The 115,343-nt window shown below is 72.0% G+C and carries 98 protein-coding genes, 1 tRNA gene and 1 pseudogene (1 of these 100 running past the window's edge); 58 read left to right on the top strand and 42 right to left on the bottom strand.

Going from position 1 to position 115,343, the window contains the following annotated elements; translation table 11 throughout:
* From H305_RS0127015 to H305_RS0127005, 3 genes are all read right to left on the bottom strand, one after another.
* On the bottom strand, positions 1-654 hold the 5' portion of the coding sequence (locus H305_RS0127015; RefSeq protein WP_028803175.1) for a thioredoxin domain-containing protein. The gene continues 195 nt to the left of window position 1, outside the view; only the first 654 of its 849 coding nucleotides appear in the window; the start codon lies at positions 652-654; the stop codon falls past the left edge of the window.
* A gap of 92 nt (positions 655-746) precedes the next feature.
* A complete protein-coding gene (locus tag H305_RS0127010) occupies positions 747-1,433 on the bottom strand; it encodes a hypothetical protein (RefSeq protein WP_028803174.1) in 687 nt (228 codons plus the stop codon).
* An 88-nt stretch (positions 1,434-1,521) separates the two neighbouring features.
* The gene (locus H305_RS0127005) at positions 1,522-2,850 is read right to left on the bottom strand and encodes a DUF2252 domain-containing protein (protein ID WP_028803173.1); all 1,329 of its coding nucleotides are present in this window, start codon (positions 2,848-2,850) and stop codon (positions 1,522-1,524) included.
* A gap of 262 nt (positions 2,851-3,112) precedes the next feature.
* Here H305_RS0127005 and dnaE point away from each other — a divergent pair, with 262 nt between their 5' ends.
* Positions 3,113-6,652 (top strand): DNA polymerase III subunit alpha, encoded by a 3,540-nt coding sequence (gene dnaE / locus H305_RS0127000; protein ID WP_028803172.1) that lies wholly within the window; start codon positions 3,113-3,115, stop codon positions 6,650-6,652.
* Between the two features lie 166 nt (positions 6,653-6,818).
* Here the strand turns inward: dnaE and H305_RS0126995 are convergent, their stop codons facing one another.
* Complete coding sequence (locus H305_RS0126995; RefSeq protein WP_028803171.1) at positions 6,819-6,998, bottom strand: hypothetical protein; 180 nt, start codon at positions 6,996-6,998, stop codon at positions 6,819-6,821.
* Between the two features lie 231 nt (positions 6,999-7,229).
* On the opposite strand from H305_RS0126995, the gene H305_RS0126990 reads away from it, so the two are divergent.
* From H305_RS0126990 to H305_RS0126975, 4 genes are all read left to right on the top strand, one after another.
* Entirely contained in the window at positions 7,230-8,447 is a 1,218-nt protein-coding gene (locus H305_RS0126990; RefSeq protein WP_028803170.1) for an NYN domain-containing protein, read from the top strand.
* Between the two features lie 126 nt (positions 8,448-8,573).
* On the top strand, positions 8,574-9,545 hold the full coding sequence (locus tag H305_RS0126985) for an ABC transporter ATP-binding protein (RefSeq protein ID WP_028803169.1): 972 nt from the start codon (positions 8,574-8,576) through the stop codon (positions 9,543-9,545).
* 118 nt (positions 9,546-9,663) lie between these two features.
* Positions 9,664-10,485, top strand: coding sequence for an ABC transporter permease (locus H305_RS0126980; RefSeq protein ID WP_028803168.1), 822 nt, complete (start codon positions 9,664-9,666; stop codon positions 10,483-10,485).
* A gap of 34 nt (positions 10,486-10,519) precedes the next feature.
* Positions 10,520-11,164 (top strand): hypothetical protein, encoded by a 645-nt coding sequence (locus H305_RS0126975; RefSeq protein ID WP_028803167.1) that lies wholly within the window; start codon positions 10,520-10,522, stop codon positions 11,162-11,164.
* Between the two features lie 288 nt (positions 11,165-11,452).
* Here H305_RS0126975 and ybaK read toward each other — a convergent pair whose 3' ends face one another.
* The 4 genes from ybaK to H305_RS0126955 all read right to left on the bottom strand — a co-directional run bounded on the left by ybaK (position 11,453) and on the right by H305_RS0126955 (position 15,629).
* On the bottom strand, positions 11,453-11,953 hold the full coding sequence (gene ybaK / locus H305_RS0126970; RefSeq protein ID WP_028803166.1) for a Cys-tRNA(Pro) deacylase: 501 nt from the start codon (positions 11,951-11,953) through the stop codon (positions 11,453-11,455).
* 17 nt (positions 11,954-11,970) lie between these two features.
* The gene (locus H305_RS0126965) at positions 11,971-12,711 is read right to left on the bottom strand and encodes an LON peptidase substrate-binding domain-containing protein (RefSeq protein WP_028803165.1); all 741 of its coding nucleotides are present in this window, start codon (positions 12,709-12,711) and stop codon (positions 11,971-11,973) included.
* An 11-nt stretch (positions 12,712-12,722) separates the two neighbouring features.
* Entirely contained in the window at positions 12,723-13,763 is a 1,041-nt protein-coding gene (locus tag H305_RS47175) for a hypothetical protein (protein WP_063611360.1), read from the bottom strand.
* Positions 13,764-14,048: 285 nt separating this feature from the next.
* Complete coding sequence (locus tag H305_RS0126955) at positions 14,049-15,629, bottom strand: hypothetical protein (RefSeq protein ID WP_028803164.1); 1,581 nt, start codon at positions 15,627-15,629, stop codon at positions 14,049-14,051.
* 173 nt (positions 15,630-15,802) lie between these two features.
* Here H305_RS0126955 and hisD point away from each other — a divergent pair, with 173 nt between their 5' ends.
* The 12 genes and pseudogenes from hisD to H305_RS0126895 all read left to right on the top strand — a co-directional run bounded on the left by hisD (position 15,803) and on the right by H305_RS0126895 (position 25,810).
* Positions 15,803-17,128, top strand: a complete 1,326-nt coding sequence (gene hisD, locus H305_RS0126950) for a histidinol dehydrogenase (protein ID WP_028803163.1) — start codon at positions 15,803-15,805, stop codon at positions 17,126-17,128.
* The gene (locus H305_RS0126945; protein ID WP_028803162.1) at positions 17,125-18,243 is read left to right on the top strand and encodes a histidinol-phosphate transaminase; all 1,119 of its coding nucleotides are present in this window, start codon (positions 17,125-17,127) and stop codon (positions 18,241-18,243) included. The genes hisD and H305_RS0126945 overlap by 4 nt, the downstream gene beginning before the upstream one ends.
* Positions 18,240-18,833, top strand: coding sequence for an imidazoleglycerol-phosphate dehydratase HisB (gene hisB, locus H305_RS0126940; protein ID WP_010987556.1), 594 nt, complete (start codon positions 18,240-18,242; stop codon positions 18,831-18,833). The genes H305_RS0126945 and hisB overlap by 4 nt, the downstream gene beginning before the upstream one ends.
* Before the next feature lie 91 nt (positions 18,834-18,924).
* The gene (locus H305_RS54120; protein ID WP_028803161.1) at positions 18,925-19,089 is read left to right on the top strand and encodes a hypothetical protein; all 165 of its coding nucleotides are present in this window, start codon (positions 18,925-18,927) and stop codon (positions 19,087-19,089) included.
* Entirely contained in the window at positions 19,086-19,727 is a 642-nt protein-coding gene (gene hisH, locus H305_RS0126930) for an imidazole glycerol phosphate synthase subunit HisH (RefSeq protein WP_420708138.1), read from the top strand. The genes H305_RS54120 and hisH overlap by 4 nt, the downstream gene beginning before the upstream one ends.
* Complete coding sequence (priA, locus tag H305_RS0126925) at positions 19,727-20,455, top strand: bifunctional 1-(5-phosphoribosyl)-5-((5-phosphoribosylamino)methylideneamino)imidazole-4-carboxamide isomerase/phosphoribosylanthranilate isomerase PriA (RefSeq protein ID WP_028803159.1); 729 nt, start codon at positions 19,727-19,729, stop codon at positions 20,453-20,455. The genes hisH and priA overlap by 1 nt, the downstream gene beginning before the upstream one ends.
* The gene (locus H305_RS0126920; RefSeq protein ID WP_028803158.1) at positions 20,452-20,871 is read left to right on the top strand and encodes a RidA family protein; all 420 of its coding nucleotides are present in this window, start codon (positions 20,452-20,454) and stop codon (positions 20,869-20,871) included. Before priA ends, H305_RS0126920 begins: the two co-directional genes overlap by 4 nt.
* Positions 20,868-21,623: an imidazole glycerol phosphate synthase subunit HisF gene (gene hisF / locus H305_RS0126915; RefSeq protein ID WP_028803157.1), complete on the top strand. Its 756-nt coding sequence runs from the start codon at positions 20,868-20,870 to the stop codon at positions 21,621-21,623. Before H305_RS0126920 ends, hisF begins: the two co-directional genes overlap by 4 nt.
* A gap of 148 nt (positions 21,624-21,771) precedes the next feature.
* Positions 21,772-22,371 carry an ArsR/SmtB family transcription factor gene (locus tag H305_RS0126910; RefSeq protein ID WP_028803156.1) on the top strand — a complete coding sequence of 200 codons (600 nt, stop codon included), beginning with the start codon at positions 21,772-21,774 and terminating at the stop codon, positions 22,369-22,371.
* A 167-nt stretch (positions 22,372-22,538) separates the two neighbouring features.
* Positions 22,539-23,771, top strand: a complete 1,233-nt coding sequence (locus H305_RS0126905) for an MFS transporter (protein ID WP_199791463.1) — start codon at positions 22,539-22,541, stop codon at positions 23,769-23,771.
* Positions 23,772-23,906: 135 nt separating this feature from the next.
* Positions 23,907-24,275, top strand: a pseudogene (locus H305_RS0126900) (helix-turn-helix domain-containing protein); the annotation flags it as partial.
* A 113-nt stretch (positions 24,276-24,388) separates the two neighbouring features.
* Positions 24,389-25,810, top strand: coding sequence for a PucR family transcriptional regulator (locus tag H305_RS0126895; protein ID WP_028803153.1), 1,422 nt, complete (start codon positions 24,389-24,391; stop codon positions 25,808-25,810).
* Between the two features lie 45 nt (positions 25,811-25,855).
* On the opposite strand, the gene H305_RS0126890 is transcribed toward H305_RS0126895, so the two are convergent.
* On the bottom strand, positions 25,856-26,491 hold the full coding sequence (locus tag H305_RS0126890; RefSeq protein ID WP_028803152.1) for a TIGR03085 family metal-binding protein: 636 nt from the start codon (positions 26,489-26,491) through the stop codon (positions 25,856-25,858).
* A 142-nt stretch (positions 26,492-26,633) separates the two neighbouring features.
* Here H305_RS0126890 and hisI point away from each other — a divergent pair, with 142 nt between their 5' ends.
* The 11 genes from hisI (at position 26,634) to lgt (ending at position 36,039) form a co-directional block, all read left to right on the top strand.
* On the top strand, positions 26,634-27,035 hold the full coding sequence (hisI, locus tag H305_RS0126885; protein ID WP_028803151.1) for a phosphoribosyl-AMP cyclohydrolase: 402 nt from the start codon (positions 26,634-26,636) through the stop codon (positions 27,033-27,035).
* 11 nt (positions 27,036-27,046) lie between these two features.
* Positions 27,047-28,525, top strand: coding sequence for an anthranilate synthase component I (locus H305_RS0126880; protein WP_028803150.1), 1,479 nt, complete (start codon positions 27,047-27,049; stop codon positions 28,523-28,525).
* 106 nt (positions 28,526-28,631) lie between these two features.
* Positions 28,632-29,285 (top strand): TIGR02234 family membrane protein, encoded by a 654-nt coding sequence (locus H305_RS0126875; protein WP_028803149.1) that lies wholly within the window; start codon positions 28,632-28,634, stop codon positions 29,283-29,285.
* 153 nt (positions 29,286-29,438) lie between these two features.
* Positions 29,439-29,669, top strand: coding sequence for an HGxxPAAW family protein (locus tag H305_RS0126870; protein ID WP_028803148.1), 231 nt, complete (start codon positions 29,439-29,441; stop codon positions 29,667-29,669).
* 93 nt (positions 29,670-29,762) lie between these two features.
* Positions 29,763-30,212, top strand: a complete 450-nt coding sequence (locus tag H305_RS0126865; protein WP_028803147.1) for a DUF2752 domain-containing protein — start codon at positions 29,763-29,765, stop codon at positions 30,210-30,212.
* 158 nt (positions 30,213-30,370) lie between these two features.
* A complete protein-coding gene (trpC, locus tag H305_RS0126860; RefSeq protein ID WP_028803146.1) occupies positions 30,371-31,180 on the top strand; it encodes an indole-3-glycerol phosphate synthase TrpC in 810 nt (269 codons plus the stop codon).
* A gap of 112 nt (positions 31,181-31,292) precedes the next feature.
* Entirely contained in the window at positions 31,293-31,523 is a 231-nt protein-coding gene (gene trpM, locus H305_RS47170; protein WP_051371009.1) for a tryptophan biosynthesis modulator TrpM, read from the top strand.
* A 336-nt stretch (positions 31,524-31,859) separates the two neighbouring features.
* Entirely contained in the window at positions 31,860-33,152 is a 1,293-nt protein-coding gene (gene trpB / locus H305_RS0126850; protein WP_028803145.1) for a tryptophan synthase subunit beta, read from the top strand.
* On the top strand, positions 33,149-33,964 hold the full coding sequence (gene trpA, locus H305_RS0126845; protein ID WP_028803144.1) for a tryptophan synthase subunit alpha: 816 nt from the start codon (positions 33,149-33,151) through the stop codon (positions 33,962-33,964). The genes trpB and trpA overlap by 4 nt, the downstream gene beginning before the upstream one ends.
* Positions 33,965-34,098: 134 nt before the next feature.
* A complete protein-coding gene (locus tag H305_RS0126840; protein WP_028803143.1) occupies positions 34,099-34,878 on the top strand; it encodes a DsbA family protein in 780 nt (259 codons plus the stop codon).
* A 120-nt stretch (positions 34,879-34,998) separates the two neighbouring features.
* The gene (gene lgt, locus H305_RS0126835; protein ID WP_051371000.1) at positions 34,999-36,039 is read left to right on the top strand and encodes a prolipoprotein diacylglyceryl transferase; all 1,041 of its coding nucleotides are present in this window, start codon (positions 34,999-35,001) and stop codon (positions 36,037-36,039) included.
* 70 nt (positions 36,040-36,109) lie between these two features.
* On the opposite strand, the gene H305_RS0126830 is transcribed toward lgt, so the two are convergent.
* The 7 genes from H305_RS0126830 to H305_RS0126800 all read right to left on the bottom strand — a co-directional run bounded on the left by H305_RS0126830 (position 36,110) and on the right by H305_RS0126800 (position 44,901).
* Complete coding sequence (locus tag H305_RS0126830; protein ID WP_028803141.1) at positions 36,110-36,946, bottom strand: HpcH/HpaI aldolase/citrate lyase family protein; 837 nt, start codon at positions 36,944-36,946, stop codon at positions 36,110-36,112.
* A complete protein-coding gene (locus H305_RS0126825) occupies positions 36,943-38,235 on the bottom strand; it encodes a CaiB/BaiF CoA transferase family protein (RefSeq protein ID WP_037765450.1) in 1,293 nt (430 codons plus the stop codon). The genes H305_RS0126830 and H305_RS0126825 overlap by 4 nt, the downstream gene beginning before the upstream one ends.
* Positions 38,232-39,143, bottom strand: coding sequence for a ribokinase (gene rbsK, locus H305_RS0126820; RefSeq protein ID WP_028803139.1), 912 nt, complete (start codon positions 39,141-39,143; stop codon positions 38,232-38,234). Before rbsK ends, H305_RS0126825 begins: the two co-directional genes overlap by 4 nt.
* Positions 39,140-40,534: an ADP-ribosylglycohydrolase family protein gene (locus H305_RS0126815; RefSeq protein ID WP_028803138.1), complete on the bottom strand. Its 1,395-nt coding sequence runs from the start codon at positions 40,532-40,534 to the stop codon at positions 39,140-39,142. Before H305_RS0126815 ends, rbsK begins: the two co-directional genes overlap by 4 nt.
* The gene (locus H305_RS0126810; RefSeq protein WP_028803137.1) at positions 40,531-41,691 is read right to left on the bottom strand and encodes an ADP-ribosylglycohydrolase family protein; all 1,161 of its coding nucleotides are present in this window, start codon (positions 41,689-41,691) and stop codon (positions 40,531-40,533) included. Before H305_RS0126810 ends, H305_RS0126815 begins: the two co-directional genes overlap by 4 nt.
* Positions 41,692-41,698: 7 nt before the next feature.
* Positions 41,699-42,913: an ADP-ribosylglycohydrolase family protein gene (locus tag H305_RS47165; RefSeq protein ID WP_078629272.1), complete on the bottom strand. Its 1,215-nt coding sequence runs from the start codon at positions 42,911-42,913 to the stop codon at positions 41,699-41,701.
* 743 nt (positions 42,914-43,656) lie between these two features.
* The gene (locus H305_RS0126800) at positions 43,657-44,901 is read right to left on the bottom strand and encodes an ADP-ribosylglycohydrolase family protein (RefSeq protein ID WP_028803135.1); all 1,245 of its coding nucleotides are present in this window, start codon (positions 44,899-44,901) and stop codon (positions 43,657-43,659) included.
* A 275-nt stretch (positions 44,902-45,176) separates the two neighbouring features.
* On the opposite strand from H305_RS0126800, the gene H305_RS0126795 reads away from it, so the two are divergent.
* The 3 genes from H305_RS0126795 to H305_RS0126785 all read left to right on the top strand — a co-directional run bounded on the left by H305_RS0126795 (position 45,177) and on the right by H305_RS0126785 (position 52,323).
* Positions 45,177-45,908: a VIT1/CCC1 transporter family protein gene (locus tag H305_RS0126795; protein ID WP_028803134.1), complete on the top strand. Its 732-nt coding sequence runs from the start codon at positions 45,177-45,179 to the stop codon at positions 45,906-45,908.
* Positions 45,909-46,277: 369 nt separating this feature from the next.
* Positions 46,278-50,870: a glutamate synthase large subunit gene (gltB, locus tag H305_RS0126790; RefSeq protein ID WP_078629267.1), complete on the top strand. Its 4,593-nt coding sequence runs from the start codon at positions 46,278-46,280 to the stop codon at positions 50,868-50,870.
* Positions 50,863-52,323 (top strand): glutamate synthase subunit beta, encoded by a 1,461-nt coding sequence (locus tag H305_RS0126785; RefSeq protein WP_028803132.1) that lies wholly within the window; start codon positions 50,863-50,865, stop codon positions 52,321-52,323. The genes gltB and H305_RS0126785 overlap by 8 nt, the downstream gene beginning before the upstream one ends.
* A 204-nt stretch (positions 52,324-52,527) precedes the next feature.
* Here H305_RS0126785 and H305_RS0126780 read toward each other — a convergent pair whose 3' ends face one another.
* The 3 genes from H305_RS0126780 to H305_RS0126770 all read right to left on the bottom strand — a co-directional run bounded on the left by H305_RS0126780 (position 52,528) and on the right by H305_RS0126770 (position 55,135).
* Positions 52,528-53,142 carry a dihydrofolate reductase family protein gene (locus H305_RS0126780; RefSeq protein WP_028803131.1) on the bottom strand — a complete coding sequence of 205 codons (615 nt, stop codon included), beginning with the start codon at positions 53,140-53,142 and terminating at the stop codon, positions 52,528-52,530.
* Between the two features lie 77 nt (positions 53,143-53,219).
* Entirely contained in the window at positions 53,220-54,119 is a 900-nt protein-coding gene (locus tag H305_RS0126775; RefSeq protein WP_028803130.1) for a chitosanase, read from the bottom strand.
* A 95-nt stretch (positions 54,120-54,214) separates the two neighbouring features.
* Entirely contained in the window at positions 54,215-55,135 is a 921-nt protein-coding gene (locus H305_RS0126770; protein ID WP_028803129.1) for a rhomboid family intramembrane serine protease, read from the bottom strand.
* A gap of 174 nt (positions 55,136-55,309) precedes the next feature.
* Between H305_RS0126770 and H305_RS0126765 the strand changes: the two genes are divergently transcribed.
* From H305_RS0126765 to H305_RS0126755, 3 genes are all read left to right on the top strand, one after another.
* Positions 55,310-56,029 carry a vWA domain-containing protein gene (locus tag H305_RS0126765; protein ID WP_028803128.1) on the top strand — a complete coding sequence of 240 codons (720 nt, stop codon included), beginning with the start codon at positions 55,310-55,312 and terminating at the stop codon, positions 56,027-56,029.
* Positions 56,026-56,586: a HutD family protein gene (locus H305_RS0126760; protein WP_028803127.1), complete on the top strand. Its 561-nt coding sequence runs from the start codon at positions 56,026-56,028 to the stop codon at positions 56,584-56,586. Before H305_RS0126765 ends, H305_RS0126760 begins: the two co-directional genes overlap by 4 nt.
* A gap of 131 nt (positions 56,587-56,717) precedes the next feature.
* Positions 56,718-58,547: a cytochrome b gene (locus tag H305_RS0126755; RefSeq protein WP_028803126.1), complete on the top strand. Its 1,830-nt coding sequence runs from the start codon at positions 56,718-56,720 to the stop codon at positions 58,545-58,547.
* Here H305_RS0126755 and H305_RS0126750 read toward each other — a convergent pair.
* Together H305_RS0126750 and H305_RS0126745 are read right to left on the bottom strand one after the other, a co-directional pair.
* Positions 58,522-59,544, bottom strand: a complete 1,023-nt coding sequence (locus tag H305_RS0126750; RefSeq protein WP_028803125.1) for an acyl-CoA dehydrogenase family protein — start codon at positions 59,542-59,544, stop codon at positions 58,522-58,524. The genes H305_RS0126755 and H305_RS0126750 overlap by 26 nt on opposite strands.
* Positions 59,544-60,689, bottom strand: coding sequence for an acyl-CoA dehydrogenase family protein (locus H305_RS0126745; protein ID WP_028803124.1), 1,146 nt, complete (start codon positions 60,687-60,689; stop codon positions 59,544-59,546). The genes H305_RS0126750 and H305_RS0126745 overlap by 1 nt, the downstream gene beginning before the upstream one ends.
* A gap of 60 nt (positions 60,690-60,749) precedes the next feature.
* Between H305_RS0126745 and H305_RS0126740 the strand changes: the two genes are divergently transcribed.
* The 3 genes from H305_RS0126740 to H305_RS0126730 all read left to right on the top strand — a co-directional run bounded on the left by H305_RS0126740 (position 60,750) and on the right by H305_RS0126730 (position 63,441).
* Positions 60,750-61,541: an SDR family oxidoreductase gene (locus H305_RS0126740; RefSeq protein ID WP_028803123.1), complete on the top strand. Its 792-nt coding sequence runs from the start codon at positions 60,750-60,752 to the stop codon at positions 61,539-61,541.
* A gap of 93 nt (positions 61,542-61,634) precedes the next feature.
* Entirely contained in the window at positions 61,635-62,246 is a 612-nt protein-coding gene (locus tag H305_RS0126735) for a TetR/AcrR family transcriptional regulator (protein WP_028803122.1), read from the top strand.
* Between the two features lie 37 nt (positions 62,247-62,283).
* On the top strand, positions 62,284-63,441 hold the full coding sequence (locus tag H305_RS0126730; RefSeq protein WP_028803121.1) for an acetyl-CoA C-acetyltransferase: 1,158 nt from the start codon (positions 62,284-62,286) through the stop codon (positions 63,439-63,441).
* A 69-nt stretch (positions 63,442-63,510) separates the two neighbouring features.
* On the opposite strand, the gene H305_RS0126725 is transcribed toward H305_RS0126730, so the two are convergent.
* The 5 genes from H305_RS0126725 to H305_RS0126705 are packed head-to-tail and all read right to left on the bottom strand — an operon-like array spanning position 63,511 to position 67,577.
* Positions 63,511-64,155: an SIMPL domain-containing protein gene (locus H305_RS0126725; RefSeq protein WP_028803120.1), complete on the bottom strand. Its 645-nt coding sequence runs from the start codon at positions 64,153-64,155 to the stop codon at positions 63,511-63,513.
* Positions 64,152-65,216 carry an NAD(P)H-dependent flavin oxidoreductase gene (locus H305_RS0126720; protein WP_028803119.1) on the bottom strand — a complete coding sequence of 355 codons (1,065 nt, stop codon included), beginning with the start codon at positions 65,214-65,216 and terminating at the stop codon, positions 64,152-64,154. The genes H305_RS0126725 and H305_RS0126720 overlap by 4 nt, the downstream gene beginning before the upstream one ends.
* Positions 65,216-65,965, bottom strand: coding sequence for a CoA-transferase subunit beta (locus H305_RS0126715; protein WP_037765444.1), 750 nt, complete (start codon positions 65,963-65,965; stop codon positions 65,216-65,218). The genes H305_RS0126720 and H305_RS0126715 overlap by 1 nt, the downstream gene beginning before the upstream one ends.
* Complete coding sequence (locus tag H305_RS0126710; RefSeq protein WP_028803118.1) at positions 65,962-66,828, bottom strand: CoA transferase subunit A; 867 nt, start codon at positions 66,826-66,828, stop codon at positions 65,962-65,964. The genes H305_RS0126715 and H305_RS0126710 overlap by 4 nt, the downstream gene beginning before the upstream one ends.
* Positions 66,825-67,577 carry an enoyl-CoA hydratase family protein gene (locus H305_RS0126705; RefSeq protein ID WP_028803117.1) on the bottom strand — a complete coding sequence of 251 codons (753 nt, stop codon included), beginning with the start codon at positions 67,575-67,577 and terminating at the stop codon, positions 66,825-66,827. The genes H305_RS0126710 and H305_RS0126705 overlap by 4 nt, the downstream gene beginning before the upstream one ends.
* 92 nt (positions 67,578-67,669) lie before the next feature.
* On the opposite strand from H305_RS0126705, the gene H305_RS0126700 reads away from it, so the two are divergent.
* Both H305_RS0126700 and H305_RS0126695 read left to right on the top strand, forming a co-directional pair.
* A complete protein-coding gene (locus tag H305_RS0126700) occupies positions 67,670-68,422 on the top strand; it encodes an SDR family oxidoreductase (RefSeq protein WP_037765494.1) in 753 nt (250 codons plus the stop codon).
* Positions 68,419-69,333 (top strand): SDR family oxidoreductase, encoded by a 915-nt coding sequence (locus H305_RS0126695; RefSeq protein WP_028803115.1) that lies wholly within the window; start codon positions 68,419-68,421, stop codon positions 69,331-69,333. The genes H305_RS0126700 and H305_RS0126695 overlap by 4 nt, the downstream gene beginning before the upstream one ends.
* Positions 69,334-69,372: 39 nt before the next feature.
* Here the strand turns inward: H305_RS0126695 and H305_RS55820 are convergent, their stop codons facing one another.
* Positions 69,373-70,101, bottom strand: a complete 729-nt coding sequence (locus H305_RS55820) for an ankyrin repeat domain-containing protein (protein ID WP_028803114.1) — start codon at positions 70,099-70,101, stop codon at positions 69,373-69,375.
* Between the two features lie 92 nt (positions 70,102-70,193).
* Entirely contained in the window at positions 70,194-71,090 is an 897-nt protein-coding gene (locus tag H305_RS0126685) for a hypothetical protein (RefSeq protein WP_028803113.1), read from the bottom strand.
* Between the two features lie 221 nt (positions 71,091-71,311).
* Between H305_RS0126685 and H305_RS0126680 the strand changes: the two genes are divergently transcribed.
* The 3 genes from H305_RS0126680 to H305_RS0126670 all read left to right on the top strand — a co-directional run bounded on the left by H305_RS0126680 (position 71,312) and on the right by H305_RS0126670 (position 75,862).
* On the top strand, positions 71,312-72,094 hold the full coding sequence (locus H305_RS0126680; RefSeq protein ID WP_028803112.1) for a S1 family peptidase: 783 nt from the start codon (positions 71,312-71,314) through the stop codon (positions 72,092-72,094).
* 109 nt (positions 72,095-72,203) lie between these two features.
* Positions 72,204-72,677, top strand: a complete 474-nt coding sequence (locus tag H305_RS47160) for a GNAT family N-acetyltransferase (protein WP_037765439.1) — start codon at positions 72,204-72,206, stop codon at positions 72,675-72,677.
* Between the two features lie 104 nt (positions 72,678-72,781).
* On the top strand, positions 72,782-75,862 hold the full coding sequence (locus H305_RS0126670; protein ID WP_028803111.1) for an endo-alpha-N-acetylgalactosaminidase family protein: 3,081 nt from the start codon (positions 72,782-72,784) through the stop codon (positions 75,860-75,862).
* Here the strand turns inward: H305_RS0126670 and H305_RS47155 are convergent.
* Positions 75,748-77,568, bottom strand: coding sequence for a glycoside hydrolase family 35 protein (locus tag H305_RS47155; RefSeq protein WP_078629265.1), 1,821 nt, complete (start codon positions 77,566-77,568; stop codon positions 75,748-75,750). The genes H305_RS0126670 and H305_RS47155 overlap by 115 nt on opposite strands.
* Positions 77,569-77,664: 96 nt before the next feature.
* Between H305_RS47155 and H305_RS0126660 the strand changes: the two genes are divergently transcribed.
* The 6 genes from H305_RS0126660 (at position 77,665) to H305_RS0126635 (ending at position 85,358) form a co-directional block, all read left to right on the top strand.
* Entirely contained in the window at positions 77,665-78,549 is an 885-nt protein-coding gene (locus H305_RS0126660) for a helix-turn-helix domain-containing protein (protein ID WP_028803110.1), read from the top strand.
* Between the two features lie 11 nt (positions 78,550-78,560).
* Entirely contained in the window at positions 78,561-78,905 is a 345-nt protein-coding gene (locus H305_RS0126655) for a chorismate mutase (protein ID WP_028803109.1), read from the top strand.
* Positions 78,906-79,097: 192 nt separating this feature from the next.
* Positions 79,098-79,637: a response regulator gene (locus H305_RS0126650; RefSeq protein WP_028803108.1), complete on the top strand. Its 540-nt coding sequence runs from the start codon at positions 79,098-79,100 to the stop codon at positions 79,635-79,637.
* Positions 79,638-79,754: 117 nt separating this feature from the next.
* Positions 79,755-82,244, top strand: coding sequence for an aminopeptidase N (gene pepN, locus H305_RS0126645; protein ID WP_028803107.1), 2,490 nt, complete (start codon positions 79,755-79,757; stop codon positions 82,242-82,244).
* 301 nt (positions 82,245-82,545) lie between these two features.
* Positions 82,546-83,943 (top strand): pyridoxal phosphate-dependent decarboxylase family protein, encoded by a 1,398-nt coding sequence (locus H305_RS0126640; RefSeq protein ID WP_028803106.1) that lies wholly within the window; start codon positions 82,546-82,548, stop codon positions 83,941-83,943.
* Positions 83,940-85,358, top strand: coding sequence for a lysine N(6)-hydroxylase/L-ornithine N(5)-oxygenase family protein (locus H305_RS0126635; RefSeq protein ID WP_028803105.1), 1,419 nt, complete (start codon positions 83,940-83,942; stop codon positions 85,356-85,358). The genes H305_RS0126640 and H305_RS0126635 overlap by 4 nt, the downstream gene beginning before the upstream one ends.
* A gap of 119 nt (positions 85,359-85,477) precedes the next feature.
* On the opposite strand, the gene H305_RS0126630 is transcribed toward H305_RS0126635, so the two are convergent.
* Positions 85,478-87,280 (bottom strand): bifunctional metallophosphatase/5'-nucleotidase, encoded by a 1,803-nt coding sequence (locus H305_RS0126630; RefSeq protein WP_028803104.1) that lies wholly within the window; start codon positions 87,278-87,280, stop codon positions 85,478-85,480.
* 138 nt (positions 87,281-87,418) lie between these two features.
* Here H305_RS0126630 and H305_RS0126625 point away from each other — a divergent pair, with 138 nt between their 5' ends.
* Together H305_RS0126625 and pyk are read left to right on the top strand one after the other, a co-directional pair.
* The gene (locus H305_RS0126625) at positions 87,419-88,141 is read left to right on the top strand and encodes an SIMPL domain-containing protein (RefSeq protein ID WP_037765436.1); all 723 of its coding nucleotides are present in this window, start codon (positions 87,419-87,421) and stop codon (positions 88,139-88,141) included.
* Positions 88,142-88,329: 188 nt separating this feature from the next.
* On the top strand, positions 88,330-89,766 hold the full coding sequence (gene pyk, locus H305_RS0126620; RefSeq protein ID WP_028803102.1) for a pyruvate kinase: 1,437 nt from the start codon (positions 88,330-88,332) through the stop codon (positions 89,764-89,766).
* A gap of 303 nt (positions 89,767-90,069) precedes the next feature.
* Here pyk and H305_RS0126615 read toward each other — a convergent pair.
* Positions 90,070-90,144: transfer RNA gene (locus tag H305_RS0126615), tRNA-Leu, on the bottom strand.
* A gap of 100 nt (positions 90,145-90,244) precedes the next feature.
* On the opposite strand from H305_RS0126615, the gene H305_RS0126610 reads away from it, so the two are divergent.
* Positions 90,245-90,901, top strand: coding sequence for an ANTAR domain-containing response regulator (locus tag H305_RS0126610; RefSeq protein ID WP_028803101.1), 657 nt, complete (start codon positions 90,245-90,247; stop codon positions 90,899-90,901).
* A 129-nt stretch (positions 90,902-91,030) separates the two neighbouring features.
* Here the strand turns inward: H305_RS0126610 and H305_RS0126605 are convergent, their stop codons facing one another.
* The 6 genes from H305_RS0126605 to H305_RS47150 all read right to left on the bottom strand — a co-directional run bounded on the left by H305_RS0126605 (position 91,031) and on the right by H305_RS47150 (position 97,746).
* Positions 91,031-91,747, bottom strand: a complete 717-nt coding sequence (locus tag H305_RS0126605; protein ID WP_028803100.1) for an ABC transporter ATP-binding protein — start codon at positions 91,745-91,747, stop codon at positions 91,031-91,033.
* Positions 91,744-92,640, bottom strand: a complete 897-nt coding sequence (locus tag H305_RS0126600; protein WP_037765489.1) for an ABC transporter ATP-binding protein — start codon at positions 92,638-92,640, stop codon at positions 91,744-91,746. The genes H305_RS0126605 and H305_RS0126600 overlap by 4 nt, the downstream gene beginning before the upstream one ends.
* 5 nt (positions 92,641-92,645) lie before the next feature.
* Positions 92,646-94,415, bottom strand: a complete 1,770-nt coding sequence (locus tag H305_RS0126595; protein ID WP_037765485.1) for a branched-chain amino acid ABC transporter permease — start codon at positions 94,413-94,415, stop codon at positions 92,646-92,648.
* Between the two features lie 5 nt (positions 94,416-94,420).
* Positions 94,421-95,353 carry a branched-chain amino acid ABC transporter permease gene (locus H305_RS0126590; RefSeq protein ID WP_028803097.1) on the bottom strand — a complete coding sequence of 311 codons (933 nt, stop codon included), beginning with the start codon at positions 95,351-95,353 and terminating at the stop codon, positions 94,421-94,423.
* Between the two features lie 110 nt (positions 95,354-95,463).
* On the bottom strand, positions 95,464-96,687 hold the full coding sequence (locus H305_RS0126585) for a branched-chain amino acid ABC transporter substrate-binding protein (RefSeq protein WP_199791461.1): 1,224 nt from the start codon (positions 96,685-96,687) through the stop codon (positions 95,464-95,466).
* A gap of 396 nt (positions 96,688-97,083) precedes the next feature.
* On the bottom strand, positions 97,084-97,746 hold the full coding sequence (locus H305_RS47150) for a hypothetical protein (protein WP_051370997.1): 663 nt from the start codon (positions 97,744-97,746) through the stop codon (positions 97,084-97,086).
* Between the two features lie 228 nt (positions 97,747-97,974).
* Between H305_RS47150 and H305_RS0126575 the strand changes: the two genes are divergently transcribed.
* Entirely contained in the window at positions 97,975-98,517 is a 543-nt protein-coding gene (locus H305_RS0126575; RefSeq protein WP_028803095.1) for an RBBP9/YdeN family alpha/beta hydrolase, read from the top strand.
* 277 nt (positions 98,518-98,794) lie between these two features.
* Here H305_RS0126575 and H305_RS0126570 read toward each other — a convergent pair whose 3' ends face one another.
* On the bottom strand, positions 98,795-99,256 hold the full coding sequence (locus tag H305_RS0126570) for a PaaI family thioesterase (protein ID WP_028803094.1): 462 nt from the start codon (positions 99,254-99,256) through the stop codon (positions 98,795-98,797).
* 61 nt (positions 99,257-99,317) lie between these two features.
* Positions 99,318-101,597 (bottom strand): FdhF/YdeP family oxidoreductase, encoded by a 2,280-nt coding sequence (locus tag H305_RS0126565; protein WP_028803093.1) that lies wholly within the window; start codon positions 101,595-101,597, stop codon positions 99,318-99,320.
* 172 nt (positions 101,598-101,769) lie between these two features.
* Between H305_RS0126565 and polA the strand changes: the two genes are divergently transcribed.
* Positions 101,770-104,496, top strand: coding sequence for a DNA polymerase I (gene polA / locus H305_RS0126560; protein WP_028803092.1), 2,727 nt, complete (start codon positions 101,770-101,772; stop codon positions 104,494-104,496).
* A 545-nt stretch (positions 104,497-105,041) separates the two neighbouring features.
* The gene (locus tag H305_RS53510; RefSeq protein ID WP_028803091.1) at positions 105,042-105,836 is read left to right on the top strand and encodes a hypothetical protein; all 795 of its coding nucleotides are present in this window, start codon (positions 105,042-105,044) and stop codon (positions 105,834-105,836) included.
* Here the strand turns inward: H305_RS53510 and H305_RS51030 are convergent.
* Positions 105,739-106,611: a DUF4184 family protein gene (locus H305_RS51030; RefSeq protein WP_078629263.1), complete on the bottom strand. Its 873-nt coding sequence runs from the start codon at positions 106,609-106,611 to the stop codon at positions 105,739-105,741. The genes H305_RS53510 and H305_RS51030 overlap by 98 nt on opposite strands.
* A gap of 340 nt (positions 106,612-106,951) precedes the next feature.
* Here H305_RS51030 and H305_RS0126545 point away from each other — a divergent pair, with 340 nt between their 5' ends.
* The 3 genes from H305_RS0126545 (at position 106,952) to H305_RS0126535 (ending at position 110,004) form a co-directional block, all read left to right on the top strand.
* The gene (locus H305_RS0126545; RefSeq protein WP_028803089.1) at positions 106,952-108,655 is read left to right on the top strand and encodes a lytic transglycosylase domain-containing protein; all 1,704 of its coding nucleotides are present in this window, start codon (positions 106,952-106,954) and stop codon (positions 108,653-108,655) included.
* Positions 108,656-108,794: 139 nt separating this feature from the next.
* A complete protein-coding gene (locus H305_RS52630) occupies positions 108,795-108,929 on the top strand; it encodes an SPW_0924 family protein (protein WP_107440106.1) in 135 nt (44 codons plus the stop codon).
* An 82-nt stretch (positions 108,930-109,011) separates the two neighbouring features.
* Entirely contained in the window at positions 109,012-110,004 is a 993-nt protein-coding gene (locus tag H305_RS0126535; RefSeq protein ID WP_028803088.1) for a DUF3068 domain-containing protein, read from the top strand.
* A 4-nt stretch (positions 110,005-110,008) separates the two neighbouring features.
* On the opposite strand, the gene H305_RS0126530 is transcribed toward H305_RS0126535, so the two are convergent.
* Positions 110,009-112,708, bottom strand: coding sequence for an ATP-dependent RNA helicase (locus tag H305_RS0126530; RefSeq protein ID WP_028803087.1), 2,700 nt, complete (start codon positions 112,706-112,708; stop codon positions 110,009-110,011).
* 79 nt (positions 112,709-112,787) lie between these two features.
* Positions 112,788-113,654: a class I SAM-dependent methyltransferase gene (locus H305_RS0126525; protein ID WP_051370995.1), complete on the bottom strand. Its 867-nt coding sequence runs from the start codon at positions 113,652-113,654 to the stop codon at positions 112,788-112,790.
* Positions 113,655-113,972: 318 nt separating this feature from the next.
* On the opposite strand from H305_RS0126525, the gene rpsA reads away from it, so the two are divergent.
* The coding region (rpsA, locus tag H305_RS0126520; RefSeq protein ID WP_028803085.1) for a 30S ribosomal protein S1 at positions 113,973-115,343 on the top strand (1,371 nt) is incomplete at its 3' end.

Genomic DNA, 115,343 nt, shown 5'->3' with positions numbered 1-115,343 from the left:
CTGGAACGCCGTGTTGTTCTTGAGCGCGCCGACCGTGTCCGCCACCTTGATCAGGTAGTCGTCGCTCTTGAACTTGTCGTCCGTCTCCTCGGGGTGGAACTTCGCCTGGTACAGCGCGGTCTTGTACTCCAGGAAGGCCTCGGGGCTGACGTTCAGCGCGGCGCCCAGGGCGCTCATGGCGTTCTTGGAGCCTTCGCCGCGGGAGCCGATCTGGATCTTGCCGCTCTTGTCGGAGTCGCCGTCCAGGAACGTGCCGCCGATGAACTGCATCTTGAACTTGCCGGCGTCCAGGTCCGACTTCAGCGTCGAGCCCACGGTCTGCTCGAACTGCGCGCAGATCGGGCAGCGCGGGTCCTCGTACAGCTTCAGTGTCTTCTTCGCGGTGCTCTTGCCGAGGACGACCGTCGTGCCGTTCGTGCCCGTGGTGTTGGCCGGAGCCACCACCTTGTCGTCACTGGCGGTCTCCCAGTAGGTGGGCTTGTTGTTCTGCACGACCGCGTAGCCGACACCGCCGGCGATCGCGAGGACGGCGACGAGGGAGCCGGCGACGACGGCCTGCCGCCTGATCTTCTCGCGCTTGGCCTGACGCTCGCGTTCGAGGCGCAGCTTCTCACGGGCCGCCGACTTCGCCGCCTGGCTGTTCCGCTTGCTCATAGTGGTGATCTCCAAGGAGGACGCGCACATGTCGTACGCGGATACGTAAAGGGGACTGCTTGTGCTCCGGGGCCTGGCCCGGGAGCGGTCGCTCAGACGAGAACGAGTGAGCGGGGCGGTCCTCGTCGTCCCAGGGAGTGCACGAACAGACGCGTGCGGGTGAAGGCCGCGCGGTGCGCGGTGCGCGGCAGCAGGCGCGCCGGAGCGAGCCGCACGGTCACCGCGGCGACCGCGATCAGCAGCGGCCGGAAGGTCGAGGCGCCCACCGCGCGCAGCAACTGGGCGAGGGCCCGCTCGCCGCGGCGCAGCCAGGCGGCGGCGATCAGCCCGACGGTGACGTGCGCGCCGAGCAGCAGCCAGGCGGCGGTCGGGTCGGTGTGTGCGAGCAGCGCCGCCGCCCGGTCGCCGTGGTCGCCGGTCACCCGGGCCAGCGGGGCGCCGACGCTGCCGCCGCCGCACAGCACGTCGAGGCCGACCGAGCGCAGCGGTCCGGCGACCGGACCGCCCGCCCTGCCGTAACAGACGTGCTGGCCCGTGGTGAACACGGTGTCGGCGGCCAGCTCCAGCGGGATCAGCAGGGCGGCGATCCGCCCGAAGCCGCGCTCGCGGCCGGCCAGCGCGAACGCGATGACGAAGACGGCGGTGGCGATCGCGGCGACGGTGGCGAGCGGCAGCGGAGCCCGGGACAGCAGGACGTGCGACGCGGTGGAGAGGGTCACGACGACAGCCGTGAACAGCACCGCGCGCACGGCTCTGACTGGGGTCCCGGACAAGTCCATAGCGCAGAGAGTCTCCCACGTGCTCCCGTAAGAGTCCCCTAAAGGATTCCCATGAATCACGGGAGCGCCGTGGGAGCGGGCCGCAGACCTACAGCCCCGGGATGCGGCCGTTGCGGAAGAGGTCCACGAAGATCTGGTGGTCGGCACGCGCCCGTGCGCCGTAGCTGTGGGCGAAGTCCACCAGGAGAGCGGCGAAGCCGTCCTCGTCGGCCGCGATCGCGGCGTCGATGGCCCGCTCCGTGGAGAACGGGACCAGCTCCGAGTGGCCGCTCTCGTCGTCCGCCGCCGCGTGCATCGTGGCCGTGGCCCGGCCGAGGTCCGCGACGACCGCGGCGATCTCCTCGGGGTCGTCGATGTCGCCCCAGTCGAGGTCCACGGCGTACGGGGAGACCTCGGCGACCAGCTGGCCCGCGCCGTCCAGCTCGGTCCAGCCCAGCCACGGGTCGGCGTGCGCCTGGAGCGCCCGCTGGGAGATCACCGTGCGGTGGCCCTCGTGCTGGAAGTACTCGCGGATCGAGGAGTCCGTGATGTGGCGGGAGACGGCGGGGGTCTGGGCCTGCTTGATGTAGATCACGACATCGTTCTCCAGGGCGTCGCTGTTGCCCTCGAGGAGGATGTTGTACGACGGCAGGCCGGCCGAGCCGATGCCGATCCCGCGGCGCCCGACGACGTCCTTCACGCGGTACGAGTCCGGGCGGGCCAGCGAGGACTCCGGCAGCGTCTCCAGGTAGCCGTCGAAGGCTGCGAGCACCTTGTAGCGGGTGGCCGCGTCCAGCTCGATGGAACCGCCGCCCGGCGCGAAGCGGCGCTCGAAGTCGCGGATCTCGGTCATGGAGTCGAGCAGTCCGAAGCGGGTCAGCGAGCGGGCGTCGCGCAGCGCGTCCAGGAGCGGGCCCTCCGCGGTGTCCAGCGTGAAGGGCGGCACCTCGTCGCTCTTGGCGCCGGTCGCGAGGGCGTGGATGCGCTCACGGTAGGCCGCCGCGTACACCGTGACCAGCTCGGTGATCTGCTCGTCGCTGAGCGCCTTGGCATAGCCGACGAGGGCCACGGAGGCCGCGAAGCGCTTGAGGTCCCAGGTGAAGGGACCGACGTAGGCCTCGTCGAAGTCGTTCACGTTGAAGATCAGACGGCCCTGGGCGTCCATGTACGTGCCGAAGTTCTCGGCGTGCAGGTCGCCGTGGATCCACACGCGCGCGGTGCGGTCGTCCAGGTACGGGCCGCCGCGCTTGTCGGCGTCGAGGTCGTGGTAGAAGAGGCACGCCGTGCCCCGGTAGAACGCGAAGGCGGAGGCCGCCATCTTGCGGAACTTCACGCGGAACGCGGCCGGGTCGGCGGCCAGGAGCTCGCCGAAGGCGGTGTCGAAGACGGCGAGGATCTGCTCGCCGCGTTGCTCGTCGCTGAGCTGCGGGACCGACATCGCTGGGTGCCTCCTGGTGCAGGTGATGCGTGACATGGGGCCGGCGCACCGTCCCCGTGGACAAGGGGTCCAGCCGTCCCAACGGACGGCGGACCACGGGAGTGCCCGGATCCGGCGGCGACAGTGCCGCGGCATACGGGTACCCCGCATGAAGGTACGTGTGATCCTCCGCGGAGTGTCAGTGGCCCGGCATAGACTTCGACGCTGACCCCCCAGACTGTCCGCAGCCTGTCGACGATTGTTCTCCTTGGAGGCCGAAGCCGTGTCGAAGCCGCCGTTCACGCACCTGCACGTCCACACCCAGTACTCGCTGCTGGACGGTGCCGCGCGGCTCAAGGACATGTTCAATGCCTGCAATGAGATGGGCATGACGCACATCGCCATGAGCGACCACGGCAACCTCCACGGGGCGTACGACTTCTTCCACTCGGCCAAGAAGGCGGGCGTCACACCGATCATCGGCATCGAGGCGTACGTCGCCCCCGAGTCCCGGCGCAACAAGCGCAAGATCCAGTGGGGCCAGCCGCACCAGAAGCGCGACGACGTGTCCGGTTCGGGTGGTTACACGCACAAGACGATCTGGGCGTCGAACAAGACGGGCCTGCACAACCTCTTCCGCCTCTCCTCCGACGCGTACGCCGAGGGCTGGCTCCAGAAGTGGCCGCGCATGGACAAGGAGACGATCTCCCAGTGGTCCGAGGGGCTCATCGCCTCCACCGGCTGCCCCTCCGGTGAGCTGCAGACGCGGCTGCGCCTCGGCCAGTTCGACGAGGCACTGAAGTCGGCCGCCGAGTACCAGGACATCTTCGGCAAGGACCGGTACTTCCTGGAGCTGATGGACCACGGCATCGAGATCGAGCGCCGGGTCCGCGACGGCCTCCTGGAGATCGGCAAGAAGCTCGGCATCCCGCCCCTGGTGACGAACGACTCGCACTACACGTACGCGCACGAGGCGACCGCGCACGACGCCCTGCTGTGCATCCAGACCGGCAAGAACCTCTCCGACCCGGACCGCTTCCGCTTCGACGGCACCGGCTACTACCTCAAGTCCACGGACGAGATGTACGCGGTCGACTCCTCGGACGCCTGGCAGGAGGGCTGTGCCAACACCCTCCTGGTGGCCGAGCAGATCGACACCACCGGCATGTTCGAGGCGAAGAACCTCATGCCGAAGTTCGACATCCCCGAGGGATTCACCGAGGTCACCTGGTTCAAGGAGGAGGTCCGCCTCGGCATGGAGCGCCGCTTCCCGGGCGGTATCCCCGAGGACCGCCAGAAGCAGGTCGAGTACGAGATGGACGTCATCATCCAGATGGGGTTCCCCGGCTACTTCCTCGTGGTCGCCGACTTCATCATGTGGGCCAAGAAGCAGGGCATCGCGGTCGGCCCGGGCCGTGGTTCGGCGGCCGGTTCGATCGTCGCGTACGCCATGGGCATCACCGACCTCGACCCGATCCCGCACGGTCTGATCTTCGAGCGGTTCCTCAACCCCGAGCGTGTCTCCATGCCCGACGTCGACATCGACTTCGACGAGCGTCGGCGCGTCGAAGTGATCAGGTATGTGACGGAGAAGTACGGCGCCGACAAGGTCGCCATGATCGGCACCTACGGCAAGATCAAGGCCAAGAACGCGATCAAGGACTCCGCACGCGTGCTGGGCTACCCGTACGCGATGGGCGACCGCCTCACCAAGGCGATGCCCGCCGACGTCCTCGGCAAGGGCATCGACCTCAGCGGCATCACCGACCCCTCGCACCCGCGCTACAGCGAGGCCGGCGAGATCCGGGCGATGTACGAGAACGAGCCGGATGTGAAGAAGGTCATCGACACCGCCAAGGGTGTCGAAGGCCTGGTCCGGCAGATGGGCGTGCACGCCGCCGGCGTCATCATGTCCAGCGAGCCCATCGTCGACCACGCCCCGGTCTGGGTGCGGCACACGGACGGCGTGACGATCACGCAGTGGGACTACCCGCAGTGCGAGTCGCTCGGCCTGCTGAAGATGGACTTCCTCGGCCTGCGCAACCTGACGATCATGGACGACGCCGTCAAGATGGTGAAGTCCAACAAGGGCGTCGACCTCGACCTGCTGGCCCTCCCGCTCGACGATCCGAAGACCTTCGAACTGCTCCAGCGCGGCGAGACCCTCGGTGTCTTCCAGTTCGACGGCGGCCCCATGCGCTCGCTGCTGCGCCTGATGAAGCCCGACAACTTCGAAGACATCTCCGCCGTCTCGGCGCTCTACCGTCCCGGCCCGATGGGCATGGACTCGCACACGAACTACGCGCTGCGCAAGAACAAGCTCCAGGAGATCACCCCGATCCACAAGGAGCTCGAAGAGCCCCTCGAAGAGGTCCTGGCGGTCACCTACGGCCTGATCGTCTACCAGGAGCAGGTGCAGAAGGCCGCCCAGATCATCGCCGGGTACTCGCTCGGCGAGGCCGACATCCTGCGCCGCGTGATGGGCAAGAAGAAGCCCGACGAACTGGCGAAGAACTTCACCATCTTCCAGGCCGGCGCCCAGAAGAACGGCTACAGCGACGAGGCGATCCAGGCCCTGTGGGACGTGCTGGTCCCCTTCGCCGGATACGCCTTCAACAAGGCCCACTCGGCCGCGTACGGCCTGGTCTCGTACTGGACCGCCTATCTGAAGGCGAACTACCCGGCGGAGTACATGGCCGGCCTGCTCACCTCGGTCAAGGACGACAAGGACAAGTCGGCCGTCTACCTGAACGAGTGCCGGCGCATGGGCATCAAGGTCCTCCCGCCGAACGTCAACGAGTCCCAGGCGAACTTCGCCGCCCAGGGCGACGACGTGATCCTCTTCGGCCTCTCCGCCGTCCGCAACGTCGGCACGAACGTGGTGGAGGCGATCATCCGCGGACGCAAGGCGAAGGGGAAGTACTCCTCCTTCCCCGACTACCTCGACAAGGTCGAGGCGGTCGTCTGCAACAAGCGCACCACGGAGTCGCTCATCAAGGCGGGCGCGTTCGACACCATGGGGCACACCCGCAAGGGCCTCACCGCGCAGTTCGAGCCGATGATCGACAACGTGGTCGCGGTCAAGCGCAAGGAGGCCGAGGGCCAGTTCGACCTGTTCGGCGGGATGGGCGACGACAGCGCGGACGAGCCGGGCTTCGGCCTCGACGTCGAGTTCACGACCGACGAGTGGGACAAGGCCTATCTGCTCGCCCAGGAGCGGGAGATGCTCGGCCTGTACGTCTCCGACCACCCGCTCTTCGGCCTGGAGCACGTCCTGTCCGACAAGGCGGACGCGGGCATCTCCCAGCTCACCGGCGGCGAGCACGCGGACGGCGCCGTGGTGACGATCGGCGGCATCATCTCGGGCCTCCAGCGCAAGATGACCAAGCAGGGCAACGCCTGGGCGATCGCGACGGTCGAGGACCTCGCGGGTTCCATGGAATGCATGTTCTTCCCGGCCACCTACCAGCTGGTGTCGACCCAACTCGTCGAGGACGCGGTCGTCTTCGTCAAGGGCCGCCTCGACAAGCGGGAGGACGTGCCGCGCCTGGTGGCGATGGAGCTCCAGGTCCCCGACCTGTCGAACGCGGGCACCAACGCCCCCGTGATCCTCACCATCCCCGCGGTCAAGGTCACCCCGCCCATGGTCAGCCGCCTCGGCGAGATCCTCAGCCACCACAAGGGCGAGAGCGAGGTGCGCATCAGGCTCCAGGGCCCGCGCAAGACGACGGTGCTGCGGCTCGACCGGCACCGTGTCAAGCCGGACCCGGCGCTCTTCGGCGACCTCAAGGTGCTGCTCGGCCCGTCCTGCCTGGCGGGCTGATCACCCGGCCCGCACGGGGCGGGTGAGCCGGCGGCCACGGGCTCGGTGCCCCCGGAGGGGCACCGCCGGGCGACGGCACGCACCGGGCCGAGCGACAAAGGGGGCGCATCCCAGTGGGATGCGCCCCTCAGTGTGTGCCGGGCTTCAACGGCCCGAACGCGCGGCCTCAGTTGTGGCCGAAGCGCTTCTGCTGCTTACGCGCAACATCCGTGGGGCTGCCCTGGGCGTGCGACATCGACGACTGCTGAGCTTCTGCCGAGGACCGCTGCGCCTGCTCGTGGGCCTGCTCGGCCTGCGAGGCGCGGATCTGCTGGCTGCCCTGCTTGCGGTTCTTGTTCTTGGCCATGGTGATCTGCCTCCTGTGGGGGATCTAGGGGCCAGGGCCGCGACCAGATTCACATAGGCTGACAAGAGACGCATTTCAGATAATTACCGTGCGTAATAAGCCCTGTCGAGGGGTGATCCTCCGATACGCCACGCCGAAGATCGAGTTCCGGCCGTTAACCTCCGCGCGGTCGGGCAGACTCGAAGGAAGCCCGAAGCAAACCTCCCGGAGACCGGAAAGAGGGTGGACCGCGTGGACCGCTGCATCGTCCTGGTGGACGCCGGTTATCTGCTCGGGGCTGCTGCCAGTCTCCTGGCCGGTGAGCCGTCGCGATCCCGGATCACCGTCGACCACGCCGCCCTTATCCAGGGCCTGCGCGAGCGCGCCGAGTCCGACACGGAGCGGCCCCTGCTGCGCATCTACTGGTTCGACGGCGCCCCCGACCGCGTACCGCAGCCGGAACACCGCAGGCTGCGCGTGATGCCGCGGGTGACCGTCCGGCTGGGCGCACTGACCCGCAGCGACGGACGGTGGGCGCAGAAGGGCGTCGACGCGGCCATGCACGCCGAGCTGACCGAGCTGGCGCGCAACCGCGCCTGCTCCGACGTGGTCCTGGTGACCGGCGACGGCGATCTGCTCCCGGGCATGATGGCCGCCAAGGAGCACGGGGTCGCCGTGCACCTGTGGGCCGTGCAGGCCGCCGACGGCGACTACAACCAGTCCGAGGACCTGGTGGCCGAGGCCGACGAGCGCCGCGTCCTCGACCGGGCCTGGATCACCAAGGCCGTACGGGCCAAGGAACTCGGCGGGATCTGCGCGCCGCCGCCCGCGCCGCGCCCCGAGATCGCCGCGATCCTGTCCGCCCCGCTGCCCGACACGGCACTCGCGGCGGCCGCCGAACGGCCCGCCCCGGAGACCGAGCACCAGACGGCGGCCGAGCCGCGCAACGGCACCGAGGAGCGTGTCCCCACCCCCAAGGGCGTCCCCACGCCGAAGGACCTCGCCGCGCTGCGCGGGCCCGGCACCCAGCCCGCCCAGCACCCGGCGAGCGCCACGCTGCGCTGGTCCTCGGACAAGGGGTGGATCGACCGGCCCGGGGCCCCGGGGGAGCCGGCGGAGGCCGCCGCGCTGCCCACCCTCGCCCAGCTCACCACCGCCGAGCAGCGCTGGGCCGACCGCGAGGAGGACATCACCACGGTCGGCGGCGACCCGTACGAGGTCGGACAGGTCTTCGCGCGGCGCTGGATGGCGCGCCTCACCGACCAGAATCATCTGCAGAAGCTGTCCACGATGTACCCGCGCATCCCGCACCGCGTGGACGGCGAGCTGCTGCGCTACGCGGCCCGGTTCGGCCTGCTCGCGCACAAGGACGACCAGATCGACGAGCACGACCGGTACGCGATCCGGGCCGGCTTCTGGCGCGAGATCGACGTGCGGACGGCCGCGGAGCACGCCCCCGCCGGGGAGTGAGCCGCGGCCCGCGCGGGGCCTGAGCCATGGCCCCGGACGCATAACGGGGCATCGGACCCCGTACCCTCGTCCTTCGTGAGTACGCGCACGGCACAGACGGTCCCGGACGGACACGAGGGCGACGTCGTGTGCGCGGTGCGCGGGCTGACCAAGACCTATCCGCCGCTGCGCGGACACCGCGGCACCCCGCCGACGCCCGAGGTGCGCGCCACCGACGGCGTACGCCTGGACATCCGCCGCGCCGAGATCTTCGGACTGCTCGGACCCAACGGTGCCGGGAAGTCGACCCTCGTACGGCAGCTGACCGGGCTCATGCGCCCCGACAGCGGCAGCGTCGAGATCCTCGGGCACGACATCGTGCGCCACCCCGACCGGGCGGCCCGCATCCTCGCCTACCTCGGCCAGGAGTCCACCGCGCTGGACGAGCTGACGGTGTCGCTGGCGGCCGAGACGACCGGGCGGCTGCGCGGACTCGACCTGCGGCGGGCGCGCTCGGAGCGTGACGCGGTACTCGACGAGCTGGGCCTCACCCCGCTGGCCTCCCGTCCCCTGAAGAAGCTCTCCGGCGGGCAGCGGCGGCTCGCCTGCTTCGCCGCGGCACTCGTCGGGGAGCGCCCGCTGCTGGTCCTCGACGAGCCGACCACCGGTATGGACCCGGTGGCCCGCCGCGCCGTCTGGGCGGCCGTGGACCGGCGCCGCGCCGAGCGCGGTACGACCGTGCTGCTGGTCACCCACAACGTCATCGAGGCCGAGACCGTCCTCGACCGGGTCGCCGTGCTCGACCGGGGCCGCGTCATCGCCTGCGACACCCCGGCCGGGCTCAAGGAGCGGGTGGCCGGCGAGGTGCGGGTCGAACTCGTGTGGCGTGAGCGCGCCCCGATCGAGGTGCCCGAGGTCGCCGCGCTGCGTACCCGTGCCGTCGAGTCGGGCCGCCGCTGGACCCTGCGCCTGGCCCCCGAGGAGGCCCGCGCGGCCGTCGCGACCGTCACCGGCGGCGCGGCGTTCGCGGCACTCGACGACTTCACCCTGGCCACCCCGAGCCTGGAGGACGTGTACCTGGCGCTCGGGGGCGACACGCAGGGGCTGGTGAAGGCGTGAGTGCGCGGGAAGCACGACCCGTACGTACCCTTCGAGGGCCCTCGGGTGCGCGGAACCCCGGGGAGACCGTGGGCGTTGGAGACAGGACGGCTGCCGAAGCGAAGGGAAGCAGCTCGACGTGAGTGTCGTACCCGCCGGAGTGCTGCCGGGCAGTGCGCTGCCCGTGGCCGAGGACCCCGGTGCCGCCGCGGAGCTGGGGCCGCGCGCGCGGCTGTGGCCCTCGCTGGCCGCCGTGTACCGGGCGCAGCTCTCCCGGGCGCGTGTCGCGCGCATCCCGCTGCTGTTCGTGGCCACCTTCCAGTCCGTCGGGATCATGATTCTGATGCGCGGAGTGGTGGACGGCGGCGCCGAGGCGCGGGCCGTGGTCGCCGGGTCGTCGGTCCTGGTGGTCGCCTTCGTCGCGCTCAACCTCCTCGCGCAGTACTTCGGGCAGCTCAGGGCGAGCGGTGGGCTCGACCACTACGCGACGCTGCCCGTGCCGCCCGCCGCCGTCGTGCTCGGCGCCGCGGGCGCCTACGCGTCCTTCACCGTGCCCGGGACCATCGCCACCGCGGTCTTCGGCAGCGCGCTCTTCGGGTTGCCGATGGCCCACCTGTGGGTGCTCGCCGCGGTCATCCCGCTCGCGGGTGCCGCACTCGCGGGGCTCGGGGCCGCGCTCGGACTCCTCGCCCCGCGTCCCGAACTCGCCACTCTGCTCGGGCAGTTGGGGATGTCCGCGGCGCTGCTGCTGGGCGTGCTGCCGGCCGACCGGCTGCCCACGGTCGTGCAGTACGCCCGTGACCTGCTGCCCTCGACGTACGGCGTCGAGGCTTTCGCCCGCACCTTCGGGGCGCACCCCGACTGGACCGCGGTCCTCGTGGACCTGGCCGTCTGCGCGGGTGTCGGGGTGGCGTCGCTGGCCCTCGCCACCTGGGCGTACCGCCGGGCCGCCGTCCGGTGACGCGCCCGTCGGCCGGGCCTGGCACGATGTCAGGGTGACCGCTCCGCTGACTCCGCCCCCGCCGCCGCACCGACAGCCCCCGCACGACGCCTGGCAGGTTCCCCCCGCCGGTGGCGTCGCGTACGAACAGGACGGCCCCGGGATGAAGACCGAAGTGCGCGAGGCCGCCGTGATCACCGTGGTCGTGGCACTCACGGGCTTGCTCCTCGGGGTGCTGTGGTGGTGGCTCGCGCCGCATGTGCCACTGATCGCGGACGACAGCGCCGTGTATCTGAAGGACACCGAGGGCGAACAGGCCATCGGTGTCGACGGAACGTTCACCCTGCTCGCGCTCGCGTTCGGCGCGGTGAGCGCGCTCGTCGTGTTCCTGGTGCGGCGGCGCGGCGGGGTGCCCCTGGTCGTGGCACTGGCCGTCGGGGGGCTGCTCGGTTCGCTGATCGCGTGGCGGCTCGGGGTCTGGCTCGGGCCCACGCAGAACGTGGTGGCGCACGCCAAGGCCGTGGGCAAGGGGGTGACGTTCTCCGCGCCGCTGAAGCTGGGGGCCAAGGGGGCGTTGCTGGCCTGGACCGTGGCGGCACTCGTCGTCCACCTCGGGCTCACCGCGCTGTTCGGTCCGCGGGATCCCGATCCGTACCAGAGCCCCTACACCGGCGGGCCCTCCGCGCCTCCGGCCGTCTAGGCCGCAGGACAGGCCCTGGCAGGCGCCGGCCGCCGGCTGTGCCCGGCGGGCGGCCCACCCGCCCGCCGGGTCCGTGCTCGTCGTCCGCCGGGGGCGGCGTCCTCCGGAGCCCCCGTTCCGGTCCGTACGGCCCTTCCTCAGCCGCCGGACGGGCCGGCACAGGGGGAGTGGGTCACGCCGGACGACGGCCGTGGTTGGAGCGGCCCTTTTTGATGCGCCACTTGCGTTTGCGCGTTTTCTTCGACATGTCCCTCGTACTTAACCGAGGAGGGGGCGTCCGTCGAGGGGTCACGCACGGCCGACGGGCGCGGAGACCGCGTCCGTGAGCTTCGCCAGGTCGTCGGGCGAGAGTTCCACCTCCAGGCCCCGGCGGCCCGCCGAGACGCAGATCGTGGCGTGCGCCGCGGCCGAGGAGTCCAGGACCGTGCGGAGCTTCTTGCGCTGGCCCAGAGGCGAGATACCGCCGCGGACGTAGCCCGTGGTGCGCTCGGCCGCCGCGGGGTCCGCCATCGCCGCGCGCTTGCCGCCCACCGCCGTGGCCAGCGCCTTCAGGTCGAGGGAGCCCGCGACGGGGACCACGGCGACCACGAGGGCGCCGTCCACGTCCGCCACCAGGGTCTTGAAGACCCGCTCCGGCGAGACACCCATGGCCTCGGCGGCCTCCTCGCCGTACGAGGGGTGGGACGGGTCGTGCTCGTAGGAGTGGACCGTGAACGCGACGCCCGCGTCCGTGAGCGCCACCGTCGCCGGGGTGCCCCCGGACTGCTGCTTCTTCGACTTCTTCGCCATGGGCCTTCTCGGATGCGTCAGTTCAGACTCGTCGGGCCGCGCGTCAGGTCGGACGCCGGCAACGACGGCAGATTACGGATGATCGCGGTCTCCGCGCGCAGGAGTTTCAGCTCCTCGCGCAGCCGGGACGCCGTGTCCGGCGCCTGGAGCAACCGCTGCTTCGCCGGGATGTCCAGCATCACGGCGGCCGCGACCAGGTACGAGACGACGGACGGCTCGTCCGGCAGGTCGGCCCCGGTGGACAGGGACCTCTCCCGGGCGCCCGCCAGCCGCTTCTGGTACTGGCGGAAGGCCCGCAGGACGCCCTCGGCGAGCGCCCCCGCCTCCTCGCCCTGCTCCTCGGGCAGCTCCTCCAGCTCGGCCGTCAGGAACGCCCCCGAGGCGTCCACCGAGAGCAGCCGTACGCGTGTGGTGCCCGTGGCGAGCACCTCGAAGCTGCCGTCGGCGCGCTCCCGGATGGTCGCCGCGTCCGCGATGCAGCCCGTCTCGTGGAAGGCCTTGGCAGGGTCGTCGCCGAAGCCGGCGGCGGGTCCGCGTTCGGGCACGGCCGTCTGGTCCGGCATGCCGGGCGCGGACACAGCGACCTCGTGCCCGTCGCGGATGGCGACGACGGCGAATCGGCGCGGTTCGTCCTCGGGGGTCTTCAGCAGATCGCGCATCATGGCGCGATAGCGCTCCTCGAACACGTTCAGAGGAAGCACGAGCCCCGGGAAGAGCACCGAGTTCAGGGGGAAGAGCGGGAGCCGGACGGTGGTCACGACGGGAAAGCCTAATGGTCGCCGGCGCGGGCGCGTCCGTCGTGCCCACTCCCCGGACGCGGATCGGGTCCCGGCGAGCGCAGCGGAAGGCCCGAGGCGACCTCAAGCCGGATGCCGTCGCGCAGCTCCAGGAACTGGCCGAGCGGGTCGTCGGAGACCCTGTCCCAGGGGAACGACGTCGCGTACGGGCCGATGAGGCGCAGCTGTTCCAGCGCGTCCGTCCAGCGTTCCAGCCGGACCAGGACGTACATCAGCAGGTTGCGGACCTCCGCGGGCCACGAATCGGACTCCGTGTACGTCGCGGACAGGGCCACGGCGAGGTCGGCCGCCGCGTCCAGTCGTTCGCGCGGGACCTTCGCTCCGCCGCCCTCGGTCAGGTAGGCGAAGGCCGCACGCACCGGCAGTGCCTGCACCAGAGAGCCGGGGAGCGCGTCCTGGGCGGCCGTCTCGGCGAAGTCGAAGCATTCGCGGTGCGACCCGTACCAGGCGGCCGACAGGTACTGGAGGGCCGCGACGTGGCAGCCGTAGTGGTGCGGGGAGCGCCGTACGGCCTCGCCCCACAGCTGCTCGAACTCGGAGTGCCCGACGTTCGTGCCGCGGGCGTGGTCGAGCGCGATCCGCCAGGGGACCGGGTCGCGGGGATCACCCTCGGCGGCCGCGGTGATCAGCGGCCCGACCTCGCGGAGCAGCTCGGCACGGGCCGGGGACTCCCAGCCGCGGCGCACCGCCAGCTCGGCCTTGACTAGCAGGGCGTCCGGATCGTGCGGCGCGGCGGCCTGCCACTCCCGCAGCCATGCGTCGCGGGAGCGGGCGAAGGTCGCGAGGCGCATCGCGTAGCGGTCACGGTTCTCCCACTCGGCTGCCTCGCGTGTGGTGGCGAGCAGCTTGGCGGCCGGCCCGTACTCGCCGCGGGCCGCCGCGACGAGGGCAGGACCGAGACGCTCGTCGGGGGCGTCGAGCAGTACCTCGTCGTCGGCCGGCAGTCCGGCGGCGAGGCGCGAGGTGTTCCTAGCCATCCGTGCCGTACGGATGAACGCGCGCAGCAGTGCCATGGTGTCGACCATTGAAAGACGCAGGTCGGGGGTCTGCCAGGGGATATGCGGTGACGCTTTTGTAACCGTCGTTTGGTTGTATGCGCGGTGGTCAAGGGCGAGTAAAAGCTGACTGTTGCTCATCTGTTCGACGGCTGTTCGTGCGACATGCCTGGTCGTGTGTGCGGGTCCGGGGGAGTCCTGGTACCGCCCGCCCCACAGGCCCCACGTCAGCGGCCGGGCCCCACGTCAGCTGCCGGGCCCCACGTCAGCGGCCGGGCCCCACGTCAGCGGCCGGGCCCCGCGTCAGCCGCGCCGGAGCAGCCGGGTCGCGCCCGCCGCCACCGTCGTCGCCAGGATCCAGCCGAGGAGGATCACCGCCGCGGCCAGCCACTGCCAGCCGCCGCGCAGCTGCCAGAAGCCGGCCTGGCCCAGGTCGATGACCGGCAGCAGCAGGTCCAGGGCGAACAGCGAGGCGTTCCACGGCGGATGCCCGTTGCCGTCGATCGGCGGATGGCTGGCGTGCGAGAAGGCGATCGACGACGCCGCCCACAGCACCGCCATCCACAGCGCGGCCCGTCCCGGCCGGTACCCGTAGGCGACCGTCCAGTCCTGCGCGTACCCCCACAGCTTGGCGGCCAGCGGCAGGGTCTCGCGGCGGCGGCGCTGCTTGGCGAGCAGCACCTCGCGCGCGTCCTCGTCCTCCCCGGAGTTGCGCAGCACCGTGGCCAGCCGCTCGTACGGCTCGGGGTTGTACTCGGCGGTCGCCGCCGCCACCCATTCCAGCCGCCGCGTCAGCGGGAAGGCGCCCTGCGGCACCAGGCTCTCGTAGGTGAAGCCGCCCATGTGGAGGCTGCCGGGGCCCGGCCAGCTGGACGCCCGGTCGATCAGGTTGACGACCCGCGCGCCGGACAGCACGACCCGGCCCCGCTCCGGCTTCTCCCCGAGGAAGCGCAGTTCGGGTGTCTGGACCCGGCGCAGCGACAGCTCCTGGTCGTCGTCGAGGACGAACCGGGCCCGTTCGAGGTCGACGGCGTCGCCGAACCGGCCGTCGTCCAGGCGGATGCCGCCCTGGCACTCGAAGCGCTGCACCAGCGTGCCGCGGGCCGGCGTGGTGCCGCTGGTCAGCAGCGGGTTGCCGATGCCCGCGGGCGTCATGTACAGCGTGCGGTTGACGGTGAGCTGCGGGGCGTTCAGGGCCAGCCGTGTGTACGGGTTGTTCAGCTTGCTGCCGCGCAGGCTGAGCGAGACGCCGACGGTGGCGCCGCGCAGGCTGAGCTCGCCGTGCGACTCCAGCATCTCGGCCTGGAGGTCCTGCCCGACGGTCATGCCGTCGCCGGTGAGCGAGCGCCCCCGCCGGTCCCGGTAGACGACGGCCTGGTTGAGCAGCAGATCGGTGCCGATGTGCGCGTCGGTCAGGCGCACCCCGTTGTGGAAACGGCAGCGCGGCAGGTGCAGGTCGCCCTCGGTGTGCAGCCGGGCCGCCTCCAGCCGGGGCACCGAGCAGTCCACCAGCCGTACGGTCGTGAAGCGGGCCTCCGGCAGCAGGACCTCCTTCTCGAACCGGCACCCCTTCAGCTCGACGTATGGCACCACGGAGCCGCCGGCGAGGTCGAGGACGTCGGTGATTTGGACGCCGGTCAGCTTCAGGGACGAGACCCTGCCCTGGAGGGCCGGAGGACCGTCGAGCAGCAGCCACGCCACGATCCGCGCCCGCACGCTGCGCTCGGGCCCCCACGGATGGCCGCCGTGCGGATCGTCGACGGCGCTGTCCCCGCTGCGCAGGTCGTACACGCTGCCGTTGCGGAAGGCCTGCCACATCCCGGCTTCGGCGGCGGTCAGTTCGTCCGGCAGGTCCCCGCCTCGGATGCCGGCACCCTCGGTCACGGCTCTTCCTTCCTCCCCAGCTACTCGCGGGTTTCGTACAATCGTTCAATGCCCGCTCGGTGACCGCCCGAACGCTACTGGTGACGAGGATCTTCCGGTGAACCGAAGGTGGCCTGTATCAGCCATTGATACGGGCGTCCGGCGCCTTGTCGCCGTCTGAGAGAATTGGGCCTGTGATCTCCCGAATCGATCTGCGCGGCGACGCCCTCCCCGAGGGCTCCGCCCTGCGCGACCTGCTGCCCCGAGCCGACTTCGACGTTTCGGCCGCACTGGAGAAGGTGCGTCCGATCTGCGAGGCCGTGCATCATCGGGGCGACGCGGCGCTGATCGACTACGCGGAGAAATTCGACGGCGTCCGGCTGGAATCGGTACGCGTCCCTGTCGAGGCGCTCCGTGACGCGCTCGACACGCTCGACCCCGCCGTGCGGGCCGCCCTGGAGGAGTCGATCCGGCGCGCCCGGCTCGTCCACCGCGAGCAGCGGCGCACCGCCCACACGACCCAGGTCGTGCCGGGCGGCTCGGTGACCGAGAAGTGGGTCCCGGTCGACCGCGTCGGTCTCTACGCGCCCGGCGGCCGGTCGGTCTACCCGTCCTCCGTGATCATGAACGTCGTCCCCGCCCAGGAGGCCGGCGTCGGCTCCATCGCGCTGGCCTCACCCGCCCAGGCCGAGTTCGGCGGGCTGCCGCACCCCACGATCCTGGCCGCCTGCGCGCTGCTCGGCGTCGACGAGGTGTACGCGGCGGGCGGCGCGACCGCCGTCGCGATGTTCGCGCACGGCACCGAGTCCTGCCCGCCCGCCAACATGGTCACCGGCCCCGGCAACATCTGGGTCGCCGCCGCCAAGCGCTACTTCGCGGGCAAGATCGGCATCGATGCCGAGGCCGGACCCACGGAGATCGCGATCCTCGCCGACGCGACCGCCGACCCGGTGCACGTCGCCTCGGACCTGATCAGCCAGGCCGAGCACGACCCGCTGGCCGCCGCCGTCCTCGTCACGGACTCCGTGGAGCTCGCCGACGCGGTCGAGAAGGAGCTGGAGCCGCAGGTCGCGGCCACCCGGCACATCGAGGACCGGATCGTCCCGGCGCTCGGCGGCAGGCAGTCCGCCGTCGTGCTCGTCGACGGCGTGGAGGAGGGCCTGCGGGTCGTCGACGCGTACGGCGCCGAGCACCTGGAGATCCAGACCGCCGACGCCGCCCGCGTCGCCGACCGCGTCAGGAACGCGGGCGCGATCTTCGTCGGCCCCTGGGCCCCGGTCTCGCTGGGCGACTACGCGGCGGGCTCGAACCACGTCCTGCCCACCGGCGGCTGTGCCTGCCACTCCTCCGGCCTGTCCGTCCAGTCCTTCCTGCGCGGCATCCACATCGTGGACTACACGAAGGACGCGCTGGCCGACGTGGCGCACCACGTGGTGACGCTCGCGGAGGCGGAGGACCTGCCCGCGCACGGCGCGGCGATCAAGGCCCGGTTCGGTTGGAAGGTGCCTGAGAGCAAGTGAGCTTCGGAATCGACGATCTCCCCGTACGGGACGAGCTGCGCGGCAAGTCCCCCTATGGCGCGCCCCAGCTCGACGTCCCCGTGCGCCTGAACACCAACGAGAACCCGTACCCGCTGCCCGAGCCGCTCGTCGAACGGATCGCCGAGCGGGTGCGCGAAGCCGCCCGTGACCTCAACCGCTACCCCGACCGGGACGCGGTTCAGCTGCGCACGGAGCTGGCCAAGTACCTGACGCGGACCGGCGGCCACCGGGTCGGCCAGGAGAACGTCTGGGCGGCCAACGGGTCGAACGAGGTCATCCAGCAGCTGCTGCAGACCTTCGGCGGCCCCGGCCGCACGGCGATCGGCTTCGAGCCGTCGTACTCGATGCACGCGCTCATCGCGCGGGGCACCGGTACCGGCTGGATCTCCGGTCCCCGCACGGAGGACTTCACGATCGACGTCGCGGCGGCCGAGCAGGCCATCGCCGAGAACCGGCCCGACGTGGTCTTCATCACCACCCCCAACAACCCCACGGGCAACGCGGTCCCGCCCGAGACGGTCCTCGCGCTGTACGAGGCGGCCCAGGCGGCCAAGCCGTCGATGGTGGTCGTGGACGAGGCGTACATCGAGTTCAGCCACGGCGACTCGCTGCTGCCGCTGCTCGAAGGCAGGCCGAATCTCGTCGTCTCGCGCACCATGTCCAAGGCCTTCGGGGCGGCGGGGCTGCGCCTCGGCTACCTCGCCGCGCACCCCGCCGTCGTGGACGCCGTCCAGCTGGTCCGGCTGCCGTACCACCTGTCGGCCGTCACCCAGGCGACCGCGCTGGCCGCCCTGGAGCACACCGACACCCTGCTCGGATACGTGGAGCAGCTCAAGGCCGAGCGTGACCGGCTGGTCGCCGAACTGCGCGCGATCGGCTACGAGGTCACCGAGTCCGACGCGAACTTCGTCCAGTTCGGCCGGTTCGACGGCGCGGACGGCTCCCACGAGGCCTGGCGGCGGATCCTCGACCGGGGCGTCCTGGTCCGGGACAACGGCGTGCCGGGATGGCTGCGGGTGTCCGCCGGGACCCCCGAAGAGAACGACGCGTTCCTCGACGCGGTCCGTGAACTGAAGAAGGAGCAGAGCGCATGAGCCGCGTAGGACGCGTGGAGCGCACCACGAAGGAGACGTCGGTCCTCGTCGAGATCGATCTCGACGGGTCCGGCAAGGTCGACGTGTCGACGGGTGTCGGCTTCTACGACCACATGCTCGACCAGCTCGGCCGGCACGGTCTGTTCGACCTGACCGTGAAGACCGAGGGCGACCTGCACATCGACTCGCACCACACCATCGAGGACACCGCCCTCGCCCTGGGCGCCGCCTTCAAGCAGGCGCTCGGCGACAAGGTGGGGATCTACCGCTTCGGCAACTGCACGGTCCCGCTCGACGAGTCGCTCGCCCAGGTCACCGTCGACCTCTCCGGCCGCCCCTACCTCGTGCACACCGAGCCCGAGAACATGGCGCCGATGATCGGCGAGTACGACACCACGATGACCCGGCACATCCTGGAGTCCTTCGTCGCCCAGGCGCAGATCGCGCTGCACGTGCACGTGCCCTACGGGCGCAACGCGCACCACATCGTGGAGTGCCAGTTCAAGGCCCTCGCCCGGGCCCTGCGCTACGCCTCCGAGCGCGACCCGCGCGCCGCCGGCATCCTGCCCTCCACGAAGGGGGCGCTGTGAGCGGCGCACCTGCGGCCGCCGGGCCGCGGACGACGATGACGATGCCCCGGCCGCCGCGCCGCCGGGGCGCAGAAGCGAACGGAAAGACACTGTGACCGGCCTGTCGAGCATCCTGATCGTCGTCGGACTCTTCCTCCTCGGCGGCGTCTACTCCTTCGCCAAGCAGAAGATGCCGCGGAGCCTCATCGTGCTGCTCTCCATCGGTGCCGCGATGTGTCTCGTCGCGGGCGTCATGAGGCTGGAGGTGTGGGCGTGAGCGACCCGAAGAAGGTCGTCGTCTTCGACTACGGCTTCGGGAACGTGCGGTCCGCCGAGCGGGCCCTCGCCCGCGCGGGCGCCGAGGTCGAGATCACCCGCGACTTCGACACCGCCATGAACGCGGACGGACTGCTGGTGCCCGGCGTGGGCGCCTTCGCCGCCTGCATGAACGGCCTCAAGGAGGCCCGCGGCGACTGGATCATCGGCCGCCGGCTCTCCGGCGGCCGCCCGGTGATGGGTATCTGCGTCGGCATGCAGATCCTCTTCGCCCGCGGCATCGAGCACGGCGTGGAGGCCGAGGGTCTGGACGAGTGGCCCGGCACGGTCGGACCGCTCCAGGCCGACGTCGTGCCCCACATGGGCTGGAACACGGTCGAGGCGCCGGCCGACTCGGAGCTCTTCGCGGGCCTCGACGCCGACGCCCGCTTCTACTTCGTGCACTCCTACGCCGTCCACGACTGGTCCCTGGAAGCCGCGAACCCGGCGATGCGCGCTCCCAAGGTCACCTGGTCCACGTACGGCGAGCCCTTCGTGGCCGCCGTCGAGAACGGCGCATTGTGGGCCACGCAGTTCCACCCCGAGAAGTCCGGCGACGCCGGAGCGCAGCTGCTGAACAACTGGATCGGAACCCTCTGATGGCTTCGAAGCTCGAACTCCTCCCCGCCGTCGACGTCCGCGACGGGCAGGCCGTCCGCCTGGTGCACGGCGAGTCCGGCACGGAGACGTCCTACGGCTCGCCCCTGGAGGCCGCCCTCGCCTGGCAGAGCGCGGGCGCCGAGTGGCTGCACCTCGTCGACCTGGACGCCGCGTTCGGCACCGGCGACAACCGCGCCCTGATCGCCGAGGTCGCGAAGGCCATGGACATCAAGGTGGAGCTGTCCGGCGGCATCCGCGACGACGACACGCTCGCCGCGGCCCTCGCCACCGGCTGCACCCGCGTCAACCTCGGCACCGCGGCGCTGGAGACCCCCGAGTGGGTCGCCAAGGTCATCGCCGAGCACGGCGACAAGATCGCGGTCGGGCTCGACGTCCGTGGCACCACGCTGCGCGGCCGCGGCTGGACCCGCGACGGCGGTGACCTCTACGAGACGCTGGAGCGACTGAACGCCGAGGGCTGCGCGCGGTACGTGGTCACCGACATCGCCAAGGACGGCACGCTCCAGGGCCCGAACCTGGAACTGCTGAGGAACGTGTGCGCGGCGACGGACCGCCCGGTCGTGGCCTCCGGCGGCGTGTCCTCCCTGGACGACCTGCGGGCCATCGCCGAGCTGGTGCCCCTCGGCGTCGAGGGCTCGATCGTCGGCAAGGCCCTGTACGCGAAGGCGTTCACATTGGAAGAGGCCCTGGAGGCGGTCTCCGTATGACCGACGACGGAGTACGGCGGATCTCCTCGGGCGGTCCGTTCGAGGACACGGTCGGCTACTCGCGGGCGGTGGAACTGCCCAACGGCCTGGTCCTGGTGTCCGGTTGCACCTCCGTGGTCGGTGGCGTGATAGACGCGGGCACGCCGTACGAGCAGACGGTCAACGCCTTCCGGTCGGCGCTCGACGCGCTGAAGACCCTGGGACTCGGCCGCGAGCACGTGGTGCGCACGCGGATGTACATCACCCATGCCCGCGACGTGGACGAGGTGGGCCGCGCCCACAAGGAGCTCTTCGACGACGTGCGCCCCGCCACGTCGATGCTCATCGTCTCCGGCTTCATCGACCCGAGCCTGGTCGTCGAGGTCGAGGTGGAGGCGTTCCGCCCCCGGGCGGAGAACGGAGGTGCGCAGTCATGACGCTCGCGGTACGCGTCATCCCCTGCCTGGACGTGGACAACGGCCGGGTCGTCAAGGGGGTCAACTTCCAGAACCTGCGCGACGCGGGCGACCCCGTCGAGATGGCCAAGGTGTACGACGCCGAAGGCGCCGACGAGCTGACGTTCCTCGACATCACGGCGTCCTCCGGCAACCGGGAGACCACGTACGACGTGGTGCGCCGCACGGCCGAGCAGGTCTTCATCCCGCTCACGGTGGGCGGCGGCGTCCGCACCGCCGAGGACGTGGACAAGCTGCTGCGGGCCGGCGCGGACAAGGTCGGCGTCAACACCGCGGCCATCGCGCGGCCCGACCTCATCCGGGAGATCGCGGAGCGGTTCGGGCGGCAGGTGCTGGTGCTGTCCGTGGACGCCCGGCGCACCGAAGCCGGTTCCTTCGAGGTCACCACGCACGGCGGCCGCAAGGGCACGGGCATCGACGCCGTCGAGTGGGCGCACCGCGCCGCCGAACTGGGCGCGGGCGAGATCCTGCTCAACTCTATGGACGCGGACGGCACGAAGGACGGGTACGACATCGAGATGATCGAGGCCGTACGCAAGCACGTGAGCGTCCCGCTGATCGCCAGCGGCGGCGCCGGCCGGCTCGCGCACTTCCCGCCCGCCATCGACGCGGGCGCGGACGCGGTGCTGGCCGCGTCGGTCTTCCACTTCGGGGATCTGCGGATCGGCGAGGTGAAGGAGACGCTGCGGGGGGCGGGGCACCCCGTCCGCTGAGGTCCCGCCGGCGTCCGCCGCCGCGGACGTCGGCAGCCGTTGTCGAGCCCCGGTCACCGAGTGGCCGGGGCTTCTCCCTGGAGTGATACGAAAGGAAAGTTGCGCAATTTCCGTTGCGCAACTTTCCTTTCGTATCTAGGGTGAAGACATGGCGGAGGAAGAGAGTCGCAAGGAGAGCCGCAGGGTCTCGGATCTGGGAACGCTCAAGGCGCTCTCGCACCCGCTGCGGATGAATCTGTACCGCTCGCTGCACGTGGCCGGCGCGGCCACCGCGTCGCAACTGGGGGAGCAGGTCGACGAGGCCCCCTCCCTGGTGAGCTACCACCTGCGCAAGCTGGCGGAGCACGGATTGATCGAGGAGGCGCAGCCGCGCAGTGGGGACGGCCGCGAGCGGTGGTGGCAGCCGACGTCCGGGGGCGTGAGCTTCCACGACGAGGACTTCCGCGGCGCCCCCGAGACGGCCGCCGCGCACACCGCGTTCGCCCGGCTCCTCGTCGACCAGCGCGCCGACCTCTACCGGCGCTACCTGGACGAGCGGCACGCCTGGGCGCCCGAGTGGCGCACCGCCTCCTCCGACTCCGAGTCCAGCCTGCGTCTCACGGCAGCCGAACTCTCCGAGCTCAACGAGGAGTTGCTCGACCTCGTCAGGAAGTACGACGAGCGGGGCCGCACGGCCGAGGAGGCCGGCGACACCGAAGGCCGCGAGAACGTCGCGGTGCACCTGTACGGCTTCCCGTTCCGGGCCTGACCCTCCCGCAGGGACCTCGCGGCACACGACGCGTCACGGCGCGAGAGCCGCGCCCGCGCGGCACCTGGCCCGCGTCCCGGGACCTGCTCCCGGCCCGTACCCCGCACATGCCTCCCTCCGTGCTCGTCTCAGCGTCTGAGAGGACCTGGACCGTGACCACGACCGTCATGACACCGGCCCCCGCCGCCGAAGCCCGCCCCGCCCACCGCGACGGCAACGTACTGCGCTGGCTCGGCGCCTACACCTCGTCGATGATCGGCGACAACGTCTACTACATCGCGTTGTCCTGGGCCGCCGTGCAGGCCGGGACACCCGCGCAGGCCGGTCTCGTGATGACCGTCAGCGCGATTCCGCGGGCCCTGCTGATGCTGGGCGGGGGAGTGGTCGCCGACCGGTTCGGACCGCGGAAGGTCGTCATCGGCAGCGACGCCGTGCGCTGCGCCGCCGTGCTGGGGGTGGCGGCCCTGCTGTTCGCGACCTCCCCGGGGCTGTGGCCGCTGGCCCTGCTGGGCCTCGTCTTCGGCACCGTCGACGCGGTCTTCATGCCCGCCGTGGGCGCCCTCCCGGCCCGCATCACGAGCCGCGGTCAACTGGCCCGCGTCCAGGGCATGAGGGGTCTCGCGATCCGCTTCGCCAATGTCGCAGGCGCCCCGCTCGGCGGCCTCGGCGTGGCGCTCGGCGGCGCCGCCGCGGCGTTCGGGCTGGCGGGGGTGCTGATCGCCGTGTCCGTGCCGCTGCTCGTCTCCGTCCGCGTGCGGGAGCTGCCCGCCGACGACGCGGCCTCGGAGCGCACCCCGTGGCGTGACCTGCGCGAGGGCCTCGGCTACATCCGGCGCCATCGCGTCCTCGCGCCTCTCGTGGTCGCCATCGCGCTCGGCGATCTCGGCTTCGTCGGGCCGCTCAACGTGGGCCTGACCCTGCTGGCCGACCGGCGCGGCTGGGGCGCCTCCGGCATCGGCTGGGTGCTCGCCGGGTTCGGGATCGGTGCGGGCGCCGCGGCCCTGCTCCTCACCGTGCGCGGCAGGCTGCCGTACGCCGGCCGGGTGGCCGCGGTGGCGATCCTCGCCGGTTCGGTCGCCATCGGCGCCCTCGCCTTCGTGCCGACCGTGGCCGCGGCCGTCGGAGTCGCCCTGGTCGTCGGACTGTTCGCCGGGCTCAGCGGTGCCCTGTGCGGCGCGCTGCTGCAGACCCACGCCGACCCCGCCTTCCTGGGCCGGGTCAGCTCCGTCGCCACCATCGGCAGCCTGGGGCTCGCCCCGCTGAGCATGCCGCTGACCGCCGCCGCGATCGGCTGGTGGGGTACCGGGCCCGTGTTCGTCGTCAGCGCCGCGGTGTGCGGCCTCGGCGGGGTGGTCACTCTCTGCGTCCGCGATCTGCGCCGCGCCGAACTGCCCCGCTGAACACCGCCCCGGCGGACTTGCGCCGTCGCCGTCGCCGCTGCCGTCACCGGCGGCGCGCGGCCCACGGTCTGCCGGCCGGGGGCCATGCCGGGGGCCCGTGCTGCTGCCCGTGCTCTTCCGCCGGGCGGCGGCCGCGGGCCTCACCAGCGACGGCGGCGCCGACCGGGTGAGGCCCGCGGCCGGCTGCGCGACGCGCTGGTCTCCTTCGAGCGGGGCGGCGCGCTCGGCCGGGCCGCGCGGGCGCGGGCCGAACTGCGCGCCACCGGGAACGCCGCACCGCGTGAACCGTCCGGCCCGCCGGCGCTGCTGACGCCCCAGCGGCTGCGGATCGCGCGGTGCGTGGTGGAGCGCGCCACCGATCGTGAGGCGGCGCTCGGCCTGTCCGTGAGTCCCCGCACCGCCGACCACCACCTGCGGAATGTCTTCGCCGTCCTGGGGGTCCGCTCCCGCGTCGAGCTCTCCCGACCGGTGGACCGGGCCGAGAAGACCATCGCACGCCCCTAGGTACCGACCGGGCGGTATGTCATCCTGCGGGATCAGGAGGTCCGGAGCACCCGTGAGCCGCGCGTCGGCGCACCGGGCCGCCCGGACCGAGCCGACTCCGGTGGAGGACAGCGATGCAGCACCTCGTACCCGCCCACGTCCGGCCCCTGCCCGGACCGCGGCCCCCGGTACCCGCCGCACGCCCGGCCGTCGACGCGGAGGCACTCTCCGTACTGCACCGCGCGGCCCGGACGCTCATGGCGGGGCTGCCCGAGCTCACCGAACGCCTGATGACCCTCCTGAGCGAGTGCGAACCCGCCTACCGCACGGCCGTGCGGACCGACCCGGAGAACGTGCGCGACGAGGTGCAGCGCTCGCTGCGGCTCAACGTCGGATCCCTCATCCGGCCCGGCGAGCTGCGCGAGGCCGCCCACCGCTGCTCCTGGGCCATCGGCAGGGCCCGGGCCGAGGACGGCCTCCCCCTGGACGCCCTGCTGCGCGCCTTCCGGCTGGGCGGCGGCATGGTCTGGCAGGGGCTCGTCGACGAGACGGCCCGCCGCGACCCCGCCGACGTACGGCTGCTCGTGCACGTGGCCGCAGACGTGTGGAACTTCGTCGACGACCACTGCGCGATCGTCGCCGACGCCTACCGCCAGACCGAGCGCGAGCTGACGTGGCGCCGGGAGAACCGGCTGCGGCTGATGACGACCGCGTTGCTGTACGGCACCGCGCGCATCGCCGACCTGCCCGCCACCGCGGCCGCCCTGGGGCTCCCCGAAGAGGGCCGGTACGCCGTCGTGCTGGCCCGCCTGCCCGCCGTCCGGGCGGGTGCGGACGTAGGCGGCCGGGTGCACCTGCCCGGCCTGCGCGTCCTGTGGTCCCGTGATCGCGACGGCGGCGGGAGCTACGGGATCGTCCTGCTCGGCGGTGACCTCGACGTGCCCCACGGCGGGGGCGAGCCCGGCCACGACCACGACCGCGGTCCAGGTGCCCGGGGCCCGGAGCGCACGGCAGCCGGGCCGGAGGCCGGCGGCCCGGGCGGCGGTGACGGCCCCGAGGGGGAGCACGCCCGGACGCACGGGACCGACGCGGACGCCGGGGAGATCGCCCGGCGGCTGGCCTGCCCGCCCGGTTCCCGGATCGGGGTGAGCCCGGTGGTGGAGGGCCTCGCCGCGATCGGCGACGCCCGCCGCCTGGCCGACACGGCGCTCCGGGCCTGCCCGCGCTCCGGGGGGACCGTCGTACTGGAGGAGCACCTGCCGGCCGCCCTCGTCGTCTCCGCCCCGGCCCTCGGGGCGGCGCTCGCCGAGCGGGTCCTCGGCCCGCTGCTGCGGCTGGACGCCTCCGACCGGGACATCATGCTGGACACCCTGACGGCCTGGCTCGCCTGCGACGGCTCGGCCCAGCGTGCCGCCGGCCGGCTCTACTGCCACCGCAACACGGTCCTGAACCGGCTGCGCCGCTGCGAACAGCTCACCGGCCGCTCCCTGACCCGGCCCGCGGACATCGTGGAACTCTCGCTCGCCCTGGCCGCCCGCAACCTGCTGGACCCCTGACGGGCACCGGGAGCGGCGCGGGCGGGCCGCCCCCCCGCCGACCGCTCAGATCCCGAGCTGCTTCCCCTCGTGCAGCTTCGTGATCGCGTCCTTGTCGCCGTCCAGTTCCACATCGGCCACCTGCTGCCGGCCGAGCGCGAACATCAGCAGCTCCGCGGGCTCACCCGTCGCCGTCACGACCGGAGTGCCCTTGTGCGCGACGGCGGTCTGGCCGTCCGGGCGGCGCAGCACCAGGCCGGTCGGGGAGCCGCGGCCGGCCAGCCGGGCCGTGCGCTCCAGCCGGGACCACAGGGCGTCCTGGAACACCGTGTCCAGCTCGCGCGGCGTCCAGTCGGGCTGCGCGCGCCGCACGTCCTCGGTGTGGACGTAGAACTCGACCGTGTTCGACGCCTCGTCGATCTGCTTCAGGGAGAAGGGCGAGAACCGCGGCGGACCCGTACGGATCAGCTGGATCAGTTCCTCGTACGGCTTCTCGGCGAACTCCGCCATCACGCGCTCCAGCCGCGGTGCGAGCGGTTTGATCAGGATTCCGCCGGCCGCGTCGGCACGGCGCTCGCGGATCACCACGTGCGCGGCGAGGTCCCGGGTGTTCCAGCCCTCGCACAGGGTCGGGGCGTCCGGGCCCACGGCCTCCAACAGATCGGCCAGGAGAAGTCGTTCACGCTTGGCATGGGTCGACATGCGGCAAGCCTACGACCGCCTCCTCCGTCCGCCCAGTGGACACCGGCCGCCGGGACGGCGTGCCCGCGCCGCACGGCCCGGTCGGTGTCCGGCTCGTGGACGACGCCGGGACGCGCCGTCCCGGCGCGGCAGAATGGCACCCATGACCAGCACGCCTCAGCCCAGCAGGCCCAGCGGCCTGGACCCCGAGATCGCCGCGCGCCTCAAGCGCAGCGCCGACGGGCTCGTCCCCGCCATCGCCCAGCAGTACGACACCGGTGAGGTGCTCATGCTGGGCTGGATGGACGACGAGGCGCTGCATCGCACCCTCACCACGGGCCGCTGCACGTACTGGTCGCGCAGCCGCCGGGAGTACTGGGTCAAGGGCGACACCTCCGGCCATGTCCAGCACGTGAGGTCCGTGGCCCTGGACTGCGACGCCGACACGCTCCTGGTGAAGGTCGACCAGGTGGGGCCGGCCTGCCACACCGGAGCCCGCACCTGCTTCGACGCCGACGTCCTGCTCAAGGACGCCGATTCCGGCGTGCCGTCACTGGATCAGTAGGGTCAGCCGCCATGGACCTCGAGACCTTCCGCAAGCTGGCCACGGACCGCCGTGTGATCCCCGTCAGCCGCAAGCTCCTCGCGGACGGCGACACGCCGGTCGCGCTGTACCGCAAGCTCGCCGCCGAGCGCCCCGGGACCTTCCTCCTGGAGTCCGCGGAGAACGGCCGCTCCTGGTCCCGCTACTCCTTCGTGGGCGTCCGTTCGGCCGCGACGCTCACCGAGCGGGACGGGCAGGCGCAGTGGCTCGGCACCCCGCCCGTCGGCGTCCCCGTCGACGGCGACCCGCTGGCCGCCCTGCGCGCCACCATCGAGGCGCTGCACACCCCGCACGGCGAGGGCCTGCCCCCGTTCACCGGCGGCATGGTCGGCTATCTGGGCTACGACATCGTGCGCCGCCTGGAGAAGATCGGCCCCGGCGAGCGGGACGACCTGAAGCTGCCCGAGCTGACCATGCTGCTCACCAGCGACCTGGCCGTCATGGACCACTGGGAGGGCTCGGTCCAGCTGATCGCCAACGCGATCAACCACAACGACCTCGACACCGGCGTCGACGAGGCCTACGCGGACGCCGTCGCCCGCCTCGACGCCATGGAGGCCGACCTGTCGCGCGCGGTGTCCCAGCCGCCCGCCGCGCTCCCGCCCTCGGAACTGCCCGAGTACACCGCCCTGTGGGGCGGCGCCGACTTCCGGGACGCCGTCGAGGACGTCAAGGAGCGCATCCGGGCGGGCGAGGCCTTCCAGGTCGTCCCCTCCCAGCGCTTCGAGACGCCGTGCACGGCGAGCGCCCTGGACGTGTACCGCGTACTTCGGGCGACCAATCCGTCGCCGTACATGTACCTGTTCCGCTTCGACGGCTTCGACGTCGTCGGCTCGTCCCCCGAGGCCTTGGTCAAGGTCGAGGACGGGCACGCGATGGTGCACCCCATCGCGGGCACCCGGCCGCGCGGTGCCACCGTCCAGGAGGACCAGGCCCTCGCCGACGAGCTGATGGCCGACCCCAAGGAGCGCGCCGAGCACCTCATGCTCGTCGACCTGGGCCGCAACGACCTCGGCCGGGTCTGCGAACCCGGCTCCGTCGAGGTCGTCGACTTCATGTCCGTCGAGCGGTACTCGCACGTCATGCACATCGTGTCGACCGTGACGGGGCGGGTCGCGCGAGGGCGCACGGCCTTCGACGTCCTGGCCGCCTGCTTCCCCGCGGGCACCCTGTCCGGAGCTCCCAAGCCGCGCGCGATGCAGATCATCGACGAACTGGAGCCGTCCCGGCGCGGGTTGTACGGCGGCTGCGTCGGCTATCTGGACTTCGCGGGCGACTCCGACACCGCCATCGCGATCCGCACGGCCCTGCTGCGCGACGGCACGGCGTACGTCCAGGCGGGCGCGGGCATCGTCGCCGACTCCGACCCGGTCGCCGAGGACCACGAGTGCCGCAACAAGGCGGCGGCCGTCCTGCGCGCGGTGCACACCGCGAACCGCCTGGGCCGGTAGCGCCGTTGGCCCCCGTCCGCGGGGGCTGCCGGAACGCCCGGCTCCCGGTAATAGGACGAGGCTCACGTGAACCCCGGGTGACGGTTCGCCCGGGGTTCAGGCGATAGTGGAGTACGTGACTGCTGTTCCTCACCCCCGATCCGAAGCCGCCGGCCCCGCCGGGTCCGGCCGCCGCAGCCTCGGAGTGGCCCTGCTCAGCGGCGCCCTCGGCGCGGCCGTGGCCCTGCTGTCCACCCGGCGCAGCTGGGCGGAGGGCACCGCGACGGTGGCCGGCGGCGACTTCCCGCTGACCGCCAAGGGCAGCGACGTCACGGGCGTGCCCGCGGCGCTCGCCATAGTCGGCCTCGCCGCGCTCGTCGCGGTGTTCGCCGTACGCCGCTCCGGGCGCCTGCTCGTCTCCGCGCTGCTCGCCCTCTCCGGCGCGGGCACCGTCGTCGCGGCCGTGCTCGGCGCGGGCGACAGCTCCGCACTCGACGAGAAGGCCGCCGCCGCCTCCGGCAACACCGCCGCCACCGCCGAGGCGCTCAGCCACACCGCCTGGCCGTACGTCGCGGCCGTGGGCGGGGCGCTGATCCTCCTCGCGGGGCTGCTCGCGCTGCGCTACGGCAGCCTGTGGCCCGCGATGTCGGGCCGCTACGAACGCGACGGGACGCCCCGGCCGCGGAAGGCCGAGCCCATCGACCCCGACCGCCCCGAGGACCTGTGGAAGGCGCTCGACCGCGGTGAGGACCCGACGGGTCCCGACCCGGCCGGGACCTGAGCGCTCCGCCGCGTCCCCAGCCGCGCGCCCCGGTCACGCCCCGGCACAGGCGGCGCGCGAGGAAGGACCCCCCGCTCACGGCACGCGCCCCAGTACGGGACAATGGGCGTGAGCGTCCGACTCACATACGCATACAGCAACGAGGAGCAAGTCATGGCGGGCAGCAGCCACGGTCACACCCCGGCCGCCTGGACCGGTGTCATCATCGCCTTCATCGGTTTCTGCGTCGCGGGTGCCTTCATGGTGATGGCCCAACCGCTGGGTTTCTGGGCGGGCATGGTCGTCGTCGCGCTCGGCGGTGTCGTCGGCTTCATCATGAAGTCCGCGGGCCTCGGCAAGCAGAAGTCCACCCCGGTCCGTGAGGCGGCGGGTGCCCAGGGCTGACCGCCCCGCGAACCTCCCGAGAGGCGGTCCCGGCACGGCCGGGGCCGCCTCTCGCGTTCGCGTGACAGGCGCGCGACGCGGGAGAGGGGCACAATGCGTGAGGTGAACGCAGAAACCCAGAGGGTGACCCGGGCGGCCGGAGTCCCGGACGCGCTGCGCCGGCTCCTCGTCCCCGGTGGGGTGCTGGCCGCTGTCGCCGGCGCCTTCGCGTACGTCGGGGCCGTCGACCCGAACCAGCCCGGCCACTACCCGGTCTGCCCGCTGCTGCGCTTCACCGGCGTGTACTGCCCCGGCTGCGGAGGTCTGCGCAGCGCGCACGCCTTCGTGCACGGGGACATCGCGACGGCGCTCACCGACAACGTGCTCGCCGTCGCCGGATACCTGGTCTTCGCGGTGGTGTGGGCCGTCTGGGTGGTCCGCTCGCTCCGCGGACGGCCGGTGCGGCTGGATCTCGGACCGGTACACCTGTGGAGCCTCGGCACGTTGGTGCTGGTCTTCACCGTTGTCCGGAACCTGCCGTTCGGCGGCTGGTTGCATCCTTGATCAACGGACAAACGTCCAGGTAGTGGGACCGGCGTCAACCGGATGCAAGGCCTACGCCTTCCTCCGGATACCATCACAAGTGACCCGTCCGAACCGTCCGGGACGGTCCACCCGGGTCGACTGCTTCAACCCTCCACCGCAGGAAGGGGGCCGCTCGCGTGAGCGTGCTCGACGAGATCATCGACGGAGTCCGTGCCGACCTCGCGGAGCGGCAGGCGCGCGTCAGCCTCGACGAGCTCAAGGAGCGCGCGGCGAAGGCTCCGGCGGCCAAGGACGGCGTGGCGGCCCTGCGTGGTGACGGCGTCAAGGTCATCTGCGAGGTCAAGCGGTCCAGCCCCTCCAAGGGCGCGCTGGCCGCGATCGCCGACCCGGCCGGCCTCGCCGCGGACTACGAGGCGGGCGGCGCCGCCGTCATCTCCGTCCTGACCGAGGAGCGCCGCTTCGGTGGCTCGCTCGCGGACCTGGAGGCCGTCCGCGCCCGCGTGGACATCCCGGTCCTGCGCAAGGACTTCATCGTCACGTCTTACCAGCTGTGGGAGGCCCGCGCGTACGGCGCCGACCTCGCGCTGCTGATCGTCGCCGCCCTCGACCAGCCCGCCCTGGAGTCCCTCATCGAGCGCGCCGAGTCCATCGGGCTCACCCCGCTCGTGGAGGTGCACGACGAGGACGAGGTCGAGCGCGCGGTGGACGCGGGAGCCAAGGTCATCGGCGTCAACGCGCGCAACCTGAAGACGCTGAAGGTCGACCGCACGACCTTCGAGCGCGTCGCGCCGGAGATCCCCGACTCCATCGTCAAGATCGCCGAGTCCGGCGTCCGCGGCCCGCACGACCTCATCGCGTACGCCAACGCCGGCGCCGACGCGGTCCTGGTGGGCGAGTCGCTCGTGACCGGCCGTGACCCGAAGACCGCGGTCTCCGACCTCGTCGCGGCCGGGGCCCACCCCGCGCTGCGCCACGGACGGGACTGACCCGCCCGTGTCCGTCGCGCCCTCCGCCGTCGCCGACTCCCGTCCGGGCCTCCGCCCGGACGGCGAGGCGGCACGCCAGGGGCGCGGGGGCACGCACACCGGTCGGCCCGCCGTGCGCTCCGCCGCGGCACCGTCCCCCGCCTCGGCGGTCCGGGACCCGTACGCCCGTCTCGCCCGCGGCTGCCGTCCGCGCGGCTGCCGGGCGCCCGCGCGGCGCGTGCACGGCCGCCGGGTCCGTTACGTCATCGGCGACGAGCCGGGCCAGGTCAACGGCATGCGATGGCGCGAGCGCGTACGCGCGCTCGCGCCCCTTCCGGCCACCTCCTTCCTTCGGGCGGTGTGAGCCGGAGGCCGGCACCGGCCACTCCAGGAGATCCGCCCCGTCACACCGCCGGGCGCGGTCCCACGCGAGAGGCGGGCTCCGCCCGTCCCGCCGTCGAGTGGCTCCGCCCGGCGCGGCACCGCCGATCACCGCCGCACGGCCGCACGCCGTCGTGGCGGACCTCCCCACCCGACCGGTGACCCGTCCGGTCCGCCCGGTCGTCATGCGGCGGGGCTTCGCCGTGGAGGGTGGAGGGGACGGCTCGGCTTCGTGCCGCAGGCGCATCGCGGGCGTACGTGGCTAACGTGACCACTGACCGGCCTTCAACCGGGGCGACAGCCCCTGCGAGGTAATCGCATGCCCAGCGAGTTCTTCATTCCCGACCCGGAGGGTCGAGTTCCCAGCGCCGAGGGCTACTTCGGCGCGTTCGGCGGCAAGTTCATCCCGGAGGCGCTCGTCGCAGCCGTGGACGAGGTCGCCGTCGAGTACGACAAGGCGAAGACGGACCCCGAGTTCGCCCGCGAGCTCGACGACCTGCTCGTCCACTACACCGGGCGGCCGAGTTCGCTCACCGAGGTGCCCCGGTTCGCCGAGCACGCGGGAGGCGCCCGCGTCTTCCTGAAGCGGGAGGACCTCAACCACACCGGCTCCCACAAGATCAACAACGTGCTCGGCCAGGCCCTGCTGACCAAGCGGATGGGCAAGACGCGCGTCATCGCGGAGACGGGCGCCGGCCAGCACGGCGTCGCCACCGCGACCGCCTGCGCGCTCTTCGGTCTCGAATGCACCATCTACATGGGCGAGATCGACACCCAGCGCCAGGCGCTGAACGTGGCCCGCATGCGGATGCTCGGCGCCGAGGTCATCGCCGTGAAGTCCGGCAGCCGCACCCTCAAGGACGCCATCAACGAGGCGTTCCGTGACTGGGTCGCCAACGTCGACCGCACCCACTACCTGTTCGGCACCGTCGCGGGCCCCCACCCCTTCCCGGCCATGGTGCGCGACTTCCACCGCGTCATCGGTGTCGAGGCGCGGCGGCAGATCCTGGAGCGCGCCGGACGCCTCCCCGACGCCGCCGTCGCGTGCGTCGGCGGCGGCTCCAACGCCATCGGGCTCTTCCACGCCTTCATCCCGGACGCGGAGGTCCGCCTGATCGGCTGCGAGCCCGCCGGGCACGGGGTGGAGACCGGAGAGCACGCCGCGACCCTGACCGCCGGCGAGCCCGGCATCCTGCACGGATCGCGGTCGTACGTCCTCCAGGACGAGGAGGGACAGATCACCGAGCCCTATTCGATCTCGGCCGGACTCGACTACCCCGGCATCGGCCCCGAGCACTCCTACCTCAAGGACAGCGGCCGGGGCGAGTACCGCGCCGTCACCGACGACGCGGCCATGCAGGCGCTGCGCCTGCTCTCCCGCACCGAGGGGATCATCCCGGCCATCGAGAGCGCCCACGCGCTCGCGGGTGCCCTGGAGGTCGGCAAGGAGCTGGGCAGGGACGGGCTGATCATCGTCAACCTGTCCGGCCGCGGCGACAAGGACATGGACACGGCCGCCCGCTACTTCGGCCTGTACGACGAAGGCACCGACGCGGTCGTCCCCGCGGACGCGGCCGGCGAGAACGCCGAGATCGAGGGGGACGCCAAGTGAGCGGCAACATCCAGCTGTTGAGCGACACCCTCGCCGGCGCGAAGGCGGAGGGGCGCTCCGCCCTCATCGCCTACCTGCCGGCCGGGTTCCCGACCGTCGACGGCGGCATCGCCGCGATCAAGGCCGTCCTCGAGGGCGGCGCGGACGTCGTCGAGGTCGGCCTGCCGCACAGCGACCCCGTCCTCGACGGCCCCGTCATCCAGACCGCCGACGACATCGCCCTGCGCGGCGGCGTCAAGATCGCCGACGTGATGCGGACGGTCCGGGAGGCCTTCGAGGCGACCGGGAAGCCCGTCCTCGTGATGACGTACTGGAACCCCATCGACCGCTACGGCGTCGAGCGCTTCACCGCCGAGCTCGCCGAGGCGGGCGGCGCGGGCTGCATCCTGCCGGACCTGCCCGTCCAGGAGTCGGCGCTGTGGAGGGAGCACGCGGAGAAGCACGGCCTCGCGACCGTCTTCGTCGTCGCGCCCAGCAGCAAGGACGCCCGGCTCGCCGAGATCACCGCGGCGGGCAGCGGCTTCGTGTACGCCGCCTCGCTGATGGGCGTCACCGGCACCCGCGAGTCGGTGGGCGCCCAGGCGCAGGACCTGGTGCGGCGCACCCGGGCCACCACCGAGCTGCCCGTCTGCGTCGGACTCGGCGTCTCCAACGCGACCCAGGCCGCCGAGGTGGCCGGTTTCGCCGACGGTGTGATCGTCGGCTCGGCGTTCGTGCAACGGATGCTGGACGCGCCGGACGAGGCCGCGGGTCTCGACGCCGTGCGCGCCCTCGCCGGTGACCTCGCCGAGGGCGTGCGCAAGAAGGCCTGAGGCCGGCACCGGGGGAGCCGGCGGAGCTGTCGCGCCGGCTCCCGACAGGTGCGTAACGGACAATCCGCTCACTCGAAGGGGTGGACCTGGGACCGGGGAGGCGCGCTGCGCCTCCCCGGTTCGTTCTGCCGGATGTGAGCGAGAACAACCGTGACGTAAAGCGCAATGCCCGCGAGCGGCTGGCGGTCGAGCGAGAGAAGCAGAAGGCCGCGGAGAAGCGCCGGCGCGCGCTGATCGTGGGGGCGTCGGTGGTCTGCGTCCTGGCCCTCGCCGCGGTGGTCGGCGTCCTGGCCGCCAACTCCGGCAAGGAGACCAAGAAGGCCGACACGGCGGGACCGGCCGTTTCGCCGTCTGGAGCCACCGGCAAGGACGGTCTCGCCATCCCCGTCGGGAAGGACGGCGCCAAGTCGACCCTCACGGTATGGGAGGACTTCCGCTGCCCCGCCTGCCAGGCCTTCGAGGCCATGTACCGGCCGACGATCCATGAGCTGGTCGACGCCGGACAGCTGAAGGTCGAGTACCGCCTGGTCACCCTCATCGACGGGAATCTGGGCGGCAGCGGCTCCCTGCGCGCGGCGAACGCCGCGGCCTGCGCCCAGGACGCCGGCAAGTTCACCGAGTACCACGACGTGCTCTACGAGAACCAGCCCAAGGAGACCGACGACGCCTTCGCCGACAACGCCAAGCTCATCGAGCTGGCGGGCAAGGTCGACGGCCTGGACACCCCGGCCTTCCGCAAGTGCGTCAATGACGGGACGCACGACAGCTGGGTCGTGAAGTCGAACACCGCCTTCCAGAAGAACGGCCTGCACTCGACCCCGACCGTGCTGCTGGGCGCGACGAACATCTATGCGGACCAGACGATGACGCCCGCCAAGCTGAAGCAGTTGGTGGAGGCGGAGAACAAGTCCTGAGCCCCCCACACGCCCGCTGCCCCCGGCCCGCCGCCCGGCCCGGGGGCAGCGGCACGTTATGGACCCGTTGCCGGGCTGCTTGCCTCAGGTGAGGTCCGGCACGGTAGCGTCGACCCTGCCATGGAACTTGCCTTCATTCCCAGTCCGTCGCGCAGTGTGCTGCACCTCGGCCCCATTCCGCTGCGCGCCTACGCGTTCTGCATCATCATCGGCGTCTTCGTGGCCGTCTGGCTCGGCAACAAGCGCTGGATCGCCCGGGGCGGGCGATCCGGCACGGTTGCCGACATCGCGGTCTGGGCCGTCCCCTTCGGTCTCCTCGGAGGCCGGCTCTATCACGTGATCACGGACTACGAGCTGTACTTCAGCGAGGGCCGTGACTGGGTGGACGCCTTCAAGGTGTGGGAGGGCGGGCTCGGCATCTGGGGTGCCATCGCGCTCGGCGCGGTCGGCGCCTGGATCGGATGCCGCCGACGCGGCATCCCCCTGCCCGCGTACGCCGACGCCATCGCTCCCGGCATCGCCTTCGCGCAGGCCATCGGGCGCTGGGGCAACTGGTTCAACCAGGAGCTGTACGGCAAGGCCACGGACGTGCCCTGGGCGCTGCACATCACCTCCTCCGCGGACGGCCGCGTCCCGGGCTACTACCACCCGACGTTCCTGTACGAGTCGCTGTGGTGCATCGGAGTCGCTCTCCTGGTCATCTGGGCCGACCGCCGCTTCCAGCTCGGTCACGGGCGAGCCTTCGCGCTGTACGTCGCCGCCTACTGCGTCGGCCGCGGCTGGATCGAGTACATGCGCGTCGACGACGCCCACCACATCCTCGGCCTGCGTCTGAACGACTGGACCGCGATGCTGGTCTTCCTGCTCGCGGTGCTGTACATCGTGATCTCCGCGCGCCGCCGTCCGGGCCGGGAGGCCGTCGTGGAGCCGGGCGCGGACACCCCCGGCGAAAAGGACGACGAGGCCGCCGCGGCCACCGTGGCCCTCGGCAAGGACGCGGACGTCTCCGGCAAGGACGCGGACGACTCCGCCGACCGGGCGAAGCCCGCCGACACGGTCGCCGGCCGGCCCGGTGAGCCCGGCTCCGCCGAGGACACCGACGCCGTCGAGGACGTCGAGCCGGCGACCGCCGACGAGGCGGGGTCGGCCAAGAAGGGCTGACCTTCCGTACCCCGAAGGGGGCGCCGCGTCCCGGACGCGGCGCCCCCTTCGTATGCCGGGCCGGGCCCCGCTACGTCAGACGGCGCGCCAGCGCGAGGGTGCGATGGGCGGCCATCACCACCGCCGCGTCGACGAACCGGCCGTCGGGCAGGGCCTGGGCGCCCGCGTCGCTCTCGGCGGCCTTCACGACGGCCTCGGCCGAGTCGATCTCCGCCGGGGTGGGGAGGTAGGCCTGCTCGATGATGGGCAGCTGGCGGGGGTGGATGGCCGCACGCCCGAGGAATCCCAGTGCGCGGCCGTGCCCGCAGGACGAGGCCAGTCCCTCCACGTCGCGGATGTCCGGGTAGACCGACTGGACGGGCGGGGGCAGGCCCGCCGCACGCGCGGCCACGACCACACGGGCGCGCGACCAGTCCAGGCCCGCGTCGTTGCGGACGCCGAGGTCGGCCCTCAGGTCGGTCTCCCCGATGGCGATGCCGTGCAGTGCCCGGTGCGACGAGGCGATGGCGAAGGCGTGCTCCACGCCGAGAGCCGTCTCGAGCAGCGCGTACAGGGGAATCGCGGCGCCGTCGGCGGGTGTGGCCTCCTGCGCGGCCCGTACGACGTCGCAGGGCGAGGTCACCTTGGGGAGCCGGATGCCGGACAGACCGGGGAGCGGGGAGAGGGTCTTGAGGTCGGTCTCCGTCAGCGGGTTGCCCAGGGCGTTGACGCGGACGTGAACCGGGACGGGCGGCGGATCGCACAGCAGGTCGGCCGTGGCCTCACGGGCGTACGCCTTGCGGTCCGGGGCCACCGCGTCCTCCAGATCGACCAGCACGACGTCCGCTCCGGAGGCCAGGGCCTTGGCGACCACGGCGGGACGGTCCCCTGGGGCGTACAGCCAGGTGAGGGGGAACTCCGCGGTCACAGAGCGCCCTCCGCGCGCAGCGCGCCGATCTCCGCCCCGGTCAGACCGAGTTCGGTGAGGACCCGCTCCGTGTCCGCGCCGTGCGGGCGGCCCGCCCAGTGGATCGCGCCCGGCGTGCCGGAGAGCCGGAAGAGGACGTTCTGCATGCGCAGCGGTCCCAGGTCGGGGTCGTCGAGGGTGGTCACGGTGTCCAGGGCCGCGTACTGCGGGTCGGTCATGACGTCCCGGACGTCCTGCACGGGGGCCACCGCGGCCTCCGCCTTCTCGAAGGCCTCCAGGACCTCGGTGCGGTCGTGCCGGCCGATCCACGAGCCGACCGCCTCGTCCAGGACGTCCGCGTGCCGTGCCCGGTCCGCGCCCGTCGCGAACCACGGCTCTTCGATCAGGTCCGGGCGTCCGACCAGCCGCATCACCCGCTCCGCGATCGACTGCGCCGACGTGGAGACAGCCACCCAGGAACCGTCCGCCGTGCGGTAGGTGTTGCGGGGCGCGTTGTTCGCGGAACGGTTCCCGGTGCGCGGCTGGACGTGGCCGAGCTGGTCGTACCAGATGGGCTGCGGTCCGAGGACGGTCAGGATCGGTTCGATGATCGCCATGTCGATGACCTGGCCCTCGCCGGTGCGGTCGCGGGCCCGCAGCGCGGTCATCACCGCGTACGCGGTCGCCAGGCCCGCGATCGAGTCGGCGAGCCCGAAGGGCGGCAGGACCGGCGGCGCGTCGGGCTCGCCGGTGACCGCGGCGAAGCCGCTCATCGCCTCGGCGAGCGTGCCGAAGCCGGGGCGGTGCGCGTACGGGCCGAACTGGCCGAAGGCGGTGACCCGGGCCAGCAGCAGGCGGGGGTTGGCGGCCGACAGTTCGTCCCAGCCCAGGTCCCACTTCTCCAGCGTGCCGGGACGGAAGTTCTCGACGATCACGTCGGCGGTGGCGGCGAGCCGGAGCAGGGTCGCGCGGCCGCCGCGCTTGGACAGGTCCAGCGTGATCGTGTGCTTGTTGCGGCCGAGGAGCTTCCACCACAGGCCGATGCCGTCCTTCGACGGGCCGTGGCCTCGGGACGGATCCGGTTTGGCCGGATGCTCCACCTTGATGACCTCCGCGCCGAAGTCGCCGAGCATGGTGGCGGCCAACGGTCCGGCGAACAGGGTCGCGAGGTCCAGGACGCGCAGCCCGGCGAGCGGGCCGTCGCGTTCGGGGCGGGCGCTCGCGCGATGTGCCGGCCCTGTGCGCTCCGGGGGCGCGCTCGCCGGACCGGTGCCGTGCGGGCCCGCCGGGTGGCCCGGGTGCGCGGTCATGAGCGCGCACCGTTCGACTGCGCGGCCCGGGCATCGATCTCCGAGCGGTACGGCATAGAGGAGGACGCCCCCGGCCGCTGCACCGAGAGCGCCGCGGCCGCCGACGCCCAGACGAGCGCCTCCGGCATCTCCCGGCCCTCGGCGAGTGCCACGGCGAGGGTGCCCGCGAAGGTGTCGCCCGCACCGGTCGAGTCCACGGCGGTCACCCGGGGAGCGGGCACGGTGAGGGGCCGCGCGCCGCGGGCCGCGTACAGACTGCCCGCCGCGCCCAGGGTGACGACGACCTCCGGGACCTGTTCGAGCAGGGCCGCGGCGGCCTCGTACGGGTCGGTGACGCCGGTGAGCGCGGCGGCTTCGTGCTCGTTGGGCAGCAACAGGTCGATGGCACCGAGCAGTTCGGGTGCCAGGGGCTGGGCAGGGGAGGGGGTCAGGATCGTGCGGACGCCGTGCCGACGCGCGGCCCGGGCGCCCGCGACGACGGCGTCGAGCGGGATCTCCAGCTGGAGCAGGAGGGCGTCGGCGCTGGTGATGAGTCCCTCGTCGCCGGGGGCGAGGGCGGTGACGGTGCCGTTGGCGCCGGGGACGACGACGATGGCGTTGCCGCCCTCGTCGTCGACGACGATGTGCGCGGTGCCCGACGGGCCCTCGGTGGTGCGCAGGTGGTCGGTGTTCACGCCCGAGTGCTCCAGCGTGGACCGGAGCTGGCTGCCGAAGGCGTCCGCGCCCACCGCGCCGATCAGCGAGACGTCGGCGCCCGCGTGCGCCGCGGCCACCGCCTGGTTGGCGCCCTTGCCGCCGGGGATCGTACGGAACTCCCGTCCCGTCACGGTCTCCCCGCGCTGCGGGGCCTTGGGGACGTACGCGACGAGGTCCATGTTCGTGCTGCCGAGCACGGCGATGTGGGTCATGGGCGACGGATCTCCCGTTGTGTGAGGTGGGCGAGGGTGTCGAAGCCGATGCCGTCGAAGTCGGCGATCGAGGTGGCGAGCCGGTTCTTCAGGGGGCTGGTCCAGCGGTCGGGCAGGGCCAGGGGATCGCCCGCGAGGAGGCCCGCGACGCCGCCGGCCGTCGCGCCGTTGGAGTCGGTGTCCCAGCCGCCCGACACCGCCCGGCAGATGGAGCCGGTGAAGTCGCCGTCCGCGTGGGTGAGGGCGGCGGCGATCAGGGCGGTGTTGGGCACGGCGTGCACCCAGTGGCAGTCGTGGTGGACGGCGTGCAGTTCGTCGACGACCGTGTCGAAATCGTCCGTCGTACGGGCGAGCCGGACGGCGTGCCGGACAGCGCGGGCCAGTCGGGAGCCGGGCGGCACGACGGTGAGTCCGGTGCCGAGACACCGCTGGACGTCGCTCGCCCCGCCGGCCGCCTCGGCGATGACCGCCGCCGTGAACATCGCCGCGTAGACGCCGTTGGCGGTGTGGGTGAGGGCGGCGTCCCGGTGTGCCTGTGCCGCGGCGGCGCCCGGATCACCGGGGTTGGTCCAGCCGTGCACGTCGGCGCGGATCAGCGCGCCGATCCACTCGCGGAACGGGTTGCGGTGGCGTGCCGTCCTGGGGGGCTCGATGCCGGACAGGAGGTTGCGGTAGGCGACGCGTTCCGCGGTGAACGTACGGCCCGCGGGGAGTTCGTCCAGCCAGAGCCGGGCCACGTCCGCGGTGGTGAACCGCCTGCCGTGGCGTTGCAGCAACAGGAGGTTCAGGAGCGGGTAGTTGAGGTCGTCGTCCTCCGGCATGCCGTCGATGTTCTCGGCGAGGGAGGTGGGCGCGGAGCGCTTGTTCCAGGGGTACGCCTCCTCGAGGTGCCCGGGCAGTCCGCGCGCCGTGAACCAGGTGTGCAGGGGCCAGTTCCCCGTGGCCCGGGCCAGCTCCCGGATGCCCCGCAGGGGCAGCTTCTCCACCGGTTTGCCCAGCAGGCAGCCGATCGCCCGGCCCAGCCAGGCCGCTTCGAGGCGGGCCTGGCCGGGGACCGGCGGCGGCAGCGGTGGCGGCGCAGGCCAGTCGGCGCAGTGCGCTCTGATCCTCGTCAGGTCGGTCGGCTCCTGGTGCGCCGACGTGCTGGGCAGGTCCGCCAGTTCGTCGAGCAGGTCCTCGGCCAGGACTCGCAGGTACGGGGAGACGGGGGTCGGGGAGGAGCCCGCGCGCAGCGGGGCCTCGGGGCCGCCCGCCGCGCGCCAGCGGGCCGCGACGGCCGCGGGGGAGCGGCCGTCCTGGGCCGCCTGGTGCAGTTCGTGGCCGAGGAGGTCCTCGGGCTGGACCCAGGTCAGCCGGAGCGCCTGTGCCGGCGGCCCGGCGGAGCCGGTCACCGTGGTCCCGCCAGAGCCGCGTACGCCGATTCGTGGGCCCGGCGGCGGCGCACGTCCCGCTCGAAGATCTCCCGGGTCACCTCCGCGAGCGTCCTGGCCGGGCCGTCCAGGTCGAGGCGGCTCGACTCCGCCACCGTCTTCGCCCAGTCGTGCGGGACCTCGGAACCGAGGGCGCCCGCGAGGGCCCCGGCCATGGTGGCGATGGAGTCGCAGTCGCGTCCGTAGTTGACCGCGCCGAGGACCGCGTGCCGGTAGTCGCCGCCCGCGACCACCAACATGCCGAGGGCGACGGGGAGTTCCTCGATGGAGTGCAGGCGTGAGGGACGGCGGGCGCCCAGGGAGGGGGCACGGTAGTCGGGGCCGACGGTGTCGAAGGGGGTCACCGCCTCGCGCAGCGGGCTCAACGCGGACTCGAAGTCCGTGTGCCGGGCGGCGACTTCGCAGACCGCCTCGACGGCGTCGCGGGTGCCGTCCTTCGCCAGAGCCAGGCAGGCGCCGACCACCGAGGCGGGGGTCGCCCCGGGGACGCAGGCCGCCGCGACCGCCGCGGCGAAGACGCCCGCGGCCTCGCGGCCGTACGACGACTGGTGGGCGCCGGCGACGTCGAGCGCCTCGGCGTACGCGGCGGCCGGGTTCGCCGCGTTGACCAGGCCGACCGGGGCCATGTACATCGCCGCACCGCAGTTGACGATGTTGCCCGTGCCCGCCTCGCGGGGGTCCACGTGGCCGTAGTGCAGGCGGGTCACCAGCCACTTCTCCGCGAGGAAGATCCGTTGCAGAAGGAGCGCCTCGGCCTCCAGCTCGGGAACCCAGCGGGGGGTGCCCATGAGGTCGGGCACCAGGTGCTCGGCGACGGAGTACGCGTCGAGGTGGTCGCGGACGGTGGCGTACACCCGTACCAGCGCGTGGGTCATCAACGTGTCGTCGGTGACGTGTCCGTCGCCCTTGTGGTACGGGGCGATGGGGCGTGCGGTACGCCACGCGTCGCCGTTCCAGGGGCCGACGATGCCGTGCACCCGGCCGCCGTGGCGCTCGGTGATCTGCTCGGGGGAGTACCCCTCGACGGGGCCGCCGAGCGCGTCGCCGACGGCGGCTCCGACCAGGGCTCCGGCGATCCGTTCGTCGAGGGTTCCGTTTCCTTCTCCTTTGGGCGTCATGCCCGAATCATCCCTCTGGGTGGGCCAGTTCCGTCGCTTCGAGCAGTTCGGCGAGTCCGATGAGGTCCGTCCCGGTCAGCCGGGGCAGCGCGCAGCCGGAAAGCGTGCGGCAGGCGTCGCGCCAGGAGGCGGGGATCGCCGCGCCCCCGCCGAGCGCGCCGGTCAGCGCGCCCGCGAGCGCCGGGGCGGAGTCCGCGACCCGGGACAGACAGGCGGCGGCCGGCACCGCCTCGGCGATCCGGCCACGTGCGGCGGTGGCCAGGGCGAGGGCCACCGGGACGGTCTCGGCGGCGGCGATGCCGTAGCTGTACACGTGATCCACGATCTGGTGTTCCAGCAGCGGGACCAGGGCGAACGTGCCCTCGCTGGCACGCGCGAGGGTGAGCGCGTGCCGGGCGTTGCGGCCGATCTCCGTCGACTCGGGGAGTTCCGCGAGCGCGGCGTCCGCGCAGGCGTCGACATCGGCCCCGGCGAGGGCCAGCGCCAGTGCCGCCGCCATCGCCCGGGCGCCGTGCACACCGTCGCCGTCCTGGGTGTAGCGGGCATCGAACTCCGCGAGTCCGGCGGCGAGTCGGGGGTCGCCCGGGTGGGCCACGGCCAGCACACAGGCCCGGACGCAGGCCGCGTCGTCGAAGTAGTGCGGATTGTCGTGGCCGGTGGCCGGGGGGCGCAGTCCGGTCGCGAGGTTGCCGAGCCCGGCCCGTACGGAGATCCGGGCGCGCAGCGGGAGCAGGGCGGACTCGACCTCCGGGGCACGTTCCGCGGCGGCGGCGACCTCGCTGGCGATCGCGTTCCACGACAGGTCGATGGACGCCCGCATCCGCCGCTCCCGGCTCAGGTCGCCGAGCGCGGCGCCCTCTCCGGCGCGCAGCACGGCCTCAGCCGCGAACGCCGCCCACTCCGCGTCGTCCGACGGGCCGAGCCTGAGCGGCTCGGGCGGCTGGTTGAGCGCGATCGGCACGGGCAGCGTCGTGGTCGCGTTCTGCTCCGCGAACGTGTCCAGCTCCCGGGTCAGCCGCCGCGTCCACTCGGGCATCCGCGCGGCCCGGTGCCGGGCCGCGGGCCATCCCGCCGCGTCCCCTGCGGCGAGCCCGAGGAGCAGCCCCTCGATGCGACGGACGCGCGGCCGCCGGGCCACGCCCGCACGGACCTCGCGGCCGGGCTCCGCGGCGGAGGCATGCGCGACGACGATCCGCTCCGGACCGGCGGCGCGCCCGGGCACGGCCTTGTGGGCGGCGGGTGCGGGAGTGGTCTCCCGGGCGGCAACGGGTGCGGTGGTGGTCTCCGGCGCGGCGGGAGGTGCCGGGTCGGTTCTCGGGACGGCCGGCAGCGCGGGAGTGGTCTGCGGGACGGCGACGGGTGCAGTGGTGATCTCCGTGGCGGCGAGGGGGGCCGGGTTGGTGTCCGGGACGGCAGCGGGTCTGGGGGTGATCTCCCCTGCCGCGGGTGGTGGGCGTGTGGCCTCCGGCCTGGCGGCGGGTGCATGGTCGGCCTCCTGCGCGGCCGGTAGCGCGGGCGCGGCCTCCGGCACGGTCGCCAAAGAGGTCTCCTGACCGGCAAGGGGTGTCGTGGTGATCTCCGGGGCGGCGAGAGGTGCGGGGTTGGTTTCCCGGGCGGTCGGTGGTGCGGGCGGGGCTTCCGGCACGGTGGCGGGTGCCGTGAACTCCGGGACGGCGGGGGGTGTCGTGGTGATCTCCGGAACGGCGCGAGGCGCCGGGTTGGTCTCCGGCGTGGCCGGTGGTGCGGGCGGGGCTTCCGGGGCGGTGGCGGGTGCCGGGGTGGGTCCCGCTGCGGGGGGTACTGGGGGTGTGGCTTCGGGGGCGATGCGCTCCGGGCCGGCTTCCGCTGCTGCCGGCGCCCGGGGCGTGGTCTCCGGCGCGGTGGGAGGCGAGGGCGTGGTCTCCGGGACGGACGCCGCGCCCTCGCCCGCGCGTTCCGCGGGCTCGTCTGCGACCAGGCCGGGCCTCACGGGCGCACCTCCTCGTCCTCGGCCGGCACGTAGGCGTCGGCGTACGCGTCGGCACCGGGGGGCGGGCACGGGTGCGGGTTCGCGGGCGGACGTCCGCCCGCGAACCCCGGCGGGCGCCTGCCCGCGGTGGTGAGCGGGCGCCGGCCGGAGAGCGGCGGCAGGTACGCCCCCGGCTCCAGCGGCGGCCACTCGCCCCCGGCGCCGGCCTCGCCCCGCGTATGCCCCTGGGGGCCCCACTTGCCCGCGTCCTCCGGCGTCAGCAGCTCCGCCACGTCCAGCACGTGGTGGCCCTTCATGGAGGGCAGGCAACTGCCCCGGGCCGGGCCGATCGCCGCGGCCCAGGCGGCCGGGATCGCCGAGGCGCCGCGGGTCGCGCCGGCCAGGGCACCGGCCACCGCGGCCGTGGTGTCGGCGTCGCGGCCCATGTTGACGGCCGTGAGCACGGACTCCTCGAAGGCGCCGTCGGCGGCGGCGTAGGCGCCGAAGGCGAGCGCCACCGCCTCCGGTGCCAGGTCGGTCCAGGGGTAGCCGCCGATGACGACCGCCGAGCGGACCGCCCGCTCGCCCCGGTGGGCGACCGCGACCGCCCGGCGCAGCGAGCGGGCCGTCCAGGAGTCGTCCGGGACCACCGCCAGCGCGGAGGCGACGACCGCGATGGTGTGGGCGCCCGCCATGGCCGCGGCGACGCCCGCCGCGACCGCCTGGCCGCCGTAGATGCCCTCGCCGTCGTGGCTCACCGAACCGTCGACGGCCACGAGCCGTGCGGCCTCCGCCGGGCGGCCGGCCGCGAAGACCCCGAAGGGCGCCGCCCGCATCGCCAGCCCGTCGCTCCAAGCGTGCCGGTGCTGGGCCGAGATCGGCGCCGCAAGTCCCCGGCGCAGGTTCTCCAGCGTGCCGCGCTCGCTGAATCCGGCGCCCCGGAACGGGCCCTCGTCGCGGTCGGCGATCCACTGGTGCCAGGCCGCCTCGACATGGGCGACGGTGAGTGCCGAGCCGTGCCGGGCCAGCAGCAGTCCAGAGAAGATCGCGTACTCGGTGTCGTCCGTCCCGGCCGGGTGCTCGGTGACGTACCCGGTGATCCGGCCCCATTTCGCGCGGATCTCCGACGGCTTCATGTTCTCGGCGGGCGCGCCCAGCGCGTCCCCGACGGCCAGTCCCAGCAGCGCGCCGCGCGCCCGCTCACGGAGTTCGGCGGCGTCCCCGGGCGCCGGGACCGAGGGAATGCAGGCGATGGAAGCCATACGTGCCTCTCTTCCGAGGACCCCCTGCCGGTGCGCGGACTTCGGTGCGCGGAGCCCTTTGCGGATCTGTCCCACATCGGCGGTTGACAAGAGCCTCACGGGCCCCGCTGTCACCCGGTCGACATCTGTGCGTCTCAGATCTCGGATGAGCGAAAAGAAATAAAGCCGCAGGTAAGCCCAGCCTTTCCTTGCTGGCGGGCAGGAATGCCGAGGCGTACTTTGAGGGTTGTCGAAAAGTGGAAACAGTCCAATCAAGCATCGTGGGGGACCCTGGCATGGCCATCATCGAGACCGAAGCGACCCTGCACGAGGCGCACCGCGACAACCACACGCACCGCGATGTCAACGGCGGCTGGCTGCGCCCCGCCGTGTTCGGCGCGATGGACGGGCTCGTCTCCAACCTCGCCCTGATGACCGGCGTCGCCGGCGGCGCCGTGTCCCACCGGACGATCGTGATCACGGGCCTCGCGGGGCTCGCCGCAGGCGCCTTCTCGATGGCGGCCGGCGAGTACACCTCCGTCGCCTCGCAGCGCGAACTCGTCGAGGCGGAACTCGACGTGGAGAGAACGGAGCTGCGCAAGCACCCCAAGGACGAGGAGCGCGAGCTCGCCGACCTGTACGAGGCGCGTGGCGTCGAGCCGGAGCTGGCGCGCGAGGTCGCCCGGCAGCTCTCCCGTGACCCCGAGCAGGCCCTGGAGATCCACGCGCGCGAGGAGCTGGGCATAGACCCGGGCGACCTGCCCTCCCCGTCCGTCGCCGCCGTGTCGAGCTTCGGCTCCTTCGCCCTCGGCGCCCTGCTCCCCGTCCTGCCGTATCTGCTCGGCGCGACGGCCCTGTGGCCGGCCCTGGTGCTCGCGTTCATCGGACTTTTCGCGTGCGGTGCGATCGTGGCCAAGGTGACCGCCCGGTCTTGGTGGTTCAGCGGACTGCGACAGCTCGCTCTCGGTGGCGCGGCGGCGGGTGTGACGTACGCCCTGGGCAGTCTGTTCGGTACGGCCGTAGGATGAGTTGCCGAGCGCTTATGCAAGGGACTGCATAAGTAGCCGTTACTCGGCGGTTTCGATTCCTTAACCACCGGGCATGAGCCGTAAGCACCGCAGGCAATGACGCCTGCGCCCGCAACCCTCGTGACGAGCGACGATGCCCGCTGCGAATCGGACCGACGGGCACTGATCTGTCCGCTTGGGTCCCCCTTGATTCCACCGTCTGGCGCGGAACTCCGACCGCGACCCCGCGGTGTCCGCATGTTGGAACGGTGTATCCGGTTCTCGAGAACCACTCCATCATGTAACCTGCGTGAAATTTTGAACCCCCAGCAGAGGGCCAACGTCGTCCCTCGGCAGATGTCATATGCCACGACGACGACGGGAGAGCCGATGCGTACGCCGCGCCAGCCGTCCCAGCACTCCGCGAATGGCCAGAACTGGTCCTTCATGGATGCTCGCCCTGCTGCGCAGGGTATGTACGACCCCCGCAACGAGCGCGACGCCTGTGGCGTCGGCTTCGTGGCCACCCTCACCGGCGAGGCGAGCCACGCGCTGGTCGAGCAGGCGCTCACGGTTCTGCGCAACCTGGAGCACCGCGGCGCGACCGGCTCCGAGCCCGACTCGGGCGACGGCGCCGGCATCCTCTCCCAGGTGCCCGACGCCTTCTTCCGTGAGGTGGCCGGATTCGAGCTGCCCGAGGCCGGCGCCTACGCCGTCGGCATCGCCTTCCTCCCCGAGGACGCCACGGCCGACGCCGTCTCGCAGATCGAGACGATCGCCGGCGACGAGGGCCTGACGGTGCTCGGCTGGCGCGAGGTCCCGGTCGCCCCCGAGCTGCTCGGTGCCACCGCTCGCTCCACGATGCCCGCCTTCCGGCAGATCTTCGTGACCGACGGTGCCAGCACGGGCATCGACCTCGACCGCAAGGCGTTCGTGCTGCGCAAGCGCGCCGAGCGCGAGGCCGGCGTCTACTTCCCGTCGCTGTCCGGGCGGACCATCGTCTACAAGGGCATGCTGACCACCGGCCAGCTGGAGCCCTTCTTCCCGGACCTGTCCGACCGCCGCTTCGCCTCCGCGATCGCGCTCGTGCACTCCCGGTTCTCCACCAACACCTTCCCGAGCTGGCCGCTCGCCCACCCGTACCGCTTCGTCGCGCACAACGGCGAGATCAACACGGTCAAGGGCAACCGCAACTGGATGCGTGCCCGCGAGTCCCAGCTCGTCTCCGACCTGTTCGGCGACAAGGGCCTGGAGCGGATCTTCCCCGTCTGCACTCCGGACGCGTCCGACTCGGCCTCCTTCGACGAGGTGCTCGAACTCCTGCACCTCGGCGGCCGCTCCCTCCCGCACTCCGTGCTGATGATGATCCCGGAGGCGTGGGAGAACCACGGCTCCATGGACCCGGCCCGCCGCGCCTTCTACCAGTTCCACTCCACGATGATGGAGCCCTGGGACGGCCCGGCCTGTGTCACCTTCACCGACGGCACCCAGGTCGGCGCGGTCCTCGACCGCAACGGCCTGCGCCCCGGCCGCTACTGGGTCACCGACGAGGGCCTCGTCGTCCTCGGCTCCGAGGTCGGTGTCCTCGACATCGACCCCGCCAAGGTCGTCCGCAAGGGCCGCCTCCAGCCCGGCAGGATGTTCCTCGTCGACACCGCCGAGCACCGCATCATCGAGGACGACGAGATCAAGGCCGATCTCGCCGCCGAGAACCCGTACGCGGAGTGGCTGGAAGCCGGCGAGATCGAGCTCTCCGACCTGCCCGAGCGCGAGCACATCGTGCACACCCACGCCTCGGTCACCCGCCGCCAGCAGACCTTCGGCTACACCGAGGAAGAGCTCCGCGTCATCCTCGCGCCGATGGCCAAGGCCGCCGCCGAGCCGATCGGCTCGATGGGCACGGACTCGCCGATCGCCGCCCTCTCGCAGCGTCCGCGTCTGCTCTTCGACTACTTCACCCAGCTGTTCGCGCAGGTCACCAACCCGCCGCTGGACGCGATCAGGGAAGAGCTGGTCACTTCCCTGCGCTCCTCGCTGGGCCCGCAGGGCAACCTGCTGGACCCGACGGCCGCCTCCTGCCGCTCGGTCACCCTGCCCTTCCCGGTGATCGACAACGACGAGCTGGCCAAGCTCATCCACATCAACGCCGACGGCGACATGCCCGGCATGAAGGCCGCGACCCTCTCCGGCCTCTACCGGGTCTCCGGCGGCGGCGACGCGCTGGCCGCGCGGATCGAGGAGATCTGCGCCGAGGCCGACGCCGCCATCGAGAACGGCGCCCGGCTGATCGTCCTGTCGGACCGCCACTCGGACGCCGAGCACGCGCCGATCCCGTCGCTGCTGCTCACCGCGGCCGTCCACCACCACCTCATCCGCACCAAGCAGCGCACCCACGTGGGCCTGCTGGTCGAGGCCGGTGACGTCCGCGAGGTCCACCACGTCGCCCTGCTCATCGGCTTCGGCGCCGCGGCGGTCAACCCGTACCTGGCGATGGAGTCCGTCGAGGACCTCGTCCGCGCGGGCACCTTCCTGTCCGGCATCGAGTCCGAGCAGGCCATCCGCAACCTGATCTACGCGCTCGGCAAGGGCGTCCTCAAGGTCATGTCCAAGATGGGCATCTCCACCGTCGCCTCCTACCGCGGCGCCCAGGTCTTCGAGGCAGTCGGCCTGGACGAGGCCTTCGTCGAGAAGTACTTCAACGGCACGGCGACGAAGATCGGCGGCGCCGGTCTCGACGTCATCGCCAAGGAGGTCGCCGCCCGGCACGCCAAGGCGTACCCGGCCTCCGGCATCGCGCCCGCGCACCGCGCCCTCGACATAGGCGGCGAGTACCAGTGGCGCCGCGAGGGTGAGCCGCACCTGTTCGACCCGGAGACGGTCTTCCGCCTCCAGCACGCGACGCGCACCGGCCGCTACGACATCTTCAAGAAGTACACGGACCGGGTGAACGAGCAGTCCGAGCGTCTGATGACGCTGCGTGGCCTGTTCGGCTTCACGTCCGGCCGGCAGCCGATCCCCGTCGACGAGGTCGAGCCCGTCTCCGAGATCGTCAAGCGCTTCTCGACCGGCGCCATGTCGTACGGCTCCATCTCCAAGGAGGCGCACGAGACCCTCGCCATCGCCATGAACCAGCTGGGCGGCAAGTCCAACACAGGTGAGGGCGGCGAGGACCCGGATCGCCTGTACGACCCGGCGCGCCGCTCGGCGATCAAGCAGGTCGCCTCCGGCCGCTTCGGCGTGACCTCGGAGTACCTGGTCAACGCCGACGACATCCAGATCAAGATGGCGCAGGGCGCGAAGCCCGGCGAGGGTGGCCAGCTGCCCGGCCACAAGGTGTACCCCTGGGTCGCCAAGACCCGGCACAGCACCCCGGGCGTGGGCCTCATCTCCCCGCCCCCGCACCACGACATCTACTCCATCGAGGACCTGGCTCAGCTGATCCACGACCTCAAGAACGCCAACCCGCAGGCCCGCATCCACGTGAAGCTGGTCTCCGAGGTCGGCGTCGGCACGGTTGCCGCGGGTGTCTCCAAGGCCCACGCGGACGTCGTCCTGATCTCCGGCCACGACGGCGGTACGGGCGCCTCGCCGCTCACCTCCCTGAAGCACGCCGGTGGCCCCTGGGAGCTCGGCCTCGCCGAGACCCAGCAGACGCTGCTGCTCAACGGCCTGCGCGACCGCATCGTCGTGCAGACCGACGGCCAGCTGAAGACCGGCCGTGACGTCGTCATCGCCGCGCTGCTCGGCGCCGAGGAGTTCGGTTTCGCGACCGCGCCGCTCGTCGTCTCCGGCTGCGTCATGATGCGCGTCTGCCACCTGGACACCTGCCCGGTCGGCATCGCCACGCAGAACCCGGTGCTCCGCGACCGCTTCGCCGGCAAGGCCGAGTACGTGGTGAACTACTTCCGGTTCATCGCCGAGGAGGTCCGCGAGATCCTCGCCGAGCTGGGCTTCCGCTCCATCGAGGAGGCCGTCGGCCACGCCGAGAACCTCGACGTCACGCGGGCGGTCGACCACTGGAAGGCGCAGGGCCTGGACCTGTCCCCGCTGTTCCACGTGCCCGAGCTGCCCGAGGGCGCCGTGCGTCACCAGGTCGTCGAGCAGGACCACGGCCTGGAGAAGGCGCTCGACAACGAGCTGATCAAGCTGGCCGCCGACGCGCTGGCCGCGGACTCCGCGACCGACGCCCAGCCGGTCCGCGCGCAGGTCGCGATCCGCAACATCAACCGCACGGTCGGCACCATGCTCGGCCACGAGGTGACGAAGAAGTTCGGCGGCGCGGGTCTGCCCGACGACACGATCGACATCACCTTCACGGGCTCGGCGGGCCAGTCCTTCGGCGCCTTCCTGCCCCGCGGTGTCACGCTGCGCCTGGAGGGCGACGCCAACGACTACGTCGGCAAGGGCCTCTCCGGCGGCCGGGTGATCGTCCGTCCCGACCGGGGCGCCGACCACCTCGCCGAGTTCTCGACGATCGCGGGCAACACCATCGCGTACGGCGCGACGGGCGGCGAGCTCTTCCTGCGCGGTCGCACGGGCGAGCGCTTCTGCGTCCGCAACTCCGGTGCGCTGGTGGTCTCCGAGGGCGTGGGCGACCACGGCTGCGAGTACATGACCGGCGGTCACGCGGTGGTCCTCGGCGAGACGGGCCGCAACTTCGCGGCCGGCATGTCCGGCGGCATCGCGTACGTCATCGACCTCGACCGCGACAACGTCAACGCCGGCAACGTGAACGCCGTCCAGGAACTCGACGACACCGACAAGCAGTGGCTGCACGACGTGGTGCGCCGGCACGCGGAGGAGACCGGCTCCACGGTCGCCGAGAAGCTCCTCGCCGAGTGGTCCGTGTCCGTGGACCGCTTCAGCAAGATCATCCCCAGCACGTACAAGGCAGTGCTCGCCGCCAAGGACGCCGCCGAGCGAGCCGGACTCCCCGAGTCCGAGATCACCGAGAAGATGATGGAGGCGGCGACCAATGGCTGATCCCAGGGGCTTTCTGAAGCACGGCCGTGAGGTCGCCCGGTCCCGGCCCGTCGAGGAGCGGGTCCGGGACTGGAACGAGGTCTACGTCCCCGGTTCGCTGCTCCCGATCATCTCCAAGCAGGCGAGCCGCTGCATGGACTGCGGCATCCCGTTCTGCCACAACGGCTGTCCGCTGGGCAACCTGATCCCGGAGTGGAACGACTACGCGTACCGCGAGGATTGGTCCGCCGCGTCCGAGCGCCTGCACGCCACGAACAACTTCCCGGAGTTCACGGGCCGTCTGTGCCCCGCTCCGTGCGAGTCGGCGTGCGTGCTCGGCATCAACCAGCCGGCCGTGACCATCAAGAACGTCGAGGTCTCGATCATCGACAAGGCGTGGGACACGGGCGATGTCGCCCCGCGGATCCCCGAGCGCCTGTCGGGCAAGACGGTCGCGGTCATCGGGTCCGGTCCCGCCGGTCTCGCCGCCGCCCAGCAGCTGACCCGGGCCGGCCACACGGTCGCGGTGTACGAGCGCGCCGACCGCGTCGGCGGCCTGCTCCGCTACGGCATCCCCGAGTTCAAGATGGAGAAGCGGCACATCAACCGCCGCATCGAGCAGATGCGCGCGGAGGGCACCCGCTTCCGCACCGGTATCGAGATCGGCCGCGACCTCAAGGCGACGGACCTGCGCAAGCGGTACGACGCCGTGGTCATCGCCGCGGGTGCGACGACCGCCCGCGACCTGCCCGTGCCCGGGCGGGAGCTCAAGGGCATCCACCAGGCCATGGAGTACCTGCCGCTGGCCAACAAGGTGCAGGAGGGCGACTACGTGGCGCCCCCGATCAGCGCCGAGGGCAAGCACGTCGTCGTGATCGGCGGCGGTGACACCGGCGCGGACTGCGTGGGCACCGCCCACCGCCAGGGCGCGGCCTCGGTCACGCAGCTGGAGATCATGCCGCGGCCGGGCGAGGAGCGGAACGCGGGCCAGCCCTGGCCCACCTTCCCGATGCTCTACAAGGTCACCTCCGCGCACGAGGAGGGCGGCGAGCGGGTCTACTCCGTCTCGACCACCCACTTCGAGGGCGACGAGGAGGGCAACGTCCAGTGGCTGCACCTCTCCGAGGTGGAGTTCGTCGACGGCAAGCTGACGGCCAAGCCGGGCACGGAGCGCAAGATCCCCGCCCAGCTGGTCACGCTGGCCATGGGCTTCACCGGCACGGACGTGGAGAACGGCCTGGTCTCCCAGTTCGGCCTGGAGCTCGATGCCCGCGGCAACATCGCCCGCGACGCCGATTTCGCGACGAACGTCCCCGGTGTGTACGTCGCCGGTGACGCGGGCCGCGGCCAGTCGCTGATCGTCTGGGCCATCGCCGAGGGCCGCTCGGCCGCCCGCGGGGTGGACCGGTTCCTCACGGGCGCCAGCGACCTCCCGGCCCCGATCCGCCCGACGGACCGCTCGCTGATGGTCTGACCCCCCCGAACGGTGACCTGACGGTCACTCATCTGCGTCCCGTACAAAGGCGTACGGAACACAGACGGCGCCTGCCTCACTGTCCCCGACCGGACGAACTGGCAGGCGCCGCCACATGTTCCGGTGCCGTGTCCCTGTCCCGGCGCCACCGCATCGGCTCCAGGACGCGGGCGGGACGCGGCCACGGAGCCTGGCGCACGACGGTCACTTCACGAAGCGGTACTTCACATGGGTGGCGAGGGGGGTCTCGACCACCCTGACCTGTTCCAGGTCCCGCCGTCCGGCGCCCGGTCCCCCGAACAGCCGAAGCCCGTCGCCGAGGAGCGCGGGCACGATGTGCAGTTGCAGCTCGTCGATGAGCCCTTCCCGGAGGTACTGCCGCACGGTGTTCGCCCCGCCCGCGATGTCGACGTTCATGTCCCCGGCGGCGGTCCTCGCCCGGTCGAGGGCACTGTGGATGCCGTCGGTGACGAAGGTGAAGACGGTGCCGCCCTCCTTGACCAGGGTCGGACGGGGCCGGTGGGTGAGCACGAAGACCGGGGTGCGGAACGGCGGGTTGTCGCCCCAGAACTCCTCGCCGGTGTCGTACATCATCCGGCCCATGACCACCGCGCCGGTGGCGTCGAACCACTCGCGCATCAGCTCGGAGTCGCGGTTGTCCTGCCCGCCGGTCATACCCTGGCGCTCGCGCCAGCTCGCCAGGTCGTGGATCCACTCGAAGAGCGGTTCGGCGCCGTCGCCTCCCGGGTTGTCGAGGGCGACTCCGGTGCCGGCGACGAAGCCGTCCAGAGAGATGGCGAGGTCCGCGGTCACGGTCACGACGGTGCTCCTGAACTCCTGGGGTGTACTGCCTCCACCCTCACGTCGATCGGGAACCCGCGCATTCGACACGCGGCTCAGGGAATCTTGTACGTCTCCCCGTAGACCTTCCACTCCAGCGGCGTCTTCAGGTCCAGGTTCCCGTCGTACAGGAACTGCCGCTGGGCCGTGTCGATACGGGTCGTGTCGCGGTCGGGGTTCTTGGACTTCATGGCCTTGCGGCGGATGTCCAGGAAGATGTCCAGGTACGCCTTCTCGTCGCCGCCCTCGGAGGGCAGGTCGGCCTCGCGCATGGCGCGTTCGCGCAGGCCGTAGAAGCCGCCGGGGCCGGTGCCCGGGCCGTGCAGGACCATGGCGTCGTAGTAGACGAACTGGCCCAGGGTGCCGAGGCCGTCGAGCTTGGCGAGCCGGACGGCGGGGTCGAAGTAGACGCGGTCGCGTTCGGTGACCTGGGCGTCGCGGAAGGCGGGGAGCCGGGCCTCGTGCTTCCAGGCCGCGGTGAAACCGGGGTCGAGGCCATCGTGGGAGTCCGTGCCGTCGACCTTGCGCAGCGCGGGGAGGTAGCGCGCGAGGCCGTTGTCCGGGTGGGCCTTGGTGTAGCGCTCCACGAGGGTGAGCAGGTCGTGGGTGCCCGTGCAGAAGCCGACGATGCCCGCGGTGTAGCCCTGGCCGTCGCCGATGTCCTCGATGTAGCCGTACGCCTCGCGCCAGCTCAGGGTGGAGTTCTCGGCGCTCGCCACGATCTGCTGGGCGAGCTCCTTCTTGCCCGGGGCGGCGAGGCCCGGCGGCATGTCGGCGATGACCTCGTCGTCGGCGGCCTGCTCGGCCTTGGCCTTGGCCTCCTCGCGGGCCTGGCTCGACGCCGAGGTCCCGCCCTTGCCGTCGGCCGTGGCCGGGTGCTCGGGCGTGGCGAAGTACACCACCGCCGTGACCAGGACGGGGATCGCGCCGAACAGCAGGCAACCAGCTCTCTTCATGGCGCACAGGTTACGGCGGGGAGGCGCACGGGTGTGCGCCCCCTCCCGCCTGCGGGGGACGGCGGCGCCGCCACCGAGCCGTCATGGGGCACGCTCTAGGCCATACCGCTCTTCAGTGACGACACCTTGACCACGGTCAGCACCACGAGGAGCACCAGGAGGCCCGCGCAGGCCGCCGCCTGCACCGCCGTACGCCGCTGGTCGCGGGGCGCGTAGGCGTACGCGGCCGTCACGGCCCCACCGGCCAGCAGACCGCCGAGGTGCCCCTCCCAGGAGGTGACCGCGGCCGAGACGGCCAGCCAGAGCAGCAGCCCCACCATGAAGCGGTTGACGGCGCGCATGTCCGCGCCCAGCCGGCGGGCCATCACGTAGTACGCGGCGCCGAGGCCGAAGATCGCGCCGGACGCCCCGAGCGTGGGGTCCTCCGGGGAGATCAGCAGGACGAGGACCGAGCTGCCGAGCGCCGACAGCAGGTACAGCGTGAGGTAGCGGGCACGGCCGAGCTGCGCCTCCACCACGCGGCCGAGGTTCCACAGCGACACCATGTTCATCACGATGTGCAGGATGCCGAACGTGCCCTCGGTGGGTGGCAGATGGAGGAACGCGCCGGTCAGCAGCCGGTACCACTCGCCGTCGACGAGGCCCTCCGCGTGGTAGCCCGCCGGGTACAGGGCCTGCCATACGTAGTGGCCGCCGTCCGGCCCCACCAGACCGGCGCCGAGCATCTCGAACCGGTCCGTCACCGAGGAGCGCGCCAGTTCGGCGAGGTAGGCCAGGACATTGAGGCCTATGAGCACGTACGTCACCGCGGGGACCGTCGAGATCCGGCCGCCGAAGGCGGTGCGGGCCTGGCGGACCGACCGCGCGCCCTCCTTCACGCATTCCACGCACTGGTGGCCTACGGCCGCCTCGCGCATGCAGTCCGGGCAGATGAAGCGGTCGCACCGGGTGCACCGCACATGGGACTCCACCTTGGGATGGCGATAGCAGGTGGTGACGGCGGACTCGGGCTCCACGGCCGGCTCCTCAGGAGGTACGTGCGGGACAACGGGGGTGCGGGGGCGGTCGAACGGGTGCGGGTAGTGCGGCGGCGAACAAAATAGCGAACGCCCGTGGGTGGGCGGGACGGCAGGGGGCCGTGGTGCCGTAATCTCGGCGGTCCCGCCACCAGCGCGCGATCGGAGATCCGTATGGCCGGAATCAGCCTCACCAAGGTGGAGGAGACCGCGCCGGCCCTGGTCGGTCCGTACAGGAGCGCGGGAGTCTCCCTCACCAAGCACGGGCTGAGCGGGCAGCGGGCCGCCGTGTACCTCGTGGTCGACTACTCGGGGTCGATGAAGCCGTACTACCGGGGCGGCAGCGTGCAGGCGCTCGCCGACCGGGTGCTCGGCCTCTCCGCGCACCTCGACGACGACGGTTCGGTCCCGGTCGTCTTCTTCTCCACGGACGTCGACGCCGTCACCGACATCGCGCTCGACAACCACCAGGGCCGGGTCGAACGGATCGTGGCCGGGCTCGGGCACATGGGCAAGACCAGCTACCACCTGGCCATGGACGCCGTCATCGAGCACTACCTGGACAGCGGTTCGAAGGCCCCGGCTCTCGTCGTCTTCCAGACCGACGGCGGCCCGATCAACAAGCTCGCCGCGGAGCGGTACCTGTGCAAGGCCGCGAAGCTCCCGCTGTTCTGGCAGTTCATAGGGTTCGGTGACCCGGGCAGCAGGCAGTTCGAATTCCTGCGCAAGCTCGACGAGCTGGCTGTGCCCGAGAAGCGGGTGGTCGACAACGCCGGGTTCTTCCACGCCGGTTCGAATCCGCTGAAGGTGTCCGACGAGGAGCTGTACGACCGGATGGTCGGCGAGTTCCCGCAGTGGCTGACCGCCGCGAGGGCGCGGGGGATCGTGCGATGACCGTGCGCCTGCTGCCCGCCGCGGGACGGGCCGCCGTGCCCTGGAAGAACGGCGGCGGAGTCACCCGGGAGATCGCCGCCGGGCCCGAGGGAGCGGGCATGGACGACTTCGCCTGGCGCGTCAGCCTCGCCGACGTCGGCGCCGACGGGCCCTTCTCGGCGTTCGCGGGGGTGGACCGCATCCTGACCATGGTCGAGGGCGCGGGAATGGACCTCACCGTCGGCGGCGCGCACCGGCGGGTCGACACGCGGTACGTTCCCCAGCACTTCCCCGGCGACCTGCCCACCGACTGCCGGCTTCTCGCGGGACCGGTCGTGAACCTCAACGTCATGTGGCGCCGGGGCGGCGGGGCGACCCCGGCCGTCACCGTGGGGCACCCCGGCTCGCCGCCCGCCGGTCCGGCCGGACCGGCCGCGCTCGTCGTCGTGCTGGACGGGACCGCCGAGGTGGCCGGGCTGACCCTCGGGCGGTACGACGCCGCGCTGCTGACCGGCGAGCCGGCCGTGCCGCGCGTGACGGGCCGCACCGCCGTCATCGACCTCGCCGGAGTGCGCTGAGCGGGCCGACCTCCCCGGCGCGACCGCGAGCGGGGATTCCGGGAGCGCATCGGCGGCTCCGGCCGACCCGGTGACCCCCGTTGGCTTCGGCGGGACGGCATGCCACCCTTGGGGGCCGAGGGGAGCGGCGTATGGGCGCACGAGAGACCAACTCCGGTCGGGCTGCGGGGACTTCGGACGCCGGGACACCACGCACCGGCGGGTCCGGGGTCGCGGGGGCGGTGCCGGGCGGCACAGGGGACGGGACGGCCGGGTCCGCGACGGCCGGCACCCGGAACGGGGCGGCGCGCGCCGCGACCGGGACGACGGCCTCCCGGCCCGTCGCGCCCGCGGCGGGCACCTCCCGGGCCGGGAGGGCGGCCGAGCCCGCCAAGGGCGAACGGCTCGCGGACTGGGCCGACGGGCGGCTCGGCACCTACGCGCTGGCCAAGGCCAACATGCGCAAGGTGTTCCCGGACCACTGGTCCTTCCTGCTCGGCGAGATCTGCCTGTACAGCTTCCTCGTACTGATCCTCACCGGCGTCTACCTCACCCTGTTCTTCGAACCGAGCGGTGTCGAGGTCGTCTACCACGGCTCGTACGAGCCGCTCAACGGCGTCATCATGACCAGGGCCTACGAGTCCACGCTCGACATCAGCTTCGACGTGCGTGGCGGGCTGCTGATCCGGCAGATCCACCACTGGGCGGCGCTCGTCTTCCTCGCCGGAATGCTCGTGCACATGATGCGGGTGTTCTTCACCGGCGCGTTCCGCAAGCCGCGCGAGGTCAACTGGCTCTTCGGGTGGACCCTGTTGATGCTCGGCCTCATCACCGGGCTGACCGGCTACTCGCTCCCCGACGACCTGCTGTCCGGCACCGGCGTCCGCTTCGCACAGGGCGCCATCCTCTCCGTCCCGGTCGTGGGGACGTACCTCTCCTTCTTCCTCTTCGGAGGGGAGTTCCCGGGGCACGACATCATTTCGCGCTTCTTCCCGATCCACGTGCTGCTGCTGCCCGGCATCATGCTCGGCCTGGTCGTCGCCCATCTGATCCTGGTCTTCCACCACAAGCACACGCAGTACCCCGGCCCCGGACGGGACGAGAAGTCGGTCGTCGGGATGCCCTTCATGCCCGTCTACATGGCCAAGGCCGGAGGGTTCTTCTTCCTTGTCTTCGGTGTGCTGTCGATCGTGGGCGCGATCGCGACGATCAACCCCGTGTGGGCCTTCGGCCCCTACCGTCCCGACCTGGTCACCACCGGCGCGCAACCCGACTGGTACCTGGGCTTCTCGGAGGGCCTGATCCGGGTGATGCCGGGATGGGAGATCAACGCCTGGGGGCACACGCTCCAGTTGGGCGTCTTCATCCCCTTCATGCTCTTCCCGCTCATCATGACGGCGATCGCCGTCTACCCCTTCGTCGAGGCGTGGATCACCGGCGACAGGCGCGAGCACCACATCCTGGACCGGCCGCGCAACGTGCCCACGCGCACCGCGCTCGGCGTGGCCTGGCTGACGCTGTACGCGGTGCTCCTCGTCGGTGGCGGCAACGACCTGTGGGCGACCCACTTCCACCTCTCGATCAACGCGATCACCTGGTTCGTGCGGGTGGCCGTCTTCGCCGGTCCCGTGCTCGCCTTCGTCGTGACCAGGCGGATCTGCCTGGGGCTGCAGCGCCGGGACCGCGACAAGGTGCTGCACGGGCGCGAGTCCGGGATCATCAAGCGCCTTCCGCACGGCGAGTACGTGGAGGTCCACGAACCGCTCACGCCGGCCCAGCGGTTCACGCTCACCCAGCACGAGCAGGCGCCGCCGTACGAGGTCGGGCCGCGCGTCGACGCGAACGGCGTCACCCGGCGGATCCCCGTCCCGCACCGGCTGCGGGCACGGCTGGCCCGCGCCCTGTACGGACCCGGGACACGGATACCCAAGCCGACGGCGGAGGAGTACCGGGAGGTCACGAGCGGGGACCAGCACCACTGAGCCCGCGCAGGACCTCCGCCCGGCATTCGGCCGGAGTGCCCCACGCGGTGCGCAGCGCACGGGCCTTTGTCAGCCAGAGGGAGAGGTCGTACTCCGCCGTGTAGCCGATCGCGCCGTGCAGCTGCAACGCGGACCGGGCCGTCGTCCAGGCCGCCTCGCAGGCCGTGACCTTGGCGGCGGCCAGGTCCGCCGGGGTCATCGACAGCGCGGCGCCGAACAGCAGCGGACGCGCGAACTCCAGGGCGATCCTCGCGTCCGCCAGCCGGTGCTTGACCGCCTGGAACGAACCGATGGGCACACCGAACTGGGTGCGCCGCCGGACGTGGCCGACGGTCCGGTCGAGGAGCGCCTGCCCGACGCCGAGGGCCTGGGCCGCGATGGCGAGACGGGCCCAGCCGAGCGCGCGGGCGGCCGCGTCGGCCACCTGGGGGCCTACGGCGAGGCGTTCGCCGCCGGAGCGGGGGAGAGCCAGCCGGCGGGCGGGGTCCAGGGACGTCCGCGTGAGGCCGCTGGGCCCGGCGGCGTCCCGGGACGCCCCTCGCAGCTCCGCCGCCGCGCCGGTGCCGCGCACCGTCAGGTGCAGGTCGGCCACGTCGCCGTCCAGCGCGAAGGGGCTCCCGCCCGGGAGGACCAGCGTCGTCATGGACTTGCCCGACACGATCGCCGGCAGGAGCCGCTCGGCCGGGCACTTCTCGCCGAGAGCGGCGAGGAGGGCGGCCCCCGCCACCGTCTCGGTCAGCGGTCCCGGCACGGCGTGGCGGCCCAGCTCCACGAAGGCGACGGCGATGCCGACGGGCAGCGGGCCCAGCCCCTCGTACGCCTCGGGAGCCGCCAGCGCGAAGACGCCCGCGTCGGCGAGCCGGGACCACACGGCGCGGCCGGGTCCGTGGTCGCCCGAGGCCCAGGCGCGTACGACGGCCGGCGTGTCCGCGGACGACAGCATCGCGTCGAGCGAGGCGGCGAAGGCGCGTTGTTCGGTGTCGAGCAGGAAGTGCATCAGCGACGGCCCTTCGGTAGGCCGAGCAGCCGCTCGGCGATGATGTCGCGCTGGATCTCGTTGGTGCCCGCGTAGATGGGGCCGGCGAGGGAGAACACGAACCCCTCGGACCATGCGGTGTCCGCCTGCTCGCCGGCCGGGCCGAGCAGGTCGAGTGCCGTCTCGTGCAGCGCGATGTCGTACTCGGACCAGAAGACCTTGTTCAGGCTGGACTCCGGCCCGACGGTCTCGCCGTCGAGGAAGCGGGAGGCGTGGGCGTAGGTGAACAGCTGGTAGGCGCGGGCGCCGATCACCGCGTCGGCCACCCGGTCGCGCAGGGCCGTGTCCGAGGGGTCGGCACGGTCGCGCCACAGGCCCACCAGACGGTCGGCGGCGGCCAGGAAGCGGCCCGGTGGACGCAGGGTCAGCCCGCGTTCGTCGCCCGTCGTCGCCATGGCGACCCGCCAGCCCGCGCCCGGCTCGCCGATCACGTCCGCGTCCGGGACGAACACGTCGTCCAGGAACAGCTCGGCGAAGGCCGGCTTGCCGTCCAGCCGGCCGATCGGGCGGACCGTCACCCCCGGTGCCCGGAGGTCGAACATCAGGTAGGTCAGGCCCTGATGGGGCTTCGGGGTGTCCGGTTCACTGCGGAACAGGCCGAACGCGCGGTCGGCGAACGCGGCCCGCGACGACCACGTCTTCTGTCCGCGCAGCAGCCAGCCGCCGTCCGTGCGCACCGCGCGGGAGGTGAGCGAGGCCAGGTCGGAACCCGCCTCCGGCTCGGACCACGCCTGCGCCCAGACGACCTCGCCCGTGGCCATCGACGGCAGCACGCGCGCACGCTGCTCCGCCGTCCCGTGGTCGAAGAGAGTCGGGGCGAGCAGGCTGATGCCGTTCTGGCTCACCCGGCCCGGGGCCCCCGCGGACCAGTACTCCTCCTCGAAGACCAGCCAGCGCACCACGTCCGCGGCGCGCCCGCCGTACTCCTCGGGCCAGGACACCACCGACCAGCGGTCCGCGGCCAGTTCGGCCTCCCAGGCCCGGTGGGCGGCGAATCCCTCCGCGGTCTCCAGGGAGGGGAGGGGAACGGCCGGGACGTGGGCGTCGAGCCAGGCGCGGGCCTCGGCGCGGAACGCCTCGTCGGCGCGGGAATGGGCGAGATCCATCGGCGGCACCTTCCGGTGGCAACCTTCCCTAACAAGTGTTTGGTAGGTTAGCGTGGAGCCATGAGCGACGTCGAGAGCCCGGCGTACGTCCCCGGGCACGGGCTGCTGGAGGGGCGCACCGCCGTCATCACCGCCGCGGCGGGCGCGGGCATCGGCGGGGCCACGGCGCGGAGGTTCCTGGAGGAGGGGGCGCGCGTCCTGATCAGCGACGCCCACCCGCGCCGGCTCAAGGAGACCGAACAGGCCCTCGCCGCAGAGTTCGGCGCAGGGCGCGTCGCCGCACGGCCCTGCGACGTCACCGACGAGACCCAGGTCCAGACGCTCTTCGAGGCGGCCACGGACCTGCACGGAAGCCTGGACGCCGTCGTCAACAACGCCGGGCTGGGCGGTACGTCACCCCTCGTCGACATGACCGACGAGCAGTGGTCGAAGGTCCTCGACGTGACACTGACCGGCACCTTCCGGTGCACCAGAGCGGCCCTGCGGCTGTTCCGGGCGCAGGCCGGCGGGGGAGTCCTCGTCAACAACGCGTCCGTCGTCGGCTGGCGCGCCCAGGCCGGCCAGGCCCACTACGCCGCCGCGAAGGCCGGGGTCATGGCGCTCACCCGCTGCGCGGCGATCGAGGCCGCCGCCTGTGGAGTGCGGGTCAACGCCGTCTCGCCGAGCCTCGCCATGCACCCCCACCTGGCGAAGGTGACCACCCCCGAACTGCTGGAGGAGCTGACCGGACGCGAGGCCTTCGGGCGGTACGCGGAACCGTGGGAGGTGGCCAACGTGATCGTCTTCCTGGCCTCCGGATACTCCTCCTACCTGACGGGCGAGGTCGTCTCCGTCAGCAGCCAGCGTGCCTAGGCGCCGGCCCGGCGCGATTCGTCGGACGGGCTCCGCCCGCGCAGCGGCGCCGGAAGTGCGGGCCCCCGTGGTCCGCGGGACCACAATGGACCCGTGCCTACCAAGAAGAAGCCCCAGGTGACCGCGACACCGGAGCGGCGCCGCGAACTGCTCGACACCGCCGCCGAGGTCTTCGCCGAGCAGGGCTACAACGCCACCACCGTACGCAAGATCGCGGACGAGGCCGGCATGCTCGCGGGCAGTCTCTACTACCACTTCGACTCCAAGGAATCGATGCTGGAGGAGATCCTGCGGACCTTCCTCGACGAGCTCTGGAGCGGTTACAACGCCGTCCTGGATGCCGGCCTCGGCCCGCGCGAGACCCTGGAGGCACTCGTCACGGAGTCCTTCCGGGAGATCGACCGGCACCGGGCGGCCGTCGCGATCTACCAGAAGGAGTCCCGGCAACTCGCCGCGCAGCAGCGCTTCGCGTTCCTCGCCGCATCGCAGCGCAACTTCGAGAAGGCGTGGCTGAGCACACTGGAGCGCGGCGTCGTCGCCGAGGTCTTCCGGGCCGACCTCGACATCCGGCTCACCTACCGGTTCGTGCGCGACACCGTGTGGGTCGCCGCGTCCTGGTACCGGCCCGGAGGACAGCACAGCCCCGAGGAGATCGCCCGGCAGTACCTGTCGATGGTGCTGGACGGCATCTCCGCACGGGAGTAGCCGTACGCCAACACCCCATGTCCGCCAAGGAGTCGCCATGGCCGAGGCCTACATCGTCGAAGCGGTCCGCACGCCCGTCGGGCGCCGTGGGGGAGGCCTGGGCGGTGTCCACCCGGCCGACCTCGGCGCGCACGTCCTCAAGGCCCTGATCGAGCGGTCCGGCGTCGACCCGGCCGCCGTCGAGGACGTCGTCTTCGGCTGCCTGGACGCGGTGGGACCGCAGGCGGGGGACATCGCCCGCACCTGCTGGCTCGCCGCCGGACTCCCCGAGGAGGTGCCGGGAGTCACCGTCGACCGGCAGTGCGGGTCCTCCCAGCAGGCCTTGCACTTCGCCGCCCAGGCGGTGCTCTCCGGAACCCAGGACCTGGTGGTCGCGGGCGGTGTGCAGAACATGACCCTCATACCCATCGCCTTCGCCTCCCGGCAGGCCGCCGAACCGCTCGGCCTGACCGAGGGACCCTTCGCCGGCAGCAAGGGCTGGCGGGCGCGCTACGGCAGCCTTCCCGTCAACCAGTTCCACGGTGCCGAGGCGATCGCCCGGAAGTGGGGCATCGACCGGCGCGCCCAGGAGGAGTTCGCACTGCGCTCGCACCGGCGGGCGGTCCGCGCGCTCGACGAGGGCCGCTTCGCACGCGAGACGGTGGCCTACGGCGACGTGACGGCCGACGAGGGCCCGCGCCGTGACACCTCGCTGGAGAAGATGGCGGCACTGAAACCCGTCGTCGAGGGCGGCACCATCACCGCCGCCTGCTCCTCGCAGGTCTCCGACGGCGCCGCCGCGATCCTGCTCGCCTCGGAGCGCGCGGTCCGCGAACACGGGCTGACGCCGCGCGCCCGCGTGCACCACCTCTCCGTCCGGGGCGAGGACCCCATCCGGATGCTGTCGGCCCCGATCCCCGCGACGGCGTACGCCCTGAAGAAGACCGGCATGTCCCTCGACGAGATCGACCTCGTCGAGATCAACGAAGCCTTCGCCCCGGTCGTCCTCGCCTGGCTCAAGGAGACCGGAGCCGACCCCGACAAGGTCAACGTCAACGGCGGCGCGATCGCACTGGGCCACCCGCTCGGTGCCACCGGAGCGAAACTGATGACGACGCTCCTGCACGAACTGGAGCGCACCGGCGGCAGGTTCGGCCTCCAGACCATGTGTGAGGGTGGAGGGCAGGCCAACGTCACCATCGTCGAACGGCTCTGATCTGCCCGGCAGTTCACCGAAGAGGTGTCGTCCGGGCCCGGGGCGGGCCCGGACGACACCGGAGCGGCCTCAGCGGACGAGGGAGAAGCCCAGCAGCACCGCTCCGTGCACCTCCACCATGCCGGGCGCCAGGTCGCCGTCGGAGTTCCCGCCGCCGCTGCCGTGCCCGCGCCCGCCGCCGCGCAGCTCCCAGGACTCCGCGTCCACGTCCTGGATGTGCAGCACCGTGCCCAGCTCGACCCCCGCGGCCTCCGCGTACACCTCGGCCTTGCGACGGGCCGCCGCCACCGCCCTGCGGCGCGCCTCGTCGCGGACCGCCGGCTTGTCCCGGACATCGAAGACGACGTCCTCGACCCGGTTGGCGCCCGCCTCGACCGCGTCCACGATCAGCTGCTGGAGGGTGTCGATGGCCTCGGTCTCCACCGCGTACGAAGCCCGGCACCGGTACCCGAGGAACTTGCGGTCGCTGCCGTACCCCTCGTACTCCGAGTTGAGCTTGAGGCGGGAGCCGGACACCGACGCGTCCGGTATGCGGTGCGCGCGCAGCGTCTCCCGCAGCCGGGACACCGCCGCGCCCGCCTCCTGGAAGGCCCGGTCCGGGGAAGGCTCCAGGACATCGATGGTGAGTCTCACCCGCACCAGCTGGGGTTCCAGCCGGACGCTTCCCGCACCGAAGACACTGAGGCCCCACGGCTCGTTGATCGACTGATTCATGCGGGCATTGAAGCACCGGGGTCCGGCAGGGCGCCGAGGGTTTCGTGAGCCTGGGCCATCACGCGGGTGACCAGCTCGGCGCACGACGGCAGGTCCTCGATGACACCCGCGACCTGCCCCGACGCCATCACCCCCAGATCCGTGCGCCCCTCCACCATCGACGCCCGCAGCAGCATGGGGGTGTTGGCGGCGAGCAGGACCTGGCTCCACGTCAGGTCCCGGCCGTGCCTCGTGGCCAGGCCGTCACGGATCAGCCGCGACCAGGACAGTCCGGACAGCCGCCGGAAGCCGGCCGCCCGGCGCACGGCCCGGACCAGCGTCCTCGCCCGGCCCGACCGCTCCAGGGAGTCGACGAGCTCGCTGCGCAGCATGCGGTGCGGCAGCCCGTCGACGGCCCTGGTCACCGTGACGTCCTCGACCGTCGCGGCCAGATACCTCGCCTTCACCGCGTCGGGGACGGTGGAGTCCGAGGTGAGCAGGAAACGGGTGCCCATGGCGATGCCCGCCGCGCCGTACGCCAGCGCGGCCACCAGGCCCCGCCCGTCGTGGAACCCGCCTGCGGCGACGACCGGTATGCGGACCGCGTCCACCACCTGGGGCAGCAGCACCGTCGTCGCCACCTCCCCGGTGTGGCCGCCGCCCTCGCCGCCCTGCACGATCACGGCGTCCGCGCCCCACGCGGCCACCTTCTCCGCGTGCCGCCGGGCGCCGACGGACGGGACGACGACCACGCCGGCCTCCTTCAGCTCGGCGATCAGTTCGCGTGAGGGGGCGAGCGCGAAGGACGCGACGCGGACGCCCTCGTCGATGATGATCCGCACCCGGTCTCCCGCGTCCCCGGCGTCGGCGCGCAGATTCACCCCGAACGGCTGGTCCGTACGGGACTTGACCTCCCGCACGGCTTCCCGCAGCCGGTCGGGCGTCATGGTCGCGGAGGCCAGGACACCCAGCGCACCGGCGTTCGCCGTCGCCGAGACCAGACGGGGGCCCGCAACCCAGCCCATCCCGGTCTGCACGAGGGGGTGGCGGACCCCGACGAGCCGGGTCAGCGCGGTCTCCATCAGCGCCCGTCCCGCCCCGCCGGGGGGACCTCACGGTCCCGCGCCCCGGTCGGGTCGATGACCTCGCGGATCAACTCCAGCTCCCGATCGGTCGGTTCGCGGGTGGACGGCACCTCGTCGGGGACCGTCAGCGCGAAACCCGTGGCCGCCCGCACCTCGTCGACCGTGACACCCGGGTGCACCGAGGCCAGCCGCATCGAGCGGTCGGGCGTCGCGAAGTCGAGGACGGCGAGATCGGTCACCACGCGCGGCAGGCGGTGGAAGCGGGCGGCGCTCGGACCCGCGGCGGCGGCACGGTCGTACCCCACGCCGCACACCATGTCGACCCGCTCGACGAAGACGCGCGGAGAGTGCTTCGGGATCCAGTAACTCGTCGCATTGTTCAGGGTGTTGACCGGGGCGCCGCGCACGCCCAGCAGCTGGCGCGCAGGGCGCTCCCAGTCGCCGATGCGGGAGATGTTCTGGTTGCCGAAGCGGTCGATCTGGCTCGCGCCCATCATCACGTGACGGCGCCCGCCGGTGACCGCCGTCAGATGCCGGCGGTAGGGCAGCCAGCCCTCGGGCGTGCCGTCGGGGCCGACGAGCATGGCCTCGCCGTCGGTGAGCAGCAGGTCGGGCGAGAAGGTGCGCCGGGCGAGGCGAGCGGCGATCGAGGGGATCAGGCCCATGGGGCTGGCGAGCACCTCGCCGTCGCCCCGCCAGGCCTCGGCGCAGGCGATCACGCAGTACTCGGCGCGGGTCGTCCTCACGGGGTCCCTTCCTTCTGCCAGGCCTGGACGGCGCGTTGATAGGCGTGTTCGTCGCCGCTGAGGAAGCGCTCGGCGAACTCGGCGTGCCCAGTGGTCGCGTACAGCTTCTGGAAGGCCTCGTCGCGTCCGTAGTCGGGGACGCAGGAGGTGAAGTGCGCGCCGTTCGGCGTCTCCACGACGCCCGTCACGCTCGACCGCTGGAGCAGCAGCGTCTGCGGGGCGCCCTCCTTGATGAGGTCCGCCGTGTCGACGATCCGCTCGCAGGAGACGTACGCCGCGTCCGCCGCCTCGCAGAACAGGTCGTCGAAGTACGGGTCGGGGCCCAGATACTGGCCGTTGCCCAGGCGGTCCGCGCGGTTCATGTGGACCAGGGCCGCGTCGAGGCGCAGCGCGGGCATGGCGACGAACTCCTCGCGCACTCCCGTGGACGGGTCGGCGTACGGCGACGTGACCGTCCGCAGGCCCCGGCCGACCCGCAGGACGTCCGAGCCGAGGCCCGCCCGCACCGGCAGGAACGGCAGCCTGTTCGCGGCGGCGTGCAGCCCCCACATGAACATCGCCTCGTCGACCTCCGTCAGCTCGATGGCACCGCTCTCCCGCGCCGCGCGGTAGTGCGGTTCGAGGGGGATCGAGTCGAGGGTGACGAAGGCGGTGACGAGCTTGCGGATGCGTCCGGCGGCGGCCAGCAGGCCCACGTCCGGGCCGCCGTACGACACGACGGTGAGGTCCGTGACCGCGGTACGGAGCAGGGCTCTGACCAAAGCCATCGGCTTGCGGCGTGCGCCCCAGCCGCCGATGCCCAGGGTCATCCCGCTCTCCAGACGGGCGACGGCCTGATCCGCGGACATGGTCTTGTCGGTCACTGGACGGCCTCCTCGCCGAAGGTGGCGCGGACGCGGTCGGCCACCCCGCTGAGGCTGGCCTCGAAGGTGAAGCCCTGCTCGAAGCGGTAGCTGCGGCGCACGTCGACGGGGTCGATGCCGTTGATCGCCGCCTTGGCGAGGCGGATGAGCCGGCCGTCCTTGGCGGCTATCTCGCGGGCCAGCTCCAGCGCGGCTGCACGCAGCCGCTCCCGCCCGACGACCCGCCACACGGAGCCGTGCGCGTGCAGTTCGGCCGCACTCGCCGTGCGTGAGGTGTAGTACAGCGCCCGCATCAGGTGCTGCGGGACCAGCCGGGCCAGATGCGTGGCCGCGCCGAGCGCGCCCCGGTCCAGCTCGGGGAGGCCGAAGGTGGCGTCCTCGCTGGCCACGATCGCGTCGGCGTTCCCCACGAGGCCTATGCCGCCGCCCAGGCAGAAGCCGTGCACCGCGGCCACGACCGGAACCTCGCACTCGTACACCGCGGCGAAGGCCTCCGCACAGCCGCTGTTGGCGCCGAGGAGCGCGCTGTGGCCGTCCCGGTCGCGCTGCATCTCCTTGATGTCGACTCCCGCGTTGAACCCGCGTCCCTCGGCCGTCAGCACCACACAGCGATGGCCGGGGTCGCGGCCCGCCGCGCGGATCGCGTCGGCCAGGGCGAACCAGCCGCTGACCGGCAGCGCGTTCACCGGGGGGAAGTCGACCGTGACGACGGAAATCCCCTTTTCCGGGGACGAGGTGGAGACACCCATGGGCGCATCAGCTACCTTTCCACCAAACGTTTGTTAGGTGCAATCTCGAAGCTAGCAGCGAATGCATCCGCGCGGGAGGCCCTGTGGACAACCTGGATCGCGACGGCAGGACGGTCGTCGTCACCGGCGGCACCCGTGGTGTCGGGGCCGGGATCGCGAGGGCCTTCGCGCGGACCGGCGCGCGGGTCGTGGTCTGCGCCCGCAGACCGCCCGAAGTCCCGCTGGAGGGCATCGACTTCGTCCCCGTCGACCTGCGCGACACGGCCGCCGTCCACACCTTCTTCGACGCCCTGCCGCAGCTCGACGTGCTGGTCAACAACGCGGGCGGCGCCCCCTACCGGCCGCTGGCACAAGCGGACGCGGCACGGCACGCCCGGGTGATCGAGCTCAACCTCACCGTGCCGCTCTCCGCCTCGCTCGCCGCGTACGAGCACCTCAGGCGGTCCGGGGGCTCCATCGTGATGATCGGCAGCGTGAGCGGGACGCGGCCGTCCCCCGGGTCGGCGGCGTACGGCGCGGCCAAGGCGGGTCTGGAGAACCTCGCCCGCTCGATGGCCGTCGAATGGGCCCCCGACATCCGGGTCAACACCTTGGTCGTCGGCATGGTCCGCACCGAGCTGGCCCGTCTGCACTACGGCGGGGAGGACGGGGTCGCGGCCGTCGCCGGCACGGTCCCGCTGGGCCGCCTCGCCCGGCCCTCGGACGTCGGGGAGGCCGCCGTCTTCCTCGCGTCGGACGCCGCCGCGTACATCAGCGGGGCCTCGCTCCTCGTCCACGGCGGCGGGGAGCGGCCGGCGTTCCTGGACGCCGCGACGGTCAACAAGGAGAGGGGAGACGTGCGATGAGCGAACGGCGGCTGTGCGAAGAGCGGGTCGTCGTCGTCACGGGAGCGGGCCGCGGGCTCGGGAGGGCGCACGCCCTCGCGTTCGCCGCCGAGGGTGCCCGGATCGTGGTGAACGACCTCGGCGTCGGCCTCGACGGCACGCCGGGGGTGGGGGGTCCGGCCGCGCGGGTGGCCGAGGAGATCCGAGCGGCGGGCGGCGAAGCGGTGGCGCACGGCGGCGACATCGCAACCGCCGAGGGCGCCGCGTCGCTGGTCCGTACCGCCCTGGAGACGTACGGCCGCCTCGACACCCTCGTCAACAACGCCGGGTTCCTGCGCGACCGGATGCTCGTCAACCTCGAAGAGGACGACTGGGACGCCGTGACGCGCGTCCACCTGAAGGGGCACTTCCTGCCGTTGAAGCACGCGGCGGCGCACTGGCGCACCGAGGCCAAGGCGGGACGGACCCCGTCGGCCCGCGTCGTCAACACCAGCAGCGGGGCCGGGCTCCTGGGCTCGGTGGGGCAGGGCAACTACAGCGCGGCCAAGGCGGGGATCGTCGGGCTGACCCTCGTCGCCGCCGCGGAGCTGGGGCGCTACGGGGTCCAGGTCAACGCGATCGCCCCGGCGGCCCGTACGCGGATGACCGAGCGGACGTTCGCCGAGACCATGGCCGCGCCCGGGACCGGGTTCGACGCCATGGCCCCCGAGAACGTCTCGCCGCTCGTCGTCTGGCTGGGCTCGGCCGCCAGTGCCGGGGTCACCGGCCGGGTCTTCGAGACCGAAGGCGGGCGGATCACGGTGATGGAGGGCTGGCGGCCGGGTCCGAGCGCGGACAAGGGCGCGCGCCGCACCCCGTCGGAGGCGGGCGAGACGGCGCTGGAACTGCTGGCGGCGGCGCAGACGCCCGGCGTGGTGTACGGATCGGGGTAGCGCGGCCCGCCGGCGCGTCGTGACCCGGGCTCCTGGGTGCTACCGGCCCTCCAGGAGGGCGGCGATCTCCGCGTGGCCCGTTTCGCGGTCGTCGCCGGCGAAGGGGTGGCCCTGCGCGTCGAGGAGCTGGACCTCGACGACCGTCCGGCCGTCCTGCCGTGAGAGGTGGGTGGTGGACGGGTGTCCCGCGCCGTGGGTCAGGGTCAGCCCCGCGAGGAGCTCGGCCGCCACGTCCAGGGTGAGCTGGCGGCGGGCCTCCGCCAGCGCCTCGCGCCTGCCCCCCGCGCCTCGCGCGAGAAGGGCGCGGACGCAGCCGGGGGAGCCCCGGTGGGCGGCGGCCACCAGCGGGGCCTCGCCCTGGGGGCCGGGCCGGTCCGGGTCGGCGCCCGCGGCGAGGAGTGCCTCGGCGACCGCGGAGTGGCCGCGCCTGAGCGCCCAGGTGAGGGCGGTGAATCCGAAGGCCTCCACCGTGTCGGGCCCGGCCCCGGCCGCGAGCAGGGCGTGCACCACTTCGGTGTGCCCGCCGCAGGCCGCGCCGCACAGCGGGGCGTCGGTGCCCTGGCTCAGCCGGTCCGGGTCGGCACCGGACACGAGCAGCAGCCGTACGATGCCGGGCTGATCGCTCACCGCCGCCAGGTACAGCGCCGTCTGACCGTCCTCGTCCACCGACTCGGGGCTCGCTCCGGAGCGCAGCGACCGAACGACCGCGTCCTCGTCACCCTCGTACACAGCGGTGAAGAGGCGCGCCGTGAGGTCGTTCGTGCTCATCCTTCGACCCTCGCGCGCGAAGGAGGCGCGAGGCAAAGGCTTTTGAGGTGTGCTGTCTCACCCCTCGCTCTTCCTGGCACGTGACTCACCCGTCACGTGTCGCACTCCAGCACCGTCCTGCACAGCGTGCAGCGGGCCCGTACCCGGCCGCGTACCGGGACCCTGATCCGCTGGTGGCAGGTGGGGCAGGGGAAGGAGACGCGCAGGGGGCCCTGGCGGTCGGGCGTGAAGGAGTAGGGGGCGCCGGGCCGGTGGGCCGAGGAGTGGTGGTCCTGCGCGTAGCGGCGGTCCTTCGCGTAGCGGTGGCGGCCCGCCCAGCCTGCCGCGGTGAGCGGCGGCTGCTGCTCGTCGCGGCGGGCCTGCGCCATGCCCTTGGTGTACGCCGTGTAGGCCTGCGGGCTGGTGAACCAGACGGAGGGGTCCTCCCCGAAGAGGAGGGCGCGTTTGGCGAGGACGTACCCGAACTCCTCCGGGGTGAGGTAGCCGAGCTTCTGCGAGGACGCCGCGTCCTCGCGGTAGGCGTCGAGGAGGAGCCAGCCCGCTCCCAGGTAGGCCGCGGCCGTGTCGGTGAGGATCTCGTTGTCGCGGGTGCCGGGGAAGGCGAGGTCGAGACGGTGCAGATAGACGTGCATCACCTCGTGGGCGAGCGCGGCCCCGATGTCCCTGCGGTGGGTGCGGAAGCGGTCGTTGAGGTCGACGAAGTACTCGGGTCCCGCGGCGAGCTCGACGTTCGCCGCGTGGGTCATCTCGCGGAAGCCGATGATCATCCGGGCGTCGGGCAGCCGGTAGTGCCGGACCATCTCGCGGGCCACGCGCTGCGCGCCGAGGTGCAGGTCGTCGGTGTCGGCGAAGGCGACGTCCGCGGGGGCGACGCTGGCCGCGAACGTGTGGATCGTGTCGTACGAGAGCCGTCTGTACAGCGCGGTGATCGAGGCCCGCACCGTGTCCAGATGCGGGTATCCGTGCTCGACGGGACCGCCGTTCGCCACGTCCGCACCCCCTGAAGACGCCGGAATCGACTTCCACTCTAAGCGGGGTTCCCTCCCGATGACGTGGAGTGCGCGGGCGCCCGGCGCCGTGTCTGGCCGGAATCCGGTCCTTGCCCCTGCCGTGCCCGGGTCCTCATAATCCGCACAGCTTGGCAGGAGCATGCCAGGACATTTCGGCGTGGCTTCCGCCCGGCGTTCAACCCCCCACGAAAGGAAGCGCGTTGAAGTCTCTCAAGAAGCACGGCGTCACCAGAAGACTGCTCGCCGTCGCCGCGGTGGCGCTCGCCGCCGCGTCCCTCCAGCCGCTGTCCGCCCAGGCCGCCCCCGCGCCCGTGGTCGGCGGGACCCGCGCCGCCCAGGGCGAGTTCCCGTTCATGGTCCGCCTGTCCATGGGCTGCGGCGGCGCCCTGTACACCAAGAGCATCGTCCTGACCGCCGCGCACTGTGTGGACGGCTCGGGCAACAACACCTCCATCACCGCCACCGCCGGGGTCGTCGACCTGCAGAGCAGCAGCGCGATCAAGGTCAAGTCGACGAAGGTGCTCCAGGCGCCCGGCTACAACGGCAAGGGCAAGGACTGGGCCCTCATCAAGCTCGCCAGGCCGATCGAGCAGCCCACCCTGAAGATCGCCACCACCACGGCGTACAACAACGGGAACTTCACCGTCGCGGGCTGGGGCGCCACCCGCGAGGGCGGCGCCCAGCAGCGCTACCTGCGCAAGGCCACCGTCCCCTTCGTCGACGACGCCACCTGCCAGCGGGCGTACGGCAGCGATCTCGTCCCCGGTGACGAGATCTGTGCCGGGTTCGTCCAGCAGGGCGGGGTCGACACCTGCCAGGGCGACTCCGGCGGGCCCATGTTCCGCAAGGACGACACGGGCGCGTACATCCAGGTCGGGATCGTCAGCTGGGGCCAGGGCTGCGCGGAGCCGGGCTACCCCGGCGTCTACAGCGAGGTCTCCACGTTCGCGGCCGACATAGCCCGCGCGGCATCCGGGCTGTAGCCGTCGCCGCACCTCGTGCGGTGCGGGCGCCCGTGACCGGGTCGCGGGCGCCCGTCCGGGAGCGAAAGGCGTTCGGCCACCACCCCCGCGCGCTGCGATACTCCCGGCCATGACCGCCCAGCAGCCCACCGGCCCCGCCCAGCAGCCCACCTCCACCGCGTCGTTGGAGGTGGGAGCCAAGGACGCGGCGCTGGAGCGGCGGCTCGACGACGAGCTCACCGCGTTCAACGCGGAGGCGACCGGAGCCGGCACTCCCCAGCCGCTCTCGGTCCGCGTCACCGACGAGGCAGGGGACCTGGTGGGCGGACTGACCGCCTGGGTCTGGGGAAGCTGCTGCGCCGTCGACATGCTCTGGGTGCGCGAGGACCAGCGGCACGCCGGCTGGGGCAGCAAGCTGCTGAAGGCCGCCGAGGAGGAGGGCGCGCGGCGCGGCTGCACCGAGGTGATCGTCTCCTCCTTCACCTTCCAGGCCCCCGACTTCTACCGCGGGCACGGCTACCGAGAGACGGGCCGCACGGAAGGCATCCCGGGCGGCCATCAGGACGTGCACTTCCACAAGGAGCTGAAGGCGCCGGTCGGTTAGTCCAACTCCTCTTTCTCCTTTGTCCATGGGCACGTTCACCTCACCGGCGCAGGCTGACGGCACCGATCGCAGCTCCCAGGAGGAGTGCCTTGCAACCCTCAGCCATGCCCTCGCCCGCATTCGCCCCCACGCGCCGCGCGGTCTTCGCGGCGGGCGCCGCCGCCGGAGCCGGGGCCGCACTCGGCGCGGCCGGTCCGGCCTCCGCCGAGGCCACCGCCCCCGGCGCGGACCTCGTCCTGCGCTCCCACGCCCTCGACGTCCGGGTCGCCGCCGGATTCCCGCGGATCGTCTCCTACACCGACCGCGCGACCGGCGCCGTCCTGCACGCCCAGGAGGACGAGGTCACCTCCGTCCTCGTCGACGGCACCGAGCGGACCCCGACGGTCACCGCCACGGCCGACGGCGACGCGGTCGCGTACCGGCTCGTCTTCGACGGCGGCACCACGATCGACGCCGAGATCGCCGTCACGGGCCGGCGGGTGACCTGGCGGATCACGAAGATCACCGAAACCGCCGCGCTGCCCGTCGGCACGCTGCGCATCCCCGGCCTCGCCCTGCTCTCCGTCCGCAGCGACCAGCCCGGCGCGCAACTCCTCGCCGCCAGGATCCAGTTGGACAAGTCCAAGAGCGGCGACACACTCGTCGTCCCGGCCCGCGACACCCCGGCGGAGGCGGCGACCGGATGCGCGTACGCCGTCGTCGCGCACCACGGCCTCGCGGGCGCCGTAGAGACCAACACGGTCTACGACAAGCCCGACGGCACCAGCTCGTGGGAGAACGGCCGGCTGTGGCGGCAGACCGTCCGCAAGGAGCCGGCAGGCGGAGCCGACGGCTACGTCAAGGCCCAGCTCGTCCCCGGCGAGTGGACCCACCGGGCCGCGACGGCGACCGACACCGAGCCGCTCCCGTACGCCACCGTGATCGTCACCGGCGACCGCAACGGCGACGGCGTGATCGACTGGCAGGACGCCGCGATCGCCTTCCGGGACATCATGGTCGACCCGCTCGGTGCCGACGGCACGTACCGCCGTGTCGTGCCGCACATCCCGTTCAACTTCGCCTCACAGGCCACCCATCCGTTCCTCGCCACGCTCGACGACGTCAAGCGGATCTCCCTGGCGACCGACGGGCTCGGGCAGTTCACCCTCCTCAAGGGCTACCAGTCCGAGGGGCACGACTCCGCCCATCCCGACTACGCGGGCAACCACAACAAGCGCGCCGGCGGTCTCGCCGATCTCAACACCCTGGTCGCCGAGGGCAGGAAGTGGAACAGCGACTTCGCCGTCCACGTCAACGCCACCGAGTCCTACCCGGTCGCCCACGCCTTCTCCGAGACCCTGGTCGACAAGACCGATGAGCAGTGGGACTGGCTGGACCGGTCGTACCGGATCGACCAGCGCCGCGACCTCGTCTCCGGCGACATCGTCAGGCGCTTCGCCGACCTGCGCGCGGAGACGCACCCGGCCCTCAACTCCCTGTACATCGACGTCTTCCGCGAGTCCGGCTGGACCTCCGACCGCCTCCAGCGCGCCCTGCGCGAGCAGGGCTGGCACGTCACCTCCGAGTGGGGCCACGGCCTGGAGCGCTCCAGTCTGTGGTCGCACTGGGCGACCGAGACGGACTACGGCCCGGACACCTCGCGCGGGATCAATTCCCGGCTCATCCGCTTCGTCCGCAATCACCAGAAGGACGTCTTCGCCGACAAGTGGCCCACCCTGCTGGGCATCGCCCGCATGGGCAACTTCGAGGGCTGGACCGGCAAGACCGACTGGAACTCCTTCTACGCGCTGATCTGGACGCACTCCCTGCCCGCCAAGTACCTCCAGGCCCAGCCGATCAGCACATGGGGCGAGCACACGATCACCTTCTCCGGGCCGGGCGGCACCTCGGTCTCCGACACGGACGGCGTACGCCGCATCACGACCGACGGCCGGCTCGTCTACGACGGCGGCGCCTATCTGCTGCCCTGGGACCCGAAGAAGCCCACGAGGCTCTACCACTACAACCCGGCGGGCGGCAGCGGCGAGTGGCGGTTGCCGCGCGACTGGGAAGGCCTCTCCCGGGTCGCCCTGTACCGGCTCACCGACCAGGGCCGGGTGTTCGTCGCCGACGTCCCCGTGCGCGACGGCCGGATCACCCTCGACGCCGAGCCCGCCCAGCCGTACGTCGTGTACCGTACCCGCGTGGCCCAGCCCCCCGCCCCCCGCTGGGGACAGGGCACCCCGCTGTACGACCCCGGCTTCAACTCGGGCTCCCTGAAGGGCTGGACGGTCAGCGGGCCGGCCTCCGTGGTGCGCAGCGGCCTCGGCGACCACGAGCTGGTGATCGCCCCCGGCGGAGCCGCCACGGTCTCCCAGCGGCTCACCCGCCTCAGACCCGGCCAGTACGCCGCGTCCGTGCAGGTCGAGGTCGGCGAGAGCGCCGACGGCAGCCGCAGGGCGTCCCTGCGGGTCCGCACCGCCGACGGCGTCACCGCGGCCAACTGGACCGACACCTCGACCGCGGGCAACTTCGTCGCCGCCGACCGCAAGCACGGGACCCGCTTCCAGCGGATGTTCACCTGGTTCACCGTGCCCGAGGGCGGCGGGCCCGTCGAGCTCGCCCTGTGCGCCGCCGCCGGGCAGGCACGGGTGCGGTTCGACAACGTACGGGTCGTGCCCGCCCGGCGCCCGGCGAAGCGAGGGACGCTGGTCTTCGAGGACTTCGAGGACGTCCCGCAGGGCTGGGGCCCCTTCGTGAAGGGCGACGCGGGCGGGTCCACCGACCCGCGCACCCACATCGCCCAGCGGCATGCGCCGTTCACACAGCGGAGCTGGAACGGCAAGGCGATCGACGACGTCGTCGACGGCTCCGAGTCGCTCAAGTCACGCGGCGAGAACGACGGGCTGGTCTACCGGACCGTGCCGCACACCGTCCGGTTCACGCCGGGGCGCCGCTACCGGGTCTCGTTCCGTCACGAGAACGAGAAGGCCGGCCAGTACGCCTGGATCACCGCCGTCGACCGGGGAGCGGCGACGACCGAGCTCGAACGGACCGTCCTCCCCGTCGCCACCGAACCGACGCTGCACGCCTACGAGTTCACGGCGCCCGCCGACGGCGAGGCCTGGGTGGGGCTGCGCAAGACCGGGGACGACGGTACGGCCGAGTTCGTGCTCGACTCGTTCGAGGTCGGCGAGGCCGGCTGAGCGGCCGCCTCCAGCTCCAGCACCCGCACCTCGTTCACCCCCTCCCGCAGCACGGGACCGGGCACGTACAGCGCGTGCTGCGGGCCGACGGACCAGTAGCGTCCCAGACAGAAACCGTTGACCCACACGAACCCCCGGGTCCAGCCCGGGAGTTCGAGGAAGGCGTCCCCGGCGCCGCGCACCTCGAAGGTGCCGCGGTACAGGCCGGGGGCGCCGCCCCGGGGAAGCGGGCCGAACGGCACCGCCTCCACGTCGTCCAGCGCGTCCAGCCGCAGCCCCCGCGCCCGCACACCGTGCAGGTACTGCCGCTCGTGCAGCACGCCCCCGGTGATGCCCTTCGGCTCACCCGTGCGCGGCCCGTAGTTGACCCGCCCCAGGGACTCCACCCACAGCTCCACCCGGGCGGGCCCCGCGACCGGGTCCTTCAGCTGTGCGGAGTCCTCGCCGAGCACCCCGGCCGCCACCCCGTCGACGTACACCAGCGCCAGGTCGCGCAGCCCGCGCACGGTCAGCGGGTACGGCCGCCGCGGGCCGGGCACGCTCACCTCGTACTTGACCAGCCCCTGGTCGACGTCCAGGTCCTCGAACGTGGGCGGGACCGCGTACTCGCCCCCCGCGCCACCGAGCGTCTCCAGCAGCGTGTCCCGCGAGGCCCACTCCCCGAGGACGACCGGTGTGGCGGCACCGAGCGGCCCGGGGGCCGGCGGCACGTCCGGCAGCGGCCCGTCCGCATAGCCGGCGAGGATCTCCCGGAACCGCCAGAACTTCTCCGTGGGGCGCCCCAGTTCGTCGACCGGCGCGTCGTAGTCGTACGAGGTGACGTCCGGCTCCAGCGGCCCGTCGTGCAGTGCGCCACCGCCCCGGTTGGCGCCCGCCCAGCCCGCGAAGCTGGTGCCGCCGTGCGCCATGTAGAGGTTGACCGAGGCCCCGCACTCCAGGATCTCCCGCAGGGCGTCCGCCGCGTCGCCGGGATCGCGCACCACGTGCCCGGCGCCCCAGTGGTCGAACCAGCCGCACCAGAACTCCATGCACATCAGCGGACCCGTCGGCCGGTGCCGGCGCAGCGTCGCGAAGGCCTCCCGGGCGTGCGAGCCGAAGTTCGCGGTGGCCAGGACGCCGGGGACCGAGCCGCCGGTGAGCATGTGATCCTCGGGGCCGTCCGAGGTGAACAGCGGGACGCTCACGCCCGTGGCGCGCAGCAGATCCGCGAGCCGGCGCAGATACACCTGGTCGGAGCCGTAGCTGCCGTACTCGTTCTCGACCTGCACCATCAGAACCGGGCCGCCGCGGTCGATCTGCCGGGGCACGACCTGGGGCAGCAGCCGCCGGAACCAGCGCTCCACGTGCCCCAGGTACTCCTCGTCGCGGGTGCGGAGCCCGCCCGACAGCCAGTGCGGCAGCCCGCCGTTGTCCCACTCCGCGCAGATGTACGGCCCGGGCCGCACGATCGCCCACAGCCCGGCCTCGGCGGCCGCGTCCAGGAAACGGCCCAGCTGCTCCACGTCCCGGAAGCCGCCGGGGCGCGGCTCGTGGAGATTCCACGGCACGTACGTCTCCACACAGTTCAGCCCCATCGCCCGCAGCATCCCCAGGCGATGCGCCCACTGCTCCTCGTGCACCCGGAAGTAGTGCAGTGCGCCGGACAGCAGCCGCACCGGGCAGCCGTCCAGCAGGAAATCCGTGTCCCCCACCGTGAACTCGCTCATGGCCACCACGATCAGCTCTGGCGGCAGTGGCGTCCATGGACAAAGATCGTCGCTGATTGGACGCAAGAGGCGGCCGGACAGGCGGGAGGTAAGCGGATGTACCACACCTGGATGCGCTATTTCACCCCGAGTCCCGTCCACCACCGGCTCGGCCTCGCCTGCCTCGGCGTCGGCCTCCAGCACGGCGAGCTGCCTGCCGTCGGCCCTCGCACCCTCGACCATCACGTGGCCGTCGTGATCGGCGCCGGCAGCGGCTGGTACCGAACTCCCGACGGGCACCGCCATCCCGTCACCGCGCCCGCCCTGATCTGGCTCACCCCCGGAGTGCCGCACCACTACGGGCCCGACCCGAGCTGGGACGAATGCTTCGTCGACTTCACGGGACCCGCGGCAGCCACGTACACCGAACTCGGCTACATCGAACCCGGCCGGCCCGTCGTGCCCCTCTCCGACGCGGCCGCCGCCCGCGCCGTCGTGGGCCGTGTCGCGCGCGCCGCCCGCCGCGGCAACCCCCTGCTGGAGGTGGAGACGGGCGCGGCCGTCCACGAGCTCCTCGTCGCCCTGCGCCGCGCCCGCGCCGACCTCGCCCCCGACGGCGACGAGGTCCTCCAGGCCCTCGCCCGCGACGCGTTCAAGGCGATGTCCGTCGCCGACCACGCCGCCCGGCACGGCATGACCCCCGCCGAACTGCGCAGTGCCGTGCGCCGTGGCGCGGGATGCAGTCCCAAGGACTATCTCCTCGGCATCCGCCTGGGACGCGCCAAGGAGCTCCTGGCCGCCACCGAACTCCCGGTCGCCGCAGTCGCCCGCCGCGTCGGCTACGACGACCCCGCCTACTTCTCCCGGCTGTTCACCCGGCGCGTCGGCATGGCTCCCGTCCGCTTCCGGGCGCAGCAGGGACGGACCGTCCCCGGGGGCTGGAGCGACCGGATCCCCGACCCCGACGATCCGCCCATGATCGAGCGGCCGCAGGCCACGTAGGGTGGGACCTCATGACCACGAGCAAGCCCCAGGAAGTCGACCCCGCCGTCAGCGCCGAACTCTCCCGGCTGCGCGACAGCATCGACAACATCGACGCCGCTGTCGTGCACATGCTCGCCGAGCGTTTCAAGTGCACCCAGCAGGTCGGACACCTCAAGGCCGCCCACCAGCTCCCGCCCGCGGACCCGTCCCGCGAGGCCCAGCAGATCGAGCGGCTGCGCAGGCTGGCCGAAAGCGCCAAGCTGGATCCGGCCTTCGCCGAAAAGTTGCTGAATTTCATCATTGCCGAGGTCATCCGGCACCACGAGCGCATCGCGGACGACGCGGGAGGCGTCGCGGCGGACGCGGGGGAGTGACACCGGGCGGTCCGAGCGTGCATCCTGCTGAACACTCCGTGCCGGGTACACGCCGGGCACATGCCGGGAACAAGAGCACGCGCCGAACACACGCCCAGCACGCCCTGCCGGGCACTCGCTGTCAGGCCACGGGCGCAGTCCGTGAGTCCGTACGGGCATAAGCTGTACGCCCAACCGAGGGGACGTCGGGCCATGCCGTCGGATGCCAAGATCCTCATCGTCGACGACCACGAAGACACGCTGTACGCCCTGGAGAGCGCCCTGGCACCGCTGGGCTACCAGGTGGCGCGGGCCACCAGCGGCGACGAGGCGCTCAAGGAAGTCCTGCGCGGCCAGGTGGGGCTGCTCCTCCTCGACGTGCGCATGCCCGGCGTCAGCGGCCTCGACGTGGTGCGCTACATGCGCCGGGTGGAGCAGACCCAGCACATCCCGATCATCCTGCTCACCGGCTTCGGCCCCGACGCCGAACTCACGTCCACCGCCTTCGGCCTCGGCGTCGCCGACCTCGTCATGAAACCCATCGACCCCTGGGCGCTGCGCACCAAGGTCCGCTACCTGTTCGACAGCCACCGGCGCCACCGGGCCCTGGAGGAGGAACTGCGCGAACTGCGCGCACAGGCCAAGGACGCCGGCCCGCGCGGCGCCGGCCCGGTCCTGCCCCGCCCGGACACCCGCTTCCCCGTCCAGCGCGAGCCCCGCAACGGCACACTGGAGCAGGGCCGCACCCCGTAGGCCCCCGCTCCGCGGGACGAGGACCGCGGTGTGGAGCGGGAGGCGAGTGGCGGGGTGCATATGCCGCGTACCGGACCACCTCTGTGCCCTGTCGGAGCCATCAGGCAGCATGTCCTCATGTCCGTACTGACGCGCGATGAAGCGCAGACCCGTGCCAAGCTCCTCGACGTCCACCACTACGGGATCGAACTCGACCTGACCCGCGGGGACGAGACCTTCGATTCCCGGACCGTCATCCGGTTCACCGCCCGCACCGACGCGGACACCTTCGTCGAGCTGAAGCCCGCCGAGCTGCGCTCCGTCACCCTCGACGGGCAGTCCCTCGCCCCGGAGACCCTGGCCGAGAACCGCCTGCCCCTCGAAGGCCTGACCGCGGGCGAGCACGAGCTGCGCGTCGACGCCGTCATGCGCTACTCCCGCACCGGCGAGGGCATGCACCGCTTCACCGACCCCACCGACGGCGAGACCTACGTCTACACCCAGCTGTTCATGGAGGACGTCCAGCGCGTCTTCGCCGCCTTCGACCAGCCCGACCTGAAGGCCGTCTTCGAGCTCTCCGTCACCGCCCCCGAGGGCTGGACCGTCCTCGCCAACGGCGTCACCGAGCACCTCGGCAACGGCCGCTGGACGGCCGCCCCCACGCCGCTGGTCTCCACCTACCTCGTCGCCGTCGCCGCGGGCCCCTGGCACTCCGTGCGCACCGAGCACCGCGGCCTTCCCTTCGGCATCCACTGCCGGCGCTCCCTCGCCCCGTACCTGGACGCCGACGCGGACGAGATCCTCGACGTCACCCGCGCCTGCTTCGACCGCTACCACGAGAAGTTCGACGAGCCCTACCCCTTCGACTCCTACGACCAGGCGTTCGTCCCCGAGTTCAACGCCGGTGCCATGGAGAACCCCGGGCTCGTCACCTTCCGCGACGAATTCGTCTACCGCTCCGCCGTCACCGACACCGAGCGGCAGACCCGCGCCATGGTCATCGCCCACGAGATGGCCCACATGTGGTTCGGCGACCTGGTCACCCTGCGCTGGTGGGACGACATCTGGCTGAACGAGTCCTTCGCCGAGTACATGGGCTACCAGACCCTCACCGAGGCCACCCGCTTCACCGACACCTGGACCGATTTCGGTGTCGCCCGCAAGTCCTGGGGCTACGACGCGGACCAGCGCCCCTCCACCCACCCCGTCGCCCCCGACCCGGACGCCGTCCCCGACACCGCGTCCGCCATGCTCAACTTCGACGGCATCTCCTACGCCAAGGGCGCCTCCGCCCTGCGCCAACTGGTGGCCTGGCTCGGCGAGAAGGACTTCCTCGCCGGCATCAACACCCACTTCGCCCGCCACAAGTTCGGCAACGCCACCCTCGCCGACTTCATCGACAACCTCGCCTCCGCCACCGAGCGCGACGTGCACGCCTGGGCCGACTCCTGGCTGCGCACCACCGGCGTCGACACCCTCGTCCCCACGATCACCGCGGCGGCCGACGGCGGCCACACCCTGACCGTCGAGCACCGCGGCAGCCGCCCGCACCGCATCGCCGTCGGCCTCTACGACCCGGACCTGTCCGACGGGGGCCGCCTCACCCTGCGCGAGCGCCTCGAACTGGACGTGCCGCAGGCCGAGCCGGTGGCCATCGGCAAGCGGCCGGCCCTGCTCCTCCTGAACGACGGGGACCTCTCGTACGCCAAGGTCCGCTTCGACGCCGAGTCGTTCCGGGCCGTGCGCGGCTCGCTGTCGGGCCTGCCCGACCCGCTCACCCGCGCGGTCGTGTGGAACGCCCTGCGGGACGCCGTGCGCGACGGCGAACTGCCCGCCATGGCCTACGTCGAGGCCGCCCGCGGCCACCTCCCGCACGAGACGGACCTCGCCCTCGTCCAGGGGGTCCTGTCGTTCGCGACCGCCCAGGTCGCCGACCGGTTCGTGTCCGCCGAGGAGCGGCCCGCCGCGCTCGCCACCCTCACCGACCTGTGCCGCGACCTGATCCGCCGCACGGAGGACGGGTCCCACCCGGGGCTGCGCCTGACCGCCGTACGCCACTTCATCGACGTCGCGGCCCACCCCGACACCATCAGTGCCTGGTTCTCCGAGGGCACCGTGCCCGGCGGCCCGGAGCTCGACCCGGAGCTGCGCTGGCGCATCCTCGGCCGGCTCGCCGTGCTCGGTGCCGTCGACGACGCCGTCATCGACGCCGAACTCGTCCAGGACCCGAGTGCCACCGGCCAGGAGGGCGCCGCCCGCTGCCGGGCCGCGCTGCCCGACCCGGAGGCCAAGCGCAGGGCGTGGGAGGAGATGTTCACCACCGACGACCTGTCCAACTACCTGTTCACCGCCACCGCCCAGGGCTTCTGGCAGCCCGAACAGGCCGAGCTCGTAAGGGAGTACGTCGAGCGGTACTGGCCCGACGCGGTGGCCGTCGCCGCGCGCCGCGGTCCCGCGATCGCCGAGGCGGCGGGGCGCTGGGCGTTCCCCGTGCACGCGATCTCCGACCGGACGCTGGCGCTGGGCGAGGCATGTCTGCGGGACGCCGAGCCCATTCCGGCGCTGCGGCGCAAGCTCGCGGACCAACTCGACGATCTCGCACGGGCGCTGCGGGTCCGCGAGGCATGATCCCGGGAAATCCGTGCCCGCCCCGAGGGCGGGCACGGACGTCTCGTCCCCGGGCGCCGGCCGTGCCGCTCCCCGGCCCGTCCGGCACCTGAGGAGCGCCGAGCACCGGGCGGACCGGGGCGGTGGAGCGCGCAGGGCCCGCGGGCGGACCGCGTCGCGTAGCACCCCGGCCGCCCCGACACATTTCCTCCGCACGGCAGTACCCCCTTTCGGGTCGGATCGTTGTCCCATACGGGCGCGCCGACCCGAAACGCGTACACCCTGGGAATCGCCCCGCCGCGCGCCCACCGGAGGACACCCCATGAGCACGCCGCCCCTCGCCTCAGGTCCCGAAGGTCCCGGCGCTCTGCGGCCACTGCTCGACACCGTCCTCGACGCCCTGGGCGAGGGCGCGGCGGCCCGCGGGGGCCCGCTGCCCGCCGGGGGCCCGGAGGCGGTCGCGCGGCATGTGCGCGACGCGGTGGGCGAGGTGCTGCCCCGGGAGGGGCGCGAGGACGCCCTGCGCGTGCTGGTGCGCGCCCTGGCGGCGGGCGCGGCCGACCCCGCCGACCCGCTGTGCGCCGCCCACCTGCACTGCCCGCCCCTCGCCGTCGCGGTCGCCGCCGACCTGGCTGCCGCCGTCCTCAACCCGTCCCTGGACTCCTGGGACCAGGCGCCGGCCGCCTCCGCGCTCGAGGCCCTCGTCGCCGCGGCCCTGGCCGCGGAGGTCTACGCCGGCGCCGACGAGCCCCAGGGACGGGCCGACGCCCTCGTCACCACCGGCGGCACCGAGTCCAACCAACTCGCCCTCCTCCTCGCCCGCGAGGCCCGCGGGGCCCGCGGGGGCGTGCGGCTGGTCTGCGGCGCCAACGCCCACCACTCCCTGCACCGCGCCGCCTGGCTGCTCGGCCTGCCCGAGCCGGTCGTCGTCCCCGCCCCGGCCGGCACGATGGACCCGGCCGCCCTCGACGAGGCGCTCACCGAACTCCCCGGCCCTCGCGGCTCCCTCCTCGTGGCCGCCACCGCCGGCACCACCGACGCCGGACTCCTCGACCCGCTGGCCGACATCGCCGACCTGTGCGCGGCGCACGGCGCCCGCCTCCACATCGACGCGGCCTACGGCGGAGGCCTCCTCTTCAGCGACCGGCACCGCGCGCGGCTCGACGGGCTCCACCGTGCCGACACCGTCACCCTCGACCTGCACAAACTGGGCTGGCAGCCCGTGGCCGCGGGACTCCTCGCCGTACGGAACGCGAGCGACCTCGCCGTCCTGCAGCACAGCGCCGACTACCTGAACGCCGACGACGACACCGAGGCCGGCCTTCCCGACCTCCTCGGCCGTTCCCTGCGCACCACCCGGCGCCCCGACATCCTCAAGATCGCCGTCACCCTCGCCGCACTGGGACGGGCCGGCCTCGGCGCGCTCGTCGACCAGGTCTGCGCGCAGGCCGCCGAGCTGGCCGACCTGATAGCCGCACATCCCGGCTTCGAGCTCTACGACCGGCCGGTCATCAGCACTGTCCTGTTCCGGCCCGCGGGCGCCCCCGACGCCGCCGTCGCCGCGGTGCGCCGCACCCTCCTGCACGAGGGCCGCACCGTCCTCGGCCGCGCCGCTCTCGACGGCCGCCTCTGGCTCAAGGTCACCCTCCTCAACCCCCACACCCGGCCGGGTGACCTGGCCACCCTCCTGAAACTGGTGGAAGGACACACACCACGATGAGCCAGACGCCCAACCCCCCACGTGCCGGCGCCGAAGCACCCCGCGACCTGGTGGGCATCGGCATCGGCCCCTTCAACCTCTCCCTCGCCGCGCTCGCCCACCCCCTGGCCGAACTCGACACCGTCTTCTACGAACAGCGCCCCGGCTTCGACTGGCACCCCGGCCTGCTCATCGACGGTGCCACCCTGCAAGTCCCCTTCCTGGCGGACCTGGTGACCCTCGCCGACCCGGCGAACCCCTGGTCGTTCCTCAACTACCTCAAGGACCGCGACCGGCTCTTCCCCTTCTACTTCGCCGAGCGCTTCCACATCCAGCGCGCCGAGTACGACGCCTACTGCCGGTGGGTCGCCGACAGCATCCCCGGACTGCACTTCGGCCACCAGGTCGACGCCGTGCGCTGGGAACCCGAACGCGCCCTCTTCGAGGTCGACTTCAGCCGGCTCGACGCCGACGGGGAGGCCGAGACGCTGGGCCGCTCGTACACGCGCAACATCGTGCTCGGCGTCGGTACCGCCCCGCACATCCCCGACCCCCTCAGACCCCTGGCCGAAGCACCCGGCGTGCCCGTCATCCACGCCGCGGACTACCTCCAGCACCGGGAGCGGTTCCTCACCGCCGAGCACATCACCGTGGTCGGCGCGGGACAGTCCGGAGCCGAGGTCTTCCTCGACCTGCTGCGCAACCGCCCCGCGGGACGCGAGAAGATCCACTGGCTGGCCCGTACCGAGGCGTTCGCGCCCATGGAGTACTCCAAGCTCGGCCTGGAACACTTCACGCCCGACTACACCCGCTACTTCCACGCCCTGACCGAACCGGTCCGCGACCGGCTCGTCGCCGCGCAGTGGCAGCTCCACAAGGGCATCGACGCCGACACCATCGCCGCCATCCACGACGAGCTCTACCGCCGCACCCTGCACGGCGGCTGGCCCGACGCGGTCCTCACCCCCGCCGTGACCGTGCGCACCGCGGGACGCGTCGCCACCACCAAGATCGAACTCCACCTGGAACACGTGCAGCAGGGCGCCCGTTCGCGGCTCACCACCGACGCCGTCGTCCTCGCCACCGGCTACCGCGAGCGCCCCCTCGGCCGCATCCTCGCCGGGCTCGACCCCTACCTGTGCCGTGACGTCGCCGGGCGCCCCCGGATCGACGACCACTTCCGCCTCGTCCTCGACCCCTCCGTCACGGGCCGGCTGTACGTCCAGAACGCCGAACTCCACACCCACGGCGTCGGTGCGCCCGATCTCGGTCTCGCCGCCTGGCGCAGCGCCACCATCCTCAACTCCCTCACCGGCAAGGATCCCTACCCGTTGCCCGGTCGCACCGCCTTCACCACGTTCGGACTCGAGCAGCAGCAGGTCCCGGGCGCGCGCCGGGACGAACTGACGCTCACCCCGCTCGTCGACAGGCGGTAGGGAGCCGGCGCGCGCCCGCCGGAACGCCGACGGCGTCGGCGCGGAGTCCGCGCCGACGCCGTCGGTCCCGCAGGGAGCCCGGGAACAGGCCACCCGGACGTAAGGACAGGCTTCGTGGGCTAGAAGACGGGCGTGCCGTTCCGCGTCAGCTTCCAGTCCACGGAGGCGAACTCCTTCGGGTCCAGCGTGCCCTTGGCGGTCACCCACTCGGAGATCCGCGTGCGGATCTCCGTCGACTCCGACCACACCTCGGTGGCCGACGCGACGTGCGGGAAGGCGCCGCCGCCGTTCGCGCGGTAGTTGTTCACGGCGAGCACGAACTGCTGGGCGTCGTCCAGCGGGGCGCCGTTGCAGGTCAGGTTCTTGATGCGCGAACCGGCCGCCTGCGCGACGTCGATGTCGTACTGGAGTCCCGACACGTAGTCGTAGTTGTAGTCGGGGCGGTTGTTCGCGTTGGTGAGCTTCTCCACATCGACCGGCGCGTCGGCCGGGGTCTGCACGAAGTACTCCGCCGAGTACTCCAGGTACGCCCGGATCTGAGCGCCCGTCATCACCTTGGCGACCAGCGTGTTGTCGTACACGTACAGGCTCGACAGGTCGCGGATGGTCACGTCGCCGGCCGGGATCTCCGAGGTCCGCGAGAACGGCGAGGCCTGCGCGATCACGGGCAGCGAGGCGTACGAGGTGCCCGCCAGCGCCGCCTTGACCACGTCCTCCTGCACCTTGGTGATCAAATCGATGATCGGGGCGTCCTTGTAGCGCGCCTCGACCGTCGTCAGGGTGTCGGTCGCCGTGCCGACCACCTGGTTGACGTACTCCACGACCGCCGCGTGCTCGTCCTTCAGCAGCTTGGTGATCTTCGGGTCGTCGGCGACCGAGTTCGAGTTGCGGACCGACGACGCCACCGACTCGACCTGCCACCTGCCCTTCTCGAAGACCAGCTCGATGTCGAACACGGACAGCCGCTCGGCGAAGGCCAGAGGCTCCGACAGGACGACCGTCTTCCCGGTGGCCGTGTTGGTGACCTTCAGCTCGGGGATCTCCACGTGCGCGTGGCCGACGAGGATCGCGTCGATGCCCGGCACCTGCTGGGCCACCAGGGCCGCCGAGTTCTCGACGTAGGGCAGCTGGTCACCGTACGAGGAGGTGCCGGAGGAACCGGAGTGCGCCGACACGACGACGACGTCCGCGCCCATGGAACGCAGCTTCGGCACCCACTTGGCCGCCTGCTCCTCGAGCCCCGGGAACGTCAGCTTGCCCTGTACGTAGGCCTTGTCCCAGATCGCGATGCCCGGGTTCGTCAGACCGAGCACGGCCACCTTCACCGGCGCGGCACCCGGCACGTGGAACGTCTTGATGAAGTACGGCGGGAAGGCGGGCTTGTGGGTCTTCGCGTCGAGCGCGTTGGCGCCGAGCAGCGGGAAGTGGCACTGCGACTCGAACTTCCGCAGCGTCTCGATGCCGTAGTTGAACTCGTGGTTGCCGAGGGCCGCCGCGTCGTAGCCGATCGCGTTCATCGCCTGCGCCATCGGATGCACCGGACCGCCCTTGGCGGTGATCGGGTCGACCTTCGCGTAGTAGTAGGTCAGCGGGGTGCCCTGAATGGTGTCGCCCGCGTCGAGGAGGAGCGTGTTGCAGCGGCCCTTCTCCTCGCGGATCTGGTTCACCAGCGTCGAGATCCGGGACAGACCCTGGGCGTTGCCCGCCGCGTCCTTGTACTCCGCGTCCTTGAAGTAGTCCCAGTTGAAGACGTGGCCGTGCAGGTCCGTCGTGCCCATCACCGTCAGGGAGTACCGCTTGGGCTTCTTGCCGCCCTTGGCCTCGGCGGCCTGCGCCGCCGGAGCCGCCGCCGCGCCGGCGAGCGCGACGCCCGCACCCGTCACGGCGGACTTCTTGAGGAACTTCCTGCGGTTCAACGGCATGTCTGTGGCTCCTAGGAAATGGGTCGACGACGCGCGTAGATTCTGGCCCACGCGCCACGGCGGCAACAGGTCCGTGAGGTTTCTTTCTGATGACCTGTGGGCGCCACAACCGGCCGTCCCGGTGACAGAGTGGGACGTATGGCCCCCAATGCAGACTCCGCCCCGGAAGAACCCCAACTCGCCGTCCCGTACGGGACGCCCGAGTCCCCGCGCATCGCCGTGCGCGGCGAGGCCCATCTGGAGGTCGACCCGGAGATCGCCCGGATCGGCGTCACCGTCGCCGCGCGCGGCAAGGACAGGCAGGAGGCACTTGCCGACCTCACCCGCCGCAACGCCGCCGCACTCGCCCTGGTGAAGTCCTACGGAGACGCCGTCGAGCGCGTGGAGACCGGCGGGTTCTCCATCACCCCGGAACTGACCCGGCACGGCCGCGGCGAACGCGTCCACGCCTACGTCGGCCATGTCCGGATCGACGCCGAACTCACCGACTTCACCGCGCTCGGCGAGCTCACCACGCGACTGGCGGACCTCCAGATCACCCGTGTCGACGGCCCCTGGTGGGCCCTGCGCCCGGATTCGCCCGAACACCGCAGGGCCAGGCAGCAGGCGGTCCGCGAGGCCGTGCAACGCGCCCGCGAGTACGCGGAGGCCCTCGGCACCACCCTTACGGCCCTGGTGGAACTGGCGGACATCGGCGCGGAGAACGTCCAGCCGTACGGTCTCGCCGGCGCAGCGCGCTCCCGGTCCGTGTACGCCGCGGCCGCGGACGAGGAAGCCGCGCCCCTCGACCTCGAACCGCAGCGCCAGCACGTCTACGCCCAGGTCGACGCCCGCTTCACGATGGCGCCGCCGCGGTTGTGAACGCCGAATGTCCGGTATTTCGAATAGAGGGGCGAAGGACCCCTCGAATTGCTCCGGGGCGCTTCCGAATGCTCATCGGAGCGCCCTGGCGCACAATTCAACACTTGTCAATAACGCTTCACGTAAGCGTTGTTGAGTAGTCACACGCGACCAATTCTCTACCCGCCGGTAAGGCCTAGGCTCGAATCATGCGCCGAGCAAAGATCGTTTGTACTTTGGGCCCCGCCACCGACTCGTACGACCAGATCAAGGCACTGGTCGATGCCGGAATGGACGTAGCCCGCTTCAACCTCAGTCACGGCACCTATGCCGAGCACGAGGAGCGTTACCAGCACGTGCGGAAGGCCTCCGACGAGACCGGCCGCAGCGTCGGCATCCTCGCCGACCTTCAAGGCCCGAAGATCCGACTCGGCCGCTTCAGCGAAGGTCCCGTACTCCTTGAACGCGGAGACGGCTTCACCATCACCGTCGAGGACGGCTTCGAGGGTGACCGCCAGACCTGCGGTACGACCTACGAGGGTCTTGCCTCCGACGTCACGCCCGGTGAGCGCATCCTCGTCGACGACGGCAAGGTCTGCCTGGAGGTCACGGCCGTCGACGGCCCCCGCGTGCACACCACGGTCGTCGAGGGCGGCATGGTCTCCGACCACAAGGGCCTCAACCTCCCCGGTGTCGCCGTCTCCGTCCCCGCCCTCTCCGAGAAGGACGAGGCGGACCTGCGCTGGGCCCTGCGCTCCGGATTCGACGTCATCGCCCTGTCGTTCGTCCGCAGCGGCAAGGACATCGAGGACGTCCACCGGATCATGGACGAGGAGGGCCGCCGCCTCCCGGTGATCGCCAAGATCGAGAAGCCCCAGGCCGTCGAGAACATCGACGACATCGTCGCCGCGTTCGACGGCATCATGGTCGCGCGCGGCGACCTCGGCGTCGAAATGCCGCTGGAACAGGTGCCGATCGTGCAGAAGCGCGCCGTCAAGCTGGCCAAGCGGAACGCCAAGCCGGTCATCGTCGCCACCCAGATGCTCGACTCCATGATCGACAACTCCCGGCCCACCCGCGCGGAGGCCTCCGACGTCGCCAACGCCGTCATCGACGGCACGGACGCGGTGATGCTGTCCGGCGAGACGAGCGTCGGCAAGTACCCCGTCGAGACCGTACGCACCATGGCGCGCATCGTGGAGGCGGCGGAGGAGGACATCCTCGCCAAGGGGCTCCCGCCGCTGACCGAGCGCAACAAGCCCCGCACCCAGGGCGGTGCCGTGGCGCGCGCCGCCGCCGAGATGGGCGACTTCCTGGGTGCCCGGTTCCTCGTCGCCTTCACCCAGTCCGGGGACACGGCCCGCCGTCTGTCCCGCTACCGTTCGCCGATCCCGCTGCTGGCCTTCACCCCGGTCCAGGCGACCCGCTCCCAGCTGAACCTCACCTGGGGCGTGGAGACATTCCTAGGCCCGCACGTCGGCTCCACCGACGCCATGGTGGAACAGGTGGACGAGTTGCTCCTGAAGTACGGCCGTTGCGAGAAGGGCGACATCGTCGTGATCACGGCGGGATCGCCGCCCGGGGTCTCCGGTTCGACCAACCTGGTCCGGGTGCACCACATCGGTGAGGACGACAGCCCCAAGTAGACGGTACGGCGACGGGCCCCTGCGGAATCGTCCGGAGGGGCCCTCGGCGTGCCACGACGTCACGGCCGGGTGGTGATGCGCGGTGCTGTCGCAGCACGGGACGGAGCCCCAACGGGTACGCGTGGACAGCCCGGTTCACGGACGGAGGCGCGGGGCTGTCATGTTCTGGCGCCCGGGGCGAATGCGCCGGGGAACCGATCGTGTGCGACGCGCGCAAAAGGCGCGGACGTTCAGCACGTTCAGGACGTTCAAGGGAAAGGAAACATCCACTATTGGATGCCGATCTTGGAATCGAAAGAAAAGTGCCCCGGGTCGGACTCGAACCGACACTGTATGGGTTTTGAATCCATTGCCTGCTGCCAATTGGGCTACCGGGGCCCGCTGAATCGAAGGTTTACCCCGACCCGCTGCCTGACCACCATACCGCAGCTGGGTAGGCTCTTGGGAGCAGTACCCGCGCCCTGAACGAGGAGCCCCCGTGACCGCCCCCGAGTCGCCCCAGCCCGTAGACGCGCCCGACGACGACAAGTCGCACGTGCCTCCGCTGACGACCCGTGTCGTCATCGCTGAGGACGAGGCACTGATCCGACTCGACCTCAAAGAGATGCTGGAGGAGGAGGGCTACACCGTCGTGGGCGAGGCGGGCGACGGTGAGCAGGCCGTCGAGCTGGCCCGCGAGCACAAGCCGGACCTCGTGATCCTCGACGTGAAGATGCCCAAGCTGGACGGGATCTCCGCGGCGGAGAAGATCGCCGAGGAGAGCATCGCCCCCGTCCTCATGCTGACCGCGTTCTCGCAGCGCGACCTCGTCGAGCGGGCCCGTGACGCCGGCGCGATGGCGTACCTGGTCAAGCCCTTCAGCAAGAGCGACGTGGTGCCCGCCATCGAGATGGCGGTGTCGCGCTTCACCGAGCTGAAGGCGCTGGAAAAGGAGATCGAGGATCTCACCCAGCGGCTGGAGACGCGCAAGCTCGTCGACCGGGCCAAGTCCGTTCTGCAGACGGAGTACGGGCTGACGGAGCCGGCCGCCTTCCGGTGGATCCAGAAGACGTCCATGGACCGTCGGATGTCCATGCAGCAGGTCGCCGAGGCGGTCATCCAGGACGCCGCGGAGAAGAAGGCCGCGAAGGGCTAGTCCGCCGCGCCGCCGCGGCCGGCGCGGCGGCGGCGGCCGGCGGAGCCCGTACCGAGGGCATGCGAGAGGCCCGCACTCCGAGGGGTGCGGGCCTCTTCGCGCGTCCGGGGACGTGCCGGGCGGGATGCCTCAGTCCTCGCCCAGGTACGCCTTCCGCACGGACTCGTCGTGCAGCAGGTCCTGACCGGTGCCGGAGAGGACGATGCTGCCGACCTCCATGACGTGCCCCTGGTCGGCGAGCGAGAGCGCCGCCTGGGCGTTCTGCTCGACGAGCAGGATCGTCGTGCCGGCGGCCTTCAGCTCGGCGATCGTCGACATGATCTTCTGCATCATGATCGGCGAGAGGCCCATGGACGGCTCGTCCAGCATGAGCAGCTTGGGCTGGGACATCAGAGCCCGGCCCATCGCCAGCATCTGCTGCTCACCGCCCGAGAGGGTTCCCGCGGCCTGCTTGCGCCGCTCGCCCAGGATGGGGAACAGATCGTAGGCCCGCTGGATGTCCTTCTCGATGCCCGCCTTGTCGCTCCGCAGGAACGCTCCGAGCTGGAGGTTCTCCGCGATGGTCAGACGAGGGAAGATGTGCCGGCCCTCGGGGGAATGGGCGAGTCCGAGGGCGACGATCTTGTGAGCGGGGACGTTGGCGAGGGGCTGACCGTCGAAGAGGATGCGCCCGCCGCTGGGCTTGAGGAGCCCGGACAGGGTGCGCAGAGTCGTCGTCTTACCGGCGCCGTTGGTGCCGATGAGGGTGACGATCTGACCGGCTTCGACGGTGAAGGAGATGCCCTTGACGGCCTCGATCTTGCCGTAGGCGACCTTGAGGTCCTCGACCTCCAGCAGTGCGGTCACTGGGCGGTTCCTTCCTTGCTGGTGCTGCTCGACGCCTCGGCGGCCTCGGCGGCCTCGGCGGCTCCGGCTTCGGCGGCCTCGACCTCCGCGGCCTCCTCCTCGCCGGGGGCGCCCTCGAACGGCGTACCGAGGTAGGCGGCGATGACGCGCTCGTCGCCCTGGACGACCTCCGACGTGCCCTCGACGAGCTTCTCGCCCTGGACGAGACAGGCGACGCGGTCGCTCAGGTTGAAGATGAAGCGCATGTCGTGCTCGATGACGAGCACGGCGATGCCCCGGTCACGGATGGCGAAGACGAGTTCTTCCGTCGCCCGCGTCTCCTGCGGGTTCATACCCGCGGTCGGCTCGTCGAGGAGCAGCAGGCCCGGGTCGCTCGCCATGGCGCGGGCGATCTCCAGCTTGCGCTGCTCGCCGTAGGGGAGGTTGCGGGAGAGGTGGTCGGCCTTGTGGTCGAGGCCGATGAACTCCAGCAGCTCCATGGCGCGTTCACGGGACGCGGCCTCGGCCTTGCGGAAGCCCGGACCGCGCAGGAGCGCGGACCAGAGTCCTTCCTTCGTCCGGGTGTGCCGGCCCACGAGCACGTTCTCCAGAACGGTCATGTTGGCGAACAGCCGGATGTTCTGGAACGTACGGGCGATGCCCGCGCTGGTGACCAGGTGGGGCTTGGGCGGGAGGACCTTGCCCTTGTAGGCGACCTTGCCCTCGGTGGGGACGTAGAGGCCCGTCAGGCAGTTGAAGAAGGTGGTCTTTCCCGCGCCGTTGGGTCCGATGAGGCCGACGATCTCACCCGAGTTGACCGTGAGGTCGACGCTGCGGACGGCGGTGAGACCGCCGAAGCGCATGGTGACGCCGCTGGCTTCGAGCACCGGGGTGGGGGCTGTGGTGGTGGTCATGTGGGTCACGCCCCTGCCTTCGTGACGCCGACGGTGGTGTCGGGCAGGGCCTGCTCCGGAATGTCGAGCTGGCCGGTGTCGTGGAATTCGAGCTGACGGCGGCGGTTGGCCACGATGCCCTCGGGGCGGAAGCGCATCAGGATGATGAGCGCGAGGCCGAAGGCGAGGAGCTGGTACTCCTTCAGGAAGCCGAGCTTCTCGGGGAGGAGGTAGAGCAGCGAGGCGCCCAGGATCGGGCCGTTGACGGTGCCCATGCCGCCGAGGACGACCGCGGCGAGCAGGAAGGCGGAGTTGGGCGGCACCGAGCCGGCGAACTGGTACGGGGCCGGGTTGACGCTGTAGCCGACGTGGGCGCTGACGGTGCCGGCGAGGCCGGCGAGCGAGGCGCCCAGCGCGAAGGCGATGAGCTTGACGCGGAAGCCGTTGATGCCCATGGCGGTGGCGGCGGTCTCGTCCTCGCGGATGGCGATCCACGAGCGGCCGATACGGGAGTCGGCGGCGCGGTTGAAGACGACGACCACGATAGCCGTGATGATCAGCATCAGCAGGAAGTAGTTCGCGAACCGGCCGAGGGTGACCCCGACGACGTCGTGGCTGCTGCCGAAGTTGAACCCGAAGACATTGAGGTCCGGGATCATGGAGATGCCGTTGGGGCCGTTGGTGAGGTTGGGCCCGGAGGAACCGTCCATGTTGTTGACGGAGATGCGGAAGATCTCTCCGAAGCCGAGGGTCACGATGGCGAGGTAGTCACCGCGCAGGCGCAGGGTCGGGGCTCCGATGAGGACACCGAAGACGAGCGACGCGGCCATGCCCGTCAGCATCGCGGCCCAGAAGGGGAACTGGACGCCGGAGAAGCGGGAGAACTCCGAGCCGGAGACGAGGGCCGCGGCGTAGGCGCCGACACCGAGGAAGGCGACGTATCCGAGGTCGAGGAGACCGGTGAGGCCGACGACGATGTTGAGACCGAGGGCGACCGTGGCGACGACGAGGATGTTCACGCCGAGGTTCGAGTTGTGCTCGTTGTTCTCGACGAAGGGGAACAGCGCCGCGGCCAGGAACGCCATCGAGGTGGCGAAGCCCTTGTGTCGGGAGTTGAGGGCGGCGAACCGGTCGAAGAGGCCCGCGGTCATCAGCGCCCAGACGCCGAAGACGACCAGCAGCAGATAGCCGAGGAACGTTTCGCTTGCCTCCGGGTCGACACCGACGCCGTAGGAGAAGATGATCAGTGCCGCGGCGGTGGCGCCGGTGATGACGAGGCGCTCGCCCCAGACCGGGAGCTTGGCGGCCGGCGGGATGTTCTCCGGCTTGGTGACGTAGTCCTTGAAGGTGTCGCCCGGCTTGGGCAGCGCGAGCGCTCCGAGGACCGCGATCAGGGAACCGACGGCGGCGATGTAGGCGCCGGGGTCCAGGGCGACCAGGCCCTTGAGGTCCACGGCGATGGCGATGGCGCTGAACCAGCTGACCGCGAAGGCGGAGCAGGACGCGAGGACGACGGGCTGGGTGGCGCCCGCCGGGTTGAGCCAGCCGAGGCCCCGCACGTTCCACAGGGTCAGCGCGAAGAGCACGGTGACGGCGCCGGCGACGAGGTCGAGGATCTGGAGACCGGCCGGGGAGCCGTAGTACGTGAGGTCCCCGGGGAATTCGTCCGTGTACGTCCAGGACATGAACGTACTGGCGATGGTGGCGACGGCGCCGACCGCGACGAGGACGCGGGCGACGGCCGGCGGCAGTGCGATCAGCCCGCGCTCCGGGGCCGTGGTGTCGGTGGATGCCATGGTGCTCACGCCCTGTCCGCGACGCGTTCGCCGACCAGGCCTTGTGGCCTGAACAGCAAGACGAGGATGAGGAGGACGAAGGCCCAGACGGAGGACCAGCCGCCGCCGCCGAGCTGCTGCATGCCCGGGATGCCGTCGATGTAGGAGGTGGCCAGGGTCTCGGCGAGGCCGAGGACGAGACCGCCGATCATGGCGCCGTAGATGTTGCCGATGCCGCCGAGGACGGCCGCGGTGAAGGCCTTCAGGCCCATCTGGAAGCCCATGTCGTACTTGATGGTGCCGTAGCGCAGGCCGTACGCGACGGCCGCGACCGCGGCGAAGAAGCCGCCGATGGCGAAGGCGATCACGATGATGCGGTTCGTGTCGATGCCCATCAGCTGCGCGGTGTCCGGGTCCTGCGCGGTGGCCTGCATGGCACGGCCGGTGCGCGACAGACGGACGAAGAAGGCGAGGGCGGCCATGCAGATCGGGGCGGCGACGATGACGAAGAAGGAGCCGCTCTGGATGCTGACGGAGCCGATGTGCCAGGGCCCGAAGGGGAGCTGGGGGAACTTGAGGTCGTTCTTGGCGTTCGGGTACCCGTTGAAGACGACCTGCTGGAGCGCCAGTGAGAGACCGATGGCGGTGATGAGCGGTGCGAGGCGTGGTGCTCCGCGCAGTGGTCGGTAGGCGAAGCGTTCCGCCCCGACGGCGATGAGGACGGAGACGAGGCCGCCGCCTATCAGCATCGCTGGGAGGGCTATCCACATGGTGGTGCCGTCGGGCAGGACATACAGGTAGACCGTGAGCGCGCCGAAGCCGCCGGTCATGAAGATCTCGCCGTGGGCGAAGTTGATGAGCTGGACGATGCCGTACACCATCGTGTAGCCGATGGCGATCAGCCCGTACATCGAGCCGAGGAACAGCCCGTTGGCCAGCTGCTGCGGCAGGGTGTTCACCGCATGGCCTCCATGTGGTGGGGAGAGTTGAGCAGGGCGTATGAAGCGGGCCGCGCGGTGACGGGTGGTCTGGCCGCGCGGCCCTTGGATGGTGCTAGCGGCAGTGTGGATCAGCCGTTGAACGTGCCGCTCTTGACGGCCTTCCACTTGCCGTCGACGACCTGGTAGACGGTGAGCTGCTTGTTCGTGGTGTCACCGAACTCGTCGAAGGAGACGGGGCCGGCGATGCCGTCGAACTTGGTCTTCTGGACCTCGGCGACGATCTTGGCGCGAGCGTCGTCCGGGACCTTGCCGTCCTTCACGACATTGCCGATCGCCTTGATGATGGCGGTCGCGGCGTCGTAGGAGTAGCCGCCGTAGGTGCCGTAGTCGCCCTTGAGGCCGGAGGCCTTGTACTTCTTGATGAACTCGGCGGCGGAGGGCAGCGAGTCGACGGGCTGGCCGACGGAGGTCACGAGGTCGCCCTCGGACGTCTTGCCGGCGGTCTCGATGTAGGTCGGGGTGAACATGCCGTCACCACCGAACAGCGGGATCTTGGCTCCGCCGTCCTTGAGCTGCTTGGTGAGCTTCTCCGACTCGTCGTACTGGCCGCCGTAGTACACGAGGTCGGCCTTCGACTTCTTGATCTTGGTGACGAGGGCCGAGAAGTCCGTGTCGCCCGTGTTGACGTGGTCCTCGCCCGCGACCTTGCCGCCCGACTTGGTGAAGCCCGCCTTGAACAGCTTGGCGAGGCCGGCACCGTAGGTCTGCTTGTCGTCGACGACGAACACCTTGCGCTTCTTCAGCGTGTTGTAGGCGTAGTCGGCCGCGAAACCGCCCTGGAGGGCGTCGGTGGTGGCGGTGCGGAAGTACGTCTTGAACGGGCGCGACTTCGACGTCTGCCAGTTCTTGCCCTGGGTCAGCTCGGGAGCCGTGTTGGACGGCGAGATCTCGACCAGGTTGGCCGTGGCGAAGACCTGCTGCATCTGCGTGGCGACACCGGAGTTGAGCGGGCCGACGACGCCGAGGACCTTGTCGTTCTGGACGAGCTGGGTGGCGTTCGACTGGCCCTGGGCCGGGATCGCCTTGTCGTCGAGCGCCTGGACCTTGAAGGTCACGCCGGGAACGGTGTTGTTCTTGTTGGCGTCGTTGACGGCGATCTGGACGCCGCCCTGGATACCGAGGCCGGTGGCCGAGTTCTGGCCGGTCAGCGGCGCGTCGACGCCGATGATGATCTCGGTCTTCTTGCCGCTGTCCTTGCTGTCCCCGCCGTCGTCGCGCGAGCCGCAGGCGGTCAGCGTGAGTGCTCCGGTGGTGAGCACGGAGGTGAGTATGACCAAAGAACGGTGTCGCACGTTGATTCCTCTCCCTGGCGCGGCACCCCAAGGTGGGGGCCGTGAGTCTCGCCGGGCCGTACTGGGTGAAACAGGCCGTGCAGCAGACGCGCCCGGCGGCGCGGTGACTGGCCGTGACTCTAAGCGCAGGTAGGGGGCATGGGGAGGAGCGCGGGGAAGGCTGTGACGCTCTTGTTATGCGGGGGCTGTCCCGGTGGGCGCGGGCCGGACGATCGGACTATTTGGGCGCCGCGGTCCGGGGGCACCGTGTGTTCGCATGCTGAGAACGCCCTGTTCCGGTTCATGACGTCGGCCGGACCCGGCCGACCCGGCGGGTGGCAGCCGCCTTCCGTGGGGCGAGATCCGGACACGGCCGCGGCCGGACCATTGCTTCATTACGGCAGAGGTAACCCACTGTTACCGACGTGTGAGGTCGCGGCGGGTGTCCCGGTGGGACGAAGTGGGCGCGGGCGAGCTGGGATTGGGGAAGCAGGCGGCGTGCAGGTCGGCCCACAGGTCTCGTGGGTAGGCGCCGCCGAAGAGAAAGCTCTGCTGTTGCCGAGCGGTCCTGTTGCTGAGGAGCAGGTCGAGGTGCGGGAGGTCGAGGGCCGGCGGGAGCGCGTCGCACCTGTATACGGAGATGCGCACCGTGATCAGCCGGGGCGAGCCCGCCTTCACTGTCAGTGGCAGGCCGGGCGTCGTGGTGGCCCCCAACTCCGGCAGTCCTGCGCCCACTTGATGGACGGTGACCGGGCTGCCGCGCGAGACGTCGACCTCGAAGCGGAAGGTGGCGGGCGCCGGGCCCCGGCCCTTGTAGTACACGTTCGTGACGCCTGCCGGCCAGGGGTACGGATTCGGGGTGGCCCGTGTGGCCGGTCCGGGGCGCAGCAGGAAGAAGGCGCCGGTGAGGGTCGCGGCGACCAGCAGGGCCCGGGCGAGACGCTGCCGGGAGCGCGGCAGGGCATCCCAACGGGCCCGGGCGCGCGAGGAGTTCGACCACAGGAGGTCGGGTGGCGGGTCCTGGTGGGGGCCGTCGGGGTCATCGGGGTGGTACGGCTCGACGGGCCCGATGCCGGTCATGTCTCACGCTAAGCCGGAGCCGGTGACTCCGCCAATGGGCCCCGCGGCAGCAGGGGTTGGCCGCATGCGCCACCGAGCCGTCTCGGCATGCGGGCGGCAATGGCCCTTGATCGCCCCGGGTTGCTATAACGGCGGACGAGCCGGACGGACCGGGCGCCGAGCCCCGTCTCCGCACAAGGATGTCGGCGGGGGAACGCCGGCCGGGTCCCGCGCACACGAGAGGCGGGCATGGAACGGTCGGCGACCTGTGTGTTCCTCGCGGGCATCGGCAACTCCGGGCCGGAGCACTGGCAGTCCCTGTGGCGCGGTCGGCTCCCCGGCAGCGTCTGGGTGGAGCACGACGCGTGGGACGAGCCCGACCGCGACGGGTGGGTGCGCGACCTGGACTGCGCGCTCCGCTCGATCGCGGGGCCGAAGGTGCTCGTCGCCCACAGCCTCGGCTGTTCGGTGCTGGCCGAGTGGGCCGTCGACCACGCCGACGAGGACGTCGTCGGGGCGTTCCTGGTCGCCATGCCCGATCCGCGCGGTCCCGGGTTCCCCGCGGATGCGGTCGGCTTCGACGCTCCCCGGCACGAGCCGCTGCCCTTCCCGGCCGTGCTCGTCGCCAGTGAGGATGATCCCTACGGATCCATGGAGTACGCCGTGGCGGCCGCCGGGCGACTGGGCGCCCCGCTGGTGAACGTCGGTCCCAAGGGGCACATCAACGCGGAGTCGGGGCTGGGTGACTGGCCGGAGGGCTGGTTCCTGTTCACCGAGCGCTTCCCGGGCTGATCCGCTTCGCCGGGCCGATCGGCTCGATCGGGCTGATCCGCTCCACCTGACTCATCCGCTCCACCGCCGCTCCAGCGGCGTGCGCCGTCGGCGCGCTCCGGTGCGGCGCCCCGCGCGCTGCGAGAAGGGGCGCGCCCGCCGGTGGGGAGAGGCGCGCAAGGAGACGGCGCGCCGCAGGCCCGGCCGGGCACGCGCCAGGAACGGGCCCTGCCGGGCCTGCGCCAGGAAGAGGGTGCGCGCCCCTGGTCCGTCGTCGGGCGAGGGGCGCCGCCGGAAGTCAGAGGCCGGGCGCGTCCTTGAGGACGCAGGTGAGCCGCGCGCTGCAGACGCGCTTGCCGTCCTCGTCCGTGATGGCGATCTCGTACGTCGCCGACGTGCGGCCCCGGTGCACGGGCGTGGCCACGCCCGTGACCAGGCCGGAGCGCACCCCGCGGTGATGCGTGCAGTTCAGGTCGACGCCCACGGCGATCTTGGAGCTGCCGCCGTGCAGCATCGCGCCGACGGAGCCGATGGTCTCGGCGAGGACGGCGGAGGCGCCCCCGTGCAGCAGACCGTAGGGCTGGGTGTTGCCCTCTACCGGCATGGTGCCCACGACCCGGTCCGCGGAGGCCTCGACGATCTGCACGCCCATCCGGGTGCCGAGGTGGCCCGCGGAGAACAGCGCGGGCAGGTCGACGCCCAGGGCGGCGTACTCGTCGATGACCTCTTGCGGGAACTTCACGGGGTGCTGTTCGCCCATCGGGCCCGGCTCCGTTCGTCGTGGATCACGTCGTCGTGGATCACTGTGTCTGAGCAAACGCTCAGTCGGTCGCCGATTGTTCCAGACGGACGACGACGGACTTGCTGGCAGGGGTGTTGCTGGTGTCCGCGGTGGCGTCCAACGGGACGAGGACGTTGGTCTCCGGGTAGTACGCCGCCGCGCAGCCCCGCGCCGTCGGATAGTGCACGACGCGGAAGCCGGGCGCGCGCCGCTCCACGCCGTCCTTCCACTCGCCGACGAGATCCACGTACGAACCGTCGGCGAGCTTCAGCTCCCGGGCGTCCTCGGGGTTCACCAGCACCACGCGACGACCGTTCTTTATGCCCCGATATCGGTCATCCAGGCCATAGATGGTCGTGTTGTACTGATCGTGCGAGCGCAGGGTCTGGAGCAGCAGACGGCCCTCGGGGATCTGCGGGTACTCGACGGGCGCTGCCGTGAAGTTGGCCTTGCCGGTGGCCGTGGGGAAGCGGCGCTCGTCGCGCGGGGCGTGCGGGAGGGCGAAACCCCCGGGGCGCGCCACGCGCGCGTTGAAGTCCTCGAAGCCGGGGACGACGCGCGCGATGCGGTCGCGGATCGCCGCGTAGTCCTTCTCGAACTCCTCCCAGGGGGTGGCGCTGCGCTCGCCCAGCACCCGGCGGGCCAGCCGGCACACGATGGCCGGCTCCGACAGCAGCCGCCGGCTCGCGGGCTCCAGCCGGCCGCGCGAGGCGTGCACCATGCCCATGGAGTCCTCGACGGTCACGAACTGCTCGCCGCCGCCCTGGAGATCGCGCTCCGTGCGGCCGAGGGTGGGCAGGATCAGCGCACGCGCGCCCGTGACCACGTGCGAACGGTTCAGCTTCGTCGACACGTGCACCGTCAGCCGGGCACGGCGCATCGCCGCCTCCGTCACGTCCGTGTCGGGGGAGGCCGCGACGAAGTTGCCGCCCATCGCGAAGAACACCTTCGCCTCGCCGTCCCGCAGGGCCCGGATCGCGCGTACGACGTCGAAACCGTGCTCGCGCGGCGGCGCGAACCCGAACTCCTTCTCCAGGGCGTCCAGGAAGGCGGGGGCGGGCCGCTCGAAGATGCCCATCGTGCGGTCGCCCTGCACGTTCGAGTGGCCGCGGACCGGGCAGACACCCGCACCGGGGCGGCCGATGTTGCCGCGCAGCAGCAGGAAGTTGACGACCTCACGGATGGTGGGGACCGAGTGCTTGTGCTGGGTGAGGCCCATCGCCCAGCACACGATGGTGCGCCGCGAGGCGAGAACCATGCGCAGGGCCTCGTCGATCCGCTCACGGGTCAGGCCGGTCGCGGCGAGCGTCTCGTCCCAGTCCGCCCCGCCGGCGGCCGCGGCGAACTCCTCGTACCCGTGCGTGTGTTCCCGGACGAACTCCTCGTCGACGGCACCGTCCGTCTCCAGGATCAGCTTGTTCAGCAGGCGGAACAGCGCCTGGTCGCCGCCGAGGCGGATCTGCAGGAACAGGTCGGTGAGCGCCGCGCCCTTGAGCATCCCCCGGGGGGTCTGCGGGTTCTTGAAGCGCCCCAGGCCCGCCTCGGGCAGCGGGTTGATCGTGATGATCTTCGCGCCGTTCGCCTTGGCCTTCTCCAGCGCCGAGAGCATCCGGGGGTGGTTCGTGCCGGGGTTCTGCCCGGCGACGATGATCAGATCCGCCTTGTGGAGGTCGTCGAGCAGGACGCTGCCCTTGCCGATGCCTATGGTCTCGGAGAGCGCGGACCCCGACGACTCGTGGCACATGTTCGAGCAGTCCGGCAGGTTGTTCGTGCCCAGCTCACGGGCGAACAGCTGATACAGGAAAGCGGCCTCGTTGCTGGTGCGCCCGGAGGTGTAGAAGACGGCCTCGTCCGGTGAGCCGAGCGAGGTGATCTCCTCGGCGACGATGTCGAAGGCCCGCTCCCAGGTCACCGGTTCGTACCGGTCGGCGCCGTCCGCCAGATACATGGGGTGGGTGAGGCGGCCCTGCTGGCCCAGCCAGTAGCCGCTGCGGGTCGCTAGATCGGCAACGGGGTGCGCGGCGAAGAAGTCGGGGGTTACCCGGCGCAGCGTGGCCTCCTCGGCGACCGCCTTCGCGCCGTTCTCGCAGAACTCCGCCGTGTGCCGTTGCTCGGGCTCGGGCCACGCGCAGCCCGGACAGTCGAAGCCGTCCTTCTGGTTGACCCTGAGGAGGGTGAGCGCGGTACGCCGCACCCCCATCTGCTGCTGCGCGACGCGCAGGGTGTGCCCGATCGCGGGCAGTCCGGCGGCCGCGTGCCTCGGCTCGGCGACCTGCGGCGCGTCCTGGACCGGATCGCTCTTCGGAGGCTTGCTGGCCATCGCCCACCCCTTCACGTGCACAGTCAGCTGTACGACACCTCGTACCCCGGCCGAAATCCTCGCATGTCGTGCCGGCAGGTCCCCCGCCGGGCCCGCGGTGTCCGGCCCCGCGGAGGCCCGGGCCGGGCCGGGAGGGGTCTCGATGTCAGTGGGGCGTGGCAGGATCGGGGGCGTGGCAGAAACAGCATCGAAGAAGACCGAGAAAACCGCAGGTGCGGGTCGTCCGCGGCTGATGCTCATGGACGGGCACTCGCTGGCGTACCGCGCGTTCTTCGCGCTGCCCGCGGAGAATTTCACCACCGCGACCGGCCAGCCGACGAACGCAATCTACGGTTTCGCGTCGATGCTGGCGAACACGCTGCGCGACGAGGCGCCCACGCACTTCGCGGTGGCCTTCGACGTCTCGCGCAAGACCTGGCGCTCCGAGGAGTTCACCGAGTACAAGGCGAACAGGTCGAAGACCCCGGACGAGTTCAAGGGGCAGGTCGAGCTGATCGGCGAGCTGCTCGACGCGATGCACGTCCAGCGCTTCGCGGTCGACGGCTTCGAAGCCGACGACGTCATCGCCACGCTCGCCACCCAGGCCGAGGCCGAGGGCTTCGAGGTGCTGATCGTCACCGGCGACCGCGACTCGTTCCAGCTGGTCTCCGAGCACACCACCGTGCTGTACCCGACGAAGGGCGTCTCGGAGCTGACCCGGTTCACCCCGGAGAAGGTCGTCGAGAAGTACGGGCTGACGCCGGCGCAGTACCCCGACTTCGCGGCCCTGCGCGGCGACCCGTCCGACAACCTGCCGGGCATCCCCGGCGTCGGCGAGAAGACCGCTGCGAAGTGGATCAACCAGTTCGGGTCGTTCGCGGACCTCGTCGAGCGCGTCGACGAGGTCAAGGGCAAGGCCGGACAGAACCTGCGCGACCACCTGGAAGCGGTGAAGCTCAACCGCCGCCTCACCGAGATGGTCAAGGACGTGGAACTGTCCCGCACGGTCCCCGACCTGGAGCGAGCGGCATACGACCGCAAGGCCGTCGCGATGGTCCTGGACACCCTGGAGATCCGCAACCCCTCGCTTCGCGAGCGGCTCCTCGCCGTCGACCCGGGGTCCGACGAGGCCGAGGCGGCCCAGCCGGTCGCCGAGGGCGTCGAGGTGGACGGCACGGTGCTGGGCGCGGGGGAGCTGAAGCCGTGGCTCGCCGAGCACGGCACGGCGGTCCTCGGCGTGGCCACTGTCGACTCGTGGGGCCTGGGCGCCGGCTCGGTGGCCGAGGTCGCGCTCGCCGCCGGTGAAGGCGCCGCCGCCTGGTTCGACCCCTCGCAGCTTGACGAGGCCGACGAGATCGCGTTCGCGACCTGGCTCGCCGACCCGGCGAAGCCCAAGATCATGCACAACGCCAAGGGCGCGATGCGGGTCTTCGCGGAGCACGGCTGGAGCATCGAGGGCGTGTCCATGGACACCGCGCTCGCCGCCTACCTGGTCAAGCCCGGCCGTCGTTCGTTCGCACTGGACGCGCTGTCCCTGGAGTACCTGGGCCGCGAGCTCGGACCCGCCGCCGCGGCCGACGGGCAGCTCGCCTTCGGTACAGACGACCGGGCCGAGGCCGACGCGCTGATGGCGCAGGCCCGCACGATTCTCGACCTGGGCGAGACGTTCGTGGGCAAGCTGGAGGAGGTCGGCGCCACCGACCTGCTGCGCGACATGGAGCTGCCCACGTCCGCGCTGCTCGCCCGCATGGAGCGCTTCGGCATCGCCGCGGACAGGGCCCATCTGGAGGCCATGGAGCAGATGTTCGCGGGCGCCGTGCAGCAGGCGGTGAAGGAGGCCCACGCCGCCGCCGGACACGAGTTCAACCTCGGCTCGCCCAAGCAGCTCCAGGAAGTGCTCTTCGGCGAGCTGGCCCTGCCGAAGACCAAGAAGACCAAGACGGGTTACACGACGGACGCGGACGCCCTCGCGTGGCTCGCGACGCAGACCGACAACGAACTGCCCGTGATCATGCTCCGTCATCGCGAGCAGGCGAAGCTGCGCTCCACGGTCGAGGGTCTGATCAAGACGGTCGCGGCGGACGGCCGCATCCACACCACGTTCAACCAGACCGTCGCGGCGACGGGCCGTCTCTCCTCCACGGATCCGAACCTCCAGAACATCCCGGTCCGCACGGACGAGGGACGCGCGATCCGCCGGGGCTTCGTGGTCGGCGAGGGCTTCGAGTCCCTGATGACCGCGGACTACAGCCAGATCGAACTGCGCGTGATGGCCCACCTGTCCGAGGACGAGGGGCTGCTGGAGGCGTTCACCTCCGGCGAGGACCTCCACACCACCGTCGCCTCCCAGGTGTTCTCGGTGGAGCGGTCCGGGGTCGACGCTGAGATGCGCCGCAAGATCAAGGCGATGTCGTACGGCCTGGCCTACGGGCTGTCGGCCTTCGGCCTCTCGCAGCAGCTGAACATCGAGGCGGGCGAGGCCCGTGCGCTGATGGACACCTACTTCGAGCGCTTCGGCGGGGTGCGGGACTATCTGCGCCGCGTGGTCGACGAGGCCCGCGCGACGGGCTACACGGCGACGCTCTTCGGCCGCCGCCGCTACCTGCCGGACCTCAACAGCGACAACCGGCAGCGCCGCGAGGCGGCCGAGCGGATGGCGCTGAACGCCCCGATCCAGGGCACGGCGGCGGACATCGTCAAGATCGCCATGCTGAATGTGGACCGGGCGCTGCGCGAGGCGGACCTGAAGTCCCGCATGCTCCTCCAGGTGCACGACGAAATCGTCCTGGAGGTCGCCCCGGGCGAGCGCGAGCGGACCGAGGAGCTGCTGCGCCGGGAGATGGCGTCGGCGGTGCAGCTCCGGGCTCCCCTCGACGTGTCCGTCGGCACGGGCACGGACTGGGAGTCCGCGGCGCACTAGAGCCGTCCCCGGCTGTCCCCGCCGGGCTTCCGGCGGGGGCGCTCCGCTCATCGGGTGACCGTGACCCGGAGGGGGTCCTGTCTCCGGGCGAGCCGGTTCTCGGGGTCCGGTCCAAGGGGTCCGGTTCGAAGGGTCTGGTCACCGGGAAGGGCGCCGTCCCCTGGGAGCCTGTCCCGGGGGCCGGCCAAGGGACGTCCGATGTCCCGAGGCCGATGAACACTGCAGGCGTGGTCCCGGTGGGTCCAGCGCCGGAGAGCGGGTACGAAAGGCTCCACCGGGAGGGCTGGTACTGCAAGGTCCGGCCGGGAGGGCTGGTACGGGGCAGGTCCGGCCGGGAGGGCTGGTAGAGGGCAGGCGCGGCCGGGCGAGCCGGTGCTGGAAGGTCCCGCCGCGAAGGCGGGTGCAGGAGGGTCCCGCCGGGCGGGCCCGGCGCCGTGGGGACCGGCCCGCAGGGCAGGTGCGGGGACCGCGTCGGCTCCGGGGGTGTCACCCGCGTGGCCCCCGCAAAGACGCCCCCGGGCCGGAGCGGCCGCAAGGATGCGGGCATGGGTATACGCATGCTCCACCGCCGTACGGTCATGGCCACCGCCGTCGTCTGTGCGGCCACGGCCGTCGTCCCGGCGCTGCTCGCGCCGATGCCCGCTGTCGCCGCGGGGGCCGGTACCGCCCAGGTGCCCGCCGCGTACCGCACGCCCCGTGACCCCGAACGCGCCGCCCGGACGTCCCGCGACGTCCGGGCGGCGCTGTCGTCCCGCACAGGCGCCGCCCCGGCAGCGGTCCACGAGGACGACACCGGGCTGAGCTGCGCCCGCGCGAGCGAGCGGCAGTGCGACGAGGTGAGCGGCGCCCGGAGCGTGCTCATGGAGGCCGTCCTGCGCCTCGCGGAGACACGGCTGCCGGGCGTTCTCACCGACGCCCGTTCCTTCCTGAAGACCCGCACCCACGAACTGCTGCCGCTCGGCCGGATCCGCGGCGACGGGCGGCGCCTGTCCTCCGGAACGGCGCGCGAGCCGGTGACCCATGCCGAGGACGGCCCGCTGCTCCGGGCCCGGCACGGGTGGCGGGTGCACGGCGTCGGCGCGTTCAAGGGCACCCACCGCACCTACCGCATGGTCGTCCTGACCCGCGACAACCCGACGACGCCCTACCAGGTCCGCACCATCGGACGGATCGCGACCATCGGGCGCATCGCGCAGGCCGTGCACCGCGGTCTCAACCAGGGCCGCGGCCTGATCCAGGGACTCAGCCCGCAGAGCGTGATCGGCCAGGAGCCGGACGGCCCGGTTCCGTACGAACCGCTGCCGGGCCGGGACGACCCGGAGCAGGACGCCACACCCTGATCCCGGCCGCGTACAGCGCGAGGCCGAGCGACAGCCCCGCACCCCCGCCGAAGCACACCGTCGGGATCAATTCCCAGGGCTTGGCGGTGGAACCCCAATAGGCCCACCAACGCGTCGCCCGCTGCACCGCGCCCAGCAGCGCGCAGCACCCGAGCACCGCGGCGGCGAGCCACCGGTCGGACGAGGACAGCACGGGCACCCCCACGGCCTCGCCGGGGGGCGTCCGGCGCAGCGCGACGACCACGAAGACCACGAGCACGACCGCCGCCACGGCCGAACTGCCGTACTGCACGTACCAGAACAGCGGCGAGCCGCCCACATCCCGTCCCAGGACGGGGACGAGCCGCACACCCCACCGGTCGTGGTGCGTGAACGCGTCCCACACGACATGGGTCAGCCCGCCGAGCACCGCGGAGACGTACCACCACAGGGCCGTCGGCCACCGGGGACGCGTACGGGCCGTGCCGCAGCGCAGCAGCCGGGCCGGACGCCCCTGCGCGGCGGCCGGCAGCAGCGCCACCAGCGGCTCGCGGAGCACCAGCCAGGCGGCCAAGAGTGCCCACGCGACGAGCACGTCGAAGGTGAGGACACCGGGCAACGAGTGCGTGAACGTGCCGAAATCCATCGCTCCGGGCAGCACACTCGCCGCGTAGTAGGTCATGTCGGGAGCGAACGAGCCGGCCACCAGCACGGCGGGGACCAGCCGGCCGCGCCCCGTCCCGTCGCCACGCACGCCCGGCAGTACCGCAGCCGCGTGGCTGAGAGTGAAGGGCAAGTCGTCCCCCTGCGACTAGGGTTGGCCGAGCACGCCCGGCACTGATCACCGACGCCCAGTATGAGGGACGTCGGGCATGGCCAACCCGGGAAAATCGGGCGCGAACGGGTGTCCGCGCGACGGAAGTTGTCGTAGGGTCACCTGGGTTGCCGTGCTGGGGGGCGCGGGAACGGTAGAACATCAGAGCAAAAGCGCGAAGCGGCCCACGGGGAACCGTGAGGCACAAGAGAATCTCTGAATACAAGAGAATCGCACAGCACAGACGCACAACCGCACAGACGCACAACCGCACAGCGGACCACAGGTGTACGGGCGGTCGTCCACAGGAGGGGTTCACTCGATGTCGGCGCAGGCGCATTTCGGCAGGAGGCTGCGCAAGGGAGCGGCCACCACCGCTGTGGCCGCGGTCGCGGTCGCGGCTCTGGCCGCGTCCCAGGCCCCGGGAGTGACGACCGACAACCGCGGTCGACAGACGACCGGCTCCGATTCCATGCCGAGCCCGGACAACGACGACACCGCGACCGGGAACTCGCGCTACTACACCGACCTTCCGCCGCTGGACAGCCCCAGCCCGTCGCCGACCGTCGGCACCCCGGTGTCCCGGGGCGAGGCCGAGGCGGGCATCCCCGCGACCGTCCTCGACGCCTACAAGAAGGCCGAGGCGTCCCTGCGCGAGTCCAAGCCCGGCTGCAATCTGCCCTGGCAGCTGCTCGCCGCCATCGGCAAGGTCGAGTCGGGCCAGGCCCGCGGCGGCCGGGTCGACGCCTCCGGCACCACGTACTCGCCGATCCTCGGCCCCGTCCTGAACGGCAACGGCTTCGCGAACATCAGCGACACCGACAACGGCGCGTACGACGGCGACAGCACGCACGACCGCGCGGTGGGCCCGATGCAGTTCATCCCGTCCACCTGGGAGTGGGCGGGCCGCGACGGCAACGCCGACGGCAAGAAGGACCCCAACAACATCTACGACGCGGCGCTCGCCGCCGGGCACTACCTGTGCCGCTTCGACCACGACATGTCGGTCCAGGCGCAGATGAACGCGTCGATCCTCAGCTACAACAACTCGACGGCCTACCTCAACACCGTCCTGTCCTGGCTGGAGTACTACCGCAAGGGCACGCACGAGGTGCCGGACGGCACCGGCACGCTGCCGTCGCACAACAGCGACGACAGCTCCGGGAGCCTCCCGACGCCGACTCCGCCCGCCACCCCGGCGCCGCCGTCCAAGCCTGCCGAGCCGTCCAAGCCCGGCAAGCCGAAGCCGGGTGACGACACGTCTAGCCCGACCCCGCCCACCTCGCCGCCGTCGACGACTCCGCCCCCGTCCACCCCCACCCCGACGCCGACCCAGACGGTGGACCACCTGGAGGACGCGGGCACCGGGAAGCTCACCGCCATGGCGGGCGACTCCTTCGACCGGAAGGTCGCCGTGCGGACCGAGACCGAGGACGGCAAGGCCGTGGCGAAGGTCCGGGTGCGGTTCACCATCGTCGGCGACGCCACGGACGCCACGTTCAGCGGTGGAGAGACGGTCGCCACGGTGGTCACCGACGAGCTGGGCACGGCCACCGCGCCCGCGCTGGTGGCCGGCGAGAAGACCGGTGACTTCACGGTCCGCGCCACCGTGGTCGGCCGCGTCATGTCCGGCCTCGACTACACGGCGACCGTCACCGCGCGCCAGGCCGACACCCTCACCCGCACCGGCGACGCCGCGCCGACCTGTGTGCCGGGCGGCGAGTTCGCCGAGCAGGTCGAGGTCAAGGCCACGTACAAGGGAGCCGTCGCGGACAAGGTCGCGGCCACCGCCACCCTCGTCAAGTCGGCCGACGACGCCACCGCGAACGACAAGGGCCCCTACTTCAAGGACGCGGACGGCAAGACCGTACGCACCCTCACGGGCCTGACCACGGACGCCGACGGCATGCTCAAGCTCCCCAAGCTGTACGCGGACGACACCACCGGCACCTTCCTGCTCCGCATCGACACCGCGGGCGGCGCGACGCTGACCGTCGAGCTGAAGGTGGCGGCGGCCGCCTCGTAGGACCCGTTTCACGGCGGCGCCCCTCCGGTTTCCTCCGGAGGGGCGCCGCCGTGTGTGTGCGACGTGTTCTCATCTCGCCCCGCCGTTGCTACGGTGCCGGACCTGACGATGTATCAGTTCACGGACCCGGGAGGCCCGTATGCGTGCCCTCATCGCCGCCGCGACCGGTCTCGCCGCGGCCCTCGCCCTGGTGCTGGCCATCACGGCCATGGGCTCGCCGGCCGGCAGCACTTCACCGAAGCCGATGCTGACCACCGTGCCCGCACACCCGTAGCCCGCGACCCGCGCCCGGAGCCCGCTCTCGGGCCACGAGGCCCGTGCCGGCCCGTCCGCAACACCCAGGGAGGGACGCCGAGATGTGCCGCAAGGCAAGCCTGATCCTGCTCGCCTTCGCCGTGTTCTTCACGGCGCTGTCCCCGCTGCTGCGCTGGTACGCCTTCCCGCGCCTGGCGAAGATCCCCGCCGGCCAGTACCAGGACATGGTCCTGGAGGCGAAGGACGCGACCCTCCTCGACTACGACACCATGAAAGCCAGGAGGGTCCCCAAGGTCACCATCGTGCAGACCCTGAGGGGCAACGTCGAAGCGTCCGAGAAGATCGAGAGGACCGCGGGCCGCGACGTCGTCGTCTGGGACTCCCTCTCCTACGTCCAGGGCCCCGACGGGAATATGGTCTCCAAGCTGCCCGAGCGCTACATCTTCGACGCGCACAGCCAGGAACCCGTGCACGCCACCGGCGAATCCGTGGACGGCGACCCCGTCACCCGCCAGGGCATCGAGTTCAAGTGGCCCTTCCAGACGGAGAAGCGGGACTACGAGTACTTCGACGCGCAGACCCGGACCTCGGCCCCCATCCACTACCAGGGCACCCGGACCTTCCGCGGCGTCAAGGTCTACTACTTCGAGCAGACCATCCCCTGGACCAAGGTCAAGTTCCCCAAGATCATGCCGGTCGAGGGCATCACCCCCGAGTCGGTCGCCAAGACGGGCACCACCCGCTGGTACACCACGGTCCGCAAGTTCTGGGTGGAACCGGTCACGGGAGCGCCCGTGTACGCCGAGGAGATCCACAAGGAGGAACTGCGCGGCGGCACCCTGCTCGGCGACCGCGACAAGGTGACGGCGTTCGCCGGGCACGTGAAGATGCGCGAGGACTACATCGAGTACACGGTCGACCTGGTCGAATCCAACCGCACCCTGGTTCTCCTGATGACCTCCTACCTCCCGTGGGGCTTCCTCGCCCTCGGCGCCGGGCTGCTGTCCCTCTCCCTCTGTCTGGAGGCCCGCAGCCGCCGGCCGGGGGACCCGGAACCCGCCGGGGTCACCGAACCGGAGCCGGTCGGCGCCTGACCGGTCACGTCCTGCGCAGCCGGGCGTTCGTGTGCCGCGTCGGCTCCGCCGTCGCCGGGTCCTCCGGCCAGGGGTGCTTGGGATACCGCCCGCGCAGCTCGGCCCGCACCGCCCGGTAACCGTCCTTCCAGAAGGAGGCGAGGTCGGCCGTGACGGCGGCGGGACGCCCGGCGGGGGAGAGGAGGTGCACGAGCAGGGGCACACCGGCGACCCGGGGCGTCTCGGCCAGCCCGAACATCTCCTGGAGCTTCACCGCCAGGACCGGACGCTCAGGATCGGTGTAGTCGATCCTGATTCCGGACCCACTGGGCACCTCGACGCGCTCCGGCGCGAGCTCGTCCAGCCGCGCGGCGTCCCCGCTCGCCCAGGGAAGCAGCCGGGTGAGGCCCTGCCCCGCGTCGATCCGCCCCAGATCGGCGCGCCGGCGCGCCCGGCCGAGCTCCGGCTCCAGCCACTCGTCCACGCGCGCGTGCAGAGCGCCGTCGGACACGTCGGGCCAGGGATCGCCCAGATGCGCGTGCAGGAAGGCCAGGCGCTGCCGCAGCGTCTCGGAGTCCCGCGTCCACCGCAGCAGCCCGAACCCTTCGGTCCGCAGCCCCTCCACCAGCGCCTCGCGCACGAGTCCGGAGCCGGCCTCCCGAACCGGACGCACCGCCAGCTCCACCGCCCCGAGCCGCTCGACCCGGCGCGCGACGACGTCGCCGTCGGCCCAGCCGACCTCGTCGCCCGCGGCGTACAGGTGCGCCGCTGCCCGTCGGGCCGTCTCCTCGTCGATGACGGCGCCGAGCCGCACGCGCGCGTGCCCGGCGCCCACGGGCCTGTCGGCCACGGCGACCGCGAGCCAGGGAGCGGCCCGCAGACCCGTGCCGTCCCCCAGTTCGGCCCGGGTACCGGACGCCATCAGATAGGAGCCGCCGTGCGAGCGTGCGACGCGCTCGGGGAAGGCGAGGGCGGCGACGAGGCCCGCGACGTGATCGTCCCCGTTCCGCGCCGCGACGCCCCGCCCGGCCGCGGAGGACGACGACAACCCCGGCGACGGCCGGGCGGACCCCTCCCGGTCGGGACCCGGCGCCTGCCGGGCGGACTCCTGCGGGGCGAGCTCTCGCGCCTGCCGGGCGGCCTCCTCCGAGGCGGTCTCCTGCGACGGTCGGGAGGACCTCTGCGGGGTGGGGCCCGGCTGCGAGGGACCCGGTGCCGACATGGTCCGCAGCCGCTTCGCCTCCGCCCGCCACCGGCCGGCGTAGGCGTCACCGCCACGCCGGGCGGCACGCCAGGCCGCGGCGAGGTCGTCGCCGTACTCCCTCGGCGGCTCCTCGCTGAGCAGGGCGACGACCTCGGCGGCGCGGGCCGCCCCGACCTGGGGCGCCGCGTCCAGCAGGGCGCGGGCGAGCCGCGGGTGCAGTCCGAGCCGGGACATGCGGGCACCCCGGTCCGTCGCCCGCCCCGAATCGTCCACCGCGCCCACCGCCGACAGCACGGCGCGCGCCGCAGCCATCGCCCCGCCCGGCGGTGCGTCGAGGAGAGCCAGCCCCGTCGCGTCCGGGTCGCCCCAGCAGGCCGCCTGGAGGGCGAACGCCGTCAGGTCCGCCACCTTGATCTCTGGGGCAGGGAAGCGGGCCAGCCGCCCGTCCTCCGCCTCCGTCCAGCACCGGTACACCGCTCCGGGTGCCTCACGACCGGCCCGTCCGGCCCGCTGCCGCCCGGCCGCCTGCGAGGCCCGTACGGTGGTCAGGGCGCTCAGCCCGCGCGCGTGGTCCACACGCGGCTCCCGCGCCAGCCCGGAGTCGACCACCACCCGCACACCGGGCACCGTCAGCGAGGACTCGGCGACCGAGGTCGCGAGAACCACCCGCCGCCGCGCCCCCGGGGAGAGCACGGCGTCCTGCACGGCGGACGGTGCCCGCCCGTGCACCTGAAGCACGTCCACGTCGCCCCGGCCCGTCGGATCCCCCAGCTGTCCGGCGACCCGCGCGATCTCCCCCACCCCGGGAAGGAAGCACAGGACGTCCCCCTCGCGCTCGCCCAGCGCCCGCCGCACCACCGACGCCACGTGCGTCAGGAGCGCCGGGTCCACCCGCATGCCGTGCGGCGGCCGGACGGGACGGGCGGGCGGCGCCCAGACCACCTCGACCGGATACGACACGCCCTCGGCCTCGACCACCGGCGCGTCGCCCAGCAGCCGGGCCCACCCCTGCGCGTCCGTCGTCGCCGAGGCCGCCACCAGCCGCAGCTCCGGCCGCAGGGCGGCCCGGACGTCGCACAAGAAGGCCGCCACCGTGTCGGCGTCCAGGTGCCGCTCGTGGCACTCGTCCAGCACGACCACGTCGACGTCCGCCAGTTCCTGGTCCCGCTGGAGCCGCTGCAGCAGCACACCGGTCGTGACGACCTCCACGCGCGCGTGGCGGCCGACCACCCGCTCCCCGCGCACCGTATAGCCGACGCTCTCGCCGACCTTCTCGCCGAGCAGCCACGCCATGCGCCGCGCGGCGGCCCGGGCCGCGATCCGCCGCGGCTCCGCGACGACGACCCGGCGCGGCGGCCGCCCGTCGTCCAGGAGACCGGCGAGCACGAGCGGCACCAGGGTGGTCTTGCCGGTGCCGGGCGGCGCGACGAGCACCGCGGTGCCGTGGCCCTCCAGGGCGTCGTCCAGGCCGGGCAGGGCGCCGCGCACGGGCAGCGCGTCCAGAGCGTCGTAGCGGATCACGCCCCCAGTCTCGTACGCGGGCGGAAGCGGCCTCCACGCGCGCGTGCCGCACCGGGGGCACAGGCGGCAGGCGCCTGCGTCAGTCGCGCTCGCAGACGAAGATCGCCGTCCCGGGGATGAGGTTCCCGCGCAGCGGTGACCAGCCGCCCCACTCCTGGGTGTTCCAGGCGGGCCACTGCGGCTCGACGAGGTCCACCAGCCGGAAGCCGCCGGCCACGACGTCACGGACGCGGTCCCCGACCGTCCGGTGGTGCTCGACGTACACCGCGCGGCCCTCCTCGTCCTGCTCCACGTACGGAGTGCGGTCGAAGTAGGAGGCGGACACGCTCAGCCCCTCCGGGCCGGGTTCGTCGGGGAAGGCCCAGCGGATCGGGTGCGTCACGGAGAAGACGAAGCGGCCGCCCGGCCGCAGCACGCGGCGCACCTCCCGCAGGACCCGCACCGGGTCGGCGACGAAGGGCAGCGCCCCGTACGCCGAGCACGCCAGGTCGAAGGAGCCGTCCGCGAAGGGCAGGGCGCCCGCGTCGGCCTCCACCAGCGGCACGGCGCCACCTATGCGCAGCGCGTGCTGGAGCTGGCGGTGGGAGAGGTCCAGGGCCACGGGCCGCGCCCCCTGCCCGGCCAGCCAGCGCGAGCACTGGGCCGCGCCGGCGCCGATCTCCAGGACGTCCTTGCCCTTGAGGTCCTCGTGCGGCCCGAGGAGCTCGGCCTCCACCTCGTCGAGGCCCTCGGGGCCCCATACGAACCGGTCGTCGCCGAGGAACGTGCCGTGTTCGACCTGGTACTCGTCCGCGTTCCGGTCCCACCAGCCGCGGTTCGCGCGGGAGCTCTCCGCGGCATCCGCGGTGCGACGGGTTGCTTCCGGTTCGAACGCTTCGGACTCTTGGATGATCGGCTCCCTCGTAATAGTCTGCGGCCCACCGTTCGCCCGCCTCGGGGGTGTCACGACAGGCGTGCCCCAGGGCCCGCGTGGCCTCGTGTGACTGATTTTGTGCCGGGTATGCGGCGATCCGCCCCGGGTGTGCGGCTTCGCGCATTGACCCTGCCCGGCTGCCCCCGTATGCTACAAGTTGCGCTGCGGGCCTGCGCTCCTCAGACGTAGCAGGCTGCGCTCGCATCTGTATGTATGTCCCCTCGGTTGTCGAGGCGCCCCCGGGTCACCGGGTTCGGCGCTTCCTTGGCTGTCCGGCTTCTGCAGAGCGAAACGGGCTCCTGGCGCAAGCAGTACCTACGACTCAATGTCCGTACCGGAGCCCTTTCCCACATGACGAGCAGCACCGAGACCACCGCCACCACCCCGCAGGTTGCGGTCAACGACATCGGTAACGAGGAAGCCTTCCTCGCCGCGATCGACGAGACGATCAAGTACTTCAACGACGGCGACATCGTCGACGGCGTCATCGTGAAGGTCGACCGGGACGAGGTCCTGCTCGACATCGGTTACAAGACCGAAGGTGTCATCCCGAGCCGTGAGCTCTCGATCAAGCACGACGTCGACCCGAACGAGGTCGTGGCCGTCGGCGACGAGATCGAGGCCCTGGTCCTCCAGAAGGAGGACAAGGAAGGCCGCCTGATCCTCTCGAAGAAGCGCGCTCAGTACGAGCGTGCCTGGGGCACCATCGAGAAGATCAAGGAAGAGGACGGCATCGTCACCGGTACCGTCATCGAGGTCGTCAAGGGTGGTCTCATCCTCGACATCGGCCTCCGTGGCTTCCTGCCGGCTTCCCTCGTCGAGATGCGCCGTGTCCGCGACCTCCAGCCCTACGTGGGCAAGGAGCTCGAGGCGAAGATCATCGAGCTGGACAAGAACCGCAACAACGTGGTCCTGTCCCGCCGTGCCTGGCTGGAGCAGACCCAGTCCGAGGTCCGCCAGACGTTCCTCACGACCCTGCAGAAGGGTCAGGTCCGTTCCGGCGTCGTCTCCTCGATCGTCAACTTCGGTGCCTTCGTGGACCTGGGTGGCGTCGACGGTCTGGTCCACGTCTCCGAGCTGTCCTGGAAGCACATCGACCACCCGTCCGAGGTGGTCGAGGTCGGCCAGGAGGTCACCGTCGAGGTCCTCGACGTCGACATGGACCGCGAGCGTGTCTCCCTGTCGCTGAAGGCGACGCAGGAAGACCCGTGGCAGCAGTTCGCCCGCACCCACCAGATCGGCCAGGTCGTGCCCGGCAAGGTCACGAAGCTGGTTCCGTTCGGTGCGTTCGTCCGTGTGGACGAGGGCATCGAGGGTCTGGTGCACATCTCCGAGCTGGCCGAGCGCCACGTGGAGATCCCGGAGCAGGTCGTCCAGGTCAACGACGAGATCTTCGTCAAGGTCATCGACATCGACCTCGAGCGTCGTCGCATCAGCCTCTCGCTGAAGCAGGCCAACGAGTCCTTCGGTGCCGACCCGGCCTCGGTCGAGTTCGACCCGACCCTGTACGGCATGGCCGCGTCCTACGACGACCAGGGCAACTACATCTACCCCGAGGGCTTCGACCCCGAGACCAACGACTGGCTCGAGGGCTACGAGAAGCAGCGCGAGGAGTGGGAGCGCCAGTACGCCGAGGCGCAGCAGCGCTTCGAGCAGCACCAGGCGCAGGTCATCAAGTCCCGCGAGGCCGACGCCCAGGCGGCGGCCGAGGGCGGCGACGCG

It is taken from the genome of Streptomyces sp. 142MFCol3.1 (assembly GCF_000424945.1).
Taxonomy (GTDB): domain Bacteria; phylum Actinomycetota; class Actinomycetes; order Streptomycetales; family Streptomycetaceae; genus Streptomyces; species Streptomyces siamensis.
Note: the sequence above shows the minus strand (reverse complement) of the source record. Positions and strands in the feature narration are given on the sequence as shown.

Bases quoted from the DNA above. Each gene is read 5' to 3' on its own strand.
- H305_RS0127010 (WP_028803174.1), bottom strand. From the start codon at position 1,433: ATGGACTTGTCCGGGACCCCAGTCAGAGCCGTGCGCGCGGTGCTGTTC.
- H305_RS0127005 (WP_028803173.1), bottom strand. From the start codon at position 2,850: ATGTCGGTCCCGCAGCTCAGCGACGAGCAACGCGGCGAGCAGATCCTC.
- H305_RS0126995 (WP_028803171.1), bottom strand. From the start codon at position 6,998: ATGGCCAAGAACAAGAACCGCAAGCAGGGCAGCCAGCAGATCCGCGCC.
- ybaK (WP_028803166.1), bottom strand. From the start codon at position 11,953: ATGGCGAAGAAGTCGAAGAAGCAGCAGTCCGGGGGCACCCCGGCGACG.
- H305_RS47175 (WP_063611360.1), bottom strand. From the start codon at position 13,763: ATGGCACTGCTGCGCGCGTTCATCCGTACGGCACGGATGGCTAGGAAC.
- hisB (WP_010987556.1), top strand. From the start codon at position 18,240: ATGAGCCGCGTAGGACGCGTGGAGCGCACCACGAAGGAGACGTCGGTC.
- priA (WP_028803159.1), top strand. From the start codon at position 19,727: ATGGCTTCGAAGCTCGAACTCCTCCCCGCCGTCGACGTCCGCGACGGG.
- H305_RS0126920 (WP_028803158.1), top strand. From the start codon at position 20,452: ATGACCGACGACGGAGTACGGCGGATCTCCTCGGGCGGTCCGTTCGAG.
- hisF (WP_028803157.1), top strand. From the start codon at position 20,868: ATGACGCTCGCGGTACGCGTCATCCCCTGCCTGGACGTGGACAACGGC.
- H305_RS0126910 (WP_028803156.1), top strand. From the start codon at position 21,772: ATGGCGGAGGAAGAGAGTCGCAAGGAGAGCCGCAGGGTCTCGGATCTG.
- H305_RS0126905 (WP_199791463.1), top strand. From the start codon at position 22,539: ATGACACCGGCCCCCGCCGCCGAAGCCCGCCCCGCCCACCGCGACGGC.
- H305_RS0126895 (WP_028803153.1), top strand. From the start codon at position 24,389: ATGCAGCACCTCGTACCCGCCCACGTCCGGCCCCTGCCCGGACCGCGG.
- H305_RS0126890 (WP_028803152.1), bottom strand. From the start codon at position 26,491: ATGTCGACCCATGCCAAGCGTGAACGACTTCTCCTGGCCGATCTGTTG.
- hisI (WP_028803151.1), top strand. From the start codon at position 26,634: ATGACCAGCACGCCTCAGCCCAGCAGGCCCAGCGGCCTGGACCCCGAG.
- H305_RS0126880 (WP_028803150.1), top strand. From the start codon at position 27,047: ATGGACCTCGAGACCTTCCGCAAGCTGGCCACGGACCGCCGTGTGATC.
- H305_RS0126870 (WP_028803148.1), top strand. From the start codon at position 29,439: ATGGCGGGCAGCAGCCACGGTCACACCCCGGCCGCCTGGACCGGTGTC.
- H305_RS0126865 (WP_028803147.1), top strand. From the start codon at position 29,763: ATGCGTGAGGTGAACGCAGAAACCCAGAGGGTGACCCGGGCGGCCGGA.
- trpB (WP_028803145.1), top strand. From the start codon at position 31,860: ATGCCCAGCGAGTTCTTCATTCCCGACCCGGAGGGTCGAGTTCCCAGC.
- lgt (WP_051371000.1), top strand. From the start codon at position 34,999: ATGGAACTTGCCTTCATTCCCAGTCCGTCGCGCAGTGTGCTGCACCTC.
- H305_RS0126825 (WP_037765450.1), bottom strand. From the start codon at position 38,235: ATGACCGCGCACCCGGGCCACCCGGCGGGCCCGCACGGCACCGGTCCG.
- rbsK (WP_028803139.1), bottom strand. From the start codon at position 39,143: ATGACCCACATCGCCGTGCTCGGCAGCACGAACATGGACCTCGTCGCG.
- H305_RS0126810 (WP_028803137.1), bottom strand. From the start codon at position 41,691: ATGACGCCCAAAGGAGAAGGAAACGGAACCCTCGACGAACGGATCGCC.
- H305_RS0126800 (WP_028803135.1), bottom strand. From the start codon at position 44,901: ATGGCTTCCATCGCCTGCATTCCCTCGGTCCCGGCGCCCGGGGACGCC.
- H305_RS0126795 (WP_028803134.1), top strand. From the start codon at position 45,177: ATGGCCATCATCGAGACCGAAGCGACCCTGCACGAGGCGCACCGCGAC.
- gltB (WP_078629267.1), top strand. From the start codon at position 46,278: ATGCGTACGCCGCGCCAGCCGTCCCAGCACTCCGCGAATGGCCAGAAC.
- H305_RS0126785 (WP_028803132.1), top strand. From the start codon at position 50,863: ATGGCTGATCCCAGGGGCTTTCTGAAGCACGGCCGTGAGGTCGCCCGG.
- H305_RS0126775 (WP_028803130.1), bottom strand. From the start codon at position 54,119: ATGAAGAGAGCTGGTTGCCTGCTGTTCGGCGCGATCCCCGTCCTGGTC.
- H305_RS0126765 (WP_028803128.1), top strand. From the start codon at position 55,310: ATGGCCGGAATCAGCCTCACCAAGGTGGAGGAGACCGCGCCGGCCCTG.
- H305_RS0126760 (WP_028803127.1), top strand. From the start codon at position 56,026: ATGACCGTGCGCCTGCTGCCCGCCGCGGGACGGGCCGCCGTGCCCTGG.
- H305_RS0126755 (WP_028803126.1), top strand. From the start codon at position 56,718: ATGGGCGCACGAGAGACCAACTCCGGTCGGGCTGCGGGGACTTCGGAC.
- H305_RS0126750 (WP_028803125.1), bottom strand. From the start codon at position 59,544: ATGCACTTCCTGCTCGACACCGAACAACGCGCCTTCGCCGCCTCGCTC.
- H305_RS0126745 (WP_028803124.1), bottom strand. From the start codon at position 60,689: ATGGATCTCGCCCATTCCCGCGCCGACGAGGCGTTCCGCGCCGAGGCC.
- H305_RS0126740 (WP_028803123.1), top strand. From the start codon at position 60,750: ATGAGCGACGTCGAGAGCCCGGCGTACGTCCCCGGGCACGGGCTGCTG.
- H305_RS0126730 (WP_028803121.1), top strand. From the start codon at position 62,284: ATGGCCGAGGCCTACATCGTCGAAGCGGTCCGCACGCCCGTCGGGCGC.
- H305_RS0126725 (WP_028803120.1), bottom strand. From the start codon at position 64,155: ATGAATCAGTCGATCAACGAGCCGTGGGGCCTCAGTGTCTTCGGTGCG.
- H305_RS0126720 (WP_028803119.1), bottom strand. From the start codon at position 65,216: ATGGAGACCGCGCTGACCCGGCTCGTCGGGGTCCGCCACCCCCTCGTG.
- H305_RS0126705 (WP_028803117.1), bottom strand. From the start codon at position 67,577: ATGGGTGTCTCCACCTCGTCCCCGGAAAAGGGGATTTCCGTCGTCACG.
- H305_RS0126695 (WP_028803115.1), top strand. From the start codon at position 68,419: ATGAGCGAACGGCGGCTGTGCGAAGAGCGGGTCGTCGTCGTCACGGGA.
- H305_RS55820 (WP_028803114.1), bottom strand. From the start codon at position 70,101: ATGAGCACGAACGACCTCACGGCGCGCCTCTTCACCGCTGTGTACGAG.
- H305_RS47160 (WP_037765439.1), top strand. From the start codon at position 72,204: ATGACCGCCCAGCAGCCCACCGGCCCCGCCCAGCAGCCCACCTCCACC.
- H305_RS0126670 (WP_028803111.1), top strand. From the start codon at position 72,782: ATGCCCTCGCCCGCATTCGCCCCCACGCGCCGCGCGGTCTTCGCGGCG.
- H305_RS47155 (WP_078629265.1), bottom strand. From the start codon at position 77,568: ATGAGCGAGTTCACGGTGGGGGACACGGATTTCCTGCTGGACGGCTGC.
- H305_RS0126660 (WP_028803110.1), top strand. From the start codon at position 77,665: ATGTACCACACCTGGATGCGCTATTTCACCCCGAGTCCCGTCCACCAC.
- H305_RS0126655 (WP_028803109.1), top strand. From the start codon at position 78,561: ATGACCACGAGCAAGCCCCAGGAAGTCGACCCCGCCGTCAGCGCCGAA.
- H305_RS0126650 (WP_028803108.1), top strand. From the start codon at position 79,098: ATGCCGTCGGATGCCAAGATCCTCATCGTCGACGACCACGAAGACACG.
- pepN (WP_028803107.1), top strand. From the start codon at position 79,755: ATGTCCGTACTGACGCGCGATGAAGCGCAGACCCGTGCCAAGCTCCTC.
- H305_RS0126640 (WP_028803106.1), top strand. From the start codon at position 82,546: ATGAGCACGCCGCCCCTCGCCTCAGGTCCCGAAGGTCCCGGCGCTCTG.
- H305_RS0126635 (WP_028803105.1), top strand. From the start codon at position 83,940: ATGAGCCAGACGCCCAACCCCCCACGTGCCGGCGCCGAAGCACCCCGC.
- H305_RS0126630 (WP_028803104.1), bottom strand. From the start codon at position 87,280: ATGCCGTTGAACCGCAGGAAGTTCCTCAAGAAGTCCGCCGTGACGGGT.
- H305_RS0126625 (WP_037765436.1), top strand. From the start codon at position 87,419: ATGGCCCCCAATGCAGACTCCGCCCCGGAAGAACCCCAACTCGCCGTC.
- pyk (WP_028803102.1), top strand. From the start codon at position 88,330: ATGCGCCGAGCAAAGATCGTTTGTACTTTGGGCCCCGCCACCGACTCG.
- H305_RS0126600 (WP_037765489.1), bottom strand. From the start codon at position 92,640: ATGACCACCACCACAGCCCCCACCCCGGTGCTCGAAGCCAGCGGCGTC.
- H305_RS0126595 (WP_037765485.1), bottom strand. From the start codon at position 94,415: ATGGCATCCACCGACACCACGGCCCCGGAGCGCGGGCTGATCGCACTG.
- H305_RS47150 (WP_051370997.1), bottom strand. From the start codon at position 97,746: ATGACCGGCATCGGGCCCGTCGAGCCGTACCACCCCGATGACCCCGAC.
- H305_RS0126575 (WP_028803095.1), top strand. From the start codon at position 97,975: ATGGAACGGTCGGCGACCTGTGTGTTCCTCGCGGGCATCGGCAACTCC.
- H305_RS0126570 (WP_028803094.1), bottom strand. From the start codon at position 99,256: ATGGGCGAACAGCACCCCGTGAAGTTCCCGCAAGAGGTCATCGACGAG.
- H305_RS0126565 (WP_028803093.1), bottom strand. From the start codon at position 101,597: ATGGCCAGCAAGCCTCCGAAGAGCGATCCGGTCCAGGACGCGCCGCAG.
- H305_RS53510 (WP_028803091.1), top strand. From the start codon at position 105,042: ATGGGTATACGCATGCTCCACCGCCGTACGGTCATGGCCACCGCCGTC.
- H305_RS0126545 (WP_028803089.1), top strand. From the start codon at position 106,952: ATGTCGGCGCAGGCGCATTTCGGCAGGAGGCTGCGCAAGGGAGCGGCC.
- H305_RS52630 (WP_107440106.1), top strand. From the start codon at position 108,795: ATGCGTGCCCTCATCGCCGCCGCGACCGGTCTCGCCGCGGCCCTCGCC.
- H305_RS0126535 (WP_028803088.1), top strand. From the start codon at position 109,012: ATGTGCCGCAAGGCAAGCCTGATCCTGCTCGCCTTCGCCGTGTTCTTC.